Here is an 88,388-nt window from a genome sequence, read left to right as displayed (position 1 = left end):
GGCCAGTTCTCCAACCGCCAGCCGTTCGCGCTCACCGCCTACAACGCGCTGGTCGGCCTCTCCGGGTCCGGCTCCAACGTCTCCCGCCGGGCCGTGGAGGCGTACCTCCCCATCCCGGAGACGTTCCTCCCCCGGGAGCTCCGGACCGACTTCGAGTCCCTGGAGGAGGCCCTGGCGTACGACCACGGCTTCACCCGGGTGTCCCCGCCCACGGGGTCCACGCTGGTCTCCCACATGCAGCGGACGGTTCGCGTGGTGACGGGCGAGCACCCGACCAAGCTGGACGCGGACGGGCTCCCGGCGAAGACCTTCGAAACGGTGTCGGTTCCCGTCCCCCGCGTGCACGCCACCTACGCCGAGGGGGAATCCCTCCTCGGCGCCCTGAACAAGTCCGCGTCGGCGTCCAGCAACGGCGCCGGCCTCCAGCCGCTGTACCTGGACGCGTTCGTGGGGGACGAACTCCGGGCGGACGTGTCCGACAAGACGGCCCGCCCCCCGGTGCCGCAGGGGAGCTACGGGCTCGGGCTGGACGCGTACTCCAGGCGGAGATCATCGGCCAGGCCCTGGCGCGCACCACCGGCCTCGCCCAGCGATTCGGGTACACGCCGATCCTCCAGACCAAGCGCCCCCAGTGGTTCCTCGACACCGTGCGCGCCCTGGCCACGGGTCAGGGCGTCTCCCGGGAGGAGATGGTGAAGGCGGAGGCGTACGTCCGGGAGAACCCCATGCCGCAGCCTCCCGAGCCCGCCCGGAGGGTGTCCGCGTTCCTCCTGGGCCTCGCTCGCGACGCGAGCGACTGGACCCGGGAGGGGAGCCGGTCCGCATGACGATGTGCGCGCGCATGGAGTCGGAGATCGGCCTGGTCACGTTCGGACTCGCCGGAGGTCTCAACCAGGACGACCCGCTGATCTCCCACATCGCCCTGAACCTGTACCGCCGGGCGGCCCAGTCGGCGCTCCTGCGGTGCTCCCTGGTCATCGAGGAGGGGGACTGGGAGTTGGCCCTAGCCCTCTCGGCGGTCTCCGAGGAGACGAAGCGGGTGGCGGTCGCGTGGGTCAGTGGCAGGAGCGGCAGGAGCAGAGCGAGGACAACATCCGGATGGCGTCCCGGGCGGCGGCGGCGGAGAACGCTCGGGCGCTCTCCAACAACGCGGTGCCGCCGCTGGTCCGCAGGTGGCGCGCCGGATGCGGGAGAAGATCCTCCGCAATGGCGCCCCGGTGAACACGAAGGACTGAAGAGCGTGATCAACGGGGCGTCGGACCTGAAGCTGTGGAACGGCTCCGGGGGCGCCGGCGGGAAGTCGGGTCTGTTCGAGAGCGCGTTGCGGTACGCGACCGCCTCCGGTCTGTTCGAAGCGGCCGAGGAGGGCCCCCGTGGCGGTGCCCGGTACCAGTTGAAGGCGGACACCGCCGAGTAGCGGCGTGACCCTGGGAAGCCCCCGGTACGAGATTCGTACCGGGGGCTTCTTCGTGTCCGCCCACGCGTCCGGCGGCGCGCCCCAAGGGGGCCTCCGGCCACGGGAGCGCGCTGCACGTGAGTAACCGCACCACTCGATTTCTATACGGAGCGTCACCACGGCTAAGGGGGGAGACGAAGGGGGGGAGAAGGGGGGGAGGGGGGGAGACCCCATGCGCGCTGAAGGGGGGAGGGTCGCTCCCACCTCCCCCCCTTCCGACCTGCGGTTTTGCTCCTTAGGGGGGGTTACCTACCACACGATTTTGAAATTTAGTTTGTCCTAATTTACCCACTCTAGAGGGGGTATAGGGGGGCTGGCTCAGTTCTTCCGCACCGTAGGCGGTGCGGATCCCGGAGGGGGTCATGCCGCTGGCTTCGGCGAGTGATTCCAGGCGGTAGGGGCGGGGGCCGTGGAACTCTCTTCCGTAGGCGAGGAGTCGGCGGATCTCCGCGTCGGCCGCGGTCTTGCGGGCGCGTGCTTCCTCGAGGGCCAGGAGGAGCGGATCAGTGTCGAGGCCGTCGCTGGCGGCTTCGAGGTGGTGTGCGTCGTCGATCCTGTGACGCTCGACGGCGGCACAGGCGTCGGAGTAGAGGTCAGCTGGAGCGACAGCGTCCGGGGTGGGCATGGGGTTGCGAATAGCGGCGAGATCAGCAACGAGATCCATGTTTGCGATGGTCGCATTATTTTGCGTGGATCGCAAATCTTGGTTGGGGCTACAGCTCCGGCCACACATGGGGCTCCGTGTAGGCGTGCCATCCCAGGAAGAACCAATCCGCGAGGTCCGACAGCCGCTCGATGCAGGCGTCGTAGTACTCCCGCGGCTCCGGCCGTGGAAAGTTGGGGTGGCTCGTCCAGGCCGGCACCTCAGTGGCCAAGTGGTAGTAGCCCTCTGCAAGCCCTCTGGGGAGCGCATCAGCGTCTTGCAGACGCTCGCAGACCGCACGTGCGGCACGCTCCAGACGCGAAAAGGCGTCTCGGTCCCAGACAAGATCGCACCGCAGCCGCAGAAGGAAACTCTCCGGCTCGCTGCGGACCTCATGCTCCGGAATCTTCAGCGCTTCGTCCATGACCCAGCATGCTCCCAGGCGCCACCGACAGTCACCGATGCCGGTCGAGGCGCCCTCAAGTCACCTGCGGGGTGTGTACCAGGGCACGAGGCGCAGGAGGAGGTCGAGGGTTCCGGTTGCGGCTTGACGGGTGGCGGTGGTGGGGGCGAAGGCTGCCGCGAGGGCGAGCAGGAGGCGTGTGAGGTGGGCGGAGTGGAGGGCGGTGGTGATGAGGAGGCTGAAGGCGATGGTCGTGAGGACGGCTGCGGCTCGGGTACGGACGCGTGTGCGGTGGTGGGGGTTCATGGCTGGCTCCTGGTCGTCGTCGATGCCCCGCGGTAGCGGGTGCTGACCACCAGTGAGCCAGAGGCAGATTTCCGTCCGGGCAGGTACTTCTCGGGGTTGTAATTGTCGCTATGGCACGAGGAGCGCCGAGTCCGGCTGATCAGCAGGTGGTTCGTGAACTCGCAGCCCGAGGCGTGGTGGTGACGCCTAGCCAGCTGGAGAGCTGGCGGCGCGTGGGGTTGCTGCCGCGTCATCGGCAGCGGGGCCTCGGCCGGGGCCAAGGGTCGGTGGTGGAGGCGGTCGATCCGGCCGTGGTCGAGACCGCGGCAGCGTTGGCGCGGCATCTGCGGCAGGGACGGAACCGACGGCTGGCCGTGCTGGACTGGTTCGCCGAGGCCGGCATGCCCGTGTTCCCGGGCGCGGCGGTGGTGCCCGAGCCGCCGGCAGGGGCGGTGCGTGAGGCGCTGGTGTGGGTGTTGGAGGGGTCGGTGTCGCAACGGCTGCTCGAGGCCGCGCGGGGCGCGGCGGGGGCGGGTGAGGAGGGGCAGGATGCGCTGTATGCGGTGGCGGGCCGGATGCTCGCGGCGCGGCCCTATCATCGGCCGGTGCATCCTGCGGTGATGCGGGCGGCGTTGTTGGTGGGTGAGGATCCGCCGGATGAGCCTGGCTCCGGTGGTGTGGCGCATCTGTTCGCGGCGCTCGGGCTGGGGCCGCAGGAGGTCGGGGCAGAGGCGCTGGCCGAGGGGTTTGCCGCGGTCGGCATGTTCGATCTCACGGCCGGCGAGTGGGCGCAGATGCTGGGCGCGGCCAAGCACGGTAAAGCGCCGCCGGTGCCGTGGGAGCTGCTCGGAGAGGTTGACTCGGTGGAGCAGGTGCGCGGGGCTAGTGACGAGGAGCTGGTGAGGGCGCGGACGGTGCTGATCGGGCTGCGGCCGTTCTACGCGATGTATATGCTGCACGGCCTGTTCATGCCCGACACCCCCGGGCTGGCCGCACTGCGGGCACTCATCGACGAGCGCGGCATGGGCCGGTCCTCGACCAGGTCGTCTCGATCAGCCCGACGCCCCGCCAGTTCGCCGAAGGCCTGACGGCCTGCCACGGCGACATGCTGGACGAGTTGTACGAGACGCTGATGGAACAGCTCATGGCAGACCCGGACCTCTTTCGCCTTCCCGGTGACGAAGGCGGCGCCGCCGGGTTCGTGAACACCTGGACGAGCACCCTGCACGAGCAGGCCGGGCTGGCTGATGGCGCGGAGTGCGTGGGGCACCGTCTGACACCGCTACGGCTTCGGATAGGGCTCGACAGGCGGTGGCAGTGGTCAGCCCTGGACGATCGGCGCCGCCAGACTCGTACCGCGGGCGATGGCGTTGAACAGGTCTGGGAACGGGCGGAGCTCCTCCAGGTGAGCCTTCCAGATCTCGTCTCTCGATTGGCCGAGGTGGGCGGTGGTGAAGTACAGCGCAACGAGGTAGCCGGGCATGGCGCGGCCCCAGGTCTGGCCATTCTCGTTGTCCCACCATGCCCTGAGGACGGCCTTCGTGTCCTCCAGGCTCATCAGGCCGGCGCTGGGCAGGATGGCGGTGCGGGCGACCAATTCACCCTCGTCGAAGCTGCGCACACCCATGAGCAGGCCGGGAAGGCAGGGAAGAAAGTATGCGTCGGGTTGAACGCCGATCACCCGGGACTGCTCGGCTACCGGGAGCACCGTGAATGTGCTCGTCAGGGCAGGCAGGCTCGTGCGGACCTCAGGGTAGGCCACCAGAGCGAGGGCCCTGGTCTCGTCGGGTCGGAGGTAGCCAGTCGCTGCGATCTGGGTGGCGATGCTGGTGATCTTGGTGCTGTAAAGCGTGCGCATGGGGTCGGGCAGCGCTTTCCAGAACGCCGGGAGGTCGCCGAGACGGCCGAGAGCCGCGAGTTGGACTGCTGGCTCAGCCGTTTCAAGTCTGGACATGTGCCGGGCCAGATACTCCTCTGCCAGGGGCTGGTCGCGGTCGGCGAACAGGCGCAGGCACTGTGCCATCCGATCGGCGAACATCGGTGCGGCCAGAGGCATCCTGTCGTCCTCGATCTGCAGCAGGGCGAACTTGGCAGCGAAGTCGACCAGCTTCGCGCGGGAGGTGGGGCGGACGCGGTCGAAGAAGGTGTGGCCGAGGTAGCCGGCCTCGAACGTGAACGCGGGATCTGCAACGTGGGCGATGAAGCTGTCTCGCACCTTGCGGCCCTGGCTCGGCTGGTGCACCAGAACTGCGTCGAGGGCCGCTGCGAGATGGGCGCGGGCGTACTCGGACGTCGGGACGTACAGCTCTCCCATGGGGCGAAGGGAGGGGTGGGCGCACAGGTGCCGGTCCTCGCGCAGTCGCTCGAGCTGTGTCTTGTGTGTGTTGTCGATCAGTTCCAGCTTCTCCGCTACGTCGAGGATGGTGTTCTCGACGTTGAGCATGAGGGGCACCGCGTCGGCCGCGCCGGGCTGCTGGGCGCGCTCGACGTCCTCGGCCAGGGGGCGGGCGTCGGGCTCGCCTTCTTCCTTGAGGACCTCGATCTTATGGATCAGGTCCGCGCACACTGCGGTCCAGGTCAGGACGATGGCGGCTCGGGCGGCGCCGGTGGCGTAGCAGCGGTGTGCTTCCTTCACCAGCGGCCGCACGTCCGGGTTGACCACCCGGTTCACCAGGTCGTCCAAGTCGAGCATTTACTCCCCGTCCCCTTCGTGCTGTGCGGGTGACAGTCGTTGCCTGAGCCCGTCGGGAAGAGCTTAGAGGCAGGCTGCGCGGCCAAAGCCGGATATCTGTTCTCTATGCGCAAGGCTGGCACCGTCACGAGCGGCCCGGGTGGAAGATGGGGAGGCGGGTGGTGACAAGCGCCTCTGTACCCGCCGGTCACATGCGAGGCTCGCGGGTCGGCGTGCGCTCCGCGCGTGAGTTCGGCCAAGGACCGGAGCAGCGTTCAGAGGCTGTGGAGCGCCATCCGCATGACGAAGCGCGGAGCCGGAGCGTCCCGGCTCGGGGGTTACAGGCGCCAAGTGCAGATGCGCTCGGCGGCGGCCTGGTAGACGGTGTCCTTGCTTTCCTGGATGTCGAGGACGAGGTTGACCATGGCCCCGTGTGGGGGGCGCTGTCCTCGCCAGCGTGTGAGCGGCGGCATGCGCCGCGCAGTCCCCGAGTGGGGCCCGCGTCGTGCGAGGGGTGCCTGCTCCCTCCGCGGGGCGCAGGAGGGGGCTGGGGAGCAGGTGCTGAGCTGGTTCGCGCCGGCTTCGGGCAGGGAGGTGCGGTTCGGGCTGCAGCTGGCGCGGGCCCGATGATGCACACGAATCTGCCGCGGCAGCGGAGGGCGACGGGGCCGGGGACGCTGCGGGCGAAGGCGCTGTCCCTGGCGGCGTGCCGTGATGTGCGGCGCTCAGCCGTGTTGGCTGGGCCTCATTTTCTGAGTTGTGGGGGCCTGGTTGATCTATGTGTGTCTTGCTAGGGGGGTGGATATGTCTTTGGTCTGATTCGCAGGGTAGGTCTGAGGGGTGGGTGTGGGCGTCAGAGGGACGGGGTCGCTTGAGCTGTTGTTCAGCGAGGCGCAGGGACGTATCCGAGTGTCGGTGGCTGGGACGCCGGAAGGGACGGACGCATTGTCCGTGCCGGTGCGGCGTGAGGGGGTGAATCGCGCTCCTCGCAACCGGCAGGGCTTGCTGCGTATTCGGGAGGTTGATCTGGTTACTGCCTACACGCAGTCGGCTTACGATCCGCCAAGTTCCTTGGATGGCAGGCATTTGATCTGGGTCCTGTCGGCCGGGCGGAGGTCGTGGGCTGCGGTGGCGTCTCGGTTCAAGGACGAGGCGTGGGCTGTTGCTGTGGCGTTGGTTCGGTGCGGCGGTGTCGTGCTCCGGTGTGCGGTCGATGAGGACTTGGAGCTTTCGGAACCGCTGAGTTGGCGCCTGTCTCATTCGTGGGCGCTGCAGACGGATGAGTTGTTGCAGGAGTTGCGGGGGTGGCGGGACCCGGATGAGATGCGCAAGGAGCTGCTCGCGTTGATGGCCCCTGTTCCTGAATTGGAGTGGGAGCGGGCACTGTTGGAGGGGTGTCCGGTGGGCTCGGCGCTTCGGGTTCCGTTGGGGAGTGCCGTGGGAACGGAGGCTTGGACGGCTTATGAGGCTGCCGTGCGGGCGGCTTCGGTGTGGTGGCCGGCGGATTTGGCTGGGGAGCGGTTGTCTGCCAAGGAGTTGGCTGGCCTTGCTCTGGGCGGTTCGAAGAAGTGGACTCCTGCTCGGCAGGCTGCCTTTGAGAACTTGGTCGGGGTGAGTTTTGACCTCGCGGTCGATGAGGCTGATATCGACGTTCGTGTGAGAGGTCCTCTGCGGTGGCGGGTGGGGTCAGTGGCTGCCGATGCTTCGGTGGCCAACCCGTGGATCGCGGTGCCTGCTGGGGCGTTGCGGCTGGTGGGTGAGGTTGAGCACGGAGGTCGGGGGGTGTTCCTGGTGGAGAACTCGGACACCTTTGAGCGTGTATGTGCGATTCCCGAGGTGACGTCGCAGTGGCTGTGCGTCTGGGGCAAGGGGTACGTGACGAACCAGCTGGTCGCGCTGCTGGAGTGGATGCAGCCTCAGCGGCTCGCGATCTGGGGGGATTTGGATGCTGATGGGATCGCGATCATTGACGATATCTCTCGACGGCTCGGCCGGAAGGTGCACGCGGTTGGGATGGAGGTTGAGTTGTGGCGTGCTGGGCCGTACAGGGAGCAGGAGCCTGAGCAGTATGTGAAGGCTCAGTCGTTGGCGGCTCGGATGGCTGATGAGGGGCCTGTGGAGCTGCGGGCGTTGGCGTCGGAGATCGCGGTGACGGGCGAGTCGTTGGAGCAGGAGCCTTTGCACAGGAAGGTGCTGCCGCGTTTGGTGGAGCTGTTGGGTGCGGTGCCGGCCGGTGGGTGATCAGCTCGCGTTCGGGGATGGTGAGCAGGCGGATCTCGCTGCGGCGGTGCAGTTGGCCAACTGGCGGGCGTTTATGGCTCCGGTTGCTGAGGATGCCGGTGCTGTGGCGCGGCATCCTGAGGTGGCGCGGGTGGCGCTTGCGATCTTGAAGGTGTTTGCCGAGCATTCCGGTCCGCATGGTTTGACGCGGGCCGAGGTGGTGCAGGCGTTGGCGGGTGATCCTCGTGAGTGGTCTTCGGATCTGATCGAGCATCGGCTGACGGTGTTGACACGCCTTGGGTTTCTCGAGCCTTATCTGCTGAAGGCTCATCAGGATCGGTACGTGGTGCGTCCGGCAGGGTTGGCTGGAGCTTTGGCTGCCGAGAGGTTGGCGGAGCACGGTGGCGTCGATGAGTTGATCTTGCTGTTGGACCGGGCGAGGGCTGTGTTCGACCGCAGCAATCCTGATCCTGAGGCTGCCTTGGACTATCTGGTGTCGTGCCGTAACGCGCTGCGGGTTTTCGCTTTGGACTTGCAGCGGTTGGTCGCCACGGGGACGCCGACGGAGCTGATGGAAGCACAGCGGCAGCATGATCATCAGGGGTTCACGCGTCAGGTGGCGGAGCTGAACGAGGTGGTGACGAGTCGGTTCAGTGGCAGTTGGGCACTGGAAGAGGCGGCTTCGGCTCTGATTGAGGCGGAGCAGTTCTACCGGCGGCAGGTGATGGTCGCGGCCGACAAGGTTCTCGCGCAGGGCGGTGGCAGTTTGAACTTCGATGTTCTGACTGTGAGCGAGTACACCGACGCAGCCTTCAAGGGGGATGTGGCGCTGTTGTCTCAGGTGGGCACGGCACTTGTCGCGGATGCCCCGTCGGTGTGGATTGACCCGGCGCAGGTCTTGGAGACGGTGTCGGGTTTCGCTCCGCGCTCAGGTGCCCGGGGGCGGCCGCTCGTGATGGACGATGCCGAGCAGGAGGAGGAGCCCTGGGAGTGGGCTGAGGGAGCTCATTCTCGTCTCCTGGAGGATCGTCGGCTCCTGGCCGACGAGCTGCTGGCCGGGGACCAGGAGGTTGATCTCACAGCGCTCCTGTACGCGGCGGGCTGGCCGGCGGCGGCGGCGATCATCACGGATGTTCTGGCGCTGGGTGACGAGCCTGGCGAGCCGTACAGCGTGGTGGTGGAGGATGCGCTGCTGGCTGATCCGGCTGCCTCTGTCACCTATCTGCATCCTCTGCTGCTGCGCAGGCACGACGTGAGCGACGAGGCCGACGGTGGTGGGGATGACGTTTGAGAATGGCTCTTCTTCGTCTGGGTCCGATGCAGAGGAGGACCTCCAGGCGCAGGTGCTGTTAGGGCGGTTGCGTGCTCAGGGCGTGGCGTCGGCTGCTGTCGGCGAGTCCGTGTTGGCCAGGGCAGCCTCAGCGGCGAGTGGGAGCGGGCGCCGGATTGTGCGTGTATCCGGCTCGACGCCTGGCGATCTGGTGGTGCTTGGTTGGGACGCCGAGACGGCTCCTGTCGCGGGGATCTCGGTGGCGGGGTGGCAGGTCGGTCTGCCGCCGGTCGCGACGCTGGTGTGGGCGGCCTGTCTGCGTGCGGCGTGGCCTCGCCCTGAGGTGCTGCCTTTTCCGGGGGTGGCCTTTCTGCGTGCGGATGTGGTGTCGCTGTGCTGCCGGTTGGGGGCGGATGAGGACGCGGTGGAACGGACCGTGGACGGAGTGCTGCAGACAGCCCGTCTCCTTGTCTCGCAGGGAGATGTTCTGAGGCTGGGGCCCGCTGTCGCAGCGCTGCCGGCTGTGGTGGTGGAGGGCCTTCGGCGCGGGCATCATCTGCTGCCCGCGATGCACGCCGAGGGGCTGGACAGTGGTGAAGCGGGCGGTGAGAAGGCGGTGGCGCCTGCGCGAGAGGTCGGCGGCGGGGACCGGTTGGTAGATGGTGGCGCTGACGGTTACCTTGTCCGGTCGGTAATCGCCGCCCTGGAGTCGGCGCGCCGTCCCCTGCCGCGGGCGAGTCTGCCGATGCTGGCGGATCCTGCGCTGCGGGCCCGGGTCGGGCGGGCTCTGGAGCGTGGCGGGCGGCAGTTGCTGCAGACGGAGCAAGGCAACTGGGTCACGGGCTTTCGCGATCCGGTCAGCGATGCGCTGGTGGCCGAGGGCACAGGCACTTTGGGCGATGTGGACAGGGCAGTGCTGGCCCTGGTGCTCTTGCACACGGTGGCGCTCCCCCGCGCTCAGGGCCGGCACCGGCACAGCCGGTGGACGGGCGAAACGCACACGGTCACTCTCGCGGTGCTTGCCTCGAACCGGAAGATCTCCAAAGTGGCGATCAGTGCGGCGCTGCGCCGTCTGAGGGCTGCCGGGATGGTCGCGGAAGCCACCACAGGGCGATACCTGCCCGGGCCGGCTTTAGACCGTCTGACCGCGGAGCGCAGCAACCTGCTGTGGGAGGACTTGATCCTTGTCGGACGGCCTGACGGTCATCTGGCGGCAGCCATCCGACGCCGGCGGCAGCTGGCGGACAGCCCTGTTTCCCCGTCTGTGGCCGCCAGCGGCGGCGCAGGGAAGGATCTTGTGTGAGCGAGCAGCCTTTCAATGTCGCGCTCAGCAAGCTCGGTGTGATCGGCACCAGGCAGCTGGTTGCCGTGCAGACGTTCTTCATTGCGCGATTGACCTCACATCCCGTGGCACTCGTACCCGGCACTTTCGTGGCCGTGACGGGCCGGGGACCCAAGGACTCCAATGAGTCGGGCAAGACAAGCTTTTTGGCTGCTGTGGCGCTCCTGCTGGGTGACCCGGAGTGGCGGATGACCGGAGGCGGCTCGGTGCATGCACCGAAGCTGCTGTTCGAGCCGGTGACGGCTGGAGCATCCCCAGAGGTCAGTGAGCCGGCCCAGGTCGGCTATGTGGTGGGGGTCTTTGCCGATCCGGACGATCCTCAGACCAGCGCTCACACGGTGTGGCTGCAGATATCCGCGAAGTCGCCGCATGTCGAAGTGCGGCACAAGACCGGGGTCCACCTGCTGATCGAGGGGGACGATCGCAGCCAGCACGAGAAGGCTGCCGGTTTCTTCCGCAGGCTCGGGGGCAAGCCGTTGGGCGCTACGGAGTACGCCGAGGTTCTCTACGGACGTGCGCCCCGGCTGCTCGCCTACATCGTCAGCCGTGGCGGGATGAGGTCGCGCCCCTCCTTGCTGAAGCTGGACGCGGGCACCTTCACTCCCGTCCAGATCGGGGACGCGCTGATCGATCTCACTGGCAAGGCCGCGATGCTGGCCCATGATGTACAAGACCGGAAGAAGCTTGCCCAGACGCAGGCTGATCTGGCCGAGGCACTCAAGAAGGCCGAGGGTTCCTACCGGGACGAAGAGGGGATCCTGCACGCGGTCGACACCCGGGAGCGCGCACGCATCGAGACAGAACGGGCTCATGATCTGTGGACGCTGGCCTCGGCACGAGCCCATGTGGACGCGTTCGTCACTGAACGTCGCATCGCCTCCCATCTCGAGCTGCTCACAGGCACGCTGGAAGAGTTGAAGGGGCAGCAGAGCACGGCCAGGGAACTGCTGACCGCGGCACGCGATACCCGCCTGCTGGAACGCACAGCCCAAGAGGCGTCCCAGCTGAAGCAGCAGGCGCAGCAGAGCCTGGAGGAAGCCAACGAGAAGCGGGGAGAGCTCAGATCTGCGCTGGAACGCGCGCAGCGGGATCGCCGCACGGCCCAGGCTCGGGCCGAGGGCTACGAGGGGCCGCCGCCGGCCAAGCTGACTGAGCTGCTCGACTCCCAGCAGGCCCTCCTTGTGCAGGCGAAGGCTGAACTGATCAGGGCCGAAGAACGGGTCAAGGAAACAGACCAGGAACTCGCTGATGCCCGCCAGGGACGCACTGGCCGGGCGGCCGCTGCTTTGCAGGCACTGCACGACGGTCCGTGCCCTGACGCCGTAGGGCTCATGGCCAGCACACGCCTCCACCCTGATGCCCGCCCCCTGTGGGAGGCCCGGCTGGCACCGTGGAGTGATGCGGTCTGCGTCCCCGCGGACCTCCTCGACCGCGCGATCGAGGCCGTCAGCGAGTTGCCGGGGACCCTGCTCGTCACCGGTCCCCCGGCATGGGCCGGTACGGCCCACACCGATCCGGCGCCGGTCTGGCCCAAGGGAATCGTCGATGCCGCACCTCTGGCAGCACCGTTCTTGCACGCCCTTGCCGACGCGACCACCGTGGAGCACCCCCCGCACGCCTCGCTTCCGAGTCTGGGCGTCCACGTCGTCGGTGGCTTCGACCAGCCGATCGTGGGGCAGGAAGACATCTGCGCCCACCTCGAAAATCAGCTGGGACGGGTACAGGCCGAGCGGGACGCCCTGGCGGCCGGGATCGAACGCTGCGGCCGCCGGATCACCTCGCTTGGCCGCGATATCGACAGGGCGAACGCCCAGGCGGAGGCTTCCCGGCTCGGCGATGAGGCACGCGCCTTGGAGGAGAAGCTTGTCGCACACGACGAGACGCTGCCCGGCCTGAGACGTACTGCAGCGACAACAGCCGAGGAAGCCCTGCGCACCAAAGACTCCTTCGACAACGCGACCAAGCACGCCAAGGCCCTCGAGAAGTCCGTCCAGGAAATCAACAAGAACATCGCTCAGACAACGCAGAAGCGCGACCGGCTGCTGGAACTGCGCGGCAAAGGCCCGGCCCACCCCGTCCTCGTGTGGACGGACACGCTGCAAGACGCCCTTGCGGCATTGAACTGGGACGAGGTGCCAAAGGACGACCCTGGTGCCGAACCTGCTGATGGCATCAGCGTCCATGCCGTCGTTCCCCATAGCGGCGAGGTGGAACGGCGCACCAGCCTAGAGCTTCTCAGCGAGAGCCGAACCCGGCTGGCGTCCGCACTCACGCGACTGGCAGCCGACTCTCGCAGCACCGGCGTCGCCACGCCTGAGCTGGGTGACGCTCTGCACCACCATGAGGTCCATACCGAGGATCCCCACGGCATCATCTTTCGTGCCTCGCTGTCGGCCCTGCGGAGCTGGCTGGCCGCCAACGAGGAGCAGGACAAAGGCGCCCGGGAACAGGTGGAGGCCAAGCGCGCCGAACGAGAGACCGAGCACCGCTATCTCCAGGACGTGGTCGAGGAAACCCGCGAGGCCCTGGCCCAGACCCAGCAGTCCATCAAGGAGCGGGTGAACGGCGCGCTGCGCCGGATCAGCAGCCGACTCAACGAGCTCCACAGCCGTGAGGGGTACCGGGCCGATCTGGAATTCACCGTCACAGAGCCGCAGACCGCCCAGGACCAGTGGGTATGCCATGTCGTCCCGCGATGGCAGCGCAATCCCAACGGGCCGTTGCTGCCCTACGACGTACCCACCAATACCGCCCAGGAGAAGCTGTTCTCCATCCATCTCGTCCTGGCCGCTCTGCTGGCAGCCCCGCACGCCCGCGGCCGCGTACTGATCCTCGACGAACTCGGCGACTCTCTGGGAGCCGAACATCGACGCGAAGTCATTACGGCTCTACGTGATGCTGCACAGGATCACGGCATCACAGTGTTGGCCACCTGCCAGGACGGGCTGATGACGGATGTGCGATCCGTCTGCGGTCAGATCCTGCAGTTCCGCTACTACTCCAAGTCCGACGCCCTCAACCGGCCAACCCTCATGTTCGGACGCGATATCAACCGCCAGCGTGTTCAGCTCACTCTGGAAGAACTCGTCAGCAGTCGCTCCTAACCGCTTGCTGGCGCGCAGCGGAAATGCCGGCGATGCCGGTCGCGGCGCTGCGTAGTTGGACTGCCCAGTCAGGTGGCATCGCGAGCTCGGAGCTGAGGCCAGCCTGAGCGGTGGCGCGACACCGCTTCTTCGTGGGACTGCTCAGGTGAAGGCTGGAGCAGGATTCTCGCTGGTCCACTCGCCTTCGAAGAGGGCGGCGATGAGGCGTGCGTGTTCGGCGTCGAGCTGGCCGGCGCGCATCTTGGTGCGGGTCTTGGCAAACCAGGGGCCGATCTTCACGGTGTCGCCGTCAACGGTGATCGTCTCGCGGGCTGCGGGGGCACGGCGTTCACGGTGGAGGAAGAGTTCAAGGATCTGGACGGTCTGGGCGAAGGTGCGCCGGGTCGTGGGGCGGGGCGCCAGGGGGCTTGTGGCGGGGGTGAGATCGAGGGCTGCCAGGAGGCGGTGCTGGCCCGGGTCGAGAGTGTTCCACGTGGTGAGCTGGCGGGTGGCCCAGCTGCCGAGGTTGATGTTGCCGGTGGTGGTGTCGGGGGTGAGGGGCTGGCCGGTCTGGAGGTGGCGGCGCAGCAAGTGGTACTTACGGTGCCAGTCGGGGCCGTGGGGCAGTTGCCAGTCGGGGTCGATGGCGGTGAGGTCGGCGGCACGGGCGGTGTCTAGGTGGCCGTGTGTGGCGAGGGAGCGTTGTTCGGCGAGCCAGGCCCCGAGGGGGGTGGTGGCGGGGGCGGCGAGGTGGCCGTGCGCCTGGTGGTAATCAGCGACAGCGGTAAGGCGGGCGCGCCAGGCGGCCTGGTGTTTGTCCCAGATCATGCCGAGCGCGTCGAGCTCGGCGATCCAGTCGGGTTCGAGGCGGCCGGCGGTCGCGGCGTCACGCATCGTGGTGATGAAGCGGCCGAGTTCGAAGCCTGCCGGGTCGGTGTGTTCGGCGGGCACATCGAGGTGACCGTAGGTGTCATGGAAGGCCTGGGCGGAAGCGAGGCCTTCGCGGCGGGTGCGGGTCAGGGTGCCGCGGGGGTTGAACGCGATGAGGTCCATGCCGCGGGCGATGCGTTCGGGGTGGATCGTGTAGTCGAAGTGCCAGCGGTGCTGGATGAGACGGCTGGTCTCGGTGGTGAGGCGGTTGGTCTTGTCGGGGAGGCGTTCGAGGATGCGGTGGTCGTGGCTGGCCAGGGCGGTGGTGATGGCCCAGACCGGTTCGTAGGGGGTGCCGAGGATGTTCTCGGGGTCCTCGCTGGGCGGGATGTAAACGGGGACGATGAGGCTGGCGGTCTTGCCGGAGACGTCCAGGCGAAGGGCGCGGCCGAGGCCTTGGACGCAGCGGGTGATGCTGCTGGTGGGGTCGGCGAAGACGACGGCGTCGACGCTGGGGATGTCGATGCCTTCGGCGATCACTTTCGCGTTGGTGAGGATCGCGCGGGGTGAGGCGGCGAAGCGGGCGAAGATGTCGGTGCGCTGGTCGGCGGTGTGGTCGCCGTGGACGTGGAAGACGTCGGGGTCGAGGCCGGGGAAGCAGTCGGGGTCGGCGGTGCGGAGGCGGCGCAGGGTGTGAGGCAGTTCGCGGGTGAAGCGAACGGAGTCCTCGACCAGGTGGAAGAAGACCAGGACTCGGCGCATGGAGTGCTTGGCCATGGCGTTCAGGACAGCGAGGTGGAGGGCGGTGGTGCGCAGCGCCCCCTCTGGCGAGTCCGAACCCGAGGGTGTGCCGACGGCGAGAAGGTTGAGGCGAGCGCGGAGCTCGGTGTCGGTGACGGTGGGAACCACGATGCGGTAGTCCGCGGCCACGCCGTCAGCAATGGCCTGCGCCAGCGGGTACTCGAAGACCTTCTTCCCGTACACGGCCTCGTTGTCCATGCTGTTCGCCACCGCATCCACCGCCGGTGCGGAAGGGGTTCGGGGGTGGCGGCGGGCAGTCGAGGCGGAGTCCGCCAGGTCGGGTGCGGCAAAGCTGCGCGGGGTGGCCGTCATGTAGAGACGGCGCTCGGCATGGATCCGTGCCGCGTCGTTGACCATTGCCCACTTCTTGTCCGCCCGGCCGGCGATGCGGTGCGCCTCGTCCATGATGGCGAGGTCGAAGGGTGGCACGGTGTAGCAGGTGTGCTGCGTCGCCTCGATCTTGTCGAGTGAGTCGTAGGTCGAGATAACCGTCAGGGCAGGCAGCTGGTCGTCCTCCTCCCCCACCACCGACATCAATGCTGCAAGGGCCTGCGGGCTGCTGGTGGAACCGACCCTGCGGGCGGCAAGCGCATCGTGCGCGCCGGTGTCCATCGAGGACACGATCACCATGTGCTCCAGATGACCATCCCGGCGCCACGCGAGCGCCGTCTGAACCGCCAGGTCCAACGTGGGCACGACGACCAGAACCAGGCGCGCTGCGAGCTCGTCCGCGACCCGGATCGACACCAGAGTCTTACCCGTCCCCGTCGCCGCCACATACAAAGCCCGGGTACGCGGGCGACGCAAATGCCTGACCGCAGCAGCAAGACCCCGCTCCTGGTCCGAACGCAGCACAGGACGACCGGCAGGGCGAGGGACAGCGGACGCGACCGGAGTGACCATGACCCACATCATCCCGTACTGGTCCGACGGCGTCGGGCGGATGCTGCAGAGGGGACGGTATCTGGGTCCCCTCTGTCTGTGGTGTCGGTGTACACCCGAATGTGCTCAGCAGGTACAGATGAACGTGCTCAGTTCGTGAGGTGCGACAACCCGTTCCCGACCCTGCGCAGGGTGGTAGGCCACGCTGCCGTGCTCAGGATGCGAACTGCTCCGCAAGCGCGTCCTCATGGCCTGATGCCCCAGACGTCATCCGCGCTCTAGCAAGGACCGCCAGGATCATGCGCCCACAGTGCCGCTGCGATCTGGCGCAGGACGGCTGGGGGCGCGACTGCGGGTGCGTCATCGTCGGGGGCAACCGGCTCGGGGACGATGATCGCTGTCTGCGCGGCGCGTTGTGCGTGCTGACCCATCAGGGGCGAGAGGACGTCAACCAGTTCCAGCGTGGTGTAGGCGCTGGAGGGGAGCACCATGGCGTCGAGGTCGGGGGGCATGGGGTCGGTCGCGCGCTGGCAGCGGATCACCGGCTGGTTGTGCGGGTAGTACACGGCCCCCTGCCGGGGGATGAGGATCTTCGCGTCGAGCATGTGGACGGCGAGTTGGCAGGCGAAGGCTTCGGCCTCCTTCCGGTCCGGGAGCACGGCTACCACGCGGCGCAGGCGGTGCTGTTCGATGAGGTGGGCTGCTCCGAGGGCCTGGGCTCGCCAGATGGGGAATCTGGGCAGTTCGGGTACTTGGATCCGCATCAGCCGGTAGGGGCTGAGCAGTCCTTTGTCCACGAGCTGTGCGCGGTCCACGCTGGGGTGGTGGGTGCCGAAGATCGGCTGGGCGGGCATGTCCACGGCCCAGGCGATCTCGGTTCGGCTGTCTCCAGGGCGGGGCAGCTCGTTGGGGATGCGGGGTGTGGCCGTCAGGTAGACGCGCTTGTAGGCGAGGATGCCGTCGTCGTAGTGGATCACGGCGTCCGGATGGTCCGAGCTGGTGATGCCTTCGAACGTGCGGTGAGCTTCCTCGACGACGAGATGTTCCCAGGGCGGCAGGTGGTGGTCGCGGTGGCTTTCGGCGATGAGCCCGGCATCGCTGTAGCGAGCCACGACGAGGGCTCCCGGAGGCTGTTGTGCCATCCAGTCGGCCAGTTGGCCTGCGGTGGTCAGCTTGTCGCCCGCCTTGCCACTGTGGGTGGGCTGGATGTTAATGCCCGCGAGCGGTCGTCGGCTGACCATGCGCCAGGTCTTGACCACGTCGTGGAGGTAGGTCCGGTCCGGCCCGAGCACCAGGCACGCGCGGCTCGCGGCTGCGTGGACCGCTGTCGCTACCGTCATGGTCTTGCCTCCCCCGGCCGGCATGCTGAGCAGCATGCGCCGGCCACCGTTGAGGATGACGTCGGGCAGCATGGGAGGTGACGGTTCGCGGCCCGCGACCCAGAAATCCTGACCGTGTTCATGCAGGTCAGCGACACCGAGTGCCAGCTGCAGCCGCTGAACAGGCGGGTGCTCGTCGGTGGTGTTCGTGGATGTCCCGGGGAGCGTGGCCGTGCTCTCCTGCTGGGGTTGGGGGGCCCATTCCATGGCCAGGGGTTCGACGGAGTCGATCTCTTCGCGGCTGAGGAGGCCCGCGGGGGCGAGGACGCGCAGGTCGGCGATCCACTTGCCCAGCGGGAAGCGCGGGTTGGTGTGGTCGTCGAGATAGGCAGCGGGTACGCGCAAGTGCTGGTGGGTGCGGTAGAAGCGCCGGGCGGCGCGCAGACCGCGGGCGTGGAAAGCGGCCTGGCTGCCGACGGCGCGGCGCAGCGCGAGGGCGAGGGGGTCATGCTGCAGGGGCAGCGCGGCCAGTTGTGCCTGCTGGCCCTGAGCGAGGGCGGGGAAGGAGTCGAACTGTTCGTCCAGCCAGCAGGTGAGGTCGTCGGCGTCGGCCGGCAGCGGGCCCGCCGGGATGGCCAGGGTCTGGTCGTGGGTACGGGCGCGGGCGCACATGCGCTGCCACTCTTCGGGCCAGGCGGGGTTCCACCAGCGGTCGATGTCCTTCAGTGCGCGCTGGTAGGGGGCGGGCAGGGTGCCATCGGCTGCCTGGCGGCGCTGCTCGGCGAGCCACTCGCCCAGGGGGCGTCCCTGATAGGCCTCTGCCGGCTCGGGGAGCAGGTGGCCGTGCTCGCAGGCGTATGCCTGGGCGATGTCCAGGAACGTCTCCGTGCTGTTCTTGGGGTGCGCCCAGGGTATGTTGCAGCTGGCCAGCGCGGCGACGCGGGCTGCGGAGAGGTTGCCGGCGGCCTTGAGGGCGCGCTGGTAGCCCAGCCAGCAGCCGAGGTGGAAGCCGTCGTCGGTGATGTGGTTGCTGGGGACGATCAGGTGGCCGTGTGTGTCGAAGAAGGCTTGGGCGCAGGCCATCCCGGTCTCCCAGATGTCGGGCTCTGGTTCCATGATCCGCAGCATCAGGTGCGGGGCGATCTCCGGAGCGCGCGCGGGCCGGATGGCGGAAGCCGGTGTGGGCAGCAGGAGTCGGGGGCCGCTGATGGGCAGGCGGCGGAAGTAGTGCTCGTCGTACGCCTTGAGAGCGATCATGACCTGGTGCAGCAGGTGGTACGGGGTGCCGAACGTGGCGTCCTCGGCGCGTTGACCGGGCCCGAAGAGCACCGGGATGACCAGGGTGGAGATCTTGTTCATGCTAGGGCCGATGCGCAGCGCGCGGCCGATCGCCTGGACGATGTCGATGGTGCTCTGCTTGGGATCGGCGAAGAGCACGGAGTCGGCCAGCGGGAAGTCGACGCCTTCGACGCACAGGCGGACGTTGCACAGCACACTCAGCTCCGCCAGCCGGCCCTCGCATGTCTCTTGCGGGGGCTGGGCGAATCGGGCCAGGCGCTCGCGCCTGTCGCGGCGGCCGTTGCGGGAGTGGACGCTGGCGACCCACAGGTCCTCGGCGTGGCCGCCGGGGATGGCGGCGGCGGTTTCGGGCAGGGTTTCGGCGAAGGCCTCGCTTTGGACGATGCTGCGGCTGAAGACGACCGTGCGGCGGATGCCGTGCTCTTCGCGTGCTTTGAACAGGGTCAGCTGGGCCGCCGCCACCCGCATGGCATCGGCCTGGGGGGTGTGGTGGGCGCCGTTGCCCTTGCGCCCGGCCAGGAAGGCGTGCAGGTGCGGGTCGTGGATTTCGGGGGCGGCGATGCGGTAGTCAGCGAGCCGTCCCTCGTGGATGGCCTCAGCCAGCGAGTAACGGTAGGTGACGCGACCATAGAGGTCGGTGTCGTCCATGGAGGCGATCGGCTCGGTGGTGATGCCACGATTGACGTCCCAGATCCGGGGCGTGGCGGTGAGGTAGAGCCGGTGGCGGGCGGGGATGGCGTCGTCGTCGTGGATGACGGCCCACGGTTTGGCGCGGGCGCCGGCGGTGCGGTGGGCTTCGTCGACGACCGCGATGTCCCAGCGCGGCAGCAGGTGACGCTGGTGGGCCTCGACGAGTTTGGGCAGCGAGGCGTAGGTGGCGAAGATGCTGACGGGCCCGTCGGCGCCGCGCACGGCGGCGGCCAGCCGGGCGGGGTCGCTGGTCATGGTGAGCACGCCGCTCAGGACGGGTTCGCTGGTCTGCTTGTCGGAGCACAGTCCGACGTAGTGGCCGGGCCGACCGGAGTTGTGCCAGACGCGGGCGGTCTGGTTGAGCAGGTCCAGGGTCGGCATCACGGTCAGGCTGCGGCTGTCGGGGGCGACTTCGTGGGCGATGTGCACGGCGAGATGGGTCTTTCCCGTGCCGCACGGCATGATGACCTGCACACGCGCATGGCCCATGGCGAAGTCGTTGAGGACACAGTCCGCCGCAGCGCGCTGGCGCGTCCACAGTTCGCTGGGCAGGCGTTGGGCAGGCAGGTCGTGCAGCACAGGACGGCTCCCCCCGGCTCAAGCAAATGACGGGCTTCAAGGGGCAGAATGCGGACCGGGCGTGCGGCGTCGGGTGCTCGATGCGGGTCTCCTCACTCCTGGGGGTGAACTCTCCCGTCGGCAACGGGTGCGCCGTGGTAGAGAGCGCAGTGCCACACCGGCTTAGAGATCCCCACGGAACAGCCGTGCGGCGTCACCCGGACCCAGGGACCGGGACGCGGACTAAGGATCAGCAAGGACTGCGCGGGAGTGGCGCCCGTAACCGGGCAGCAGTGAAAGCGGGGCGGGGGCGGAACGTTGGAAAACGCGATGTGGGGCAGGAGCCTGTCGCGGCAACCGGTGCGCTTCATGGCGCACGAGTCGAACTGCTCGTTCTTGTGGCGGGTGGCCGGTGTGCAGGGGGTGGAGGTCGACTTCCTGCTCGCCGAACTGGGTGACGGGCCGCCCAGGCAGCAGGCCCTGCCTCCGCATCTGGCGGAGGTGCTGCTGAGCGGTGCGGCGGCGGACCGGCTCGCGCAGATGCTCGGCGTGCCGTCCGCTCGGCTGCGGTGGGCCCTGCCGCACCTGCGGGAATCCCACCTTCTGCCAGGTGATCAGGCGCGGTGGGAGTGGCCGTGGCAGCCGCTGGCGCACTATCTGGTGCCGGGCTGCGGATTGTGTGCGGCGGCACGCGGCGGGGGCTGGGGTGAGGTGTGGCAGGTCTGGCCGGAGAGGTGGCGGATCTGCGAACGGCACGGCCGGTTCACCCATGTACGCCAGGACGGGCCGGGAGGGGTTGACCTGGCCCGGCTGCCGGAGACGGTGCGCGCGCATCGCAGGCGGGGCCGGCTCGAGCGGCGGTTCGGGCCAGCCGGGGCGATGCTGGTCGCGGATGCCTTCGCCGTCACCGGCTCGTGGTGGCGCCGCGCCCCCATGACCCGCCGGTGGGCCGACCGGGCCGATCGGGCCGGGCTTGAGCCCGGGAACGTCGAGACGGCATGGCTGCTGGTGTATCCGGAGGCTCTGTGGGTGGCCAGGGCTCTGCTGCGTTACGAGCAGCAGCGGGCGGACCGGCCTGGCGGGCCCTGGACGGGGGCAGAGGCCGGTCTGGTGGCTGAGTTGTCCCGACTGGCGGGTGAGTTCGGGCTGCCGCCGGGCAGATGGCAGATGCCGGTGGCGGAGTGGCTCGCCCGGCACCACAAGTGCGCACCGGCCCTGGGGGAGGTCGAACGCAGCGGCCGGAGTCGTGCCCGGCGGCCGGTCACGGCACTGATCCATCGGGGCGATGAAAGCCGGGTGTCACTCGAGCGCTGCTGTCTGCCCTGGGACTGGAGCGATGCTTTCATCGCCGTATGAACGCACCTCGCATGGTTCGCACGCGCATCCACACATCTGCCCGATCGGAGGATGGAAATACAAGTCGCTGCGGACATCTCCTCGATGCCCGGATGCTGGAGCGGGGACACGCACGACTGCGGCCCGCAGCACCGGTGGAAGAGGGGGCGGACATGCCGGGAACCCTGGTCAGCGCGGGCGACATCACCGTCTGTTATCTCGACCGGTTCGGGCGTCGGCGTGAGCTTGTGGTGACCGAGGCGGCCGAGGTGCCGTTCGAGGAGCTGGCCCCGCTGGATCGGCCGATCCCCTACCCGGGGCGAAAGTCGTTCGTCACCAACGCCTGGGCATCGGCCACCGGCCAGGCTCTGGCGTGCGGCTCGCTGCGTCAGCAGCACTGCGCCATGCTCCTGGACCGCGACCCGGCGGTGGGGCTGCGCAGCGCGGGGCCGATGGAGCTGTGCTGGAGCTTCCAGGGGCGCCGTCGCAGCTTGCGACCGGCGTTCGTCGCCTCCCGGGCGGGACGGCGCGAGGTGATCTGCGTGCAGCCCGAGGAACTCACCGACCAGTGGCGGCACGAGCAGGAAGTGCTGGCCGTGGCAGCGGCGGCCGCCTGCTGGCAGATCCAGGTGCAGGTGCCACCCGAGGGTGTGGAACTGGACAACCTCAAGCTCCTTTATGCCGCCCGCAGTCCACGGTGGCTCACGGCCGGGCAGGACCAGGTCCTGTCCGGGCAGTTCACCTCGCCGCGCACCATCCGCTCCGGGGTGCGCGCCGCCGCCCTCCCCCCGTTACTGGGGCTTGACCTCGCCTATCACCTGATCTGGACGCGACGTCTGCGCACCGACATGAGCATCCCGCTCACACCGTCATCGACGGCATGGGCGAGCGCTGGAGAGATCGCATGACCGCAGCTCCCCGGCACGCCGTAGACGCGGCGGCGCCGGCCGCTGCTGACACCATCGCGGTGGGCGACACCGTCCGCTTCCGTGGTGCCGACTGGGTGGTCACCGCCTTCCACGGACCTCGTCTCTTCCTCGACGTCGCGGAGCCGATGGAACCCGAGGAGCCGGCAGAGCCACTGATCATCCTGCAGACGGCAGTGACCTCCGCCCCCGACTTCGCCGTGCTGAACCGGGCGGCCCCGCGCAGTACGCTGCCTGGCCGCATCGGCGAGTTCCATGCCCTGCCACGCGACGTACGCAAGGCCGCCGAGAAGTGGGAACGGCATGTCAAGGAGGTACTGCACCAGCAGGCCCCGAACGTTCCCGCCACCACTCCACCCAATCCGGCCTTCGACCCCAAGCGCCGTACCCTGCGCCAGCGGTACCAGGCCAAGGCCGACCAGCTCACCCAGGCCGGAGTGCCGGTGTCCGCGGCCACCGTGGAACGAAAATGCGCGGTCTGGCGCAAAGAAGGCCTGATGGGCCTGGTCGACAAACGACACCTGCGCACCGCGAACCCGCATGGACGCGTCGACGGGCGAGTGGTCGACATCGTCTGGGAGATCCTGGACGACGAGCGGGCCAGAGGTCTGTCACCGGGAACGCTGTCCCGGCTGATCGACCGGGTGGAGCAGACGGTCCGGGTCCGCTACGCGAAGCTGCTGGCCGATCCGAAGACCGCCCGGGGGCTGGTGAACAGTCCGGCGACGTTCTACCGGTTGCTGGAGCGGCTGGGGATCACCGCGGAGAACGCACACACTGCCGCGGCCCGGCAGGCGGCCGGGTCCGCCATCTCGGCGGCACGGTCTGACTCCCGGCGGGCGACATGGGCCCGCTGGCCCGGGGAGCTGATGCAGATCGACACCACCGGGCTGGACGTCCTCGTCCTGGGGGACGACGGGCGGGTCATCTCCGTGGAGCTCACGATCGCGATCGACGTGGCCACCCGCAGCATCGTCGGCTCGCTGATCGTGCCCAAGCGGACCGGCCGCACCGGCGGGACCGGGCGGTGGCTCGCCGGGCGGGCCACCCGTTCCTTCGACACCATGCAGGTCGTCGCCCAGACCACAGCCCCGCTTCCCGCGCGGCCGGGCTGGGCGCCGGAAACCTTCATGGAAGGCTCCGACCTACCCTTCGAGGACCTCCTGGCGGCCGACCCCCGATTCGCCGGGTCCGCTGCCCGGCCCGTCATCAAGCCCGAGACGCTCGTCATCGACCACGGCTCGCCGTTCATCTCGGCGGACTTCACCCGCGCCTGCCACTCCCTGGGCATCGAGGTACGCGAGGCAAGGCTACGCACCGCGCCCGACAAGGCGATCGTCGAGCGCGCCATGCGGGCGGTGAAGACCGGCTTCAGCCAGTACTTGGCCACCTATACCCACCACCGCCTGGACCTGCGCGGCAAACGCGTCCGCAAGCAGCCCCTGTGGACGATCCCCCAGCTCCAGGAGCTGTTCGAGCAGTGGGTGGTCCTCCACTGGCAGCAGACCCCCCACGGGGCGCTCCGTTCCCCCTTCACCCCCGGGCTGCGCCTGACTCCCAACCAGATGTACGCAGCGCTGGTGTCCCTGCGCGGCTACCGGTCCACCACCCTGGCCGAGCAGGAGAACCGCAAACTCCTGCCGGCCGTCTGGGTGCGGGTCAGCCGTAAGGGCTTCCAGATCAACAACCGCACCTACAACCTCGGCCGAGGCAAGTTGGACCCGTGCCGAGGGTCCTCCGGGATCACAGCTCAGCAGGGGCGCTGGGAGGTCCACTACTCCCCCGACCACCCGGAGGTGGCCTGGCTGTTCAACCACCGGGCCGAACCGGGCACCGACCCATGGATCGAGGTGCCCTTCATCCACCGCCGGCTGCTCAGTGACCGGTGGACCGAGGAGACATGGGCCGAGGCCCTGCACATCCACCTTGCCGCCGGCGGCAGCCGCCGCGACGAGGCCGCCATCACCCGCGCCACCGCCCGACTGCTGCGCACCGCCACCGCCGGCCCCCAGGCCACCACCCCCACGAGCAAGCCAACTCCGCGCCCGGCTGCGCCGTCCCGTCCGGCGTTGCCGGCGCCTGCCGAGCCCTACGGCGACCTGCCGCCTCTGGACCCGGAATCCGTCCGCCCGTTCCGGTCCCTCGACCGCCCGGCAGGAGATCTCTTCGATGCATCCGAGCCCGCCCGGGGCGCGGGCCAGAGTCTTGACGAATTCCTGGCCTCCCTGCCCGGCCTCCACCCGCCAACCTCCACCGATCCCAGGCCCATAAGCAAGACCGACGGCCGGCCCCGCCCGGAGAAGACCCTCCGGGCCGACAACAGCCCCGCCTCTCCCCCGCCCGGCGGCCTGCCCAGCGATGAACCGGACAGCGCACGGCAAGGAGACGACCAGTGAGAACCCCCGTCCGCGACGCTCAAAGCGCCCCACCCCCCGCGCCGGCACCGGTCCTGTCCCCCGGGCCGCCGACCACCCTGCAGGGCTGGCGGGCACGTGTACGCCACCAACCCTCCCCTCCCCCAATCCCCCCGGCCGACGACTCCACGCCCGTCGACGAGGACGACCCCCGGGTGCGTTACCACGCCCAGCTCGGCCTCGTCGAAACCACCGACATCGCCACTGGCCTGAAGACCGCACGACGGCTGCTGCGCCTCAACGGCGAACGCCGCCACCCCTGCCAGCACGTCGCCGTCGACAGCGACTGCCGCGGTACCGGCAAGCGCACCCTGCTGCACCACATCGGTCTGGCGCACCAGGGACGCCGCGAGAAGCTTCACGGCATCGATGACAGCCGTATCCCGGTCGTCTGCGTCAACGCCCCGCCGGAACAGGGCTCGCCCGCCGACTGGGCAGCGGCCCTGGCGGTGTTCGTCGGCTGGGACCTGTACCGTTCCGACACCGAGCAGCGGCCCGTCCAACGGATGAAGGACTTCACCGGCCCCGCGGTCCATGTGATGCGCCACGCTCACACGGAGGTCTGTCTGGTCGACGGGATCGACCGGCTGAGGCCCGAGGATCTGCAGCCGACGTTCGACTTCTTCGACTACCTCGCCGACGAGCTGGATCTGACTGTCTTCTGGAGCGGTATCGGCTCCAGCGACATCCTGCGCGAGGCCCGCGCCGCCCGCTTCCCAGCCCTGCGCCGGCCCACCGAGACCACTGCACCGATCCGGCCGCGCTCGGTCCCCACCCTCTGGGTCAACCGACTGCCGCCCCGCTGCAAGAAACACCCCAACGAGTGGGTCAGCACCCTGGCAACACTCGACGGCAGGCTCCGGCTGCGGCACCACACGCCCGGCAGCCTCCTGGAACACGAGAAGGACATCTACCGGATTACTGACGGCCTCATGGAACACCTCACCCCGCTGATCGGCATGGCCGCCCAACTCTCCATCCTCGACGGGACAGAAGCACTCACCCAAGAGGTCCTCCACGACGCCGCCCACTACCTCGACCTGGTCCAGGCGGAACAAGCCTGAAAATCGAGATCGCCAACGACCGGCACCGCTTGCCAGAGCTGCAGCACCTCAATGCTCTGCGCGGTTTTGACGCTCTTGTGCGGGACGCCGCCTGGGCGCGTGGGCGCGGACCAACCGCGTACGGAGGTCCAGGGGCGGCTGGCCTTCCAGAGCGCCAGCAAGTCGGCACCGACAGGCATCCGGGCACCCCCATCCCTCGTGGGGCGAGACGCCATCGGTCTGCGGTTCCTTTGACTGGGCCGAATACTCAGGTGAGGTTGCGTTCCGTGCGTCGTGGTGTGTTGGAGCGGAGCACCAAGTGCTCGGTGAGCCGGGCTTCGGTGCGTTCCTCCACGTAGGGATTGTCGCCTCTGTGGTTGTCGCTGAGCCTCATCCGTTCGAAGCGGTGGAGCACGATGAGTTCGAGCTTGTGCTTGGTCAGGAAATTCTTCAGGAAGGATGCGCGGACCAGGAAGGCGTGGCTGTCGTTTCCTTCTTCGTCGTAGTTGGTGAAGACTGGGGTTCCTGTTTCGTCGAGCCAGCTGGGGCCGCGGGGGTCGAAGGTGAGTGCAGCGGTCTGCTGGATGAATGTCGAGGGCAGGGTGGTGCTTGTGGTTGCGTCAATGGAGCAGTCGAGGATGTTGCCTTCCCAGGTGTATCGCTCCATGGTTGCGGCAATTTCGTAGGGTTTGTCTGCCAGGTGTGTCTGGTGGAATTCGGCGTGCCGGTTGGGGCAGGCGGGCCCGGTGCGGCCTACTTCGCCGATGTAGCAGCAGTCGGTGTGGCCATGGGAATCGGTGAGGTCGCTGATCCGGTGACCGGATTGTTCGGGAAGGGCGGCAACGAGACGGCGGGCGTGGGAGGCGGTAGTGAGAAACGTGCCGATGGAGCTGTGTTCCTGAAGGCCCTGCCAGCCTCTGCGTGCCAGTGGATCGATCTTCTTCACGAAACTCTCGAGCACAACCCAGTCGTTGCCGTCGCGGTCGGTTACGAACAGGGAATTGTGGACGGTGGGTTCTGTCGCTGTGTCGGCCATGAACTGGGAGGTGTCGTCTTGGTAGTGACGGAAGTCGAGGGGTGTGGGAGGCCAGCGCAGTAGCTGGATCGGTGGTGGTTCCCAGCAGGTTTCGCCGCTGCCGGTGTTCTCACTGAAGGCGCGGAAGTCGATCGGCGGGAGGCTGGGGTCGATTTCGCGGTCGCCGATGATCTGGTGCAGTCCTTCGTAGGGTTCGCTGTCGTCGAATCTGCGTGATGTTTGGTAGTTGTCCGCGATGCGTGCCAGGAGTTCGTGGTAGGCCATCCACTGGTACTTCTTGCCCCAGCGTTCGGCCTTGTGTCCTTCTCTGCCGTCGCGGTGGGCGATCATGCGGTCTTGGCGACCGAAGAGTTCGGGTGTCCAGCCGAGACTGAGGGTGCGGCGGAAAATCCACCGTCGGGCGGTGTCGGCTGAGTACTCGTCGCTGACGTACTTCGGGTAGACGAAGGCGCGTTCTAGCAACTGGCGCTGCTCTTCGGTGAAAGGATCGTCTTCGTCTTCCAGGAGTAGCTCAAGGCGGCTCATGCTGCGTGATTCGGGGTTGGCCAGCCAATCGGCAAGCGACGCTTGCTGCTCGTCGCTGAGTGATGCCGTGAACTGTTTCCAGCGGCTCTTGACGAACCGTGGCTTGCCGTGTCCGCGGGCCGGATAGTCCTGGCCGATACGGTGCCGGGAGAAGTGGTGGACACCCGGTTCGACGACGTATCGGCCGAAGTCGCCCATGCCCAGCAGCGAGAACCTGATGGATGCGTAGCTTTCCTCGTCGGGCTGGTCCTTGTCCCATGGGTACTTGGCCTCGATGGTGGCTTCGGTGGGTGGCGGTCCGGGCGGCGTGAGACCGTAGGGGCGCTGGGATGAGGTCAGCGCGGTGTCGGGCAGCAGCTGGTGGGCGACCGCCCACCGGACGATGCCCCGGGCGGCGTCGAGGAGCAGTTCGTCCGCCCGGACAGGAGGGGTGAAGACAAGCGAGTGAACGGCTTCGGCAAGTGCCCGCGCACCGGGTGCTTGTGCTGGCGTGCTGCGGAGCAGGGCTCCGTAGGCGATGGCGGTGACGCGCTGGACAACGTAGGGGTCGTCGACCTTCCAGAACCGTTCAAGGAGCGTCCGCGTGACATCGAGGTGGCCGCTCAAAAGCTGGACGAGGGCTTTGGTGACCCAGTCGCGCATGAAGCGGTTGGGTGAGGACAGCAGCCAGCACAACGGGATACAAGCCAGCTCGATGACGTGGGCAGCGTAGGCGGGATAGGGGCCGGCGGCAGCCCAGCGTGCGAGGCGGGAGGCGGGGCTGAACGGCTCGAACAGTTCGTGATAGGTCGCGAACCCGAAATCTCGGTCCCGCTGCGGCATGGGGCGCTTGCTGAGGTAGTGGTGCAGTCCGTCGCCGTTGAGGCGGTTGCCTGGTTGGGGGGCCAGGGTGAACAGGACCTGGTAGAACTCGCCGCGCGAAAGGTAGGGCTGTGCGTCGTTGAGAAGGTCGACGGTGCGCTGGGAGATGGCTTGCGCGTCGCGGTAGGGCAGCATCTCCACCAGGGAGCGGTAGAGCTGCGAGTCGCGGCGATGGCGTTCCCATGCTGCCCTGTCCTCGTCCCGTGACGGTGCGTCGCCGAGAGTGATGTGAAGAAGGTCGGGCAGTTCGAGGCCGTAGAGTTCAGGGAACAGGATCGTGGCTGCCTCGCTGATGCCCCAGCTGCACTCATTGGTCAACCAGTCTTTGAGGGCTTGGTCGTTGAGCGGGTCGGTGGACTGCGCGAGGCGGCGCTTGAGAAGCAGGAAATCGGCGAAGGTCTGGAAGACGATGCGGACGCCTTCGCCGTAGGCGTCGCCCAGGTAAAGGTGCTCGCGGGTGAGGACTCCTTCCTCCTGGAGGAGGCCCAGGATCCGCGTGCCGTCAGCGTTCGTGTCGAGGGCGTTCTTGACGCACGTCTCGGCGGCGGGGCTGCTCATGCTTTCTCGCCCGAGACGAGACAGCTCGTCGAGCAGCGCTTCCAGCGCCTTGCGGACGTGCGCTTTGGCCATGTCCAGTTCGTATCCGGAGGTTACGTCCGGCCGTGAGCGGCGTGCCACTGTCGCGATCTTCACCTCAAGGTATCGCTCGAAGATCGCGATCCGGCCCTGGTGGCCGGTGGAGGGCACGCCGGCGCCGGGGGCGGACAAGCTCTCGCAGTACATCCGCAGGAAGAGCGGCAACGCGAACTCGGGGGTCAGCAGCGGAATCTTCGGTGCTTCGAGCTTGTAGTGCGCGAAGTACTTCTGGGTTGCTTCGATCTCTCGCTCGGCAAATCCCGGATGGCTGCTGCGCACATAGTGCGAGCCTTCTGCCCCTTCCAGGACAAGGTCCTGGTAGGTGTCCCGGCAGGACACGACAAGGGCAATGTGCGGGTAGGGCTTGATGGCAGCCCGCAGTGCCGGGAGATGGACACGCCAGAAGTCCGGTGATGAAGTCTCGTTGAGGGCGTCGACACACAGGAGGAATCGACTGCCAGCCATGGCTGAGGCTTCGCCGGCAGCGTCCATGGCCTGCAGGAGGATGTCCGCTCCGACGTTTTCCAGGCCGAGCTGGTCCGCGATGCTGGCCCAGAGACTGCTCCGGCCGAACCATGCTCCTGCGAGAAACACAGCAGGGCGCCCGGCGTCGAGCGCGCGCTTGGTCGCGTCGAGCAGGAGGTGCGTCTTCCCGGATCCGGCCTGCCCGGTGAGGAGGTAGGTCCGGCGCCGGAACGACTGGCCGGCTGATGATTCGATCCAGGAGATCAGCTCGCCCATCGCCCTCTGCAGGTCATGGATCGTGTAGCTGTTTGCCCGGTCCGTCGGCTTGTTCTCCCTGGCCGGATCGTCCTGGGGCAGTTCGCGCCATTCTGCTTTGAGTTGCCGCTCGAAGTCTTTGGCAGCATCGATGGCTCTCTGACATCTGTCCGCCGTTTCAAGAAGCAGGTCCATGGCGTCTGCGGAATCGCCCGCCTGCAGCATGAATGATGCCGTCGTCCCCTGCAGGGTGGCGGCCGCGCGCTGAATGGCCTGGTACAGCGGTGCCGCGGCAAAGTCGTCGCCTTCCTGGTGGACATCCACGTCGGCGAGGGCCGACACGACGCCGTGAAGAAGGCGGTTGAAGTGGGCGAGGACTGACTTGTCGAAGCCGAGGGCGAGCAGGTCGTCCTGGATCGGGACGTCGACTTGCAGGTCGGGGCGGTATTTCTCGCTTGCCGCATCGGCCTGTTGCTGGTGGTGTCGCGCCAGCCAGTCAGATCCGAGGATGAGGTCGCCCCACCAGAACCAGCGCCGGCCGTTGTGCTCGGGCTTGGCCAGGATGTCCAGCAGGTCGCTCTCCTGGACCAGGTCGAACTCGATTCTGTCGGCGCCGGGAATGGTCTGCTGCCAGGTGGTGACCTTGTCGGTGTACTTCTCACGCTGGGACTTGCGCTCGCGTCTGTTCTTGCCGGTGGCCAGGTTCCAGGAGATGACGAAGACCAGCTTCCGCAAGCCCGGCCGTTCCTTCGCGACCCGCTCGACCGAGTCGGTCATGGCTGTCAGAAGCGCTTCGATGCCGTGGACATGTTTGGCCTGCCACCCGTGCTCGGTGCCGTCAGGCAGGGTGGCGTACCACTCGACGCCGCCGTCGGGGTTGCCTGTCCGGATCGCGCGTGCTCCGGGAGGGGCTTTGTCCTTGAGTAGCTGGAACGCAAGTTCTTCGAAGGCCCGGCTCTGCTCGCCGTTCCAGGTTCGAAGCGTGCCGAAGCTCGTCGCGTTCAGTGGTGCCATTCAGGGAGCCTCCATAGCGTCAACGGCGCAGAGCGCACGGGCTTCGCACCGCCAGGCCATCATGCCTCCGGGGTCGGGGGGCTGTATATCAATTGGCGCCGGCCTTGCGGCGCGGGGACCAGTGTTCTGCGGGGTGCGATGGGCTGGCCGTCAGGAGCGGGCCGGGTTCACGGCGCGCTGCTGCGCCGCCAGCTCGCCGTAGCCGCCGTGCCCCCAGCCCCTCCCGCGGAAACGCTGGAGGGTGAGCGGGCGGCGGTCCTCGCCGGGGACGTCGGCGAAGTGGACGGTGCCGCAGCAGTGGCAATACCAGCCTTGCGACCAGAGCTCCTCGGCCTGATGGCGGCGGCGCGTGATCCGGGCGAAAGCGGCCCGGCGACGCACCACTACGGCGACCGCGAGCACCCCGGCGACGAGCGCGAGCGCGGCTGGCTACCGCGTTCCTACCGCAGCCGCCTTCCACAGAATCCCTGCTGCCTGAACCGCTGCCGCGTCAACCGGCTGCCAGTATCTCCGACGGCACGAACGTAGGCGAAGGATCTATGAGGTTCATGTCAGGGGCTGGGATGTGTTCCGGGACAGGCCCGGTGCACGGTCATGGCTCCCGGATGGTGAGCTGGCATTCGGGCGTGTTGGCCTCATGGGGCTCAAGAGGTCTTACGTTGGCTGCCCGGCGGTTACTGCGGTGGAGCTGAGGTGTCTGATCCTCCTATCTCGCGGTGGCCTGCGTGGCAGTGCAGGGAGGGCGGAAAAGGCGTCCTGCGGGCGCTGGATCGGGTGGGCAACGTCCGTGTGTTGCCCACCCGATGCAGTGGCGGGAGGGGGGTGGCACGGCTCCCTGTGTGGGAGTGGGCCATTGGGTGTCTCAACTGTGCGGCCAGAGAACCCAGAGGAACCGCGATGGCAAGGGACTTCTTCGGCGGTAACCGGCTCCGCACCAAGGCCCCAGCGCCCGTACCGTCCCAAATGCGGCCCCGAAGCGGTGGTTGAGTACGCAACACTCGCCGCCCAGGTCCTGACCACGGGCGTGATCTGGCGCAGGGCCGTAATGCGTGGCTCGGAGCGCGCCGCACCCCCACCTGCACGAGGTGAACGGCAACACCGATGCCGGGGTCGTCCCAGGGCGGGTGCGGAGTAGCTAGAACAGGGTCGGTGGCGGCTGAGGTGGGGGTGGCGTGGGCTGGTGTTCCCGGATCGCGTCTCGAAGCTGGGCGGCGGTGACGCGGGCGGCGTCGAACGTCTCGGTCCAGCCGTTGGGCATCTGGGCGGCGGTGAGGAAGATGCCGTGCCCGGCGGCGCGCAGGCGGCGCAGGATTGTCTGCTCGACGGACAGGGCCTCGTCGCCGGTGGGCACGTGGTGTTCGTAGAACAGGGCCCATCCGAGGCGGCGGTGCTGTGCGATGCGGTCGTTGCGCTGAAGAGCGCCGGCGACGCCGATTTTGACGGCGCCGTGCTGTGCGTGGGTGACGACGTAGACGCGGGCGGGCGCGGCGCGGTCGAAGCCGTGCCGGGCGCAGTACTTGCATCTGCGGCCGCTGCGGATCTTGGCCAGGATTGGGGTCGAGGTGCGGCCACAGGTGGTGCAGCGGCACCGCCAGGGCGTCATGGTCGTGGTGTAGGGCTCCAGGGGCTCGAGACCGGCCTCGCGCATGGAGGCGGCGGCGCGTTCGGGGTCTTCCCGTCGTGCGGCGGCGGCGCGGAGGTCGGCGCAGCGTCGGCATCCGCTCTGGCCGGCCAGGATGGATCCGAAGGTCGGCGACGTGATGGTGCCGCAGCCGTGGCACAGGCACCGCCAGGGGTACTTGACGCCGCGGTACGGTTCCTGCGGTTCGAATCCGTGCTCGCGCATCTCGGCGACGGCCAGGTCCTCGTCGTGGCGCTGTGCCACACCGGTTGCCCGGTCGGCGCATGGCTTGCAGGCTGGGCGTCGGCTGCGGCCGGTCAGGGAGCCCAGGCGGGGAGAGACGGTGGTCCCGCACTTGATGCAGCGGCTCTTCCACGGGAACGCGGTGCCGGGGTACGGCTCCAGCGGCTCCAGGCCCGCCGCCCGCATCGCCGCGGCCGCGGTCTCGGCGCCGTGGCGCATCGACTCGTTGGCCTTGCGCCGGCCGCAGGGGTAGCAGCCGCCCTGCCCCCTCCGGATGGAGCCCAGCGTGGGGGTCCCGCGCTCTCCGCACGTCGTGCAGCGGCCGGGCCACGGTGTGTCCACTCCCGGGTACGGGGTGAGGGGTTCCAGGCCCGCGGCCCGCATGTCGGCTGCGGCAACGTCCGGGTCGACCGGTGCGTTCGGTGCGCACCATCGGCAGGGCCCTGAGCCGGAGTTGATCCGGACGTAGGTGGGTGCGACCTCGCGTCCGCAGGCGAGGTGGCGGCACCGCCACTTCCGGTCGCTGCCGGGATAGGGCTCCAGGGGTTCCAGGCCGGCCGCCCGCATCACTCCGGCTGCGGCCTCGGGGTCGATCCGGGCACGACCGGAGCAGTACACGCAGCCGCGCTGTCCCTTGGTGACGTTGCTCAGGCGGGGGGTGACCTCCCGCCCGCACGCCCCGTGACGGCACCGCCACGGGCCGGCGCTGCCGGGGTAGGGCTCCAGGGGCTCCAGGCCCGCCGCCCGCATGATCTCTTCCGGCTGGCGCGGGTCCTTCCGCGGTCTGCCGGTGCGCGCCATGGGTTCCAACTCCCCGCTCTTGAAGGGTGAGCGGGGTCTTGCCTCGCTGTGCGGCGCAGCATAGAGGCGGCCACTGACATCGACGCTGACGAGCGCCTGTCCGGCGGGAGCCGGGTGCCCGGCTCGGCCTGAGCGGCCCGGGGCTCAGGCCGCGGCTTCGGGTACACGGCGTGGGCAGGAATCGTCGCCGGTGCCGTTCACTCCGGTCAGGTCCTCGCTGATCCGGAAATGTAGGGCGATGGACGCGGGGCCCGGCAACCAGTACCACCGCGGCTGGTCAAGGGCATCTCCTTGCCTCCGAGCGGTCCTCGAGGACCTCCGCTCGGCAAGGACCCACGGCTGCCACGAGTTCTCACTCTATTTGCGGTCTTCTCATTCAACTTGTTGCAGCCCAGATCAACCGCACTGCAAGCAGGACAAAGAGGCATCTCAACTATCTGCTGCACTGCGGCTCAGAGCCCTCTATCTGCCGCAGAAAAAGCGAGAACGCACACCAGTGCAGGAAGCCGAACCGGTCGTGGCGGTGGACGCAACGGAGGTCTTGGCGGCGGCGGAGCGCTTCCCGTGGGCCCTGGCCGCGCCCGCGGCGCTGCACTGGCCGGACGGGGAGTTCCTGGACGTCGCTCTGCGCGCGGTGCGCGCCGAGGAACGGGCGGGGTACATCGAGCGCCTGGAGGCGTTCGTGGAGCAGCACCGCGAGCGCCTGGAGGAGCTGCTGCGGGCGTACGGACCCGGCAGTCGGCCCGCCTCGCACGGCCGGTACGCGCTGATCGGGCAGTCCGAGACCCTGGTCGTCCTGGAGCGGATGGAGACCAACCCGTTCGGTCTGCGCAGCAAGTGGGAGAAGGAGCTGGAGACCGTCTTCCTCGACGACCTCGAGCTCGCGTGGGGGCCACGCATCCGCCTCAGCCGGTGAGCAACCGGAACAGATAGCGGGGCCGGGCAGGGCGATCCTGCCCGGCCTCGCTGTCGTCGAGTCAGCCGAAGTCGAACGTCTCCTGCGTGAAGCCGGCCAGCTCGGTTCGCGTTGCACACGCGTGGTAAGCCCGGCCCGAGCTCCTATCAGCCTCGCCTATCAGCAGGCCCGTTCACCTGGGAAAACAAGGGGCGGACCTATCAGGGTCACGGCCGGACTCACCATGGGGCTCGCACTCACCAGCCGCATCCCGTCCGGCTCGTGCAGGCGACCCGCAACCCGTACGGACAGGCCGAGCGGGAAGGAAGGGGCGGCCCGGTGGTACTGCTCCCAGAGCGCGCTGGGCACCGGGCCTCGCCCGCGCACGCCATATCGGCGCGGGCTGTGCCCGACCCTACCCGGGTGCGGCGGGGCGTAGGGCCGAGAGGGGCGGCGGGGGCGGGGTCGGTCGTGGTTTTGGCGGGCGAGGAGTAACCCAAGTACTGGCCCTTGCAGGTCACAGCGGTGCGCGGCGGCTTGGTAAGGCCGGTGGTAAGCGTGGTGGTGAGTGGAGGCCCTGTACCCGTCGGCCGGTCAAAGGCCGGTGTTGGCGGTGGCGTAGACGAACAGGTTGCCGACTCCCTTCATGGCAGTCGACTCACTCACCCTCCCCCGACAGCGCAAGGCCCGGACCAGGCGTCCGGGCCTTCCTCGTGCCCCGGGATCGTTCCTCCCGGTCGCTGCTGCCTGGATCCCGGCCTTCGGCCCGTGCGGGTTGAAGAAGCCGTGCCCGCCAGGACGAGACGCAAGCACCTGAGTCCTGTCACTGTCCGCCCGCATGTCGAACTGACGCTGGAGGCAGTACCGATGACCACCCGCCAGACGCCCGGGGCACCACTTGCGCCGATCGCCGCTACGCTGGACACGCCACCTTGGGCCAGGGCTACGACCCCACAGGGACGCTCTCACGCAGAGAGCCGCAGGACCGCCGACCGCGAGGCGCTCACCACCCCCACGCGGACGACACCACAGCAGGTGTCCGCTGTCCTCGATTCCTCCGCTCAAGGGAGTAGCATCATGACCCGGGACAACGTTCCCGCGCCCGCACAGCCGCCCGTCCCTGCGCCCGTCCCGCAGCAGCCCGCTGTCGGTGCCGGCCTGACCGCCGCGATAGGCCAGGGTGCCGCCGAAGGGGCCGCTCGGTCCATCACGGCCCGGCTGGTGGACAAGTTCCTCACCAACCCGCCCGACTGGCTCAGGGACCTGTGGCACGCGCTGCCACGGCCCTGGGAGTAGCCGCCACGGCCGGGCAGGACGTCCTGCCCGGCCGTACTCTCGATCCGGTCGTCAGCCTCGGAAGCGGGAGAGCCAGGTGCCGCCGGCCTTCTGCTCGGGCACGGCCTGGTTGTGCTCCTCATGCTCGGGCCCGGCCTGCGCGGCTTGCCGTTCGGCGGCGTGGGCGCGCTGCTTGCAGTGGTCGCACAGGTGCGGGTGGGTCTCGCGCGGGGCGCTCCACCCGGCGGGCTCGATGGCCTTCCACCGTTCGTCGGGGAACCGGGTGCCGCAGTCGGCGCACACCGGACGGCGGCCTCTCGCTCGGCCTGGTGCTGGGCGGCGATGCGACGCAGTTCCTCCTGGTGCTCGCGCTGGCGGGCGTCGTACTCGGCCTGCTGGCGGGCGTCGTGGGCTTCGCGGCGCGGGTTGCCGATCGCCTCGAGGAGCGTCTGGTTGTCCGGGAACCCCCGGACTCCCCCACTAGCGCACTCCGGGGATCGAACAGGGACACCGAGCGCACCGATCGGTGTCCCTGGGACGCCGGTCAGGGGCGGCGGAGGAGCGCCCTGTGGACCGGCTCCTCCACGGCGCTGGTCTTGCTTCCGCACGTGTGCCGGCGGTTAGGCCGTTTCCTTCGGATCATCTCGCGGACCAGATGAAGATGGCGGCGATGTGGAGTCCGGCGAGGTAGATGGTGGCGGTCTTCTCGTAGCGGGTAGCCAGGCCGCGCCACTGCTTGAGCTTGTTGATGCACCGCTCAACGGTGTTGCGTCGCTTGTAAGCGTCGCGGTCGAAGGCCGGCGGACGGCCGCCCCAGCTGCCGCGGCGTTTGCGGTGGGTGGCCTGGTCGGCGGGCTGCGGAATCACCGCCCGGATCCCGCGCCGACGGAGATGCTCGCGGATCGCCGGGGACGAATACGCCTTGTCGGCCAGGACCATTTCCGGGGTGGTCCTGGGACGACCGATCGGGCGAGGCACCCGCAGGTTGGCCATGACGTCGGGGAACGCGGGCGCGTCACCCGCCTGGCCAGGCGTGAGGACGAACGCCAGGGGCCGACATCGGCCGTCAGCCGCGAGATGGATCTTCGTCGTCAGCCCGCCACGGGACCGTCCGAGGGCATGATCGTCCGGCTCGACGGACGGGGCCCCTTTTGACGGGCCCCGGCGGCGTGCTGATGAGCCCGGACGATCGTGGAGTCGACCGAGACGATCCAATCGAGATCGTCCTCGGCGTCCGCCTGAGCCATCAGAGCGGTGAAGACCTTCTCCCAGGTGCCATCGGCGGCCCACTTCCGCAGCCGGTTATGGGCGCCCTTCCACCAGCCGAAGTGCTCGGGCAGGTCCATCCACGGTGTCCCGGTGCGGTACTTGAACGCGATCGCGTCGATCACCTGCCGGTGATCACGCCACCGCCCACCCCGCCGAAGCGTCCGGTCCGGCAGCAACGGCTCGATGCGTGCCCACTGGGCATCAGTCAACGACACACATCAACCAACGATCAGATGATCCGAAGGCTACTGTTCAACTGCCTTGGCGCCGCTGATGCTCGCGAAGCCGTCGCACACGCCTGGCGTACTGCCCGGCCTGCGACCTTTGGGCACGATCAATCGAAAGCACCTGGGGATCTGCCGCACGCTCGTACAGCTCAACCTCGAAGGAGTCCGCATCCGTTTCGACGAGCCGGGCCAGGGCGTCCCGATCCTGCTCAGCTGTCGGACGTGCTCTGACCTCGTCCCTCCATGCCTGGCCACTCACCTCGGCTTCGTCCACGCCGCCAATATATGCGCGGACAGCAGCGTGCGAAGTCCGCCCGGACCAAGATCCGGAAGAAGCTCCCTAGTTGGCGTGGGCGGTGATGTCGCCGTGGGAGGTGGTGGCGCGGATGGTGAGGTCGGCGCCGGTGCCCTTGGCGTTCTGCAGGGTGTTGTGGATGCGGCCGTAGGAGGTGCCGGCGTCGAGGGTGGCGGCGGTGCCGCGGGCGGCGCCGACGGTGATGGAGCCGGACTGGGTGGCGAGGACGACGGTGCCGGTGGTGGCCTCGGTGATGCGGAGGTCGCCGCGGGCGGTGGTGAGGTCGGCGGGGCCGTTGAGGCGGCCGATGGTGATGTCGCCGTCCTGGAGGGCGAGGCGGACGGTGGCGGCCTCGTCGAGCTTGACCGGGCCCTGGGCGCTTTCGTAGCTGACGTCGCCGAGGCGTCCGACGCCGCGGAGTTCGGCGCCGGCGGCCCTGGCCTGGACGCGGGAGCCGGCGGGGAGCTGGACGGTGACCTCGACGGCGCCGGAGGGGCCGAAGAGCTGGTTCTTCGCCTCGGGGGCGGTGATGGTGAGGACGCCGTCGGCGTAGGTGACGGTGGTGTCCTCGGCGGCCTTGACGTCGCGGCTCTTGCCGGGGCGGGCGGGGCGGATGTCGACGGTGGCGTCGGCCCGGTCGGCGGCGATGAAGCGGAGGTGGCCGGCGGGGATGTCGACGACGGTGGTGATCGGGGCGGTGGTGGCGAAGGTCTGCATGGTGTGGCTTCTCCCGTGGAGTCGTGGTCGGCGTTTCCGACATGGGAAAAGCTACGTTGCTTTCCAGGGTGTGGCAACAAGCACGTTGCACTGGAATGGCATCAGCGCAGGTCAACGTGGGAATTTCATTGCAATGACTGCCGCATTGATGCAACGGCATACGCCACAGCATTGCAATGGTGAGACGGTGAACGCCACGGCCGGCAGTGCCGAGCGCAGAGCGCGTCTCACTCGCTGCCCACTCCCCCACAAGGGAAGATCGCCTGACCGGCTAGGGCGCGCCGCCTCGGTGTCGTGGGTTTACGGCCAACCGCCCGGACCTGGCGCTTCCGTGGGAACGCCGGACGCCTCAGTGTCGGACGAGCATGACCTGGAGCAGACCTGACGGATCCAGTCCTGATCCCGGCGGTGCCGTACAACCTTCAATGGTCTTCATGGGTCTGGTGCTGATGGTGAGTGATCGTCACCACCACTTCTGTGCGGGAGGTCCCCCTTTGAAGCACCTCAGCCCGGCCGTCGCCCTGGTCCTGGCCGTATCCGCAGGGACCCTGAGCACGCCGGCCGTCGCGGCCGACGCGGCGGATTGGGCCCAGTCGACAGCCACGGCGGAGACAGGGGCGGAGACGATTGCGCCTCTGGCGATACCCGTCGACTCCGTGCTGCTCAGCGCCGGGCAGACCGGCATGCTCAGCCGGACCGGCACAGGTGCCTCGGCCGTTCACCGCTGGACGCGCCTGGCCGACGGACCCGGGGAAGCCCCTCGGGCGCGCCCGCCTCCTCGGCACCGACCAGGGGCGATGGGCAGGGACGTGAGGTGGCGGCGCGGTGGCGGCGCGACCAGTCGCGCAGGAGACCTTGACGACCTGCCCGCCGTGCCGCTGCCCGACACGGAAGCACTTCGCCGCCAGGGTGCACTGGACACGCAGCCGGCGGGCGTGGCGCGGGGCCGGCGGATCCCCGGGCCGGGCTCCGTACGAAAGCCGGAGCCTCAGGAGGGTCCCGTACAGAAATAGTCGGCGCGGCGCGCACCCCTTGACCACACGGTCTGAGCTGCAGGTTTGCCCGTCGCCACAAGAGCCTGGAGGCAACCTGCAGAGCAACTTGCAGGGCAACCTGGGGAGCACCTTGCAGGGCAACCCGGGAGGCAACCCAGCCGGCCGTCCCGGCCACGGGGCCTCGCGGCGGGCGGTACCGGCGAGCGGTCGCCCCGGGCCGTTGACCTGCGGTGGTAAGCGCGGTGGTAAGCCTGGTGGTGAGCGGGGATCAAGATCGCTCTTCCCCAATTGGGGAAGTCGCCGCTTCCCCTTGCCGCGCGGGTCAGCTGGTGCCGACGGCCTGCGCCTCGCCCACCCACGCCGTGAACGCCGTGGCGCGGGTCTCGGTGATCGTGCCGGATTCGCCGAGGGCGGGCGCCTCCCACGTGACGGTCCAGGTCGAGGTGGCGGTGCCCTCCCTGGTCCCGACCGTCAAGGTGTCTCACATGTGAGACACGGGCCCATAGGGGCCGGGTCCGGGCTGCCGGACGGGCCGGCCGCACGCGCCGGGGGAAGAACGCGCACGACCAGCCCCAGGAGACGTCCACTTCGCTCCGATCACCCGCCTACCCCCACACCCCGCACACACACGACCACGCCGACCGGCCAGGTCTCCACGATCGGAGCGCCAGACGAACAGGCCGGGGCGGACGCGGGGACCTTGGCGGGGTCCGCTGAGCGGCCAGCGGACCGGGCACGCCCGCACGTACCTCGTCGCAGCGCTGCCGCCGGTGTTCCCTAGGGGAACACCCCCCGAACCGGAGCCCAGGAAGACGACCACTTCCGAAAAATCCGGAGGTGGTGGTCGGAGAAGTACTCACGCGAGTACCTCCCCGACCTTGATGATCACGAACCAGTTGGTGAATTCGGTAACTGCTGGGGCGCTCCGGGACTGCCGCCGAGCCGGCCGCGAGGGGCGGGGCACGGCACCGGGGCCGGCGAGCCCCGTCCCGGGGTAGACGCCGGCCGGTACACGGCCCGGGCGGCCGGGTGCGGTGACAGGGCCCTGGGGCCCGCGAACGAGCCGCAGATTGTCAGAACGGCCGGGCGAGGGCCGGAAGGCGATCCCTCGAGCACCCTTGATCGTTCAAGGGTGCTCGAGGAGCCCCTCGCGACGTTCCTAAGGGCTGTCCCGTAAATGATCTACGAATGATGGGCGGTCTGACAGGAGCCCTGGCGATCAGGCCCCTGGGGCAGCGCCTATCATGCCGTCGTGACGCGCCCCTGGACGGTAGGAAGGATGGCCGATCAGTTCGTCGAGCTGCTCGGAACCGCTCCCGCCAGCGTCGATGGCGGCAAGCTGACGTTCGTCCGGGGAAGCCTGTGCACCACGCTTTCGATCTGGAAGGACCGCTCCGACCGGTCGGCCTTCGGCTGGAGTGTCCACACGGACTACATCGATCTTCGCGATCGGATGGACGGCTTCGGTGGGGTGGGCATCGGGATCGACCACCCCACGCCAACCGGTGATGCAAGTCCGTCCAGCATCCCTCCTGCCGCCTGCTATCCCTGGCCGACAGGCAGCGCCCCGCTCGCCCCCGAGATCGCTGCCGGCGTCACTCGCTACGGGCCGTCCTCTCTGCACTTCGTCCGCGACTTTCATGACCTGGGGCTGCTGCTCCTCGCGGACACCCACGTCCAACGGGGCGGGGTCTGGTCGTTCACACCGGCCAACAACGAGCCGGGACGGCTTGCGAAGGCCATCCTTCTGGCTCGTCAGTGCGGTGCCCAGGATCTGGAGCGGGCGGCTGTCGCCAAGCTGCGAAACCGCGGCGAGGAACCAGTGCCCCGTCGCCCCGACTACCTCTTCCGACAGGCCGTCGCCGACTGGGCCAGGCAGTACGCCAAGGCCACCGGCATCGATCTCAGTGACCTGGCCAAGCTCAAGCGAAAGCGCCCCCAGTACCCCGAGATCTCGTAGCTCCACACGACTTTCCAGGCCCGGGAGATGATCTCGCCATGACTGGTGTGATCACGGCATCGGAGCCCCGCTGGATAGGCCCGTTCACCGGGCTGAGCCCGCAGCAGTTCGGCACGCTCGTCACCGCTCTGCGCAAGGAGGAGGCAGCCCAGGCACGCAAGGGACGACCATGGAGTCTGCCGCTGGAGGATCGCGTGCTGCTTGTCGTCGCCTACGGGCGAACCAACCTGACACTGCGGCAGCTCGCTCCGCTGTTCGGGATCTCGAAGTCGGCTGCCGACCGCATCATCGACCACCTCGGGCCCGCCCTCGCTCTGCGCCAGCGCCAGCGGTTCCGCAAGGACACCGTGCTGATCGTGGACGGCACGTTGGTTCCCACCCGCGATCACAGCATCGCCGAGCGTTCGAAGAACTACCGCTACTCCACCAACCACCAGGTCGTCATCGACGCCGATACCCGGCTCGTCGTCACCGTCGGTCGGCCCCTGCCCGGCAACCGCAACGACTGCAAGGCATGGGAGCTGTCCGGCGCGAAGGCCGCCGTCGGCAGAACAACCGTGATCGCTGACGGCGGCTACCGCGGCACCGGCCTGGTCATCCTGCACCACCGTGAACGAGGCCAGGCCGAACTACCGGCCTGGAAAGAGGAGCACAACGCCTCCCATCGCAAGGTCCGCGCCCGCGTCGAGCACGCCTTCGCACGAATGAAGACGTGGAAGGTCCTCCGCGACTGCCGCCTCAAGGGCGAGGGCGTTCATCACGCCATGCTCAGCATCGCCCGGCTTCACAACCTCGCCCTCGTCGAATGAGACACAGGGTCCGATACGCGGTCGGCGTGCCATAGATCATTTACGGGACAGTCCTTAGCCAAGGGTGACGTCATTCCTGGTGAGCATCTGCGGCATCCAAGATCGTCAACTGCTGCCCAACCTGCGGACAGGAACCGGCTCGATCCCGGCCTGTGTCAACAGGACGGTTCCTCACCCGCGGAGTCCTCGACATGGACGGTGCCGTCCTCGTCGAGGCACGGGTGGAGCGCCGAGGGGGTGTGGGTGCTGGTGTCGGAGGGGCGCGGGACCTCGGGTCCGTCGGGGCCCCAGCGCAGCAGGCGTCGGGAGCGGGTGATGCGGTAGACGGTGCCGGCCGCTTCGACCTGGTCGCAGCGGCCGGCACGCAGCATGTCGGCGGCCATCGCGAATTCCTTGAGCTCCGCAGCTGCCTTGCCGGTGGTGCCGTTGGGCGGGTTGCGGGCATCGATGGTGCGGTCGGCGTTGGTGGGGATCAGGCTGCGGATGCGGGGTTCCATCCAGGTCAGGGCAAAGTCCAGGGTGCGGCGGGCATCGTGGGCGGTGGCGTGGAGGCTGCTGCCCGCAGACCACTCGCCGTCGCCGGACCGCTCGGTGATCAGGAACGCCGCCGGCATCAGCAGGACGTCGGGATGGCTCTCCACGGCACGTGCGGAGTCCGCGAGGACGGCGTCGGGGAAGCGGGTGCCGCTGTAGGCCAGGGAGCGCAGGGCGACTCGCTCCGCTGCCTGCAGCGGGGAGAGGGGCGCCTCGGGGTCGAGGACGAGACCGTCGTCGACCTTCGGGCTGCGGGCGCCGGGGCCCCAGTCGGGGGTGAGGGGTTCGGGGTCGGTCGGACGTGGGGTTTCGATGGCGCCGCGGCTGTCGACAGCCGCGTACTCCTCTGCCCGCACGACCCGGTAGCGGGTGGTGCCCACGGTGAGCTCGTCGACGGGCTCGGTCTCCAGACGGGCGACCGCCGCCAGCAATGGGCGGCGTTCCTCCCGGCTCTGCGCCTCGTCCTTCGCCCGGAACCAGAGCAGGGAGTTCAGCGCGTCACGGGCATCCTGCGGACAGCCGTGCGCGACCTCGACGACCACCCGCCACCGCCGCCCGTCCCCCGGCCCCTGGGCGGCGATGCCGAACAGCGGGCCGCGGACCGCCAGACCGCTGTGACGAGCCGCTGCGTCGCGGGCATCAGCCTCGATCGCGGCCTCGACGGGCTCCACCGGAACCCTCACCACCACCGGCTCTGCCGGCCCCGCGTCCTGTTCGCTCATGCCCCCATCGTCGCGGCCGCCGTTTGCTCGCATCGCGGATTCCGCAAAACTCCGTGTCGCTGCAGCGGAACGCGGCTGGATGCGATCTTGGCCCGCTCTGGAGCAAGGCGGACCACCTCGTCTTCGCCTGGTCTACGGCGCCGGCTCGTAGGAAGCGACGGTCGTGGGGCAGTCCTCGGCGAGCCCCAGAAGGGCTTCCCGCTCAACCTCGTCGGCGGCCAGGTCCCAGCGGAGCTTCGTGCCGACCCAGGTCGCGGCGTAGGTGCAGTGGTAGGAGGAGTCCGACGGCAGCCACTCGGCCGGGTCCTTGTCCGCCTTGCTGCGGTTGGAAGCCGCGGTGACGGCGATCAGGGTGTCGGGGCTGCCCTGGTCGTTCGCGCATGACTCACGCCGGGCGCGGCTCCACGGCGTCTGCTCAGCTGGCGGGGGAGCGTCATTCCAAGGGTGCTGTATTCCGAGGCCGTTTTACCGGTACCAGTCTCCGGTGGCCTGCAGGGCCCGTTCGATGTACTGGTCCAGGCTGTAGGAGACCAGGTATCGACTGTCCGTCTCGTGGTCCCAGACGAAGATCTCATCGCGTTGTGGAGTTCGAACGAAGGCGAACTGGTCGCCTCCCCCGTTATCGCCGAAGAACATCAGTGGTTCGAATGGCATGTATAGCTCGGTGAAGTCGCGAGTGCTGCGGAGATCCGCGTTGTCCTTCGCGATCCGCTCGGCGCTCCAGACGACGCCGAGACCGTAGCGCCCTCGCACGCCGTTGCACTCTCGTAGCAGACTGGCCAACTGTGGGGGCAGCGGCTGTCCGAGTGTGCTCTCGACCGCTGCCAACGCTTCTTCGCCGGCCGGAGCGTCGAGCTCAGCACCGGCCATCGCCTGAAGGATCTGTTCACGCCACATCGAAGAAGCTTCTCAGACGCCAGGATGCAGGATCGCCCCAGGTAAACCCGGGCGATCCGACTTCTGCGCCTGGTGCTGTCTGCCTGTTCGGTCCTGCCCCTGGTTGCCGGCCTCGGTGCGTGCTTGGAGGTATGCGGTCCAGTCGGTGACGGCGCGGCGGCGCCACTGGACGGCTGTGATCGGGTGAAGGCCGAGCATCGGGCCGAGGACCGCGGGCGAGAGGCCGCATGCTAGGGCCACGAGTGTGGTGGTTCGGGCGGGCCGGTTGGGGATGTGCTGGGCGGCCAGGCGTCGGCTGAGGGCGGGGGGCCGATCCTCGGACGATCACTGCGCACCGCATGCCCGAGTCGACCAGCGCCCACACCGCCTTCCCCTGGGACGAGACCGACGCCGCGAGCGTGCGCGCCGCCGTGCTCAGCCTCGTGGTCACCGTCGGCGAGCGGATTCGGCGCCGCGACCAGGTCGCCCGGAAGGTCAACCTGACCATCGGGCTCGCCGGCGGCGCCAGCGTCTCCCGGACCCGCACGCTGCCTGCCGCGTCCGGACACACGGAGGACCTCCGCAGCGCCGCCTATCGGATCCTCGACGGCATGGCGCTCCAGCGTGCGCGGGTACGGCGGATCGTCCTCACCGTCGAAGACCTCACCGCCGCCGGCGAAGGCCCCGGCACCCAGATGTCCCTCGACACCGAACGCGAGGCCAGACTCCGCATCGAACCCGTCCTCGACCGGCTCAACACCCGCTGGGGCCACCCCGTCGCCAAACCTGCCGCCGACTACCGCCACGCCTCCTGACATCGCTAGACGGAGCTCCGGACGCGCGCTAGCACTCGCTCGGGGAGATTCGAGGATCGGCGCGCCGCCCGGCGGGACGACGGTCCTGTACGTCGCCCACCGCGACCGTACGAGACCCATGCTCGGGGCGCAGCTCCTGATGGACCGCCAGAGGGCAGGCCCTGGCCCTCGGACTTTCCACGGCTGTCCTGGAAGCCGGGCAGACGGCGCCCGCGGTGTCCCAGATGCTCTACGGTCCTCGGACCGGCTACTGGTCGGCCACCACGGGGAGGACCGTCGCGCGCTTCCAGGCGGTCAACTGCGCGTCGTCCACGGGCTTCATCTCGCCGTGGAAGAGCAGCGACTGGCCGTTCTCGACAGTTCCCCGCCAGGCCTGTGTGGCGAACACGTAGGTTTCGCCGTCGGTAAGCCTCTGGGCTGGTTCCTCGTCCGGCGCGTACGTGACGCGCACTGTGCCGCGTACGTCCCCGCGCAGCACCGAGACGACGCTGACCCGGTAGATGTCGGTCATCCAGTGCTCGAGCTCCCGCCGTTCCTCGAATGCCTCCACGCGCCCAGTGAAGACGTCCTCGGCGTGCGGTGCGGTGCCCGCCGGGGTGTGGGCGTCGTAGCCGCGCAGCACGTGCCCGGAGCCGACCTGGCTCTCCATGTGCTGATAGGCGAACCAGCCGCCCAGCGCCAGAGCGCCGGCGGTCATCGCACCCGCGGCCGCGGCGACAGCCTTCTTGTTCATGGTCATCCCCACAGTGCGTGATACGCCTTGATGTCGGTCTGCTCGGTGGGACCGTCGATCTCCTTACCCGAGATGTGGGAGTACTCCGTCCACATCATCGACGGGTACATGCCGTTGTACGGCTTGTGGCAGAAGCCGAGCGCGTGCCCCAGCTCGTGCGCCGCGACCCGCCGGCGGTGCTCCGTCGAGCCGAGGCACTTGCCGTCGTCCAGGTAAGCGCGGTTGAACCACAGCTGGTCCGTGCCGGTGTTCGGGTCCCACCGGCCGTAGACGAGTTTCCAGCCGTTCGCGGTCTGGTGGGTATCGCTCCACTCCAGGTCCGCGTAGCTGGAGGCTCCATCGGGCTTGATCTTGGGGAAGATCGTGCTGTAGGTCGCGGCGAGCACTGAGCTTTCACGGAAGCGCGGTCAGAACCAGGTTCAAAGAGCGCCATCAGGGTGCCTCGCCGTGGTGGGCATCCTCCCGGGCCGGGGCGAGTCACGCGGGTCAGTCGGCGAAGGTTGGCCGACGGGTGACCAAAGGCAGGCTGACTGCGACGGTCTCAGGTGGCCCCCGCTGGAGCGCTACTGGCTCCGGCCGGCGCAGCAGGGGAAGGGATCTTGGCGCATCTCTCCACGTAAGCCTGTTGCCCTGCCCGTTCGGGCACCTTGCGCTGTCCGGTAGGGGGCCGCGTACCGGACAGCCGGATAGGGTCACACCTCACGGGCGCCTTCGTACATGGCTTCGACCAGGTCGGCGTACTCGCGCTCCACGACGGGGCGCTTGACCTTCAGGCTCGGGGTGAGCTCGCCGTGCTCGACATCGAGGTCGCGGGGCAGGACGGCGAACTTCTTGATCGTCTGCCAGCGCTGGAGGCCGGTGTTGAGGCGCTGGACGAAGCCGTCGATGAGCGCGTGGACCTCCGGGGAGGTGACGACCTCGGCGTAGCCGCGGCCGGCCAGACCGTTCGCGGCGGCCCAGGGCATGATCACGCTCTCGTCGAGCGCGACCAGAGCAGTGCAGTAGTTCCGGTCGTTGCCGATGACCAGGATGTTGCTCGCGAAGGGGCAGACGGCCTTGAACCGGCCCTCGATCTCGGTGGGCGCCACGTACTTGCCGCCCGACGTCTTGAACAGGTCCTTCTTGCGGTCGGTGATCCGGACGTAGCCGTCCTTGTCGACCTCGCCGATGTCCCCGGTGCGGAACCAGCCGTCGTTCTCCAGCACTTCAGCGGTCTTGTCGGGAAGGTTGTGGTAGCCGCGCATGATGCCCGGGCCGCGCAGCAGGATCTCCCCGTCCTCGGCGATACGGACCTCCGTCCCGGGCAGCGGCCTGCCGACCGTGCCCACCCGGCTGTCGTCGGCAGGGTTGACGGTGCAGGCCGCGCTCGTCTCCGTGAGGCCGTAGCCCTCCAGCACGGGGACGCCGACACCGGCGAAGAAGTAGCCGATGTCGGGGGCGAGCGCGGCGCTGCCCGACGCGCTGCCGCGCAGCCGGCCGCCGAAGGCCGCGCGGATCTTGCCGTAGACCAGCTTGTCGGCAAGGGCGCGCTGGACGGCCAGGGACAGCGGGACAGTGCGGCGGCCGGTGGCGACCATCTGCTCCTGGCCGGTCCTGGCGTAGTCGCGTGCGACCTTCGCCGCCCACTGGAAGATCTTGTACTTGGCGCCGCCCTCGGCACGGGCCCTGGCGGCGATGCCGTTGTAGACCTTCTCAAAGACCCGCGGCGCGGACGCCATAATGGTGGGCCGGATGACCGGCAGGTTCGTGATGATGAGGTCGACCCGGCCGTCCACGGCCATGACGTGCCCGGACTGCACCTGGCCCGCGATCAGGGCCTTGCCGAAGACGTGAGACAGCGGCAGCCACAGGAACTGCACGTCGTCGGCAAGGACGAGGCCCGTCGACTCCTGGGCGACGCCCTGGTAGGACCAGCAGTCGTGCACGAGCCGCACGCCCTTGGGGCGGCCGGTCGTGCCGGAGGTGTAAATCAGCGTGGCGAGCTGCTCCGGGCCGATGCCCTGGACCGTCGTCTCGACCGCGTCGGGGTGCTTCGCGAGGTACTCGGCGCCGCGCCGCTCCAGCTCGGCGAGGGTGAGCACCTCCAGTCCCTCGATCGCGGCCGCGTCCGGCGCGGGATCGAACAGGACCACAACGTCCAGGTCCGGCAGCTCGCTCTTGTGCGCGGCGACCTTGGCCAGCTGCTCGGCGTTCTCCACGAAGATCGCACGGCTGCCCGAGTCGGCCAGGATGTACGCCGTTTCCTCGCCGTTGGTGCTCGGGTAGACGGCCGTCGCCGCCGCGCCCGCGCACATCACGCCCATGTCGGCGAGGATCCACTCGATCCGCGTCGACGAGGAGATCGCCACCCGCTCCTCGCTCCGCAGGCCCAGGGAGAGAAGTCCGGCCGCAATCGCCTTCACCCGTTGTGCCGCCTGCTCCCATGTCAGCGAACGCCACTCCTCACCGCCGTCGACCTCTGCGGGATACCGGTACGCCTCCCGGTCGGGGGTGGCCTCGACCCGTGACAGGAACAGGTGCGCCACGGAATGCGGGCGGCTTTCGAGAAGGTACTGCGCGGAACTCATGTCGGCCTCCGGGCCCGAGGGCACCCATCACACATCGGTTGACTGGCGAGTAACTTTGGGGGGTGGTGCAGAGGCTAGGGCTAAATCGCCGGGCTGGGTAGGGGAGTTGGATCACGAATTCGCTTTCCGGCCTTGCGGTGCTGCGCGCACATCAGGTCTGGAAAATCCGGTGTAAAGACGAGCGTCGCGTGAGTTCACCCAGGTGTGACTGATCGGATACTGCTACGAGGAGACCTTCGACGTGGACTGAGGCTGATCATCTTGATCGAATACGACATCTACGCCGGCTTCCGGGGGCCGCAGGCCCCTGGGGCCACCCTCGCGGAGGCCGTGCGGGCCGACCTCGAAGCGGCCTTCGGCATCGAGTTCTTCTGTGACACCGACGGGCGATCCCCCTCCTTCACCTGGGGGGACAACGAGCACTGGCTGAGCTGCTGGGTCGCCGTGCCGCCAGACCTGGACGAGCCATACCATTCTCACCCGGCCCGGGTCACTGCCAATCAGCCGGACTCGGACGCCTGGGCCCACCGGGTCTTCGACGCCCTGGACGCAATGGGCCGGTATTCGCTGTTCATGATCGAGGACGACGAGGACCTGGTCCGGACGAACACGGAGCTCGCCCGCACCCAGTGGGAAGATCGTTGATCCCCTGACCCGCGGCCAAGGATCTGTGCCTGGCTAGGATAGGAAGTGATCAGCTCGGCGGTACCGGCGGGGCCGTGTGAGGATCTCGCCGTGACTGGTGTGATCACGGCGTCGCAGCTGTCCTGGATAGCCCCGTTCACCGGGCTGAGCGCGCGGCAGTTCGGCAGGCTGCTATCACCGCGCTCCGGCGCGAGGGTGCTGATCCGGTCCGCAAGGGCCGGCCCTGGAGCCTGCCCCTGGAGGACCGGGTCTTGCTGGTCGCCGCGTACTGGCGCACCAACCTCACCCTGCGCCAGCTCGCCCTGCTGTTCGGGGTGTCGAAGTCGGCTGCCGACCACATCATCAACCATTTCGGGCCGTTGCTCTCGCTGCAACAGCGCCGGCGGTTCCGCAAGGACACCGTGCTGATCGTGGACGGCACCATGGTTCCCACCCGCGACCACAGCATCACCGAGCAGCCGAAGAACTACCGCTACTCCATCAACCACCAAGTCATCACCGACGCTGACACCCGGCTCGTCGTAGCCGTCGGCCGGCCCCTGCCGGGCAACCGCAACGACTGCAAGGCATGGGAGCTGTCCGGCGCGAAGGCCGCCGTCGGCAGAACAACCGTGATCGCTGACGGCGGCTACCGCGGCACCGGCCTGGTCATCCCGCACCACCGTGAACGAGGCCAGGCCGAACTACCGGCCTGGAAAGAGGAGCACAACGCCTCCCACCGCAAGGTCCGCGCCCGCGTCGAGCACGCCTTCGCACGAATGAAGACGTGGAAGGTCCTCCGCGACTGCCGCCTCAAGGGCGACGGGGTTCACCACGCCATGCTCGGCATCGCCCGACTCCACAACCTCACCCTCGCCGGATGAGCACAGGGTCCGATACGCGATCGGCATGCCATAGATCATTTACGGGACAGACCTGAGCCCGACAGAGTGACGGTATGCACGAGCCAGCCGGGCAGGCGCTCGGTGAGCATGGTCGCGAAGGAGCGGACGTGCCTGGTGAGGGCGTCGTTTTCTGGGCAGTGCGTCCGGGCGGCCTTGAGCTGGAGTTGCCCGGGTTCGGTACGGGTGTCCGGACGGCACAGGATCCATCCGGCGACGGTTCGGGGCGAGGGCGGCCGGGCGGTCACCGGCTGCGGTGAGGTGCGTTTGTGCGGGGAGCAGGCGCCGAGCCCCGGCGGGGTGATGACGGTCGCCAGCCCGCGGGCGCGGGAAGCAGCCGAGGCCGCCGGGTCCATGGGCTCGCCGTGAGGGCCATCCCCGCATACGCGGGGAGCAGTCGAGTGTCTTTGTCGGGGTGAAGGAAAGCCACGTCTTCGATGTGGACGGGAGCCGGTGGTTCATCGGTGAGTCGGGAACCATGCGGCGTGATGGTGTGGAACATGCCGCTTTCGGAGCAATGGCGAGAGGGAGCGCTGGTTGGCCGTCACGCTGTGCCTGTTGATCACGGTCCAGGCCAGGGAAACCGCTGGTGCACAGGTCACGTGGTAGGCCGTTCGAGAGGATCCGCCGGGTTCATCGCGAGCAGGGGCTGTCGGGGCGGGAGCTCGCCGCGCGGTCAAGGTGCCCGCGGAACCCGGTGCGGACGGCGTTGGAGCCGCCGGCACCGTCGAATCGGAAGCCGCCGCCACGGCCGAGCGTGCTGGAGCCGGTGAAGGGCTTCATCGACGAAATGCGGCGTGAGGGCCTGGACACGCCGGCGCAGCAGAAGCACACGACACCGCAGACCATGCAGCGTCTGCCGGCAGAACACGACTTCAAGCAGAGGCCGGGGGGTGGCCGGTGATGGTGGGCCTGATCGTGTGCAGTCCCCACTGGTCGACGCTGCCGTCCACCAGTCCGGTGAGGAACTGCACGAGTCCGCCGTTGTAGTGCCACCAGCCGCCTCCGCGGGTGGCCACGGTGATCGTCCATTCGGCGCCATCCCCGCTTGTCGACCACAGGAGGTAGTCGCCCCAGTCTGTCGACCCGCAGCGGAGAAGGCCGCCAGATGCCGGGAAAGCCTGCACCGGCGGATCGAGCTCCGCGTATTCGCACCACTCCTCGACGATCTCCAGGTCTTCGAGTGTGGCTTCGACCCATGCCTGCTCATCGCCGGGCTGCGGGGAGGTGACGAAGAGCGTGTCCCCCACCACGAGGCGGGGATAGAGCTCGGTGAGCAGCTTGAAGTCCGGCGGGAGAGCGGTGCCCAGACCGCTTTCGACAGCCGCCCAATCGACCTTCGCGGGCTCTGGACGCCGGAGCACGGTCAGCTCCGACCATGCCTGCTCGAACGCCGTCAGCGCCTCAACAGCATCTTGAATCCGGCGGGGCGGGGCCTGGGTGCCCATGAACTCGTCCATGCGGCAACCCTGTCAGCAGGGTCCGACACCACAACAGGCGGGCGGGTGGCATCGTCCTAACCCGCGCGAGCGGGGAGCAGCCGATCACCCGGACCGCCTCCGCGAGGGCGAGAGGACCATCCCCCGCGAGAGCGGGGACAGCCGCGCGCCGTCCCGATCCACGCGAAGGCCGCGGGGCCATCCCCGCGCGTGCGGGGAGCAGCATCGTGCGTGATGTGTCGCTGTCTGGGTCAGGGGCCATAACCCGCACGTACGGGGAGCAGGGGACGGCGGCGAGGCGAGCAGCGCGGGGCGCAGCCGCCGAGGGACGTCGAGGACGGAACAGGGTCGCCGGCAAGGAGACAGGGCGGCGGCGCGGCCGAGGAGGACGGCGAAGGCTGCCGAGTCGATAGCTGGGCGGCTGCAGCGCAGGATGGAGGGGCAAGGAGGATCAGCCATGCGCGTTCACCGTCGTCACGCCCGTTCTTCAGTGCTCATCGCTGTGGTCACGGCCTTCGGTCTGGCCTTTGGTACTGCCTGCAGCAGTGATGAGAGCAGTACGCCTGCCCCGGAAGGGGAGACCACCGCCGAGAGGTCGCCGGAGGGTGCGAGCGAGCGAGCTGATCTGGTCAGCTTCAAGCTCGACGACCGTTCACAGGCCGGCATCACCAACATCTGGCTGGTATGGACGATCAAGAACAGCAGCGGCAAGAAGTCGAACTACTCATGGGACTGGGAAGCGATCGACGCAAGCGGCACCCGGGTGGCGAACGGAACGCAGCTTGAGACCGACGTCCAGCCCGGCCAGACCGCAACCGGGGAGTTCCCGACGACCCTCAAGAGCACGGAGGGCGTGAAGCTGAACATCACCAGCTTCGACCGTACTGCCGCCTCCTGACCGGGCGCCGAGCTCCCTGCCGAGCTGGACGACGATGCCGCGCAGCGGGGCCCCGCAGGGCCGGTCAGGGCTGGGGCGGTGGCCGGGCAGGTGAGACGCGGCGCGGCGCTGGCGGGCCGTTCCGGAGTGCGCCCTGAGCAGCCAGAACCGGCGTTCCCACCGGGGCTGTAACCGGCAATCCGTAACCCGCCGAGGACGCGCCAGACGCCTGAACGGGTTTCCGCCCCGCCCAGGAAGATCCCGGCGGGGCGGAGGGGGGCCGTCAGGCAGCGTGTAGGGGCGGCCCGGTGGTACTGCTCCCAGAGCGCATCTGGGCACCGGGCCTCGCCCGCGCACGCCATATCGGCGCGGGCTGAACCCGACCCTACCGGGGCCTACGATTCGGCGGTGACTGATCGACGCCTCCTCGGGCCGGGCCCGGCCTCTGCGCGAACTGCCGCGCAGGCAGACCTTGACGACCTGCCCGCCGTGCCACTGCCCAACACAGAGGAACTTCGCCGCCGGGGTGTGCTGGACGCACAGCCGGCGGGCGTAGCGCGGGGCCGGCGGGTCCTCGGGCCGGGCTTCGTACGGGCCTCGGAGCTCCAGGAGGGTCCCGTACAGAAGTAGTCGGCGCGGCGCGCACCCCTTGACCGCACGGCCTGAGCTGCAGGTTCGCCCGTCGCCGCAAGAGCCTGGGGGCAACCTGCAGAGCAACTTGCAGGGCAACTTGGAGAGCACCTTGCAGGGCTAGTTGTAGGGCAACCTGGGAGGCAACCCGGTCGGCTGCCTCGGCCACGGGGCCTCGCGGCGGGCGGTACCGGCGAGCGGTCGCCCCGGGCCGTTGACCTGCGGTGGTAAGCGCGGTGGTAAGCCTGGTGGTGAGCGGGGATCAAGATCGTTCTTCCCCAATTGGGGAAGTTCCCGTTTCCCCTTGCCGCGCGGGTCAGCTGGTGCCGACGGCCTGCGCCTCGCCCACCCACGCCGTGAACGCCGTGGCGCGGGTCTCGGTGATCGTGCCGGAGTCGCCGAGGGCGGGCGCCTCCCACGTGACGGTCCAGGTCGAGGTGGCGGTGCCCTCGTACTCGGCGGAGCGGGTGTAGCGGTGGCCGCACGTGGGCGAGTCCTGGGCGCCGTGCCGGGCCGCGTACGGGGTGCCGGGGCCCGTGCAGGTGATGGTGGTGCCGTCGCCCGTCGTCCAGCGGACCGACGTCACCTTGGCGGTGGCGGTGACGGTGACGGCCCCGGCGGAGGCGGACGCCGACACCGGCCCGAACGTCGACGGGGACGGGGTGGCCCACAGCCACATGGGCATGCCGATCAGGTACCGGCCGGCCGCGCGCGGCGAGGCCACCGACGGGCCGTCCAGGCGCATCGAGTCGACCGCCTGGCGGGCCAGGACGGCGGGGTCGATGACCGGCTCGGCAGGCGCGGGAGCCTCGGCGGCGTCCGGGATGAAGACGATCCGGGCCTCCAACGTCCTGCTGGTCGGCCCGCCCGGCGTCGGCAAGACCATGCTGGCCGTCGCCCTTGCCCGCTCCGCGGTCGACGCCGGCCACCGCGTCTACTTCACCACCGCCGCGGAACTCGCCGCCAAATGCCACAAAGCCGCACTCGAAGGCCGCTGGTCAAGCGTCATGCGGTTCTTCGCCGGCCCCCGCCTGCTCATGATCGACGAACTGGGCTATCTGCCGCTGCCGGGCGACGGCGCGTCCGCTCTCTTCCAGGTGATCAACCAGAGGTATCTGAAGTCGAGCACGATCCTCACGACCAACGTCGGTATCGCCGACTGGGCCGGCGCCTTCGGCGACGCCACCGTGGCCGCCGCGATGCTCGACCGGCTCCTGCACCGCGCTGCCGTGGTCGGCATCGATGGACCGTCCTACCGCCTCCGCTCGCACCAATCCCACTCCGACAACCTCCGCAAAGGGGAGACCGGACGTGCTGGTTGAATTCCGGGAGTGCCCGATCTGCTGGACGTCATTCCAGGTCAATCCCAGTGCGGGGGCCCGGCACACCTACTGCACACCCCGCTGCAAAGCAGAGGCGAGCCGACGCCGACGCCGCGAACGCGACGAAGCAGCCGATGCTGCTGAAGGCGAGACGATGACCCCGGCATCACCGGACCCGACACCCCTCGCGCCCACGGCTGTCCGGAATTGCCCGCACTGCGACAAGCCCGTCACCATCGTCGCTCTGCTGGCCACTCCCGAAGCAGCACGACCCACCATCCCGATGGCGAACCCGGACGTCATCCCGATGCGCCGCAGCTGAACAAAACGTAGGTCACTGACCACGCCGACCCTCGGGACGGCGGGGTCAGTCTGTGTCAGCGAAGAAGGCGCTGATGTTGTGCCACATGAAAGCGTCCTTCCACTCAGGGCGGCCTTCGGCCCAGCCGCTCAAGGCGGCGATCACCTTCTCCTGAGAGATCGTCCGGGTCTGATAGTGCTCCGCCGCGGTCCCGTCGCGGAATTCAAGCTGGTAGGTGTTGTCGTCCCTCAGCCACACCTGGACATACCAGCCACCATCCGCCTCATCGTCGAGGCGCTCGACGATGACGAAGGCGTTGCCCCGGCCGAGGTTCGCCACCATCCGGCTCAACGCTGACGACTTCGGGTTCCCCACACGCCGACCATGTTCATCTCTCGCTTGCAGCATGCCCCGATCATCACCCACGGGTCTGGCGCGGGTCGAAGAGCAACCAGTCGTACTCCGCCTCGCTCACCACTGCCCTCAGTTGGTTCACTTCGTGAACCAGCTGAGGCGAAGAGCGGGTCTGAGGAAAATTCGAGATCCCCATCACGCTGACCAAACCGCATGTACTTGTCGATCTTCGCGGCGAGGACCTGCGCGGACTCGAAGCAGTTGTCGATCTCCACGAACAGCAGCGGCACCCCGTCCTCGGGCGCGGTGATGACGATGTCCGCCTGGGCGCCGCCCTTGCCCGGGTTGGACCAGGTGCCGGTCGCGGGCAGCGCCACCTCGGTCGCGTAGGAGGCGATGGTGCCCAGCCCGGCGCCCCGGGCCTGAAGCTTGTCTGCAAGGAGATTTTTGGGCGGCAGGGAACCACCAAGAGGTGTTCAAGCGCAAGGATGACAGTTTGACGCCGACGGTCATGATGCTGGGCGTTGACGGGCCTGCGGGCAGTAGCCACAACGCGTCGTGCACCAAGGTGAAGGGCATGAAGGTGCCGGCTGGCTTACTGGATTACCTGTGCCCGACCAGGAGGGCAAGGCGTACAGCTTCCGTGAAGTGGTCAGCCAGAACGGCACCCAGGTCACCTAAAGCGTGCGGCGGTCAAACCCTGACCCGGCGTGCTGCCCCAGCGGTGACGAAGTCACCTACCAGCACACATGGCAGAACCGCCAATTGCAGTACACGGCGTCCGTGGAGAGTGGGCAGTAATCGATGTCGCTCCGACACGTGGGTTCTGCCGGACCTCACCGGTCGCGGGTGCCATCCGCGCACTCTGGGGCGTCGGCGCCGGGCAGTGCCTCGGGCCAGGCGGGGTCGGTCAGTGGGGTCTGGCGGTGTCGTACGGCCGAGTTACGGAGCTGCATGGTTGCCTGGGGCAGGTAGGGGCTGTCCGCGAGCCACCGGAGCGCGTCGTCGCGTACGGGGTCGTGGCGGCGCAGGGCCACGGCCAGGTCGAGGACGTTGAGGAGCATGCGCTCTGGGCCGCCCGACAGCCCCCGTACGAGCCGTTCGAGGTCGGCGTAGTCGGTGGCGCGGACCAGGTGTCTGAGGGGATGCGGCCAGCGATGCACCATGCTCTTGACGTGGTGGCCTTCGTGCTTGCCCTGCTGTGCCGTTCTGGCGGCGACCAGGGTGGTGAGGTTGACCGCGGCGGAGGGTTCCACCAGGCACAGGCGTTCCACGAGGAAGCCGGTGGTTGAGATCGCGGTCGTGGTGTCGGCGGCGCGGACGGCTTCCGTGGCCCTCTCGATCGTGTGCGCGCGTTGGTCCGCCTCCCCGATGGGTGCGAAGCGGCACAGGCAGTGGAAGCGCAGTGCGGCAGAGGCGGGTGCGCGACCGGCCTGGGAATGGCCGGCGGGGAGTTCGGCGATCGGCGCCAGCGCCGCGTCCAGCCTCTCCCAGCCGTCCTCGCCCTCCGGGCCGGCGAGTTCGCTGACGCCGTGGGCGTTCCACCGGGCCAGGGCCTCCAGGCCCAGCCTCCGCTGCGTCGGGTTGAGGTACTTGGTCAGCAGGTCGGCCTGTGCGGTGAGGGACGGCCGCTCGGCAGCCCGCAGCCAGACCAGGCCACTCCACAGCCGGAGCGCCGCCTTCTTGGTCTCGTCGTCGGGGAGGGCTTGCTGTCCGGTCCACAACCGCTCGCACCAGTCGGCCAGCTCGGGACCATGCCGCATCAGCAGAGTGTGGGCGATGTCGACGTGGGGGTGGTCGGCGGCCTGGCTGATCAGCTTGGCCAGCCAGGGGATGTCGGCCAATGCGACTTTCTCGTCCAGGGCGTGCGCCACGAGGTCGGGGTGGGCCGGGGCGTGGTCGCGCAGAGAGGCGTGCAGGATGGAGTTGACCGCGTTGCGCTCTGGCTTGCCCCAGGTGCCGCCGTCGCCGTAGGACGGCCAGTCGTTGGCCCCGCGGGACAGTTGCTGGGTGCGTTCCTGTTCCAGGGTCCGCCATCGTCGTAGGGCCTTCGATTCCCGCCCGCGGCCGGTGGTGTCGGTGGCCGCCATCGGCGCGAGGAGGCGGGTGGCGCTGTCACGCATGAGGAACGCGCGGTCCAGACGGTCCGGTTGCCAGCCCCGGCCCCCGTCCCAGGCGTCCTTGACGACTTCCCGGGTCTCGGCGGCGGGCAGGGGGTGCAGGCCGCTGGCGGCGAAGCGGGCCGCACGGTGCGGGCGCGTGCCCGGCGCCCGCTCGCCCATCTCCTTCAGCTGCCGCGCGCACCAGTGCCGGGCGGAGCGAGTCCCGGGCTCCTCGCCCGGTGAGCGGAGCAGTTCGGGCAGCAGGGTCTCCGCGACGTCGTCGATCTGGTCGCTGACGCCGCAGCGTGCCACGGCATGGTCCAGGAACTCGGGCACCCCGCTCTCGGCGGTGCGCAGGCGGGCGCCGAGAGCGGCGACGCGCGCCCGGATCCGCATCTGCGGGCCGCTGAAGACGCCGCCAGCTCCCACGAGCTGGTTGAACACGGTGACGGGCGGCTCATCGGCGAGGGTCTCGGCCCAGTGGGCGGCGAGCAGGACATGGGCCTCCTGCCGCTCGCGCTCCTCACTCTCGTAGCTCTCGGCGTTGGCCTCCCGGCTCGGGCCTGCCAGCACGGTGCCGAAGGCGGTGCCGGCCTTGCGGACGAATGCCGCGGGGCGGTTCTGGCGGCGGATCCGGTCCGGATTGCCGAGCTTCTCAGCCAGCACGGCGGCACGTTCGATGAGCGTGTCCCAGCCGCTGAGGTGGCGATGGGCGCTGATGGGCGGAATGCACTGCCACAGCCAGCGCGCGGAGCGGTGGTGCTCGGCGAGGTCAAGCAACTCGGCCATGCGCGCGGCAGCCCAGTCCGGCTCGGCCGAGGCCATCGCCGTGACGAGGCGCACGGCGTGATTGCCGTGGCTGGTGGCCTCCTGCACGGGCAGGCCCACCAGCCAGGACCACAGGCAGGCCTGCTCAAAGCAGCAGTCCCGAGGCACACCCGAGCCAGGCACGTGGTCGGCGCACGCCTGGGGACGGGTGCACAGGTCCCTCAGTAGGTCTCTGACCGCGGTGGCCGCCCCTCGTCCGTCGTCCTTCCCGTCCATGCCCGCGAACCGGCACAACAAGTCGAGTGCCTTGCGCCGAACCTTCGGCAGCCGATGCTGCTGGAGGATGACGAAGATGTCCTCGGTGACGCGTCGGGGGTCGGTGTGGTGGCGAGTGGGCAGCAGCTCCATCATGGTGGTGACGAGGGCGAGCGGCGCTTCGGACAGGAAACGGTGCACCATCCCCTTGACCGCGTGCGGTACGGAGGGCAGCAGGGCGTAGGCGCGCAGGGCGGTGTAACGGAGGTAGTGGTTGTCGCTGGTGAGGAGCTGCTTGATGAGGTCGGCGGCCGCCGGGCGGGCCGCCCGTTCGTCCCGGACGCCTTGCACGATAGCCTGCTCCGCGATCACGGAACGCAGGAAGTCGTCCGGGGTGGCCTCCAGCCGTCGGCCCAGCTGCTCGAAGATGTCCGGTTGCTGGCGGGCGTTCACCAGGGAGACCAGGCAGCGCCCGGCCGCGTACTCGTACAGCGTCTGGTGGAAGAAACGGGTGCTCGCCCCGTCGTGGCCCTCGCTGCCTGTCAGGACGTTACGGCGGTGCAGAGCGGTGAGGGCGGCGGGAGCCGTGAGGGGAAGCGGGCGCGGGGCCGCGGTGCCGAGCAGCCGGACGGCGTGCGCCGAGGTGACGGCGACACCACCATCCCGGAGCATAATCCTCGCCACGCCCTCGGCCGCTGGTGACAGATCGTCGGCATCGACGATGCCGGCGCTGCCGTGGCGGCGGTCGCCGACCACGCGTTTCGTCCAGTAGGCGTCGTACAGCCCCGCGGCGTCGATCTCCGTGGTCGGCACCTGTGGGGCGTAGACTTCGAACAGCATGCGCAGGGTGAGTGGCCGGGCCACGACCTCCCGCATGGGCAGGCCACGGACGGCGGCACCGATAACCGCGTCGTACGCCTCCCGGCGGCGTGCCGCCGTCTGATCGCGGTAGTAGTGCGCGCAGTACGCGTCGACGACGTGTTCGGCCTCTCCGCCGAATCGGAAGTCGCCCAGTTCCTGCACGGAGGACGGTGTCGTGCCGAGGACGTCGTACAAGAGGACCTGGTCACGAGTGCGGCAGGAGATCACCAGCGGCACCCCGTACTCCGCGCAGCAGTCGACCAGTTCGCGGCACACGGCCCGCCCGTGATCGTCGGTCAGCAGCACGTCCGCGCTGTCGAGGAGGACGACCACTGATGCGCGGTACATCGGCTGGTGCAGCAGTCCGTCGAAGAGGGTCAGCAGGTCCGTCGTCTCGCGGGGCAGCAGCAGGTCGTCGGCGCGGAGCAGCAGCGGCTGGCAGTGCACGCGCCGTTCGCCGTCCTGGGGCTCTGCATCCTCTCCGCTGCGAGGGTCCGGGAGGGAAGAGCGACCGGTAAGCCGCGTGGTGAGGTTCCACAGCAGGCTCGTCTTACCGGTGCCGGGTTCGCCCAGCACGAGTTCCACGCGGGGTGCCCGGTCCGTTCGGGCCAGGCCGGTAAGCAGTCTCCGGGCGAGTCGCTCCTCACAGCCCCGGGTGATGTAAACCTGGCTCAGGCTGACGTCGGCTTCGTCACTGAGCCGGTCGGCCGCTCTCAGCGCGGCCGAAGTGGCCGCCTCCAGCTTCTTTTTGCCTGCCCAGCCGCCACCACCTGCGGTGCGGGACGGCGGCAGTAGCTGGCCGACCTTCTTCAGCTCACCGGGCTGGGGGCCCAGGATGTAGCCGCGGAAGGGGGGTTCCGTGCACAGGTGGGCCACGGCTTCCACGAGTGCCTGGCGGTCACTGCCCAGTTCCGCGTCCGGTTGTCCGAGTTCCGCGTACAGCCGCTGGAGCGTCACGGGGTGCACGACCGTCAACCGGCCGGGCTGCCGGGGTTGACCGTTTCGTTCGCGGGCCTCGCGGTCCTTCCTGAGCTGCCGGCGGAGCAGTTCCCGCCAGGCGTCCGACGCCTGTTGCTCGTCCAGTTGCTGCTTGGTGCGCAACAGCAGCAACTGGTAGTCGATCAGCTCCTTCAGCAGCCGTGCTGCCCTGACGCCGGGTGGGGTGCCGGGGCTGCTGTCCCGGCCGGTCGACCGCGGCGTACGCCGTGTGTTCCCTGATGCCATCGAGACCCCCATGCCCTACGGAACGCCAGGGTAGAGCAGCGTAACGGCCGCGCGGCACCACCTTGTCTGCGCCTGACCTGGATTTCATTTGGTCCTCTCCGCTCTGACCAGCGGGTTTTCCTTCTTCTCAGACACTCACCCCGGAACGCTTCGCCCCCTGTAACGACCTCAGCAGCATCGGTCACACGCCGGCTTCCACCGGGGTGTGGCCACGCCTCGCCGATCGACACCTGGTGAGGTACTCATGTTCCGTCCGTTCCGATCCGTCCTCTCCTCATGCGCGGGGTGCCTTCGTCGACTCACCGGCTGCGGCTCGCCGCTGCCGTCCGCTCTGCGCCACCTGCTGGACCACGCTCCGGCTCTCGCCGAGCTGTGGACTCACCCCGTTGCCAAGCTGGTGACGGACCTCCTGCTGGACAAGGGTTTCCGGCTCCACGTGCTCGTCGTCGCCTCCCTGGTCCAGGCGCGCGTCCATGCCTGGTACGCGCGCCTGAGGCACAGGAACTGACACCCACGGGCCGGGCCTCGGCACGAGGAGGGCTCCACGTCGTCGCCGGATGAGATGCGGAGCCCGCCAACGGCGGGGCCGTACGCGATCGCCCTCTGGCTCCCGGAGGGCGATCGCGAACCGGTCACCAGTCGGAGCGCCGGTTAGGTCTAGCGGAGAGCAGCACTGCGATCGCCGCGATGGAGATCAAAGGAGTCCTCGACACCGGCACTGGCCGGGAACTTTGTGCATCTCTCGGCTGGCCCTTGGCCGGCCACCAGGCGTGTCGTGGCGCCGGGCCAGGTAGCTGATCATTCCGAGTGAGAAGCCGGTCTCCTCGGCGAGCTCTCGGCAGGTGCGTCCAGCGGCCCGTTCGGCACGGAGCCAGTCGAGATCGATCTGGCGCCACCGGGTCGCTTTGCCCTCGCGCGTCATGCCGTACTCGCGGTCCAGGACCTTGATGGCCTCCTCGTTCACGTCGGCGTGCTTAGCGATCCACTTGAGCGAGCGGTACTCCTCGAGGTAGAGGAGGGCAAACTTGTCCCCTGGGAGCGCGGCGCGAGCACGGCGAACGGTCGCTCCTCTCTTCCACTTCGCGGAACTTTTTTGGGGGGTGCCGGCTGCTCCTGCAGGACGAACCGGACAGCACCATGGCTGACGCCCAGGCGGCGGCCTGCTTGAGCTGTCGTCAGGGATTCGTCCCGGATGAGGCGGTGCAGCAAGACCACGGAGGGCCGTCCGACTGCCTGGCTGCCCGGCACCCACGGTCCAGGGCCACCGGCCTCCCAGCCCGGCGAACGACACGATCCATCCCCCACACCCCCGCCCGCTTTGGAGTGGCGCAGCCGGGCCAGAGCCGTCAACATCGCGCCCGGTTGTTCATGGGCGTCGTGCGAAGCGGTAGATCGCGTACGTGACGCCGAGGACGACGTCCACGGCAGCCCAGAGAAAGATGATCATTCCGACCCCGATCGCGGTACCGACGCTTTCGGCGTCGTTGCACGTCTGGCGGTCGAGCGTTCCGCAGTCCTCGGGGGTCCCAGATCCTGAGGCGGCCCCGGTGATGATCCAGATCAGGAAGATCACCTGGATGGCGAGGAAGACCCAGAGGAATATCCGCGGTCTGCGCCTGCGCGGCTGTCCCGCCGCGGGCGGCGCAGGGGTCCCCCACTGGGGCTGGGGTTGTGCATTACTCATGGCACATCACGCTTCGTTTACTGCTCGGTGTCGCTACCGGTCGCCCGGCGTCAACGTGGTTGCCCTTCGAAAGGACGGATCGTTCATCCCAGGCTGCCTCCGAAGGACCCGCTCATCGCCTCGGACTCACTGATCTGCAGGGTCCCGCGGTGGGTGACCTCCACCTTGTAGAACCCTTCGCCCGCAGGCACGTCAGGGACGATCAACTCGAAGCTGCACGCGGTCCCCGTCTTGGTCGACTCGCCCAGGGCGCCGGTGGCGATGACCGTGCCGGAGGCGTCGTAGACCGTGACCGCCGCGCCTTCGGTGATGTCGTCGAAACCCTCGCTTCCCTTGCAGCCGCCCTCGCCGTCGCTGACCGCATTCCTGGTGAGTAAGAAGGTGCCGGTCAGTTGGAAGGCGGTGGGTGTCGGGGAGGGGCTCGGTGCCTGGGTGGTCGGCGACGGCAGAGGGCTGACGGCCTCGGGAGACGGCCCACCCTTGTCTGTCAGAGCCCAGATGACGCCGGCCCCGCCCGCACCGATGACGATCCCTGCCACGAAGGCCAGGAGCAGGTTCCGGCGCTCACGCGCCGGTTTCCTCGACGCCGCTGCAGGAGGAGGCTCACCAGACCCGTCCATTACCTCAGAGTGCGCTTCTCCGCTCGTGTCCGCACGCCAGGGGCGCCCTGCCAGGACGGCTGAAATGTGAACGTCCGCGCCTCGCTCCCCTCTCGGGGTGTGGTGGAGAAGGGCTGGCGCTCGCCGCGGTGGCGAAGCAAGCCGCGCCGTCCTGACCTGAGCTGCTGCTCGTCGCCCCCGCCCCACCCCATCGGCATGGAGAGGGGCGGCGTCGTGCGGGGTCAGCCTCGGCGGCGGAACAGCCCCCGGAGCTTGCCCGACTCCTGGCCGTGTTCCTGCTCCAGTTCCGGGGGCGTGGCGGCCGCGAGGCGAACGGCTTCGGCGGCCTCCTCGCGGGCGACGTCGACGGTGCGGCACAGGCCGCACACCGACCTGTCACCGGCCCGGACGGCGGTCCGGTGCACGGTGATCTCCTCCCAGCGCTCGTCGCTGAACCTCCGCCCACACCGCGTACACCCCGGGCGCTGCGCCTCCCGCTCGACGGCCCGGCGCCGCTTGTCCTCCGCATCCGCGCGGGCTTCCTGGGCGCGGTAGAGGGTGTGGCCGTCGGGGTTGTCGAGCGCGTCCGTCAGCGTCTGCTCCCCGGTCCGTCCCAGGCGCCGCCACACCGCCGCGTCGGCGCCGTGCTCCGTCAGCTGTTCCAGGGTGGTGACGACAACGGGGACCGCCTGGCGGTGGTCGAGCGCGGTGATGGCCTTCTCGTAGAGGGAGTCGTACCGGCACGGCGCCCAGTAGCGGCGGCCGGCCTCCTCCAGCACGGCGACCGTGTTGGCGACCTTCGCTTCGGTGGTGTCGGCGAACACGAACGCGAGGGGGACCAGGCCCTCACGGCCGGTCGGCGGGTAGACCCGCCGCCACAGCCGCTGCTCGTGGTCGACGTGCTCGATCGCGTCCGGCCGGGAGCGGACCAGGTCCACGGTGCGCTTGTCCGCGTCCCTCGGCAGCAGCCGGCCCCACTCCCAGTACCGGCGCAGCTTGGTCACCAGGTCGTGCGCGTCTTCGGAGCGGCGGTCGACCTCCACCAGTATCACCGGCACCCCGGCCTCCGGCGGCCGAACACTTGATCAGATGTTGATCACCGGCTGAAAGATCTCGGAGAACTCGCCGTTCTCGACCAGTCCGGCAATCACGTCGGTCATGCTGTCGATGCCCGGATTCCTGACGATCAGGCCGTCCGAGACCCACAAGTACCGGCCCCCGAGGGCCTCATCGGTCCCTGCCCAGAGTGTCATCAGGCGCTCGACTGCCGGCTGGATCGGTGACGGCTGGGGCTACAAGTACCTTCTTCTCCGTGACGACGCCACCGGCGACCTCTTCCGCTCCCACGCCACCCCTGACCCCGGCAACCCCGCCAAGATGAATTTCGCCACCTGGGGACGCAACCTCCTGAAGGTGGGCAGCGGCTTCAAGGCAAACACCTACCCCCAGATCGGAACCTCCGGCGACCTCGACGGCACCCGCGAAGGCGTCATAGACGGCGACAAGATTATGGACCTGTGGGCCCGCAAGGCCGACAACACCGTGCTGGGGTGGCGGGGCAAGGGCACCGCCACCAACCTCACCGGCTTCGAAGCACCCTTCGTCATCGAAGGCATCAACAACGGCATCCGTATCGAACCCCAGACGGTGATCAAGTCGGGCGACTCCATCGTCGGTCAGTCCTCGACCCTCACCATGGGCACCGACGGGAATCTGATCATCACCAACAAGACCGGCGCCAAGGTCTGGAACAGCATCAACGGCACCGCGGGCGCCTTCGCACGCGTCGAGCAGGACGGCGACATCGTCGTCGTCAACGCACAGAACCAGGTGCTGTACACGACGAACGTCGGCACGAAGGAGGGATTTGCCGTCCTTCAGGACTCCGGTGACCTCGTCGTCTATAACGACAAGAGCCAAGCGCTCTGGTCCAGCGGCACCTCCGCCCGCCACGACTACAACCGCGACGGCCGCAGCGACATCGCCGACTGGTACGACTACGGCGACGGCCACGACGAGCTCCACACCTTCACCACCGACTCCGCAGGAGCCTTCAAGCCACCCATCCACGCCTGGTCCAGCCCGGCAGGCAACTACTGGGCCGAGAACATGAAGCGCACGACCGGCGACTACAACGGCGACGGAGTAGGGGACGTCGCGGCCTTCTACGGCTACGAGGACGGCCGGATGAACCTCCGCACGTGGACCGGAAAGGGCGACGGCACGTTCAACGCCCCATTCGTCTCCTGGAGTATTCCCGCCGGCTACTGGAACTTCGACGCCATCCAGGTGCAGTCCGGCGACTTCAACGGAGACGGCCGCGACGACATCGCCGCCTGGTACGCCTACGGCGACGGCCAGGACAAGCTCTTCACCTTCACCGCAAACGTCAAGGGAGGATTCAACTACCCCTTCTCCTCCTTCTACCGCTCTGACGGCTGGGAGGTGGCTCGCATGAAGTTCGCCACCGGCGACTTCAACCGTGACGGCCGCACCGACATCGGCGCCCTCTACGGCTACACCAACGGTGAGGTCAAGCTCGTCACCTTCCCGGCCACGCCTACCGGCGGCTTCGCCGACCCCATCCACGGATGGAGCTCCACGGGCTGGACCTTCTCGCAGGCCAGCATCCACGCCGGAGACTTCAACAACGACGGCCGCGACGACATCGCGAGCTGGTACGACTACGGCGACGGCCACGACGCTGTCATCAGCTTCAACCCCAGCGGCCCCAACGGAGAGTTCGGCACACGGACTCAACTCTGGACCGGCGAAGCCGGCCGCTTCTGGCGCCAGAACATGAAAATCGTCACGGGTGACTACAACGGAGACGGCCGCGACGACATCGGCGCCATGTACGGCTACGAGGACGGCCGAGTCAAGATGCTCACCTGGCCAGCAGGTCCGGGCGGATTGCTGTCGGATCCCATCCACAGCTGGGAGGCTCCGGCCGGCAGCTGGACCTTCAGCAGCGTCCACATGATCGAGAGCTACAGCCCCGCGTAGCGAACCGGCCGTGAACCGGTGAGAGCGGTTCCCCTAGCGTCCAGGGCCGCCACCGGCCAGATCCGGTGCGCGCCTACGCATCACGGGATACCGCTCGACCGACAAGAGGGGCCGCTGAGATACCAGCGGCCCCTCCAAGGCGCTACAGGCCCGGCGTTCGCGTCGTCGCCTGCCGTGCCCCGTATCGAGGCACGGACCAGGTACCCCGCCGCATACGGCGCCTGCAGCGCATGGGGCGTCTCGGACCATTGCGCCCCCGGCCAGCATGAACAGAGCACCCCGTCGCCATGCCTCAGTGGCAGGCGTCCAGGCTTCGTACAACCATCCGCTCACCCATAGGTCTTAGCAATCGAAGGCGCATGACGCGCCTGATGTCTTCAGGAGGAATGCACGTGCCGCAGGCCCGTTCTCGCCGGCGACGGCTCAACACCGCCGTCACCACCGTTCTCGCCGTCACCCTCGGGGCCGGTGTGCTCATAGCCCCGGCCTACGCCGCTCCGGCGGGTGGATTCGTCGCGGCGGACGCGGCCGACACCGACGCGGACCTGATCCGCTACCCCGAGGACGGTGAACTCCTCGGGGCCGGAGTGACCGGGTTCCTCACCCGCGGTGCCGACGGACAGTCGGTGTTCCGGCGGTACGCGGACGGCTCCGGGCATGCCTACGACTACGGCGCCGAACTGAGCTCGACGCGGACCAGCGACTTCGTCGTCGTGTGGGAGCCGGAGACGGTCACCCAGCACAACCTGAGCACGAACAGCACCCTGGAGGTGGCGATCGGGGACACGGCCACAGGCTCGCGGTACGCCGGTGCGGCGGGCGACGCCGTCTTCACCGCCCTCACCACCGAGACGGGCACGGTCCTGCGCAGGCACACCGCGGCAGACCCCGACGGTACCGCCGTCACCGGACTTCCCGCGGGCGCGACCGCACTCGAGGTCGTGCAGGGCACGCCCGAACACGGCATCGTCACCTTCGTCCAGGGCGGCACGTACAAGTGGGGCATGGTCGACCTCGCCACCGGCGCCGTCACCGCCGTGAAGACGCGCAGCTCCGTCGTGGGTGACATCGCCGTGTCCGCGGCGCGCACCGCCTGGGTCGAGGGCGAGGAGACGGACCTGCCTCCGCGGGTCTTCGCCGCGGACCGGACCACCGGCGCCATACAGCAGGTCCCGGGCATCTCTGAGGCGACCTTCGGCAGTTTCCACGTCGGGCTGGTCGGCGACTGGGTCGTGTACGGGCAGAGCGGGGGCATGGCCCAGTCCCGGACCAGCGTCCACTACCCGCTGACCGCCTACAACCTCAGCACCAAGGCGTCGGTGAAGCTGTTCGACCACGCCTACCAGATCACGCCCGCCCCCGACGGCAGCCTCTACGTGCGCGGCGGCATCGTCGGGCAGGGCGAGGGCCTGTACCACGTCACCGGTGGCGGTGTGAAGCCGCAGGTCGTGAAGGTCGCTACGACCGGTGCGCCCACCGAGATCGTCGCCACTGCCGTCACCGTGCCCGGCGCGGTCCTCGACCTTGACCAGAACCACTATTTCGGCTTCCGTTTCGCCCTGTCCCGCAGGACGGGCGACGTCACGCTCTCCGTGCGTCATGTCCGTACCGGCAGGACCACGACCGTCGAGGCGTTCTCCTCCGGCACCGACGTGCGGCTCCCCTGGGAGAGGTACGGCGAGACCGGGGCGCACCCCAACGGTGACTACATCTGGCGGCTGACGGCCACGCCGGACAACGGGATCGGTCCGGCCGCCGTCCTCACCGGCGCCTTCAAGGTCGTGCGCAAGAGCCAGCCGCACGACTTCAACGACAACGGCTCTCCCGACCTGATCACCCGGGACACCGGCGGCCGCCTGTGGCGCACGGACCTGCTCTACCGGCCGATCGACGCCTTCTGGGGGCTCAACGAAGGTGCGCCGAAGACGCTTCTCGGGGCGGGCTGGAACGTCTACGACCGGATCGAGGCAGCCGGGAACCTGGGCGGTTCGGCGGTCGCTGATCTGCTGGCGCGGGACAAGTCCGGGGTGCTGTGGCTGTACACGGGCAACGGCACCGGGAACTTCGCCACGCGGATCAGGGTCGGCGGTGGCTGGCAGGTGTACGACAAGATCACCGCCGGCAGCGACATCACCGGCGACGGCCGCACCGACGCCCTCGCCACCGACAGGTCCGGGGTGCTGTGGCTCTACCCCGGCACCGGAAACGCCAACGCCCCCTTCAGCACCCGCAAGAAGATCGGCGGCGGCTGGAGCACCTACAACGACATCACCGCCGTCGGAAACCTCGCCGGCGGCCCGGCCGGCGACCTCGTCGCCCGCGACAAGACCGGCGTGCTGTGGCAGTACCTCGGCAAGGGCGACGGCACCTTCGCGCCCCGTACGAGGATCGGCGGCGGCTGGAACGGCTTCAACTCCCTCATCGGCGCCGGCGACGCCGACGCCGACGGACGCGTCGACCTCATCGGCACCGACACCCACCTCGACACCCCCAGGCTCTACAAGGGCACGGGCGACTGGAAGGCATCCCTCCGCACCGCCGAGCAGATGTACCTCGACCACGACGGCACCCTGAACCACGTCCTCTGACTCACACCCCATCCGGCCGGAGAGCGGGGAGTCCGGGAGCCTCCGGGCTCCCCCTCTCGCGTACCCGAGAACCAACCAGGGCCATCGAGCACACTGATCGGTCACCACTGAGACGCCGTGGCGGCCCGACGGAGGAGCGCCCCGTGGAACGACTCCTCCACGGCGCTGGTCTTGCTTCCGCATGCGTTCTGGCGGTCAGTTGGCGTGGGCGGTGATGTCGCCGTGGGAGGTGGTGGCGCGGATGGTGAGGTCGGCGCCGGTGCCCTTGGCGTTCTGCAGGGTGTTGTGGATGCGGCCGTAGGAGGTGCCGGCGTCGAGGGTGGCGGCGGTGCCGCGGGCGGCGCCGACGGTGATGGAGCCGGACTGGGTGGCGAGGACGACGGTGCCGGTGGTGGCCTCGGTGATGCGGAGGTCGCCGCGGGCGGTGGTGAGGTCGGCGGGGCCGTTGAGGCGGCCGATGGTGATGTCGCCGTCCTGGAGGGCGAGGCGGACGGTGGCGGCCTCGTCGAGCTTGACCGGGCCCTGGGCGCTTTCGTAGCTGACGTCGCCGAGGCGTCCGACGCCGCGGAGTTCGGCGCCGGCGGCCCTGGCCTGGACGCGGGAGCCGGCGGGGAGCTGGACGGTGACCTCGACGGCGCCGGAGGGGCCGAAGAGCTGGTTCTTCGCCTCGGGGGCGGTGATGGTCAGGACGCCGTCGGCGTAGGTGACGGTGGTGTCCTCGGCGGCCTTGACGTCGCGGCTCTTGCCGGGGCGGGCGGGGCGGATGTCGACGGTGGCGTCGGCCCGGTCGGCGGCGATGAAGCGGAGGTGGCCGGCGGGGATGTCGACGACGGTGGTGATCGGGGCGGTGGTGGCGAAGGTCTGCATGGTGTGGCTTCTCCCGTGGAGTCGTGGTCGGCGTTTCCGACACGGGAAAAGCTACGTTGCTTTCCAGAGTGTGACAACAAGTGCGTTGCACTGGAATGGCATCAGTACAGGTCAACGTGGGAATTTCATTGCAATGACGGCTGGATTGATGCAACGACATATGCCACAGCGTTGCAATAGTCGGATAGTGAACGTCGCCGCCGGCAGTGCCGAGCGCAGAGCGCGTCTCACTCGCTACCCACTCCCCCACAAGGGAAGATCGCCTGACCGGCTAAAGGGTGTTGCAGAAGGTCCGCTTCGGGCAGGCCGGAGGGGTGTTTGACCTGTCGGTTCACCCGGTACGGGCGAGGTTGTGCATGGCGGCGACGGCCTGGACGGCATGGTGGAGGCCGTCGCCTCTTTGACGGCAGTCGCGCAGGATCTTCCAGTTCTTCATCCGGGCAAACGTGTGCTCGACACAGGCCCTGACCCTTCGGTGCTCGGCGTTGTCCTCCTCCTGCCCGCGCAGGAGGGGCGGCCGGCTCTCTTCCGGTGCGGAACGATCAGGCCGGTGCCGAGGTAGGCGCCGTCCGCGATCACGGTCGTTCCCGCCGCCACGGCGGGCAGGTCCGACTCGCGCCAGACATGTGCGTCGGCCTTGTTGCCCGGCGCCGGCCGGGCCGCCGCGATGACCAGGCGGGTGTCGGCATCGATGATGACCTGCACGTTCGCCGAGAACCTGTAGTTGCGGGACGAGGCGCCGACCTTCCGGTCGCGGACCGGGATCAAAGTGCCGTCCACGATCCACAACCGGTCGGTGTCCGCCATCGGCCGCGGAGCCCGCTCGAGTGCCAGCAGCGGACGGAGCCGCTGGATCACCCGGCAGACCGTGGCGGGTGAGCAGCCGAACAGCGGCGCGAGCTGCCGCATCGTGAGGTTCGTGCGGTAGTACACGGCCACCAGCAGCACCCGGTCCGGCAGCGGCAGACACCACGGCCGGCCACCACCCGGGCCGTTACCACCTCGCTCCCGGACCACCTTCACCAGCTTCACGAACCGGTCCATCCGCAAGCCCGTGAACGTCTCCACCCACACCGGCTCAGCCCGCAACACCCCACCCATACAGGCAAAATGCCCAGAACTGAGCCTTCTGCAACACCCTTTAGGGTCTGTTGCGAAAGTGGATCTTGCTCGTTCATGATCACGTCCTGTGGGACGTGGAGATCTGACGAACGGCCAGTGGGCCCGGCTTGAGCCACTGCTGCCGCAGGGCATCAAGCCGGGCCGGCCGCAGGTGTGGACGCGGCGGCAGTTGATAGACGGCATACGTTGGCGGACCCGCACCGGCGCCCCCTGGCGCGATGTGCCCGAACGCTACGGGCCGCGGGACCGGGTCTACGACCTCTCGACGGCTCGGCGGGCAGCGGGATGACTGCCTTGCGCTTGGTGCTGTACGCCTCGTAGGTGTCATGTTGACGCAGCTGATGAGCGTAGCCGTCGGGATCTTGGCGGTGAGGTCGAGCGAGGTCACGGTGACGGCGTTCTGGCGGGGGGGCGTTGCGCACGACGGTGCCGGCCTCCTTCATGCGGCTACGTAGGTGTAACCCGAGAACGGTAGGTGCCGAGTTCGGGCAACAGATGCTGATCAAGCGGGTCCAGAATGTTGTCGAGTTCTGAGAACGGCTCGCCGAGAAGCGGCGTTGTCAGTGGGTGCTGCCAGGGTGTGCTTCGTGGATGAACTGGTGGAGCGTGTCGATTGTCAAGATCGTGTCCTGGGGGTGGTCACCCGTCGGCAGGCCATCCGGGAGGGCTGGCTGCATCGAATCGCTTCGACGGTGTGTCGTGATGAACGTGGTCGGATCCTCGTCCATCGGCGGTCGGAGCAGCTGTCGCGCTTCCCCGGGCTCTATGAGGTCATGGTCGGTGGCGCCGTGGGTGTCGGCGAATCCTATGAACAGGCCGCCGGGCGGGAGCTGGCCGAAGAACTGGGCATCCGTGGTCTGCCGCGCTTGTTGTTCGCGTTCATCAACCGCAGCGGCCTGAGCCCTCACTGGCTCGGCGTGCATGAAGCCGTGATTCCGGGCACGGTGACCCGCGATCCCGATGAGGTCGCCTGGCATGGCTGGCTGACCGAGTCCGAGCTTCACTCGGCCCTGTTGGAGTGGCGCTTCACTCCCGACAGCCACGAGGCCTTCAGCCGGTATCTCGTGTTCCGGACCACGCACTCCTGACCGGACGCAGCGACAGGCCGGCCTTGGCGTCACGGCGATCGCCGCGTACAGATCGACGTCGTGAGGTCGGCGGTGTGACGGTCTGGGCCCGGAAGAAGGGCCGCCCTGCCTGTGGTCGGGACGGGCAGGGCGGTGGCTGCCGGGCGCTCATGCGCGACGGGGCTACGCCCGCGCCGCGGGGCGAGGACCTGACCGGGACGAGTGGCTCGGTCGTGACGGCGATTCCGGCCGGCGGCTACGGCGAAGTGCTGGTGTACCTCGCCGGGCAGCCGGTGAAGTACGCCGCGAAGTCCGCTGCGCCGGTCGCTCGTGGTGCCGAGGTGTGGGTCGAGTCCGTGCTCTCGCCGACGTCGGTCGCCGTCCGTCCGGTGGAACGCTGACGCCTCCGCCGCTGCCCGCTTTTTCTCTTCTTGGTTCCGATCGAAGGGGGTCTCGTCATGAGCCCTGTCCTCACCGCTGTGGTGGGCATCGTCGTTCTGCTCGTGCTGCTCGGTCTCGTCGTCATCACGCGTTACAAGGTCGCCGGGCCCAGCGAGGCGTTCATCATCACCGGCCGGCGCGGCAAGCAGACCACTGATCCGACCACCGGGCGGGTGTTCACCGACAACAGCGGCCAGAAGGTCGTCGTCGGCGGCGGGTGGGGAGGTCGGACAGGGGCCACCGGGCGGTGTCGACACCTCAGGCGCCTAACTCGTCAAGCGACGGTCCCCTGCCCGACTGGGACGCCGAGGAGGAAGAGATCGACCGGCGCGTCACACAGCTCGAAGCGATCAACAAGCATGTGACGGGAGAGATGGTTGGCCCGCCGTGCGGCCCGCTTGCCTATCCGGCGAGAGCAAGGTTGTGCATCCGTGCAATACCGAGCATGGCGCGGTGAACGCCGTCGCCCTTGAGGCGGCAGTCACGCAGGATCTTCCAGGTCCTCATCCGGGCGAAGACGCCGGAAGCTCGGTCTGGCCGCGTTCGCGGCGGTGCGGGATGACGAGGCCGGTGCCCGGGTAGCCGCCGTCGGCGATCGTGAGGGTCTTGCCGACGGCTGCCTTAGCTCCGGATTCCTCCCATGCCTTGCAGCCGTTGCGGTTCCCGGCGAGCGGCCTGCCGACCACGACGACCGGGCGGGTGTCGGCGTCGATGACGACCTGGTGGTTGGTGGAGTATCGGTAGATCTTCGACTGCTCGGCGACGCCCGGGTGGGGACCAGGGTGCCGTCCACGATGAGCACGGTGTCCTTCGCGAACAGCTTGCGGGGCTGGAGCGCGAGCATCGGCCCGAGGTCGTCGATGATCCGGTCCGCCGCCGACTTCGATACCCCGAACAGCGGGGCCAACTGCCGCATGGTCAGGTTGGTTCGCCAGTAGGCGGTGACCAGCAGGGTCCGGTCTTCCAGCGGAAGGCTCCACAGCCGGCCCTTGCGGACCGTGTCCGCACCTGCGTGACGCAGCACCGTCACCAGCTTCCCGAAGGCGCGCGGACTCAGCCCGGAGAACGGGTCTATCCAGACACCTCACGTTGCTACGCACGTCCTCGAACATCGCGCGCCGTGGAAGGGCGTCTCGGTGTGCGGATAGCCTGCCCCGACAGGGGAGGTTCCATTGTTGAGCGAGAGCGACGCGCGCATCCTGACCGAAGGACTCATTGGCGAGTACTTGGCCGTCACCTCAGTGACGCAGCGGCACGGCAAGTTCTACGTCTTCTACAACGCCGCCGACGGGGGCGACGGGATCGGGGGGAACGTCCCCCTGGAAGTCGATCCTGCGACTGGCCAACACCGCTTCATCTCCATCGACGAGTACTTCGAGCTCAACCTCTGACCGGCCGCCCGCCCGTCAGGCAGCGCTGACCGTGAGCTCCGGCAGGGCAGGAAACGCCACGAGCTCATCGAAGAGCTTGCGTTTCTGGAGGCAGTGGTAGATCTGGCCGATCATGCGGTTGAAGAGGTTGCGCTGGGCAGCGACGTGCCAGTCTCTGCGGTCGCGGCGGTGCCGCTAGGTCGTGTCTTCAATTGATCTTGAGTGGTGGATCATGGTCGGGTGATACGTCGCCATGAACTGTCCGATGCCGAGTGGGAGTTCGTCCGGCCGCTGCTGCCTGCGCCCTTGCGGGGCCGGAAGCGGTTGGACGACCGAAGAGTCCTCAACGGGATCGTGTGGAAGTTCCGCACCGGCACCGCCTGGCGGGATGTGCCCGAGAGGTACGGGCCGTGGCAAACGCTGCACACCCGCTTCCGCCGGTGGGCCCTGGACGGGACCTTCGAGCGGATGCTGCGGGCCGCGCAGGCAAAGGCGGACGCGGCCGGGGACATCGACTGGCTGGTGTCGGTCGACTCCACCGTCGTGCGAGCCCACCAGCATGCCGCCGGGGCCCGAAAAGGGGGCTCTGCCCACCGGCACTCGGACGCTCCCGGGGCGGCCTGACCAGCAAAATCCACCTTGCCTGTGACGCCTTCGGCCGCCCGCTCGCCTTCGTGGTCACGGGCGGGAACACCAACGACTGCACGCAGTTCACCGCCGTGATGGACGCGATACGAGTGCCCCGCATCGGCCCCGGACGGCCCCGCATCAGGCCCGCCCACGTCCTGGGCGATAAGGGCTACAGCTCCAAAGCCATCCGCACCTGGCTGCGACGGCGCGGTATCAGCCACACCATCCCCGAGCGATCCGACCAGGTCCGCAACCGGCTCCGGCGCGGCAGCCGCGGCGGACGCCCGCCAGCCTTCGACAAGCAGCTCTACAAGCGCCGCAACGTGGTGGAGCGGTGTTTCAACCGCCTCAAGCAGTGGCGCGGCATCGCGACCCGCTACGACAAGACCGCCGAGTCCTACCAAGCAGCCGTCACCCTCGCCTCGCTCCTGATGTGGGCGTGACATTGAAGACAACTCCTAGTGGGCTTTGGCGCCGGGTGAGGCGGTGATCGAGGAGAAGGCCCAGAGACACCTCACGTTGCTATGCCGTCAAGTCGCTGGGGTCCGGACCTCGAACAACGACGACCTCGCGGATAGCCTTGCGGCATGACCGAATCGGCCCCTTTCCAGCGCTTCTTGCCAACGTGGGAACAGGTGGCCGCGCTGCGGGACTTCATCCATGGACGGACGTACGCTGCCGCGGCTACGACCATCCGGCTCAACGGGGAGCCGCCTCCGGCTCCGGGTTCTGCACTCGCACGCGTGAGTGAGGTCAACGGAGCCCTCTATGAAGTGACGTCCCAGTTGTGCCGTCGACTGTACGGAGAGCTTGAGAATGCTGCCCCTGGCCCCGTCGTCGATGCATCGTGGGATGCCCTCCTCACGATCACCGCAGCCTGGCGCGATGACCCCGAACTGCCAGCTTGGGTGAGCGAGCTGCTGCCAGTTCAGCGGCATTGACTACAAGCTCGGGCGAGCCAGGGAACGCGGACTGCTCGTCGAAGAGCTCGCGCTTCTGGAGGCAGTGGTAAAGCTGGCCGATCATGCGGTTGAAGAGGTTGCGCTGGGCTGCCGCGTGCCAGTCTCCGGTCTCGCGGCGACGCCGGTAGTGGGCGTCGGCGCCGGGCGAGTGCCGGAGGGCGGCGAATGCCCAGAGACTTCTCAATGCCAGTGAGCCATTTCCAACCTGCCGGCGGGGCCGCGTGTTGTGACTGAGCGCTGCGTTGCCGACTGCGTCCGGGCGAAGCCAGCCACGTTGGAATCAACTGGGCGATCGATCCCGATCATGACAGGATGACGGTTCAGGACAGGGGAGGCGGGACGGTATGGGGCTGGACTACAGCTATAAGATCTTCATGCCCCCTCGGAACGTTGCGAGAGCGCTGACCCGGCTGGCCGTGCTCGCCCCCCAAGGCCGCGAGACGCCGCCGCTTCCGGTGACCCTGCCGGGCGGAGAGCAGGTGATCGTGCCGTTCACCTCGAAGTTCAAGAGCGAACCGGTCGACTGTTCGGCAGGCGGCTCGCTCGAACTGGACACCTCGATCGTCGTCGGCGTCGACGACGCGGTGCGCGAGGTCTTCCTCCGCGATTCCGACAGGGTCGACGAGCAGGGACGGGTGTCGGTCGGGTACATCTACCTGACGGTCAGGTTCTCCCCCGCATGGCACCCGAACTTTGCGTCACTGCAGTTCACCGCCGCTACCTCGAGCATGAGCCGGATGTTCGTGCAGTCCGCAAGCGTCAGGAATGTCTTCACCGACCTCACCGCCACCACCGGTGGTGTGTGCTGCCTCCTCGACACCGAGACCGACATCTTCGACATCTGCTGGCTCAACGGCGAGACGATCAGTGGTGAGACTGTTCCTGGCACCCGTTTCTCGGGCTTCCAGGATCTCGTCGCCGCCTGGCGCGAGCCGGTGGAGTAGAACGGGGACGGCGCCCGCACGGGGATACGCCGCACCTGCCCGGTCAACGCTCAACCGGCCAACTGAAGCGCTCAGTCACACGTGTTGGACGGAACTGCGGAACGACGAAGCTCCTGGTAGACGGGTTTCTCGACCAAGATCACCCGTGTCCGCCAGGAGCTTCGCGTGCTTGCCTACCCGTCCTCGATCGACCTGCCCAGTCGCACCCTGCGGTTCCTGACCGGGCGTCTGACAGCCAGGCGGCAAGAGATCGGGACCCGGTGGCGGCGTCTGACCACCGGTCGTCAGGCTCTGCTCGTTCTGGCCCATCTGCGATGCGGCGACACCTACGCCCGGCTCACCGCCGGGTTCGGTATCGGCATCGCGACCGCATACCGCTACATACGCCAGGCCGTCGACGTGCTGGCCGCGCTCGCGCCCACCCTGGCCGAGGCGATGCGCATCGCGCGGACCAAGGCGTTCGTGATCCTGGACGGCACCCTGCTGCCGATCGACCGGATCGCCGCCGACACCCCGTACTACTCGGGGAAACATAAACGCCACGGCATGAACGTCCAGGTCCTCACCGACCCGTTCGGCCGCCTGCTGTGGGCCTCGCCCGCGTCGCCCGGCTCCACCCACGACCTGACCGCCGCCCGCACTCACGGGATCGTCGAAGCACTCACCGAAGCCGACCTCAAGTGCTGGGCCGACAAGGCATACCAGGGCGCCGGCGGCTCCATCCGGGTGCCCTTCCGCGGCCGTCGACTCAAGCGGTGGCAGCGCCGCCACAACAGCACGCACGCCAAGATCCGCTGCCTCGGCGAACAGGCCATGGCCACCCTGAAGGGCTGGCGTCTCCTACGGAAGCTCCGCTGCAGCACCAACCGCATCACAGCGGTCGTCCAGGCCGTCCTCGTCCTTCACCACGCGTCAGCGTGAGGTTGGAAAAGGCTCAGTACGCCAAAGCCACCGGCATCGATCTCAGTGACCTGGCCAAGCTCAAGCGGAAGCGCCCCCAGTACCCCGAGATCCCGTAACTCCACACGACTCTCCAGGCCCGGGAGATGATCTCGCCATGACTGGTGTGATCACGGCATCGGAGCCCCGCTGGATAGGCCCGTTCACCGGACTGAGCCCGCAGCGGTTCAGCGCGCTCATCACCGCTCTGCGGAAGGAGGAGGCAGCCCCGGCACGCAAGGGGCGACCATGGGGTCTACCGCTTGTTCACGACTTCGGGCTCTGACACGGGTTCTGTTGAGGGTCCACGCTGAGTGACTGTTGATCCTCGTGGATCTCCCCGTTGGGTGCGCCGCGCGGAGATCGGACCTTGGCGACGGCCTGTGGGCAATACGGTGCGTCAGTTTACCCTGCGGTCCATGGACCTGGACTTTGAACTTAGCGCACTAGCAGTTCAAGAGGGCCTCCCCGCCCCCATGGTGTGGCGCCTTCTCCAGCATCCAGTGGCTCGCCGCAGGGCGGCACTGCAGCGTCGGGATCTGACCGAAGAACAGATCGAGGAGATCATCGCGCTCGGCTCCGCGCGGTCGCTCGCCGCCAACCGCTGGGTGCCGGCCTCCACCAAGGCCCGCCTGGCGGAGCATCCGGAGCCGGCAGTTCGGTGCGCGGCCGCCGCCAGCGCCACCGACGAGCCGCCCGGACTGCTGGCTCGCCTGGCCAACGATCCCGAGCCCCTGGTGCGGTCGTTCCTGACGATGAACGAGCACCTGCCAACTGAACTCTTGACCCGTCTCGCGGAGGACCCAAACTCCAGCGTGCGAGAGTGGATCCCTCAGCACTGTCGCAACGCCCCAGAGGCCGTGCGCCGGGCTCTGTTCACGGACTCCGAACCGGGCGTCCGCCAGGCTGCACTCGCGCACTGGTCTCCGGCCCTTGATCTGTTGCCCGCCCTCCTCGCAGACCCGGTGACACGCGTCGCCGCCGCGAGGCGCTCACCCCCGACTCCGGAACTGGCCCGCGACCCAGATCCGTGTGTCCGCAGTGCCGTTGCCGCTCATCCTCAGCTCCCTGCGGTTCTCCGCGACTTGCTGGCCGAGGACCCGAACGTCCTCGTTCGCAACGAGATCGCGCGCCGCGCGGACACTCCGCCAGTACTGCGGGAGCTGCTCATGTCCACACTGGCAACGGAGGATCCGACCGAGACCTTCCTCCTGTCGCACCGCAGCCACACGTGCCCCGCACCGGCCGCCGCCCCACCCGTGCTCACCGAGGAGCAGGCGGAAGCCCTCCTCGCCAGAGCTGGCCTGTAGGCCGGTTCCTGAGGCGCCGTCGCCATAGCCCGTCTCACGGCGGCCCTGCACAACTCGGCCGCCCTCGGTGGGCAAGCGGCCCTCAACCCGTACGGTGCTCGTCGTGGGTGTCACAGTGCCGCTGAGCAGGCGGGTGACCGGCGGGGAGCATGCATCCGCCCGGCGGGCGTCCTGGCGCGCAGGCGACTCAGGCACCGCACGGTGAGGGTCGAGGGCGTCGGCCCGGTGGTACTCCATCGCCCGGTGGTGGTGCGGTCCGGCGTGGCCGCGCTCCAGGTCGCAGGACCACGGCACCCAGCCCTCCAGGTCCTGGGGCAGCTTCTCCAGGACGGGGCACAGGTGCTGGTGGTCCTTGTGCCGGAAGCGAATGGCTGACCCGAAGCCGGCCACGAGCTGGGACGCGGGCTCGGCTCCGTACCCTGCCTTCGCGAGGACCCGCTCACACACCGGGCCGATCTGCTCGTAGTCGTACGCGCGACGCCGCCTGACGCCCATCGGGGTGGGCCCGGTCGTAGTCGACCGCGTACGGGTCGTCGACAGCGAGCGCCTTGCAGATCGCGGTGTCGAGGAGGGGGTGGACGAAGTCGTCCTCAGCGACCGGGACGTAGCCTCGGAGCGGCGCGGCGCGCCTGGGGGACACGCCGCGTCCGGCCGCCGGGCTGAGCGGCAGGCCCCTGTCCGCGTCCAGCCACCGCTGTACGTCTTCGAGTCAATGCACTTGTGCTCATGGTCGCGGGGCTGACAATCACGCCTCCCTGGGTGACCATGTTCCGACACCGCTCCGGTCCGCCCCGGGCGGTCGGACGGGGGTCTGGAGTGAGCGGCACCGACACTGGTGGACGGCAGGGACGGGAGCCTGCGTCGTCACGTCCTGACACCCATGCCGGAACGAGTCGTTCCGCCTTAACGTCGGCCGTACAACCGCCCGATCTGAGTTCCTACCGATTCCACCGCGTCGTCTCCGTGCCGCGCCTGCGCAGGCAGGAGACCGACCCGGACTCCACCCGTTCCCAGCTCACGGCGGCCGTGACAGCGGCCCACGCGGTGTTGAGTCGCGTCGGGAAGGAGACCGGCAGGAAGGACGACAGTGTGGAGGACGACGGCGGAAAGCCCGTCGGCCTCGCCGCCGCATGGGTCCGGCCGGGGCAGCACCGACCGCTGCACTTCCTGATGGGCGGAGCACCCTGGTTCCCGCCGGCTGGTATCGAGCCGCCTCCGGAGACCGTGGTCCCGCTGCGCTACCCGCCCGGCGCCACAGCCCACACCGTTCCGCCCGGGGACATCGCCCGGCTGCTCCGGATGCCGTACTGGGTCCCCTGCACGGGCTTTCACGACCCACTGCACATCGACGCAGGCGGTGAGCGGCAGCGGACCGGCGGCCGGCGCGGGACCTTCGACGACGCGGTCGCTCACCTTCCGGACGCCTTCGCGTGGCTGGTGCTGGCCGAGCCGGTGCCGTACGAGCGACTGGAGCGGGAACGTACGGATCTGGCGTTACGGCTCCCCCACATGCGGCGGCGGGACAGCTCAGAGGCCGACCGGATGGCCGTCTCCCGGTACGAGAGCCGGTATCGAGAGCTGTGCCGGGCACGGGCAACGGGAATGTGGGACGTGACCGTGCTGGTTGGGGCGGAGACGCCCGGCGTGGCGCACGCGTCCGCGGCCCTCCTGTGCGCGGCCGGTGATCTGGACGAACTGCCGTATGTCCTGGCCCCGGCCGATCGCATCGCTCCCCCGGACGCGACGCTGCCGGGTGGGGCGGCCGAGGCTGCCCAAAAGGACGGGGCGTTCACCGCGTCCGCGGAGCTGGTGGCGGCGCTCGCCCGGCCACCGGCCCGCGAACTTCCGGGCGTCCGCGCCCTCGCCCCCAACCGCTTCGACGTCACCTTCGACACTGACGACCGTACGGGGCTCGAGGACGGCTTCCCCGTCGGCGATGTCCTCGACGAGGCATCAGCACCCACCGGAACGTTCCGGCTGACGCGGGCGACGCTCAACCGGCACGCGTTCGTGTGTGGGGCGACGGGGTCGGGCAAGTCGCAGACCGTACGTTCCCTGCTCACCGCGCTCGCGACCCATCGGGATCCGGTCCCGTGGCTCGTGATCGAACCGGCCAAGGCCGAGTACGCCCGGATCGCCGGCCGGCTGGCCGCCGCGGCACGGGAGGATTGGACGCCGGAAGACCGGAACGCGAAGGGCGGGGACGAGCAGGGCCGGAACACGGAAGGCCGAGGTGCTCCTCAGGTAGGCGTGATCCGTCCCGGGGCGGTGGACGTGCCGCCCGCTTCCCTCAATCCTCTCGAACCGGAGCCGGGATTCCCGCTGCAGAGCCACCTCGACCTGGTGCGAGCGCTCTTCCTCGCGTGCTTCGAAGGCGACGAACCGTTTCCCCAGGTCCTTTCCCGCTCGCTCTCCGAGTGCTACACCGCTGCGGGCTGGGACCTTGTCACGGGCGAACCGCGCCCCGTTCACCGGCCCAAGTACCTCAGGAACGAGCCGGACGTGCCCCGCGCCGCACGCCATCCCACCCTCGGCGACCTCCAGGCGACCGCTCGCCGTGTCGTGGAGACGATCGGCTATGGCAAGGAGGTCACGGACAACGTCCGCGGATTCGTGGACGTCCGGATCGGCTCGCTCCGGGAAGGGGCCCCTGGCCGGTTCTTCGAGGGCGGGCACCCCCTGGACGTCGGCGGACTGCTGAGCGGGAACTTCGTCCTCGAACTGGAGGCGCTCACCAACGACCAGGACAAGGCGTTCCTGATGGGCGCCGTGCTCATCCGTGTCGTCGAGCACCTACGCGTGCACCACGGCGGCGGCGCGGTGCCGCTGCGACACGTGCTGGTGGTGGAGGAGGCGCACCGGCTGCTGAAGAACGTGACGGACGGGCCCGCCGCTGCGGCCGTCGACCTGTTCGCCTCGCTGCTGGCCGAGATCCGGGCGTACGGGGAGGGCGTCGTCATCGTCGAGCAGATCCCCACGAAGATCCTCCCGGACGTGATCAAGAACAGCGCTCTGAAGATCATGCACCGGCTGCCGGCCGAGGACGACCGGCGGGCCGTCGGCGGCACCATGAACCTGCAGGACGAGCAGAGCGTGAGCGTGGTCGCTTTCCCACCGGGGCTTGCCGCGGTGGCCGCCGACGGCATGGACCGGCCTGTCCTGGCGTCGATGCCCTACGGCGAGCGCGACGAGTCCGCGCGGCAGGCGTCGGCACGGCCTCCGCTGCGGGGCAGCCGCAGTCCCCTGTGCGGGTCCTCCTGCCGCGACGAACCGTGCACGCTGCGGGTCATGAACGACGCCCGGCACCTGTCCGCCGCCCCCCTGACGCTGGTCTGGGTGGAGGCCGTCGCCACGAACCAGGCGATGGGCATGCCCCCGCCCGGGCCCTCGGCCGCCGTGCGGGACGACCTGACCGGTCCAACGCCGCGCGTGCTGGACTGCGCGCTCGTCCACGCCGTGGAACGAGCGGTCGGCGCCCGCGAATCCTTCATGCGGCACGAGGTCGACGCCCCGGACTTCGCCGCGCACCTGCACACCGCACTCCACGGCCTGCTGCGCGGGCGGTGGAGCGCGGACGAGGACCCACGGCGGTTCGCCTACGGCGGCTACCGGTTCCGCGACGTCCTGGAGACGATCCATGTCGCCCTGCGGGACGACCCCGAAGGGCCGCACACCTACCCGGCCGAACTGACCGCGCAGTGGGCCGCCCGGGGTCTGGTCCTCACCGGAACCTCGGCCGCCAGCCACCGCGACCAGGTGCGGACCCTGCCCGGCACCGCGGCCGCCCGGCCGCACGCGCGCGTCGGCGACGTCGCACGCAGCGGCCTGTACGACGCGATCACCGCCCTCACCGGTGGAGTGGCGGAGACCCACATACGGCGCGCCTTCACCCTCGCCTGCGCGCCGGGCCGGTGGCTGGAGGTGCTGATGGAACAGTCCGCACGACGACTGGCACATGAACTCACCCGAAAGAAAGGCACGGACCATTGAGCGGCATGGACAGCTACGGCACGGATCCCGCTGACAGGCCCGAGAGCGGGGAGCAGGAGACCGCGGCCGATGCCCGGGGGGACTCCGGCTTCGAGGACGGGGTACCGCAGGAGGGCGAGATGCTCGCCTGGCAGAACGAGCCCAACCCTGAGATCTCCTCCCCCACCAAGCCTCGCGCTGGCTCCGACACGAGCGGGGAGGCGAAAGAACTGTCGCTCGGCCTCGAAGTGGAGGGTCCGGTGGTCGAGGCGGTGCCGGCCATCGAGGCCCCCCAGCCGTCGCGCACACCCGCCGCAGCCGAATACGGATTCGGGTCGGTGAACGAGATGGGCACCGTCGTCGCCTCGCAGCGGGAACTCGAAGTGAAGGATCCCGTGGTCGAGGCGGTGCCGGCCGTCGAGGCCCGCCAGCCGCAGCACACGCCCGCCGCAGCCGGATTCGGATTCGGGTCCGTGAACAAGATGGCCGCCGACGTCGCCTTGTTGCGGGAAACGGGCGTCGACGCATCCCGGGCCAGCGTGCCCGCTCCGGAACAGGCAGCTGGGTCGAAGCTCTCGCAGGGGGCGGAGCTCGGCCAGGGCATCGAACCCGTGCTCGGGGACTAGAAGACCGCCGAACGCCGACGGACGCCCACGAAAGCCGACGGACGCCGGGACGCCCACGAACACCGTACGACAGCGGGAGAGCCATGGCCGACGAGGGAAACACGTTCGACGCCGAGCTTGCGGAGCAGGTCTTCGACGGGGCGGAACGATGGGGGTGGGAGTACGTGCCTCCGCCGGCTCCGCTCCCCCACCCCGCGGCGGCCTGCCCGCCGGAGTGGACGGAGCCCTTCTATCCCGAGCTCGCCCGGCTGCAGACGGAAGCGGCCGACCGCCGCGGCATGGCGGGCGCCATCCCCGTGGCGGTCGTCGTCATCGGTGCCTGCGCCTTGTTCAACATCTTCCTCGCCCTCGTCCTGGTCGTCGTCGGCGGCGTGGTCCTCGCTGCCACACGTCCCTCCCGCCGGGTCGAAACCGCGCGCCTGGCGGCGCTCGCCGACCGCGACCGCCGGATCGCCGAGCACCAGCAACTCCTCGCCCACTGGAGCCAGGAGCTCGAAAACCATCGGCAGGAGCAGCTGCGCACCAGCGCGACGCTCGACACCTGGTACCCGGTGGTCCTCCGCTCCTGCCCCGCCCGCGTCGACGTCATCGGCGGTTCGCGCCACGGATGGGCCTCCCTGCTGACGGGCGTGGGCGGCTCGGTCCTGACGGCGGGAGACGCGCTGGTCGTCGCGGACCTCACCGAGCAGCATGTCGCGCTCGAACTCTTCCGGCTCACCCGCCTTCGCGGAATCCCCGTCGCCCATCTGCCGTTCCCCGGAAAGTCGCTCGACGCGGACCTGCTGGCCGGAACGACGCCCGAGGACCTGGCGGAGACCATCGCCGATGCCCTCGCCACGCTGCGCCCAACGGGCACCGACGGGGATCTGCGTACCGTCGACGCGGCTCTGCTGCGCGCCGTCACGACGCGACTGCGCGCGCCGCTCACGTACCACCGGCTGACGGCGGGACTCGCCGTGCTGCTCCGCCAGTACGAAACGGGCACGACCGGAACGGGGCCTCTGGCACGCGAGGAAGTGGTCGCCCTCACCGGGGCCATCGACACGGTGGGCACTAGTGAACGGCGTCAGAACGAACTGCACTACCTCAAGGACCTCATGGACGCGTTCCTGAGCGGCCCCGCACCCGAAGACACCGCCTCCGAGCCGACGGTCCCGTGGTGGCGCCCGGGGCAGCTCACCGTCGTCTCCACCTCCGGCCCGGGGCGGCACCGCAAGGACATCGCCGACCGCATGCTCCTCGCCCGGCTCACCCACGGCCTGGACACCCTCGCGCGCGAACCCCAGAAGGGAACCCTGGTGCTCGCCGGCGCCGATCGCCTCGGCCGTGACGCCCTGGAAGGGCTCGCTCGGCGCGCACGGCAGGCGGGGGTACGGCTCCTGCTGCTGCTGGAGCACCTGCGGGACGGAACCGAGGCGCTGGCCGGCGGCCCCGACAGCGCCACGGTGTTCATGCGCCTCGGCAACGGTGAGGAGGCGAAGGCCGCGGCGGAGTTCATCGGCCAGCAGCACACCTTCGTCCTCACCCAACTGACCCGGCAGTTCGCCGAGACTCTGTCGCACGGGCGCAGCCTCGGCACGGGCGAGCAGTACGGCACGACGAGCGCCTCGTCGACGGGGGACGGCTGGTCCAGCTCGCACGGCAGCTCGCTCTCCCACAGCTGGCAGCAGAGCGTGAACAGCACACGCTCGCTGTCAACCACGACCGGGGAGACTGCTACACGGGTCTACGACTTCACCGTCGAGCCCACACAGCTCCAGGCCCTACCACCCACCGGCTTCGTCCTCGTGGAAACCACCACGCGCACGAGGCGGGTGGTCTTCGGGGACTGCAACCCGGCGATCTCCCTCCTGCCCCGGGTCTCCATCACGCCCCGCTGACGACGCGGCTCCAGGCTCGGCATACGAATGCCGCTGGCTTTGTTCACGAGAACGGGCTCTGGCACAACTTCTGTGGTCTCAAGCTGAAGCTCGGTGCATGGGGTCGAAGCACGTTGAGACCTGGCGGTTCGCCCTTTGGCATGCCTCAACATGAGGATGAAGAAGGCTCACTGTCGATCACCGGGTCTACAGTCCCCGCGCTTACCCGGAGCCGGTTCACAAGGGCCGGACGCCCTCTGACGGCACATCAGAAGCTGCGTCCCGGGCGGGGTTACGTACGGCCGCGGCGGGGCGGCGTACAGGACCGCCGGCCCCCGTCGGACGACGCCGGGCCTTCTCCGCCCCTCCCAAAGGGACCGGCGCCCCCCGGGCCTCCGGTCACAGGGTGCGCAGGACCGCGACGACCTTGCCGAGGATGACGGCGTCGTCGCCCGGGATCGGCTCGTAGGCGGGGTTGTGGGGCATGAGCCAGACGTGGCCGTTCTCGCGGCGCAGGCGCTTGACGGTGGCTTCGCCGTCGAGCATCGCGGCGACGATGTCGCCGTGGTCCGCGCTGTCGGCCTGCCTGACGACGACGGTGTCTCCGTGACAGATGGCGGCGTCGGTCATGCTGTCGCCGACCACCTTCAGTGCGAAGAGCCGGCCCTCGCCGACCAGCCGGCGCGGCAGGGGCAGGATGTCCTCGACCTGTTCCTCGGCCAGGATCGGGGCGCCGGCGGCGATCCGGCCGAACAAGGGGACAGCGGCCACGGCGGGGTCGGCCGTGGTGGGTGCCTGGGGGTAGTCCTCGGCCCAGCGCTCGCGGACGCGGTGGGTGCGCGGGCGGCGGGGGTCGCGGTAGAGGACGCCCTTCAGCTCCAGCGCCATGAGCTGGTGCGCGACCGACGAGGTGCTGCGGAGCTTGACCGCGGCGCCGATCTCGCGCACAGAGGGCGGCTACCCCCGGCTGGCGTCTCACGCTCGACGATCTCGATGATCGCGATCTGCCGGTCAGTCAGCCCCTCGGGATCAATACGGATCTCCGGCGGGCGGCCGAGCCGGCCTGCCGATTCGACGGCACGCATGTGGTGCTCCCCCGTCACGGGATCTTACTTCAAGGGGAAGCTAACCCGCCATCCCACACAAAGGGAACACTGATTCGAAGGTCTCCGGTCGACGGCGTGACCAGGCCGGACGCTCCAGCGCCGGGTTCCTCGCTGTGGTCGGACTCGCGGCCGACGCGAGCGCCGGCACCCAGGGCGCGGCGCGGACGCAGGCCGGGTCAAGGAACGGGCTCGGACAGGCCGCAGGCCCGCGATTCGGTGAGGGCGGGGAAGCGGTCGCCCGGGGACGATTCGTGGAGGTCGGCCTCGGTTGCTCGCGCTACCGCCGGCGCGACGGGCGTATGGCGCCAGCGCCCGGGCAGCCTGCGGGGGGATCGGGCGTCTTTGTGCGGAGAGCCAGCGTCCTGGAGGAGGCTGGCTCTCCGAGCACGTCCCCGCGTCAACACGTCCGTGCGCGTCCCTCTGTTCGGCGGCTGAAGCCCAATCCAAGGGGTCAGCTGGATATTGACAGAGCCGGTGACGGAGCAGCAAGGCACCCCCCCTCCAGTCCCAGCTCCTCGCCCACTGCCCTGACCCTGACCTGCACCGGACCATCGGCGGTTCGATGCAGCAGCCTCCGGGTGCGGAGGCGCCCGCGGCGGGACGCACCCGTGTCGGGACGCGCCCGTATCGAACGCGACGGCCCGGGCAGACGGACTGCCCGGGCCGCGCGTTCAGCGGGTTGCCGCTACCCCGCGTTCCTGAGGAACACGGAGGTGAGCGGTGCGGTGTGGGTGGAGTCCACGCCCGCACCTGCCGAGAAGTCGTCCTTCTCGCGGCCGTTCCAGTCGGCGATCGGGCTGCCGCCCTGGGTCAGGTGCTGGAAGCGGGACGGGTCGCCCGGCGCGGAGCCGAACTGGTAGACCGGCTGGGCGCCCGCGCCCGTCTTCCCGTACGGCAGGTAGTCCGTGTACGGGCCGCCCGGGGTGAGCTGCTTGGACAGGGTGTTGTTGTGGAAGACGTTCTGCGGGCCGGAGGAGCCGGACCACTTGAGCGCCTTGGCCCCGGCGGCCCACCAGATCGGGTACCAGGTCCCGGCCTCGACGTCGCCACCCTCGCCGCCGCAGCGGGCGGTGCAGTTGCCCGAGTAGTGCTCGTACGGCACGCGGACGGTGTTGTTCTCGAAGAGGTTGCGGCGCTCCCAGCCGCCGTGGAGGTTCAGGTCGGAGTCGAAGTCGTTGCCGTAGACCACGTTGCCCGAGGCCGACCACTGCAGGGTGAAGTGGCGCAGGTCGCGCGTGGTGTTGAAGGCGTAGAGGGAGTCCCAGACGCGGCTGCCGCGGAAGTAGCCGTTGCCACCCTTGCCCTTGTTCCACGCGCCGTCGAGGTGGTTCCGCTCGAACTGGAGGTTCTTGGCGACCTCGGTGACGATCGGGTGCGATCCGGTCATCTCCGCGCGGACGCCACGGACCCAGGAGTCCGCGGCCCACTTGAAGACCAGGCCGTGCATGGCGTACTCGGGCGCCAGGTTGCCGTAGTTGTGCCGGGCCTGCTCAGGGGTCATCCCGGGCATGTCCTGGGTGAAGGAGAAGTTCTCGAACCCGACACCGACCACCATCTTCAACGGGGTGACCTTGCTGGGGTAGACGGTGCCGTCGATCGCGGCGGAGCCGTCCGAGGTGGAGTCCACCGGGAGGTCGAACTCCAGCGGCTTGTCCAGGGTCAGCGTACGGTTCGCCGCATCGACGGAGCTGATGCGGAAGACCTGCTGGCGCATGTGCAGGTTCTCGTACCGGCCCTCGTCCGTGGCGCTCTGGAGGGCGTAGAACTTCCGGCTGTTGGCAGCGCCCACCCACACGTGCCCGCCGACCGCGAAGCGGGCCGGGTCGGCCTTGGCGTCGAGGTGGACGACCCGGTCGCCCTCCTTCGCGGAGAAGCCCGGCGCGGCCGCGGAGGTCCGCAGCTTCACGCCCGAGGCCCAGTGCTGGTTGACCGAGCCCTCGAAGATGTCCTTGCGGTTGGCGGGGGCGGCGGCCAGCTCGTCCGCGTACCGGGGGGCGACCTCGCGGGTCGAGACGCGGAACAGGCCGCGGCCGGGCCACATCCAGCCGCCCTTGCCGGTGTCCGCGCCCGACCCGTAGGACATGGCGTCCTGGTCCCAGCGGCTGCCGTCCGAGGTCAGGGTGTCGTACTTGGTGCTGTCGTCGGGCCGGAACACGATCCGGGTGCCCCCGGGCCGGGCCGGGTCGCTGCCCTGGCCGCGGATGGTCAGGTAGCTGGCGTCCACCGAGATCTGGCGGCTGACGTTCAGCTTGCCGGCGGGCAGGGTGATCAGCGAAAGCCGCTCGAACTGCGCGGCGCCCCCGCACCGGGTGCGGATGTCGTCGATGGCCCGCTGGAGGCCGGCGGAGTCGTCGGCCTCGTCGTCCGGCTTGACGCCGTAGGTGCCGTCGAGCTCTTCCGGGGTGATGCGGCAGGCCTCGTCACCGGTGTGCTGCGCCTCGCCGGGCAGCGGGCTGCCGCCGCGGTAGCCGGCGGCCGACCAGTTCGGCATGCCGGGCAGCTGCGCCTTGCGGTTGTAGGCGCTCAGGAGCTGGGAGGGCGGGTTCGGGTTCGCGGCGGCCTCGGAGGTGTACCGGTGGCGGCCGATGGTCTCGATGGCGCGGTGGGTGGAGCCGCCGAGGGGCAGCTCGTAGAAGTCGACGGCGACGTAGTTGGGGGTCTTGCGGGCGGCCGGGCCGCAGATGTTCAGCGCCCGGTCGACCAGGGAGTCGCCGTTGTCGATGGCGGCGGTGATGACGGTGGGAGCGTCGCGGAACTGGTTCATCACGAACAGCGGGGTGAAGCCGGGCTCCTGCCGCGTGAGCGGGATCTCGTCCCAGCGGGTGTAGCAGTCCTTGTTGCCCGCGAGGCCGCCCATGCTCCAGAAGTTCTCGACCGTCCAGTCGCGCTGGGCGCGGACGCCGACCTCGGGGACGTCGCCCTTGTCGGAGAAGATCAGCAGCCGCTTGCCCAGCCCGCGCATCTGGGACAGGGTCGGCCAGCCGTGGGTGGCCACCCCCTGCGCCACGGGGTCGAAGACCAGTTCCTTCAGGCCGGGTACGGCGCTCATCTCGCGGGCCATCTTCGCCCGGTCGGCGACGTAGTCCTCCAGGAAGACGGTGACGACGGCGTCGGTGTCCTTCTGGAGGAACTTCACGATGTCGCCGAGGCCGTACTCGAAGCGCCGGTCGCCGCCGATCGAGCACGTGCCGTGGCACATGCGCAGCGGGTCCTCGACGGTGGCTCCGTCGTCGTAGACGTCCAGCATCATGCCGCGGACGCCCTCGTCCAGCTGGGTGGCCATGCTGCGGGACTGGTTGGGGAAGGAATAGCCGTCGCCGTAGGAGTTGAAGGCGTTGTGGCTGGTGAGGAAGGTCGCCTGGTCGAGCCGGGGGTCGGCCGGCGGGGTGTACTCCTCCAGCACCAGGTCGGTCAGGTGCCAGTGGCCGCGGCCGGTGTCGGCTTCGGCGCGGCTGCCGAGGGCGAGCTGGACGCCGCTGTTGGACCTGCCGCCCGCCGTGGTGGGGGACGTGAGGTACTGCTCGCCGCCGGGCGTCTTCAGCAGGTAGGTATCGGCCTGGACCTGATCGAACTCCCAGGTCGTACCGTCGCCGCCGCACAGCTTCAGGACCGCGAGTGTGCCGTCGAGGCCGATGCAGTAGGCGCCGTTGACGTTGCTCTTCAGGTAGTACGAGGAGCCGGTCGCGGCCTCGAACCACCACTGCTGCCCGTGCCGGCCGCCGTACGTGAACTGGAGGATCTTGCGGCCCTCCTCCATGTCCCCGGCCTCGGCGTCCATGGCGAGGCCGTTCATGGCGTTCTGTATCTGGACCGGCCCGAGCCGGTTGGGCGGTCCCGGCGCGGCGACGGCCGCCCCTGGGAGGACGGAGGCGACGAGCGCGGCCGTGAGCGCGGCCACGGCTGCGAAGACCAGCCGCATGCTGCGGCGATCTCTGTTGAACATGGGAGGAGGCACTCTCTCTCGGAACGGCAGGTGGGACCCCG

General features: G+C 69.0%; 67 protein-coding genes and 9 pseudogenes. 38 read left to right on the top strand and 38 right to left on the bottom strand.

Translation table 11 applies throughout. The features are described from left to right. From ABFY03_RS37820 to ABFY03_RS37810, 3 genes are all read left to right on the top strand, one after another. Window positions 1–696 (top strand): hypothetical protein (locus tag ABFY03_RS37820; protein WP_346172175.1); only part of this gene is annotated, 696 nt, incomplete at its 5' end. Window positions 697–1,050: 354 nt separating this feature from the next. After that, a complete protein-coding gene (locus ABFY03_RS37815) occupies window positions 1,051–1,221 on the top strand; it encodes a hypothetical protein (RefSeq protein ID WP_346172174.1) in 171 nt (56 codons plus the stop codon). A gap of 19 nt (window positions 1,222–1,240) precedes the next feature. Then, on the top strand, window positions 1,241–1,417 hold the full coding sequence (locus ABFY03_RS37810) for a hypothetical protein (protein WP_346172173.1): 177 nt from the start codon (window positions 1,241–1,243) through the stop codon (window positions 1,415–1,417). Window positions 1,418–1,691: 274 nt separating this feature from the next. Here ABFY03_RS37810 and ABFY03_RS37805 read toward each other — a convergent pair whose 3' ends face one another. From ABFY03_RS37805 to ABFY03_RS37795, 3 genes are read right to left on the bottom strand one after another with little or no spacing between them, the layout of a single operon-like run. Next, on the bottom strand, window positions 1,692–2,120 hold the full coding sequence (locus tag ABFY03_RS37805; RefSeq protein WP_346172172.1) for a hypothetical protein: 429 nt from the start codon (window positions 2,118–2,120) through the stop codon (window positions 1,692–1,694). A gap of 49 nt (window positions 2,121–2,169) precedes the next feature. After that, window positions 2,170–2,523 (bottom strand): hypothetical protein, encoded by a 354-nt coding sequence (locus tag ABFY03_RS37800; RefSeq protein ID WP_346168670.1) that lies wholly within the window; start codon window positions 2,521–2,523, stop codon window positions 2,170–2,172. Window positions 2,524–2,583: 60 nt separating this feature from the next. Continuing rightward, the gene (locus ABFY03_RS37795) at window positions 2,584–2,808 is read right to left on the bottom strand and encodes a hypothetical protein (RefSeq protein WP_346168671.1); all 225 of its coding nucleotides are present in this window, start codon (window positions 2,806–2,808) and stop codon (window positions 2,584–2,586) included. Window positions 2,809–3,077: 269 nt separating this feature from the next. Here ABFY03_RS37795 and ABFY03_RS37790 point away from each other — a divergent pair, with 269 nt between their 5' ends. Next, entirely contained in the window at window positions 3,078–3,875 is a 798-nt protein-coding gene (locus ABFY03_RS37790; RefSeq protein WP_346168672.1) for a hypothetical protein, read from the top strand. Between the two features lie 233 nt (window positions 3,876–4,108). On the opposite strand, the gene ABFY03_RS37785 is transcribed toward ABFY03_RS37790, so the two are convergent. Further along, window positions 4,109–5,479 carry a hypothetical protein gene (locus ABFY03_RS37785; protein ID WP_346168673.1) on the bottom strand — a complete coding sequence of 457 codons (1,371 nt, stop codon included), beginning with the start codon at window positions 5,477–5,479 and terminating at the stop codon, window positions 4,109–4,111. A gap of 317 nt (window positions 5,480–5,796) precedes the next feature. Next, on the bottom strand, window positions 5,797–5,931 hold the full coding sequence (locus ABFY03_RS37780; protein ID WP_346168674.1) for a hypothetical protein: 135 nt from the start codon (window positions 5,929–5,931) through the stop codon (window positions 5,797–5,799). A 748-nt stretch (window positions 5,932–6,679) separates the two neighbouring features. On the opposite strand from ABFY03_RS37780, the gene ABFY03_RS37775 reads away from it, so the two are divergent. From ABFY03_RS37775 to ABFY03_RS37760, 4 genes are read left to right on the top strand one after another with little or no spacing between them, the layout of a single operon-like run. Then, window positions 6,680–7,699, top strand: a complete 1,020-nt coding sequence (locus tag ABFY03_RS37775) for a Wadjet anti-phage system protein JetD domain-containing protein (RefSeq protein WP_346168675.1) — start codon at window positions 6,680–6,682, stop codon at window positions 7,697–7,699. Then, window positions 7,692–8,969 (top strand): hypothetical protein, encoded by a 1,278-nt coding sequence (locus tag ABFY03_RS37770; RefSeq protein WP_346168676.1) that lies wholly within the window; start codon window positions 7,692–7,694, stop codon window positions 8,967–8,969. Before ABFY03_RS37775 ends, ABFY03_RS37770 begins: the two co-directional genes overlap by 8 nt. Continuing rightward, complete coding sequence (locus ABFY03_RS37765) at window positions 8,959–10,251, top strand: hypothetical protein (RefSeq protein ID WP_346168677.1); 1,293 nt, start codon at window positions 8,959–8,961, stop codon at window positions 10,249–10,251. The genes ABFY03_RS37770 and ABFY03_RS37765 overlap by 11 nt, the downstream gene beginning before the upstream one ends. Next, the gene (locus ABFY03_RS37760) at window positions 10,248–13,394 is read left to right on the top strand and encodes a hypothetical protein (protein ID WP_346168678.1); all 3,147 of its coding nucleotides are present in this window, start codon (window positions 10,248–10,250) and stop codon (window positions 13,392–13,394) included. Before ABFY03_RS37765 ends, ABFY03_RS37760 begins: the two co-directional genes overlap by 4 nt. Window positions 13,395–13,535: 141 nt before the next feature. On the opposite strand, the gene ABFY03_RS37755 is transcribed toward ABFY03_RS37760, so the two are convergent. Both ABFY03_RS37755 and ABFY03_RS37750 read right to left on the bottom strand, forming a co-directional pair. Next, entirely contained in the window at window positions 13,536–15,947 is a 2,412-nt protein-coding gene (locus tag ABFY03_RS37755) for a DEAD/DEAH box helicase (RefSeq protein WP_346172171.1), read from the bottom strand. A 257-nt stretch (window positions 15,948–16,204) separates the two neighbouring features. After that, on the bottom strand, window positions 16,205–19,813 hold the full coding sequence (locus tag ABFY03_RS37750; protein WP_346168680.1) for a DEAD/DEAH box helicase: 3,609 nt from the start codon (window positions 19,811–19,813) through the stop codon (window positions 16,205–16,207). Between the two features lie 297 nt (window positions 19,814–20,110). On the opposite strand from ABFY03_RS37750, the gene ABFY03_RS37745 reads away from it, so the two are divergent. From ABFY03_RS37745 to ABFY03_RS37730, 4 genes are all read left to right on the top strand, one after another. Beyond that, on the top strand, window positions 20,111–21,148 hold the full coding sequence (locus ABFY03_RS37745; protein WP_346168681.1) for a hypothetical protein: 1,038 nt from the start codon (window positions 20,111–20,113) through the stop codon (window positions 21,146–21,148). Between the two features lie 152 nt (window positions 21,149–21,300). Continuing rightward, on the top strand, window positions 21,301–22,035 hold the full coding sequence (locus ABFY03_RS37740) for a hypothetical protein (protein ID WP_346168682.1): 735 nt from the start codon (window positions 21,301–21,303) through the stop codon (window positions 22,033–22,035). Next, complete coding sequence (locus ABFY03_RS37735; RefSeq protein ID WP_346168683.1) at window positions 22,032–24,449, top strand: integrase; 2,418 nt, start codon at window positions 22,032–22,034, stop codon at window positions 24,447–24,449. Before ABFY03_RS37740 ends, ABFY03_RS37735 begins: the two co-directional genes overlap by 4 nt. A gap of 173 nt (window positions 24,450–24,622) precedes the next feature. Continuing rightward, window positions 24,623–25,531 (top strand): P-loop NTPase family protein, encoded by a 909-nt coding sequence (locus tag ABFY03_RS37730; RefSeq protein ID WP_346168684.1) that lies wholly within the window; start codon window positions 24,623–24,625, stop codon window positions 25,529–25,531. 247 nt (window positions 25,532–25,778) lie between these two features. On the opposite strand, the gene ABFY03_RS37725 is transcribed toward ABFY03_RS37730, so the two are convergent. From ABFY03_RS37725 to ABFY03_RS37715, 3 genes are all read right to left on the bottom strand, one after another. Then, a complete protein-coding gene (locus ABFY03_RS37725; protein ID WP_346168685.1) occupies window positions 25,779–30,302 on the bottom strand; it encodes an NACHT domain-containing protein in 4,524 nt (1,507 codons plus the stop codon). A gap of 150 nt (window positions 30,303–30,452) precedes the next feature. Further along, window positions 30,453–30,686, bottom strand: coding sequence for a hypothetical protein (locus ABFY03_RS37720; RefSeq protein WP_346168686.1), 234 nt, complete (start codon window positions 30,684–30,686; stop codon window positions 30,453–30,455). 751 nt (window positions 30,687–31,437) lie between these two features. Further along, a complete protein-coding gene (locus tag ABFY03_RS37715) occupies window positions 31,438–32,967 on the bottom strand; it encodes a GIY-YIG nuclease family protein (protein ID WP_346168687.1) in 1,530 nt (509 codons plus the stop codon). A gap of 517 nt (window positions 32,968–33,484) precedes the next feature. Between ABFY03_RS37715 and ABFY03_RS37710 the strand changes: the two genes are divergently transcribed. Further along, window positions 33,485–33,883: a hypothetical protein gene (locus tag ABFY03_RS37710; protein WP_346168688.1), complete on the top strand. Its 399-nt coding sequence runs from the start codon at window positions 33,485–33,487 to the stop codon at window positions 33,881–33,883. Between the two features lie 1,056 nt (window positions 33,884–34,939). Then, on the top strand, window positions 34,940–35,158 hold the full coding sequence (locus ABFY03_RS37705) for a hypothetical protein (protein WP_346168689.1): 219 nt from the start codon (window positions 34,940–34,942) through the stop codon (window positions 35,156–35,158). 51 nt (window positions 35,159–35,209) lie between these two features. Here ABFY03_RS37705 and ABFY03_RS37700 read toward each other — a convergent pair whose 3' ends face one another. From ABFY03_RS37700 to ABFY03_RS37680, 5 genes are all read right to left on the bottom strand, one after another. Next, complete coding sequence (locus tag ABFY03_RS37700; protein ID WP_346168690.1) at window positions 35,210–35,440, bottom strand: hypothetical protein; 231 nt, start codon at window positions 35,438–35,440, stop codon at window positions 35,210–35,212. 336 nt (window positions 35,441–35,776) lie between these two features. Next, window positions 35,777–36,621, bottom strand: a protein-coding gene (locus tag ABFY03_RS37695; RefSeq protein ID WP_386724007.1) for an IS5 family transposase whose coding sequence is annotated in 2 segments (ribosomal slippage) — window positions 35,777–36,262 and window positions 36,265–36,621 — 843 coding nt in all. Because the reading frame shifts where the segments join, the coding sequence is not laid out codon by codon here. Window positions 36,622–36,658: 37 nt separating this feature from the next. Next, on the bottom strand, window positions 36,659–36,907 hold the full coding sequence (locus ABFY03_RS37690; protein WP_346168691.1) for a hypothetical protein: 249 nt from the start codon (window positions 36,905–36,907) through the stop codon (window positions 36,659–36,661). A gap of 66 nt (window positions 36,908–36,973) precedes the next feature. Next, complete coding sequence (locus ABFY03_RS37685; protein ID WP_346168692.1) at window positions 36,974–37,645, bottom strand: DUF4097 family beta strand repeat-containing protein; 672 nt, start codon at window positions 37,643–37,645, stop codon at window positions 36,974–36,976. Window positions 37,646–38,962: 1,317 nt separating this feature from the next. Continuing rightward, on the bottom strand, window positions 38,963–39,115 hold the full coding sequence (locus ABFY03_RS37680) for a hypothetical protein (protein ID WP_346168693.1): 153 nt from the start codon (window positions 39,113–39,115) through the stop codon (window positions 38,963–38,965). Between the two features lie 804 nt (window positions 39,116–39,919). Between ABFY03_RS37680 and ABFY03_RS37675 the strand changes: the two genes are divergently transcribed. Continuing rightward, the gene (locus tag ABFY03_RS37675) at window positions 39,920–40,600 is read left to right on the top strand and encodes a hypothetical protein (protein ID WP_346168694.1); all 681 of its coding nucleotides are present in this window, start codon (window positions 39,920–39,922) and stop codon (window positions 40,598–40,600) included. Window positions 40,601–40,638: 38 nt separating this feature from the next. Next, window positions 40,639–41,409 (top strand): transposase, encoded by a 771-nt coding sequence (locus ABFY03_RS37670; RefSeq protein WP_346168695.1) that lies wholly within the window; start codon window positions 40,639–40,641, stop codon window positions 41,407–41,409. Window positions 41,410–41,564: 155 nt separating this feature from the next. On the opposite strand, the gene ABFY03_RS37665 is transcribed toward ABFY03_RS37670, so the two are convergent. Both ABFY03_RS37665 and ABFY03_RS37660 read right to left on the bottom strand, forming a co-directional pair. Continuing rightward, a complete protein-coding gene (locus tag ABFY03_RS37665) occupies window positions 41,565–42,665 on the bottom strand; it encodes a DUF5954 family protein (RefSeq protein ID WP_346168696.1) in 1,101 nt (366 codons plus the stop codon). A 465-nt stretch (window positions 42,666–43,130) separates the two neighbouring features. Further along, window positions 43,131–43,562, bottom strand: coding sequence for an SMI1/KNR4 family protein (locus ABFY03_RS37660; protein ID WP_346168697.1), 432 nt, complete (start codon window positions 43,560–43,562; stop codon window positions 43,131–43,133). A 338-nt stretch (window positions 43,563–43,900) separates the two neighbouring features. Between ABFY03_RS37660 and ABFY03_RS37655 the strand changes: the two genes are divergently transcribed. After that, complete coding sequence (locus ABFY03_RS37655) at window positions 43,901–44,356, top strand: DinB/UmuC family translesion DNA polymerase (RefSeq protein ID WP_346168698.1); 456 nt, start codon at window positions 43,901–43,903, stop codon at window positions 44,354–44,356. Between the two features lie 247 nt (window positions 44,357–44,603). Here ABFY03_RS37655 and ABFY03_RS37650 read toward each other — a convergent pair whose 3' ends face one another. From ABFY03_RS37650 to ABFY03_RS37640, 3 genes are all read right to left on the bottom strand, one after another. Next, window positions 44,604–45,089, bottom strand: coding sequence for a hypothetical protein (locus tag ABFY03_RS37650; RefSeq protein ID WP_346168699.1), 486 nt, complete (start codon window positions 45,087–45,089; stop codon window positions 44,604–44,606). A 2-nt stretch (window positions 45,090–45,091) separates the two neighbouring features. Then, window positions 45,092–45,475 (bottom strand): matrixin family metalloprotease, encoded by a 384-nt coding sequence (locus ABFY03_RS37645; protein ID WP_346168700.1) that lies wholly within the window; start codon window positions 45,473–45,475, stop codon window positions 45,092–45,094. Window positions 45,476–45,781: 306 nt separating this feature from the next. Further along, window positions 45,782–47,656 carry an AMP-dependent synthetase/ligase gene (locus ABFY03_RS37640; RefSeq protein WP_346168701.1) on the bottom strand — a complete coding sequence of 625 codons (1,875 nt, stop codon included), beginning with the start codon at window positions 47,654–47,656 and terminating at the stop codon, window positions 45,782–45,784. A gap of 261 nt (window positions 47,657–47,917) precedes the next feature. Here ABFY03_RS37640 and ABFY03_RS37635 point away from each other — a divergent pair, with 261 nt between their 5' ends. Together ABFY03_RS37635 and ABFY03_RS37630 are read left to right on the top strand one after the other, a co-directional pair. After that, window positions 47,918–48,301, top strand: coding sequence for a hypothetical protein (locus tag ABFY03_RS37635; protein WP_346168702.1), 384 nt, complete (start codon window positions 47,918–47,920; stop codon window positions 48,299–48,301). A 90-nt stretch (window positions 48,302–48,391) separates the two neighbouring features. Further along, window positions 48,392–49,164, top strand: a pseudogene (locus ABFY03_RS37630) (transposase). A 35-nt stretch (window positions 49,165–49,199) separates the two neighbouring features. On the opposite strand, the gene ABFY03_RS37625 reads toward ABFY03_RS37630, so the two are convergent. Both ABFY03_RS37625 and ABFY03_RS37620 read right to left on the bottom strand, forming a co-directional pair. Continuing rightward, window positions 49,200–49,538 (bottom strand): hypothetical protein, encoded by a 339-nt coding sequence (locus ABFY03_RS37625; RefSeq protein WP_346168703.1) that lies wholly within the window; start codon window positions 49,536–49,538, stop codon window positions 49,200–49,202. 519 nt (window positions 49,539–50,057) lie between these two features. Then, window positions 50,058–50,642: an SMI1/KNR4 family protein gene (locus ABFY03_RS37620; RefSeq protein WP_319007527.1), complete on the bottom strand. Its 585-nt coding sequence runs from the start codon at window positions 50,640–50,642 to the stop codon at window positions 50,058–50,060. Window positions 50,643–51,078: 436 nt separating this feature from the next. Between ABFY03_RS37620 and ABFY03_RS37615 the strand changes: the two genes are divergently transcribed. Beyond that, entirely contained in the window at window positions 51,079–51,519 is a 441-nt protein-coding gene (locus ABFY03_RS37615; RefSeq protein WP_346168704.1) for a hypothetical protein, read from the top strand. A 925-nt stretch (window positions 51,520–52,444) separates the two neighbouring features. Here ABFY03_RS37615 and ABFY03_RS37610 read toward each other — a convergent pair. Continuing rightward, window positions 52,445–52,975: an ATP/GTP-binding protein gene (locus tag ABFY03_RS37610; RefSeq protein WP_346168705.1), complete on the bottom strand. Its 531-nt coding sequence runs from the start codon at window positions 52,973–52,975 to the stop codon at window positions 52,445–52,447. Here ABFY03_RS37610 and ABFY03_RS37605 point away from each other — a divergent pair. Further along, a complete protein-coding gene (locus ABFY03_RS37605) occupies window positions 52,953–53,450 on the top strand; it encodes an ATP-binding protein (protein ID WP_346168706.1) in 498 nt (165 codons plus the stop codon). The two genes, ABFY03_RS37610 and ABFY03_RS37605, sit on opposite strands and share 23 nt — an antisense overlap. After that, complete coding sequence (locus ABFY03_RS37600; protein ID WP_346168707.1) at window positions 53,440–53,772, top strand: hypothetical protein; 333 nt, start codon at window positions 53,440–53,442, stop codon at window positions 53,770–53,772. Before ABFY03_RS37605 ends, ABFY03_RS37600 begins: the two co-directional genes overlap by 11 nt. Before the next feature lie 45 nt (window positions 53,773–53,817). Here the strand turns inward: ABFY03_RS37600 and ABFY03_RS37595 are convergent, their stop codons facing one another. The 3 genes from ABFY03_RS37595 to ABFY03_RS37585 form a co-directional block, all read right to left on the bottom strand. Continuing rightward, window positions 53,818–54,093: a hypothetical protein gene (locus tag ABFY03_RS37595; protein ID WP_346168708.1), complete on the bottom strand. Its 276-nt coding sequence runs from the start codon at window positions 54,091–54,093 to the stop codon at window positions 53,818–53,820. Window positions 54,094–54,098: 5 nt separating this feature from the next. Then, a complete protein-coding gene (locus ABFY03_RS37590) occupies window positions 54,099–54,482 on the bottom strand; it encodes a replication-relaxation family protein (protein WP_346168709.1) in 384 nt (127 codons plus the stop codon). Between the two features lie 459 nt (window positions 54,483–54,941). Further along, window positions 54,942–59,315, bottom strand: coding sequence for an NACHT domain-containing protein (locus tag ABFY03_RS37585; RefSeq protein WP_346168710.1), 4,374 nt, complete (start codon window positions 59,313–59,315; stop codon window positions 54,942–54,944). Window positions 59,316–59,559: 244 nt separating this feature from the next. Between ABFY03_RS37585 and ABFY03_RS37580 the strand changes: the two genes are divergently transcribed. Beyond that, window positions 59,560–59,823 carry a hypothetical protein gene (locus ABFY03_RS37580; RefSeq protein ID WP_346168711.1) on the top strand — a complete coding sequence of 88 codons (264 nt, stop codon included), beginning with the start codon at window positions 59,560–59,562 and terminating at the stop codon, window positions 59,821–59,823. 186 nt (window positions 59,824–60,009) lie between these two features. Here the strand turns inward: ABFY03_RS37580 and ABFY03_RS37575 are convergent, their stop codons facing one another. From ABFY03_RS37575 to ABFY03_RS37555, 5 genes and pseudogenes are all read right to left on the bottom strand, one after another. Next, on the bottom strand, window positions 60,010–60,279 hold the full coding sequence (locus ABFY03_RS37575) for a hypothetical protein (RefSeq protein WP_346168712.1): 270 nt from the start codon (window positions 60,277–60,279) through the stop codon (window positions 60,010–60,012). Window positions 60,280–60,681: 402 nt separating this feature from the next. Then, window positions 60,682–60,888, bottom strand: a complete 207-nt coding sequence (locus tag ABFY03_RS37570; RefSeq protein ID WP_346168713.1) for a hypothetical protein — start codon at window positions 60,886–60,888, stop codon at window positions 60,682–60,684. 194 nt (window positions 60,889–61,082) lie between these two features. Beyond that, window positions 61,083–61,538 carry a hypothetical protein gene (locus ABFY03_RS37565; protein ID WP_346168714.1) on the bottom strand — a complete coding sequence of 152 codons (456 nt, stop codon included), beginning with the start codon at window positions 61,536–61,538 and terminating at the stop codon, window positions 61,083–61,085. A 302-nt stretch (window positions 61,539–61,840) separates the two neighbouring features. Then, window positions 61,841–62,656 carry a hypothetical protein gene (locus tag ABFY03_RS37560; RefSeq protein ID WP_346168715.1) on the bottom strand — a complete coding sequence of 272 codons (816 nt, stop codon included), beginning with the start codon at window positions 62,654–62,656 and terminating at the stop codon, window positions 61,841–61,843. A gap of 27 nt (window positions 62,657–62,683) precedes the next feature. After that, window positions 62,684–62,863, bottom strand: a pseudogene (locus ABFY03_RS37555) (hypothetical protein); the annotation flags it as partial. Window positions 62,864–62,975: 112 nt separating this feature from the next. Here ABFY03_RS37555 and ABFY03_RS37550 point away from each other — a divergent pair. Both ABFY03_RS37550 and ABFY03_RS37545 read left to right on the top strand, forming a co-directional pair. Then, the gene (locus ABFY03_RS37550) at window positions 62,976–64,604 is read left to right on the top strand and encodes an FG-GAP-like repeat-containing protein (protein ID WP_346168716.1); all 1,629 of its coding nucleotides are present in this window, start codon (window positions 62,976–62,978) and stop codon (window positions 64,602–64,604) included. A 371-nt stretch (window positions 64,605–64,975) separates the two neighbouring features. After that, on the top strand, window positions 64,976–67,192 hold the full coding sequence (locus ABFY03_RS37545; RefSeq protein WP_346168717.1) for a hypothetical protein: 2,217 nt from the start codon (window positions 64,976–64,978) through the stop codon (window positions 67,190–67,192). Between the two features lie 195 nt (window positions 67,193–67,387). Here ABFY03_RS37545 and ABFY03_RS37540 read toward each other — a convergent pair whose 3' ends face one another. Continuing rightward, window positions 67,388–68,059, bottom strand: a complete 672-nt coding sequence (locus tag ABFY03_RS37540; protein WP_346168692.1) for a DUF4097 family beta strand repeat-containing protein — start codon at window positions 68,057–68,059, stop codon at window positions 67,388–67,390. 331 nt (window positions 68,060–68,390) lie between these two features. Further along, window positions 68,391–69,103: pseudogene (locus tag ABFY03_RS37535) on the bottom strand (transposase). Window positions 69,104–69,248: 145 nt separating this feature from the next. Between ABFY03_RS37535 and ABFY03_RS37530 the strand changes: the two are divergent. From ABFY03_RS37530 to ABFY03_RS37515, 4 genes and pseudogenes are all read left to right on the top strand, one after another. Continuing rightward, window positions 69,249–69,467 (top strand): annotated as a pseudogene (locus tag ABFY03_RS37530) (transposase); the annotation flags it as partial. A 301-nt stretch (window positions 69,468–69,768) separates the two neighbouring features. After that, window positions 69,769–70,269, top strand: a complete 501-nt coding sequence (locus tag ABFY03_RS37525) for an NUDIX domain-containing protein (protein WP_386724003.1) — start codon at window positions 69,769–69,771, stop codon at window positions 70,267–70,269. A 140-nt stretch (window positions 70,270–70,409) separates the two neighbouring features. Then, window positions 70,410–70,649: pseudogene (locus ABFY03_RS37520) on the top strand (hypothetical protein); the annotation flags it as partial. 57 nt (window positions 70,650–70,706) lie between these two features. Beyond that, a pseudogene (locus ABFY03_RS37515) lies at window positions 70,707–70,907 on the top strand (flotillin family protein); the annotation flags it as partial. 184 nt (window positions 70,908–71,091) lie between these two features. Here the strand turns inward: ABFY03_RS37515 and ABFY03_RS37510 are convergent. Continuing rightward, window positions 71,092–71,764, bottom strand: a pseudogene (locus tag ABFY03_RS37510) (transposase family protein). Window positions 71,765–71,864: 100 nt separating this feature from the next. Here ABFY03_RS37510 and ABFY03_RS37505 point away from each other — a divergent pair. The 3 genes from ABFY03_RS37505 (at window position 71,865) to ABFY03_RS37490 (ending at window position 73,630) form a co-directional block, all read left to right on the top strand. Further along, entirely contained in the window at window positions 71,865–72,080 is a 216-nt protein-coding gene (locus ABFY03_RS37505) for a hypothetical protein (RefSeq protein ID WP_346168719.1), read from the top strand. A 222-nt stretch (window positions 72,081–72,302) separates the two neighbouring features. After that, window positions 72,303–73,132 (top strand): IS5 family transposase gene (locus tag ABFY03_RS37495; RefSeq protein ID WP_428838207.1). Its coding sequence is split into 2 segments (ribosomal slippage): window positions 72,303–72,657 and window positions 72,657–73,132, totalling 831 coding nucleotides; the frame shifts between segments, so codons are not numbered across the junction. Between the two features lie 144 nt (window positions 73,133–73,276). Further along, window positions 73,277–73,630, top strand: coding sequence for a hypothetical protein (locus ABFY03_RS37490; RefSeq protein WP_346172373.1), 354 nt, complete (start codon window positions 73,277–73,279; stop codon window positions 73,628–73,630). Here ABFY03_RS37490 and ABFY03_RS37485 read toward each other — a convergent pair. Next, a pseudogene (locus ABFY03_RS37485) lies at window positions 73,557–73,865 on the bottom strand (hypothetical protein); the annotation flags it as partial. The gene ABFY03_RS37490 and the pseudogene ABFY03_RS37485 sit on opposite strands and share 74 nt — an antisense overlap. Before the next feature lie 130 nt (window positions 73,866–73,995). Here ABFY03_RS37485 and ABFY03_RS37480 point away from each other — a divergent pair. The 3 genes from ABFY03_RS37480 (at window position 73,996) to ABFY03_RS37465 (ending at window position 76,844) form a co-directional block, all read left to right on the top strand. Further along, window positions 73,996–74,595: a hypothetical protein gene (locus tag ABFY03_RS37480; RefSeq protein WP_346172131.1), complete on the top strand. Its 600-nt coding sequence runs from the start codon at window positions 73,996–73,998 to the stop codon at window positions 74,593–74,595. 165 nt (window positions 74,596–74,760) lie between these two features. Then, on the top strand, window positions 74,761–75,516 hold the full coding sequence (locus tag ABFY03_RS37475) for a transposase family protein (RefSeq protein ID WP_346172170.1): 756 nt from the start codon (window positions 74,761–74,763) through the stop codon (window positions 75,514–75,516). 437 nt (window positions 75,517–75,953) lie between these two features. Continuing rightward, window positions 75,954–76,844, top strand: a complete 891-nt coding sequence (locus tag ABFY03_RS37465; protein WP_346172169.1) for a hypothetical protein — start codon at window positions 75,954–75,956, stop codon at window positions 76,842–76,844. A gap of 439 nt (window positions 76,845–77,283) precedes the next feature. On the opposite strand, the gene ABFY03_RS37460 is transcribed toward ABFY03_RS37465, so the two are convergent. After that, window positions 77,284–77,484 carry a hypothetical protein gene (locus ABFY03_RS37460; protein ID WP_346172168.1) on the bottom strand — a complete coding sequence of 67 codons (201 nt, stop codon included), beginning with the start codon at window positions 77,482–77,484 and terminating at the stop codon, window positions 77,284–77,286. 176 nt (window positions 77,485–77,660) lie between these two features. Between ABFY03_RS37460 and ABFY03_RS37455 the strand changes: the two genes are divergently transcribed. The 3 genes from ABFY03_RS37455 to ABFY03_RS37445 all read left to right on the top strand — a co-directional run bounded on the left by ABFY03_RS37455 (window position 77,661) and on the right by ABFY03_RS37445 (window position 83,319). After that, entirely contained in the window at window positions 77,661–80,834 is a 3,174-nt protein-coding gene (locus ABFY03_RS37455) for an ATP-binding protein (protein WP_346172167.1), read from the top strand. A gap of 5 nt (window positions 80,835–80,839) precedes the next feature. Beyond that, window positions 80,840–81,439 carry a hypothetical protein gene (locus ABFY03_RS37450; protein WP_346172166.1) on the top strand — a complete coding sequence of 200 codons (600 nt, stop codon included), beginning with the start codon at window positions 80,840–80,842 and terminating at the stop codon, window positions 81,437–81,439. A gap of 83 nt (window positions 81,440–81,522) precedes the next feature. After that, window positions 81,523–83,319: a hypothetical protein gene (locus ABFY03_RS37445; protein WP_346172165.1), complete on the top strand. Its 1,797-nt coding sequence runs from the start codon at window positions 81,523–81,525 to the stop codon at window positions 83,317–83,319. A gap of 378 nt (window positions 83,320–83,697) precedes the next feature. Here ABFY03_RS37445 and lexA read toward each other — a convergent pair. Continuing rightward, window positions 83,698–84,383, bottom strand: a pseudogene (gene lexA, locus ABFY03_RS37440) (transcriptional repressor LexA). Window positions 84,384–85,089: 706 nt separating this feature from the next. After that, a complete protein-coding gene (locus ABFY03_RS37435) occupies window positions 85,090–88,347 on the bottom strand; it encodes a phosphoinositide-specific phospholipase C-related protein (RefSeq protein ID WP_346172164.1) in 3,258 nt (1,085 codons plus the stop codon). Window positions 88,348–88,388: the final 41 nt, after the last annotated feature.

This window comes from Streptomyces roseofulvus (assembly GCF_039534915.1).
GTDB classification, from domain to species: domain Bacteria; phylum Actinomycetota; class Actinomycetes; order Streptomycetales; family Streptomycetaceae; genus Streptomyces; species Streptomyces roseofulvus.
Note: the sequence above shows the minus strand (reverse complement) of the source record. Positions and strands in the feature narration are given on the sequence as shown.

What these genes read in the sequence shown, in the direction of transcription:
- ABFY03_RS37805 (WP_346172172.1), bottom strand. Translation starts at nt 2,120, where the DNA reads ATGGATCTCGTTGCTGATCTCGCCGCTATTCGCAACCCCATGCCCACC.
- ABFY03_RS37800 (WP_346168670.1), bottom strand. Translation starts at nt 2,523, where the DNA reads ATGGACGAAGCGCTGAAGATTCCGGAGCATGAGGTCCGCAGCGAGCCG.
- ABFY03_RS37795 (WP_346168671.1), bottom strand. Translation starts at nt 2,808, where the DNA reads ATGAACCCCCACCACCGCACACGCGTCCGTACCCGAGCCGCAGCCGTC.
- ABFY03_RS37785 (WP_346168673.1), bottom strand. Translation starts at nt 5,479, where the DNA reads ATGCTCGACTTGGACGACCTGGTGAACCGGGTGGTCAACCCGGACGTG.
- ABFY03_RS37780 (WP_346168674.1), bottom strand. Translation starts at nt 5,931, where the DNA reads ATGCCGCCGCTCACACGCTGGCGAGGACAGCGCCCCCCACACGGGGCC.
- ABFY03_RS37765 (WP_346168677.1), top strand. Translation starts at nt 8,959, where the DNA reads ATGACGTTTGAGAATGGCTCTTCTTCGTCTGGGTCCGATGCAGAGGAG.
- ABFY03_RS37755 (WP_346172171.1), bottom strand. Translation starts at nt 15,947, where the DNA reads ATGGTCACTCCGGTCGCGTCCGCTGTCCCTCGCCCTGCCGGTCGTCCT.
- ABFY03_RS37740 (WP_346168682.1), top strand. Translation starts at nt 21,301, where the DNA reads ATGCCGGGAACCCTGGTCAGCGCGGGCGACATCACCGTCTGTTATCTC.
- ABFY03_RS37735 (WP_346168683.1), top strand. Translation starts at nt 22,032, where the DNA reads ATGACCGCAGCTCCCCGGCACGCCGTAGACGCGGCGGCGCCGGCCGCT.
- ABFY03_RS37725 (WP_346168685.1), bottom strand. Translation starts at nt 30,302, where the DNA reads ATGGCACCACTGAACGCGACGAGCTTCGGCACGCTTCGAACCTGGAAC.
- ABFY03_RS37715 (WP_346168687.1), bottom strand. Translation starts at nt 32,967, where the DNA reads ATGGCGCGCACCGGCAGACCGCGGAAGGACCCGCGCCAGCCGGAAGAG.
- ABFY03_RS37705 (WP_346168689.1), top strand. Translation starts at nt 34,940, where the DNA reads ATGACCCGGGACAACGTTCCCGCGCCCGCACAGCCGCCCGTCCCTGCG.
- ABFY03_RS37685 (WP_346168692.1), bottom strand. Translation starts at nt 37,645, where the DNA reads ATGCAGACCTTCGCCACCACCGCCCCGATCACCACCGTCGTCGACATC.
- ABFY03_RS37675 (WP_346168694.1), top strand. Translation starts at nt 39,920, where the DNA reads ATGGCCGATCAGTTCGTCGAGCTGCTCGGAACCGCTCCCGCCAGCGTC.
- ABFY03_RS37670 (WP_346168695.1), top strand. Translation starts at nt 40,639, where the DNA reads ATGACTGGTGTGATCACGGCATCGGAGCCCCGCTGGATAGGCCCGTTC.
- ABFY03_RS37665 (WP_346168696.1), bottom strand. Translation starts at nt 42,665, where the DNA reads ATGAGCGAACAGGACGCGGGGCCGGCAGAGCCGGTGGTGGTGAGGGTT.
- ABFY03_RS37660 (WP_346168697.1), bottom strand. Translation starts at nt 43,562, where the DNA reads ATGTGGCGTGAACAGATCCTTCAGGCGATGGCCGGTGCTGAGCTCGAC.
- ABFY03_RS37655 (WP_346168698.1), top strand. Translation starts at nt 43,901, where the DNA reads ATGCCCGAGTCGACCAGCGCCCACACCGCCTTCCCCTGGGACGAGACC.
- ABFY03_RS37650 (WP_346168699.1), bottom strand. Translation starts at nt 45,089, where the DNA reads ATGAACAAGAAGGCTGTCGCCGCGGCCGCGGGTGCGATGACCGCCGGC.
- ABFY03_RS37640 (WP_346168701.1), bottom strand. Translation starts at nt 47,656, where the DNA reads ATGAGTTCCGCGCAGTACCTTCTCGAAAGCCGCCCGCATTCCGTGGCG.
- ABFY03_RS37625 (WP_346168703.1), bottom strand. Translation starts at nt 49,538, where the DNA reads ATGGACCCGGCGGCCTCGGCTGCTTCCCGCGCCCGCGGGCTGGCGACC.
- ABFY03_RS37620 (WP_319007527.1), bottom strand. Translation starts at nt 50,642, where the DNA reads ATGGACGAGTTCATGGGCACCCAGGCCCCGCCCCGCCGGATTCAAGAT.
- ABFY03_RS37615 (WP_346168704.1), top strand. Translation starts at nt 51,079, where the DNA reads ATGCGCGTTCACCGTCGTCACGCCCGTTCTTCAGTGCTCATCGCTGTG.
- ABFY03_RS37605 (WP_346168706.1), top strand. Translation starts at nt 52,953, where the DNA reads ATGAAGACGATCCGGGCCTCCAACGTCCTGCTGGTCGGCCCGCCCGGC.
- ABFY03_RS37595 (WP_346168708.1), bottom strand. Translation starts at nt 54,093, where the DNA reads ATGGTGGCGAACCTCGGCCGGGGCAACGCCTTCGTCATCGTCGAGCGC.
- ABFY03_RS37585 (WP_346168710.1), bottom strand. Translation starts at nt 59,315, where the DNA reads ATGGCATCAGGGAACACACGGCGTACGCCGCGGTCGACCGGCCGGGAC.
- ABFY03_RS37580 (WP_346168711.1), top strand. Translation starts at nt 59,560, where the DNA reads ATGTTCCGTCCGTTCCGATCCGTCCTCTCCTCATGCGCGGGGTGCCTT.
- ABFY03_RS37550 (WP_346168716.1), top strand. Translation starts at nt 62,976, where the DNA reads ATGAATTTCGCCACCTGGGGACGCAACCTCCTGAAGGTGGGCAGCGGC.
- ABFY03_RS37545 (WP_346168717.1), top strand. Translation starts at nt 64,976, where the DNA reads ATGTCTTCAGGAGGAATGCACGTGCCGCAGGCCCGTTCTCGCCGGCGA.
- ABFY03_RS37540 (WP_346168692.1), bottom strand. Translation starts at nt 68,059, where the DNA reads ATGCAGACCTTCGCCACCACCGCCCCGATCACCACCGTCGTCGACATC.
- ABFY03_RS37490 (WP_346172373.1), top strand. Translation starts at nt 73,277, where the DNA reads ATGACCGAATCGGCCCCTTTCCAGCGCTTCTTGCCAACGTGGGAACAG.
- ABFY03_RS37480 (WP_346172131.1), top strand. Translation starts at nt 73,996, where the DNA reads ATGGGGCTGGACTACAGCTATAAGATCTTCATGCCCCCTCGGAACGTT.
- ABFY03_RS37465 (WP_346172169.1), top strand. Translation starts at nt 75,954, where the DNA reads ATGGACCTGGACTTTGAACTTAGCGCACTAGCAGTTCAAGAGGGCCTC.
- ABFY03_RS37450 (WP_346172166.1), top strand. Translation starts at nt 80,840, where the DNA reads ATGGACAGCTACGGCACGGATCCCGCTGACAGGCCCGAGAGCGGGGAG.
- ABFY03_RS37445 (WP_346172165.1), top strand. Translation starts at nt 81,523, where the DNA reads ATGGCCGACGAGGGAAACACGTTCGACGCCGAGCTTGCGGAGCAGGTC.
- ABFY03_RS37435 (WP_346172164.1), bottom strand. Translation starts at nt 88,347, where the DNA reads ATGTTCAACAGAGATCGCCGCAGCATGCGGCTGGTCTTCGCAGCCGTG.